We start from the raw sequence: 115,343 nt of genomic DNA on the forward strand, positions 1-115,343 counted from the left end.
GGACAATTCCCCTATTGTTAGGAATCCGCTTTTTTCTAACTAGAATACTCATCATTGAAAAATTTCCAAGTTATCATGCCATTTTTGCAGAGGAGATACACTATGGCAAAACGAAATATTGAGATTGATGAAGCTATTAAATTTATCCATCAAAACCTTCATGAACCAATTAATCTGAAGCAGCTAGCTCGTTATGTTTCCTATAGTCCCTATCATTTTTCACGGATGTTTAAAGAGGAAATAGGTTTACCTCCATTATATTATTTATCAGCACTTCGATTACAAAAAGCAAAAGAGCTATTATTAAAAACTAATTTTAGTATTCGAGATATAAGTTTAGAGGTTGGGCAACAGAGCTTAGGGACGTTTACTTCACGGTTTACTGAGAAGGTTGGGGTAACTCCGTCCGTCTTTCGACAATCAACTACTAAAACAGAACAACAATTTCAACAAATAACAAAAATGCCGGATTTCACCCAACAGACTAGAAAAGTATTACATAATACCATTTATGGGCATATTAATGCTACTCAACCCTTTCTTGGAATTGTATTAATTGGACTGTTTTCGAAGCCGATTCCAGAAGGATTTCCCTTATATGGTTTGATCCTTCCCTCGTTAGGAGAATTTTATTTCTCGAATGTGAAGCCGGGGAGGTATTATTTATTAGCTACATCGGTTTCGATGGAGATGAACTCAAAGGATATCCTTTTGACAAATACAAATTTACGGGCGAAGCGAAGCGAACCGATTTTTGTTAATCATAAAGATGAAGTGCCTGCTATAGAACTCACACTTCGCTCACCTAAAATGGATGATCCACCTATTCTCATCTCGATTTCTGCTTTAATGCAACAACATATTAATAAGATCAATCCACTTTATCGAGATTTAGCGAACAGTAATCGTTTAAATAGTTAAGATAAAAGTGGAGTTTTCCCTAATTCAGGGACAAATTTTTAAGAGGAGACCTAGTAAAATTAGAATTTTCAAAGAAAAGGAGCTTAAAAATGATTAAAAAGATGTATCCGTATTTAGTTATGAATGGAAATGGACAGGAGGCAATTCAATTTTACGAGAAGGCATTAAAAGCGAAAATAGTAAATGTCCAAACCTTTGGAGAAATGCCCCCAAATCCTGAAATGCCACTTCCAAAAGAAGCTGAAAGTAGGATTTTAAACGCACATCTCCAGATTGGAGATATAGATTGGATGTTATCTGATACTTTTCCAGGCCAAGAGCATCAATCTGGTAATCATGTTACCATTGCCTTAATTTTAGATAATGTGGAAGAAACAAGGGAGCTTTATGATGCTTTAAAAGAAAAAGGCAACATTGGAATGCCACTACAGGAAACATTTTGGAGTCATGCATATGGACAAGTAACCGATCAATTTGGAGTCATTTGGCAATTATCTGCAGATAAGTAAGAAGGTCGTGCCAGAAATTCAATAGCTAGATCACACTGTGGAGATCTAGCTATTTTTGACTTTTGTAACTTACTTATTATTAGGTAAAAACTGAGAAAATATCGTCCCACGTTGGTTTCCATATACGGTTCGGCCTGCAATATCGTTAATAATTTGAATATTACGATCAACAGCCAAGCCGAGGTTCGTTGCCCCTGTTCCATGAGAATGCTCCAAATTTGTTAATGTATAGAAATGATGGGAACGATTTTTGTCCTTAAATGCCAATTGGAAATTTTTGAGAACCTTAAATCTTTTTTCATCCTCCCATTCAATCTTATCTTGGAATCGATTGTAAAACCAATCTGGAATATTAGGTACATATCCAGTGGCTAGAATGAGAATATCCGTGTTGAATGTAATGCTTTCTTTTTTCTGCCATTGCTCCCCTTCAACCTTTAATTGATCACCAGTGTAACTTGCCTTATGGATTTCCGTTAATGGTTGAATGGTAATTGGTAATGGTTTATTCTCAACAGAATGATGATATAACCATTCATGAATATGGTGTAAGGTATCTCCATCAATTCCTTTACGCAGCTGTCCAAGATAATCTAATGATTCGATTCTTTCTTTAAATTCTAAATGATAGAAATAATCCACATAATCAGGTGTGAACACTTCTTGTCCTAATTTTGACTGGTCTAGCTGAAGAAATCCAGGTGAGCGTGTATACCATGATAATTGGTAAGAGAAGTGCTCCTGTAGTTTTAATAAATCATAAAAAATCTCCGAAGCACTTTGCCCAGATCCGACTACTGTAATGTTCTTCGCTTTTATAGTACGATCCTTATGATACAAATACTGGCTCGAATGATGGACATTTTCTATTTCTGCTCCCTCTAACTCGATAGGGATATTCGGTTCACTTCCCGTTCCCATTACAACGTGTTTTGTGAAATAAGACTCTGTAGTCTGTTTACCCCAATGGTTAACTACAACTTCATAGTGATCTTTCTGATCAATCACATCAACCACCTCTGATTGAAAGTTGCAGGTTGGTAATTGGTCTGCAACCCATTTTAAATAGGCTGCATATTCAGCACGAGGCATTTCGAGTTTTTGAAAAAAGAAGAACTTATATAGACGGTTTTTTTGATGTAAGTAGTTAGTGAATGTAAATTTACTTGTAGGATTTGCAAAAGTGACTAAGTCTGCTAGAAAAGGAACCTGAAGATCCGTCCCGGGGATTAGCATGCCAGGATGCCAGACGAATTGGCCATTCTGATCAAAGAAGATTGTTTTTAAATCGCTTCTTTCATAGCTTAAAGCTGCAAGTCCTAAATTATAAGGTCCTATTCCAATTCCAATAACATCGTACATTGTCGAGTTACCCATTATGTTCCCTCACTTATTATAAAAATCTTTCGAAAATGTCGTAATCTTCAGGCTAGCTGAAGATTTTGTTTTTTCCATATTCAGTTACCTTCCATTATACCCTAGAGTTTTATAAAATAAAAAAAGTGCGCTTAAGCTTGAGCGCACAATTATTTTGTAACTGTTATTTGGTGTTCCTCATGTTCATGTAATCCTTCATCATTTGAAATATGAATGATAACCTGATAGTTTCCATTACTCTGAAAAGTATGTTGAGTGGAATAGGTGCCTTCATGTACCTGATCTGTTTCTAATAGTTCATGGTTCTCGTCTGGATCAATCAGTTCAAAGAGCACGGTCGCATCAGTGAGGGGTTCATTTCCTAATTCAACATCTACTGTTAGGCTTGTTTCCTCTTTTAATTTGGCTTCGTTAATTTTATCAAATTGAATAGAAACATCCGCTGAATGGGTATGTCCATCTTCTGAATTTGTTGCCTCGTGTGAATGGTCGTGAGCCGCTTCATCCTCGGAATGAGCTGATTTCTCACCAGTAATAGTAATCGATTTCTTTGGCATTGTGTGAAGTCCACCTGCTGTTGTATGAGCATAAATCTCATAGGTCCCAGGTTCATTAAAGATTACTTCAGCAGTGTATGTTCCGTCCTCTTGATTGGTCGATTCTACATTTGTCGTATTTTCTTCATCGTTAACATTCCAATATTCGAAGGTCATTTCTTCTGCATCTGTTATGGGATCTCCGTTAGAAGTAACGTTAGCTTCTAATGGAACAGTTTGCCCTACCTCCGCTGTTTGAGGTAAATTAAATTCAACTTTTAGGTCTTCTAGTGTTTTTTCTTCTGTATCTTTTTTATTATCAGAGCCACACGCAGTTAAAGCCATTATTGCAATGATTACTACTAGGACAAATTTAAAACGCTTCATTGATTTTCCTCCATATTCTTCATTAGTCATTGTTAACTATACGCTGAAATATATTTGGAATCAATGGATAATATTTGAACATTTTTTAACATCGGATAATCAAATCGTAATAATTACTATTTACAAAAATGTATTCATCCTTTATAATAAAATCAAATCGTATTAATTACGTTTTAATAAGTTATTTCAAATTCTTATTACATATTATGGGGGAATTATTTTGAAAAGATTAAGTATTGGATTGTTTATCTTGATCGCTTTATTATTGACAGCTTGCGGAGAAGAAGGTTCAGAAGCAAATGGAGAAAGTGATGACAGTCTGTCGATCTATACAACACTTTATCCATTAGCATATTTTGCAGACGAAATTGGAGGAGATGACGTAGAGGTTTCCACTATATTACCTGCTGGTGCTGATCCGCATAATTTCGAACCAACCTCTAAAATGATGGTTGAGATTGCTACTGCGGACTTATTTGTTTTTAATGGTGCTAATTTAGAAGCGTACGCAGGTGAGATAGAAGAAGCCTTGCAAGGAGAAGATGTAAAAATGATAGAAGCAGCAGAGGGGATTGATTTAGAGGAACATGTTCATGAACATGAACATGATCATGGTGATGAAGAAGGACATGACCACGAACACTCCCACGAAACCGAAGAGGCGCATGATCATGCAGGCCATGATCATGGTGATGTGGATCCACACGTATGGTTAGATCCAATAAAAGCGGTACAGCTCGCAGAGAATATTAAGGATGCACTTGTGGAGATTAGACCTGAACAAAAGGAAAGCTATGAAGAAAACTTTCAAGATTTAGAAGAAAGGCTAACAGCACTTGATCAAAGCTTCCATGAGCAATTAGAACAATCTGACAACAAAGAAATCCTAGTAACACATGCTGCATACGGATATTGGGAACAAGGCTATGGAATAGAACAAATTGCGATTTCTGGATTATCACCAACCGATGAACCATCACAAAAGCAGCTGGAAGAAATTATTCATCAAATTGATGAGAAAGGAATTAAATATTTGTTGTTTGAGCAAAATGTAGAGCCTAAAGTTGCAAAGGTGATTCAAAATGAAGCTAATATTGAGTCACTCCAATTACACAATTTATCTGTATTAACGGAAGAAGATATAGAGAAGGAAGAGAATTATTTCACATTAATGGAACGAAATCTAGAGGTTTTGGAACAAGCGCTTCATTATTAATGAAAGTTAACCATTAGGAAATATTAAGATTATATGCTTAAATATTTCCTAATGGTTATTATTTCTTTACTTGTTGAAAGCCTGTTCGGATAGTTCCACTTAGTCATAAGCAATTGTCTTGAATTAGAGATAATTACTTGATATGCTATGTAGGCCTAGAAGTTTGAACTAGGCATGCAAAAAGGAAGGAAAGAAGGAGTTTTAGGATATGGTAAAAGTAGCAGTAATTTATTATAGTTCAACTGGAACCAATTATCAACTTGCTAATTGGGCAGCAGAAGCGGTGAAAGCAGCAGATGCTGAGGTAAGAGTGGTGCGTGCGCAAGAGACGGCGCCAGAGGCTGCAGTAGCTTCTAATCCAGCTTGGAAACAGCATTTAGAGGAAACTCAACATGTCCCTGTAGCAACCTCTGATGATATAGAATGGGCAGATGCGATTATTTTCAGTATTCCGACTAGATTTGGAAATGTTCCATCTCAAATGAAGCAATTTATTGATTCACAAGGCGGATTATGGGCTGCAGGAAAAACGATGAATAAAGTAGTAACAGCCATGTCTTCTGCTTCTAATGCGCATGGTGGTCATGAGGGAACCTTATTACATTTATATACCTCTATGATGCACTGGGGTGCGATCATCGTCCCTCCTGGATATACAAATGAATGTATCTATGGGGCAGGCGGAAACCCTTATGGAACTAGTGTCACACAAACTCCAGATGGTAAAATGCTGGAGGATGTAGAAGCAGCAGTGAAGCACCAAGCAACTCGTGTAGTGGAAGTAGCTTCAAAAATAGTTCAATCATAATTGTAGAAGGCAGATCTTCAGCAATGAAGGTCTGCTTTTTTTTGCACGTTAGGAAGATATAAAATTTCTACACAGCAGAAGCATCGACCAAGTTTTTTAAGGTAACAAGTAAAAAAAACTAGGTACTTGTTAAAGTAGAGAGAATGCCTCGTTTTTTTCATATCTCCAATGAAGTACACAAAACTTGAATAATTACGATAAATATGTCAAAGTATGAATGTGATAGCAATAAGATATGGACATGTAGGGGGACTGGTGTTGCCAGTTGAGATTGTATCCGGAAGATACTGACCCTTAGAACCTGATCTGGTTAGCACCAGCGTAGGGAACATATGGAATTATGAATCTATATGCGCTCTAGGCTTCTGTCTAGAGCGCTTTTTCTATATGTATCCCTTAAAAACGACATAAGGGGGAAATCAAATTGAACAAACTATTAGTTGTCTTAGCATGTATGTTTTTTATGTTAACAGGATGTGGCCAAGACTCTTCTCAAACAGACAAACAGAATTTAACAGAAGTCACGTTTGTTTTGGATTGGACACCGAATACAAATCATACCGGATTATATGTCGCCCAAGCAAAGGGTTATTTTGAGGAAGAGGGATTAAATGTCAATATTGTGCTTCCGGGTGAAGCAGGTGCTGATCAAACGGTAGCTGCAGGGAAGGCCGATTTTGGAATAAGTGCACAGGAGGCGGTTACTGAAGCAAGAGTACAGGATATTCCGATTGTATCGATAGCAGCTGTTATTCAACATAATACTTCTGGTTTTGCAGCCCCAGTAGAGAAAGGAATCCAATCCCCTGCCGATTTTGCCGAAAAGACATATGGAGGCTGGGGTGCACCAGTGGAATCAGCAGTAATCGATTCCTTGATGAAACAAGAGGGTGCATCCGTAGATGATGTTACCATTACGAATATTGGCAATACCGACTTTTTTACTGCAGTTGAGCGAGATGTAGATTTTGCATGGATTTACTATGGTTGGACTGGTGTTGAAGCAGAGCTTCGTGGTATCGACCTAGATATGCTCTACTTAACCGATTATTCAGAAAAACTAGATTACTATACTCCTGTTATCACAACAAATGAAACAATGCTAGAAGAGAATTCTGAAACGGTTCGTTCATTGTTAGCAGCAGTAACTAAGGGTTATCAATATGCTATCAGTCATCCAGCTGAAGCAGCAGATATATTAATAGATAAAGTACCCGATTTAGACCCAGAATTGGTAAAAGCAAGTCAAGAATGGCTCTCTCCAAAATATCAGGACGATGCTACAAGATGGGGAGAACAACGTCCAGAGGTTTGGAGAAATTATTCTGATTGGATGTTCGAAAATGGTCTATTAGAAAGGGAGCTAGACGTAGAATCAGCGTTTACAAATGAATTTTTACCTGAATAAAAAGGAGAGAGAAAAATGGCAAATGCATTAGTGAGTATTCAAATTATCCCGAAAACACCAAATGGGGAAGATGTGATTCCATTTGTAGATGCAGCAATTGAGGTAATCGAGGCTGCTGGAGTGAAGTACCAAGTGAATCCATTAGAAACAACAATGGAAGGGGAGCTATCTGCACTACTAGTGATTATTGAAAAAATGAATCAACGTATGCTAGATATGGGCTGTACGAGCAACATATCCCAAATTAAAATTTATACAAGGGCGGACAATCAGGCGTCTATGGAAAAATTAACAGAGAAATATCACTAAAGTAGTGGAAACAACATAACAGAGTAAGGACGGTGTTAAGCACATGATAAAAAAATCATGGCTTCCTATCTCAGTGATTGCGATAATGCTTTTTATCTGGGAGCTATCGACGAGAATCTTTCAAATACCAGATTGGATACTACCAGCACCCACTGTCATTATACAGGAGGCACTTAACAACTGGCCGAACTATAGTCATCATATCTTCTCAACAATTCAACTAACGATACTCGGTTTGGTTATGGGGATAGTGGTTGGACTAACGGTAGCGGTTATTCTACATTTGTTGCCAAAGGTGAGAGAAGCAGTATATCCAATTATGATCCTTTCACAAAATGTTCCAATTATAGTGTTGGCACCACTACTCGTGATTTGGTTTGGTTTTGGCATGACACCAAAGCTATTGATTATAATCCTTGTGTGTTTTTTTCCGATTGCAGTAGCTACGATTGATGGATTGAGACAAACTTCGCCAGAGCTTATTCATTATATGAAAATGGCAGGTGCGACCAAGCAACAGATTTTTAGAAAGTTAGAGCTACCACACGCTTTGCCTGCTATATTTTCAGGACTAAAGATTTCAGCAACCTATAGTGTGATGGGGGCCGTCATCTCAGAATGGTTAGGAGCCAATCAAGGTATTGGGGTTTATATGACATTAGCATCCTCCTCATTCCGAACAGATAGAGTATTTGTAGCGATATTATTTATCATGATATTATGCTTATTCTTTTTTGCGATCATTTTAATCTGTGAAAAAGCTTTGATCAAATGGAGAAAGGAGGGGTAGGCTTGAGCACATTACAAATTAATCACTTAACGAAAAGCTTTGAACCACATACCATTATTCAAGATTTGAATCTAGTGGTAAATGAAGGAGAATTTGTGTCATTACTAGGTCCATCTGGAAGTGGAAAGAGTACGATTTTTCATTTAATTGGAGGCTTGTATGAGCCAGATCAAGGAACCATTCTCTTAAACGGAGAAAATATTATCGGAAAGAAAGGTGCCATTAGCTATATGCCTCAAAGTCCTTCCCTTTTTCCGTGGCGTACGATTCTTGAAAATGTAGTATTGGCCGCAGAGCTTTTTGAAAGACCTGATAAACGAAAGGCAAAGAAAATGTTAAAACGTGCAGGACTTCATGATTATATTGATGCTTATCCTCATCAGCTTTCTGGCGGGATGCAGCAACGAGTAGCTTTTGTTAGAAGCTTATTAAGTCCACAATCCTTTATTTGTCTAGACGAACCTTTTTCTGCGCTAGATGAGTTTACTAGGGTAGATATGCAGAAATGGCTATTATCCATCTGGGAGGAAGAACGTCCTTCGGTTTTATTTGTTACACATAATATTGAAGAAGCAATCTTTTTATCCGATCGCATTCTAGTCTTAGGCGAACGCCCAGCAAAAGTAACCGAAGAGGTTCATATCCCTTTTGAACGACCTCGAACAGCTCGCTTACTTTTATCACCTGAATTATTAGAAATAAAGAAACGAATTTACAGAATATTAAGGGGCTCATAAACTGATGATTGATGCACATATTCACCTTGACTGGTATAGAAAGGAAGAACGGGAAACTATCCTAAAGGACTTAAAGGATAAAAGGATTGCAGGTCTTATCGCCATTTCAAGTGACTTAGCATCTTGCAAAAAAGTATTGTCATTATCTCAGAAAAACAAGCTAGTTTTTCCTGCTTTAGGATGGCACCCAGAGCAGTCATTGCCAGATGAGAAAGAACTAGCTGAATTGGAAGAGTTAATCAGAAAACACCATCATTCTATAGTCGCAATTGGAGAAGTGGGTTTACCTTATTATCTAAAAAAAGAACGTCCAACGTTAGATATAAATCCATATATTCATATTTTGGAGAGATTTATCAATTTGGCAAAAGAATATCATTTACCGATTGTGCTTCATGCTGTATATGAGGATGCTGACATTGTGTGCGACCTATTAGAAAAACATGGTCACAATAAAGCACATTTTCATTGGTTCAAAGGCTCTGGCGATACGATGAAGCGGATGATTAAGAACCAATATCGTATTTCTGTCACACCAGATTGTGTTTATGAAAAAGAAATTCAAAGGATAATAGATATCTATCCTTTAGAATTTATCATGGTAGAGACTGATGGACCATGGCAATTCCATGGCCCTTTTGAAAATAAAAGGACTCATCCAGTAATGATGGCCGAATCTATCAAGCAAATCGCAACAATAAAAAAGGTCTCTCTTCCTGAAGTAGAAAGGAAAATATTAGAGAACACAAAGGAATTCTATCAAATTTTGTTAAGGGGCTCATCTTTTTAAGATGAGTCCCTTATAGTATTCAAGCGAGACAATCTTAGTTTTATAGAAAGCGCAATCAAGAAAAATATGGTAATATTTTTCTGTTTTTGGCAGGAATTTATATAAGGGATATCGAATTAATTATTAATCTAAAAGAAGGGAGGGTAGTGATGTCATTAGGGAAAGTCAAATTTTATAAGGGAGTTGAACTAAATGAAAAAGGTTAAGATTATTGGTGCTTCCTTGATCATTCTTATGGGAATCTTGGTAACTAGTGGGATAACATTTGCTAGCCAATATCATACCTACTCAGGAAATGTACCCCGATTTGGCGGAAATTTATTCACTCCTATTCATCCTGCAATGGATCCAAAAGTACAACAGGTATACCTTCTTACTGTTGAAAATAATGCCGCACTATATGCAACAGTAGTGGACGATAATAAACGTATTCATCTTGGACAAGAAGAAGTGCCATTAGCGATAGCAACATGGCGACGTGTACGCAGCAACGCAACGAATTTAAGAGCAATCCGAGTAATGCTAGAAACAAGGCTTACTAATCCCTCTACTGTATATACAAAATATCGTGTGAGATGGTAACTTCCATTAGGGCAGTTCCATCAACTGCCCTTAGTTCTTAGGCTCCCCCATTTTTCAAATATTCTGATGGTGAATGGAGTGTAGTGATGATGGTCAAATTAATCCGTACGGAGATGAAGAGAAATCTGTTTACATGGAGTACGCTCATTGCCTTTCTATTATTTGTTGCGTTATTTGTTTTAGGTGCCGAAAAATTCCGCCCAAATACGGAATTAGGCTTAGAAAGGAATAGCTATAATTACTTCTCGGCATTCCTATATACACATGGCGTTGGCCCAAAAGCCATTTTGCCAATTGTTTTTCCCTTCATTATTGCCCTTTTATCTGGTTCATCTTTAGCATTGGATCGAAAAACAGGATATATAGAGTTTATCCTATTAAGAACGACATACAAAAAATATATTTTCTCCAAAATGATAGCTGCATCGATTAATAGTTTTCTATTCGTTTTCATTGTGGAGATACTTTGCTTTTTATATCTCCGGATATCTTTCCATCCACCCAATTCTATAACCGAAATGGAGGGCTATGTGCCAAGCTTCGGTCATGACTTATTTACTCAATCACCTTTTCTTTATATTTTCTTCATCGTGCTAAATACTGCCATATTGGCGGTGTTTATATCGCTCCTCTCTATATTATTGGCAACATGGTCAAAAAATGTCTATATCGTAATGTTTGCTCCTTTTTTCATCTTTATCATTGGTCAGCTTTTGTTCTTTGCTCTTCATATTAATAAATTCGCTCCATTTGAATTAGTGGGAGGATATATGCTGAATAGTTTCGAATATTCTTTATTAGAACTGCCGATTATACTACTCTTTTCCTTACTCATTACTTCTTTTTTAGTGTATTTTCGTTTCTCATTAAAATTTAAGAAAGGACTGCAATTATATGGAAAAACAAAGATTAATTCAATTTAAAGGTGTAAAGAAGAAACTAGGGAAAACGATGATTTTGGATGGAATCAATTTTTCTGTATCGGCAGGTGAAGTAGTTGGTATAACAGGTGCGAATGGATCTGGCAAAACAACGATACTACGACAAATATGTGGTTTTTTATACCCTGATCAAGGAGAAGTGATCGTTTCCAATGAAATAGTAGAGCCAGGACTTGTTGGGAAAATCCCAGCAGGAATAGGTGCTCTGATTGAAACACCAACATTTTTACCACAATTTACTGGCTTTCAAAATCTAGCATTACTAGCAGGAATCCAAGAAAAAATCGGTAAAGAAACGATTAAAAAAAGTTTAAAAATGGTTGGTTTAGAACCTATGGATAAGAAAAAGGTAAGGAAATATTCTCAAGGTATGCTACAACGTTTAGGTATTGCACAAGCAATTATGGAAGAACCGAAAATTTTACTATTGGACGAGCCAACAAATGGATTGGATAAGGATGGGGTTGATTTATTTCGCCAGATCTTAGAAAAACAAATTAATGATCATGTTGCGATCATTCTCGTCTCTCACATTGAAGAAGAAATAAGCAGGTTTTGCGACAAAGTTTATTTGTTAAAGGACGGAAAATTAGAACTGATCCAGAAACAAAAACAACGTGAATGGATTATTCTTGTTCGTACAGTTGAGGAATTAGAACAGTTAAGTTATGTCTTAACAGATTTCCGTATCATCAAACGGGTTGGCGGCTTTGCAACTGGCCAGTGTAAAGGGGAGTGGGAAAGTAAGGAAGAATTATTAGCTTTTTTAATGAGTTACCATATAATACCAGAAAAGATTATGATGGAGGAAGAGGTTGTGTTATGCTAACTGTCGGATTGATTCAGCTGTTTATTCATAATGGATGGCGTTGGCTTGTTGTAACAGGTACACTATTTGGTCTCACCTTTTTTATTGATCGTACAGGAGTGCAGAAGTCTGAAAATATATTTGAATTTATCGTCACGGGGCTAACCCAACATTATCTAACGTTAATTGTTATTCCATTACTCTACTTCCTTCTAATAGTGGATTTTATTCCTAAAATAATGGCTTCAAATATTATTTATATAAGGGCTAGATCAAAGGTCAGACTTCTTTTTTATTTTATTGTAGTTCATTTTGCTGCAGCATTCACTTTTTCCGTTCTTTGTTTTATTCTGTTTTTTATTTCTGGATGGGTTCAAGGGATGCATGTGGAATTGAGCTGGGATAGTGCACAATTTTTTTATGAGGAGCAAAACCCACTGACAATCCTTACTTCGTTAATTACCTTATATATCGTGACATTAACTTCAATTGGCACATTTACGATGTTTATTTCTTTAAGATATTTTAATTCAGTGATAGCACTAGGATTCGGTGTATTCATTTGTTTATTGAGTTACATAGTTTGGATGATTTATCCGATACGAACAATGTTTAAATTTACGCCCATTGCACAAATGATGTTTTTCTCCCTATATCCAAATAAAATCAGTGAGCAAGTAGAGAACTTTACGATCGATTGGTCGATTCGTTATAACCTTATTGTGTTATTTATTTCTATTATTTTAATGTTTATACACATTAGAAAAAAACAGTTTTGAAGAGGGTGACAATAGAATGAGAAGAATTTTTGTGGCAAATCTTGTTTATCTTCTAAACGGGAAGACTATTTTTTCTCTTCTGTTTCTTTTTTTGTGCTTAGCGATGACTCGTATCTTCCTTGTTTCTGATTTGTCGATCGAGAATAATGTCAACCTTATGGATTATCTAGTTTATTCTTTAGCTGGCATTAAATCTCCTGATCACCTTATTAGAATGGTTGGTTGGTTAGCGAATTTATTACCTATTTTAATTTGTATAAACTCTCTAATGAGTGTTTTCTCTAAATACGATCAACTGGTATTGTTAAGAATTCATCGGTGGTCACATATGCTCATTTGTAAAGCAAGTGCTATTACTTTCTTTATTCTTCTCTATACTTTTTCTCTGTTTATCTTACATATGTTGGTTGGTTCCCTATTTTTCGAGGTTCATCTTAATCGAGAATTCATTCTAAATATTACAGGTAGCTATCTTATTCTCGTTTCTGGCCTCATGACATTATGTGCAATCGCGATTTTGGGAACTTATCTATTTCAAAAAAATCAGATCTTTTATTTATTGTATACGGTTCTACTAGTTATTTTGTGTATATTTCGAACATATGAATGGATCCCACGTTGGTTGTCACCTATTCATTATTCCTCCTTCGCACAATTGAATACTAGTGAGCTAGTATTCTATCATTGTTTCAATCTGCTTATCATCTTGCTTTGTTCCATGGTGACCTTGCTCATAAGTTATAAGCAAGGATAGGAGAAACAGCCCAATATACTTCGTGGTTGTTTCTTATTCACATGCAATCCCATCTCGATCACCATCCAAATCTAAATGATATCCAAGGTCTTCTTTGTATAGAGGAGTGACCCCTGCTTCTTTAGCTTCCGCACAACTCCCATAAATAACATTGTCTTCTGAGTCCGCGTGAAATCCAACCTCTGAAACGTAATCATCTATACTCCAGATACCTATCCCTTCTTGCCTTGCTTGTTTTTCCGCCATCTTCATTTCTTCTTGATGTGTATAAGGAGGATCATATTCGTAGGCATATTTCGCTAAACCTTCTTTTAATAGCAATTTATTGAAGTTTTCTCCATCTATCCATACATAACCTAATAATCGATTATATTTATCGCGTTGTGGACCGTCAAATTCAATTTGGATTTGCTGATTTGATAACAAATTCTCCGTGAATCGTGATGCTTCTTCACCAAATGGCTGAACGGGAAGGTCGGGATGCTTCGTTTCTGGTGTATCCACAAGAAGAAGCCGAATCGTCTCTTCCTCTCCATTTATTTCTATTTTTAATGTATCCCCATCAACAACTCGTAAGACTGATGCGGTTACTAAGTTTTCTTCCTTATTTGTTACATGATTAGTTTGAACAGTTGATTGATCTACGGACATACCACATCCAGTAAGCAGGCATAAAAGTGTAATCAAACAAATGATTGTCTTTCGAAAGATCATGAGCTCCCTCCATGTTGTTTATATTCCTTAACAGTGTACTATAGAAAATAATTCCAGACAATGGCAAACCGAACAATTATACGTTTGTCATAATGTGAAGAATTTGTGAAGCTTGATATAAGTCACTATAAAAAATAGATTTTTGGTATATACTAGTAATAGAAACACATATGAAAGGGAGTAATAATTATGAAAAAGTGGACTTTATTACTAGTTTCAAGCCTATTTCTAGTATTACTACTTGCAGCTTGCGGTGGCGGTGAAGAAGATAATAAAGCTGACACAAATGAATCAGCTTCAAGTGAGAATGGTGAAGTAGTAGATATAAAAGCATCTAATTGGGAATTTGACAAAGAAGAATACACAGTTCCAGCAGGAGAAGTAACTGTCCAACTTACAAGTGAAGATGGGTACCATGGAATTTCGATCGATAATACAGATATCGCAATAGAAAATGAGGGCACAGCTACTGCAAACTTAGAAGCAGGTGAATATACTATTCGTTGTAGCATCCCTTGTGGAACAGGTCATGACGAAATGGTAGCAACATTAGTTGTCCAATAATTTTTTGAACCGGGCTATATGCTCGGTTATTTTTTTGGTAAATAGTAGAATAGAAAGGTCAGAGAATTATGGTAAAATAGATTAGTGGATATACACTGAAATAAAGGAAGAGTGAAATGAAAAAATTTGAAATTGGTATCTATTCATTAGCAGAAATATTAGAGGATCCATTCAGCCGTTATATTCCTAGCTTTAGTCAAAAAATAAACGAAATGATTCAGATGGCTGATTATGCAGATAAACTTGGCCTTGATTTGTTTGGAGTTGGTGAGCACCATCGTCTTGACTATGCGGTTTCCTCACCTCAAGTCGTCCTATCATCCATTGCGCAAAGAACAAAACAAATTAAACTCACTGCACTCACATCCTTACTAAATACAGCTGATCCAGTTCGACTTTTTGAGGATTTTGCAACACTCGATCTGTTGTCGGATGGTCGTGTGGAATTTACTGCAGGAAGAGGAGCGTTTGTCGAGGCATTCCCTTTGTTTGGATATGATGAAGCAAAATATGATGAACTGTTTGAGGAACATTTACAGCTATTTCTTACTTTAAATGAAGAAAAACGCGTGACATGGGAAGGTCAATTTCGACCAGCATTACATGATGCAGAGATCTCGCCTAGACCGAAGCAAGCGAAACTACCAATTTCAATTGGGGTTGGTGGAACGATAGAGAGTGCTCAACGAGCAGGGCAGAATGGCTGTGGTTTAACCGTTGTGATGATTGGTGGGATAGTTAAAAAATATCTACCATTAATCGAAACATATAAACAATCATTTCAAGGAAATTCACCATATATCTCGATTGCAGCTCATACTTTTATTAGAGAAACAGAGGCAGAAATTGAAAAGGAATTTTACCAATACTATGGGAAATATTGGAGTCATCTCACTAGTCACGGAATTGGAGGAGCGATGGGGGTTGCGAGAACAGATATGGCATACATAACAAGTGAACAATCTACACTTTTAGTTGGAACACCTGCACAAATTATTAGAAAGATCCATTATCAAAGAGAGCTGTTTGGTCATCATCGTTTTTTGGCTCAAGTCGATTTCGGTGGACTGCCTATTGAAAAAGTGAAAAAAACAATTCATTTACTTGCAACAGAAGTAGCACCTGCGATCAATAATTCCTTCTAGTATAAAAGAATTTGGTGTGATAAGATATAATGAATGAAAGCGTTTGAAAGAAGGGGGTCTTTGATGTATTATAATAAAATTCGTATACCACTTTTAACGATATTAGTTATTTTAATGATTCTTGATTTGACTGGGGTAATTTATATTCCTGGGATAGTTATTTTTATTATTGCATTTGCTTTAATTGCTTATAATATTTATATCAGAAGAAATATTTCGAGACAACATCAGAAAAAGAATTAATCTAGGTTAGAGTAAGATCCGATTTCATTAGTCGGATCTTTTTTTATTTGAAGCAGTAGAGCTATAAGAGGCGTTTGAACATGTGTCTTTACAGATGTAATATAATGTGTATAATGAAAATGATGTGAAGAAAAATGAGGGGGAGCTAAATGAATAAAAAAGAAAAAATGTGGGGACTTATCATTCTATTTATCGTATTTCTAGGATATTTTCTCCCATATACCTTATTTTCTAATATAGAAAAATGGTATGGTAGTTTTTTGTTATGGACTATTCTTGCAATAATAGTTATTATCATCAATTATATCTTGACAAAAGAGTGGGGTGATGAAGAGTGAGCACAACAATGGTTTGGATCACCATTACCCTCTACATTTTAATTGGAATATTTATTGCTTTCCTATCTAGAGTAGGAAAACAAAACAGTATGGCTGGCTATTTTCTCGGTGACCGGAAGCTAAATGGTTTTGTTTCTGCACTTAGTTATAGTGCAACAACCTATAGTGCTTTCATGCTAGTAGGTCTTGCAGGATTAACCTACAATGGTGGCGTTGGAGCATTTGGATTTGAGATTATTTATTTCATGGGTGTTTCTTTGGTGGCTATTTTTGGCCCACGCTTTTGGTTAGTTGGAAAAAAATATGGCTATGTGACACCATCAGAAATGCTAGGTGATCGCTACCAAAATAAATGGGTAGCAATTGTGACAGCTTTATCCAGCTGCTTATTCTTAATTCCATATAGTGCAGTACAACTTACAGGGATTGGCTATTTATTAGAAGGGGTAACAAGTGGTGCAATTTCCTATACAACAGGCGTTATTATCGCAACCATTTTAGCATTAGTTTTCACATATATTGCGGGAATTCGCTCAGTTGCTTGGACTGATTCATTACAATCGTTAATTATGATCATCGCGTCTACTATTGTGGTTTTATTGATTATAGATGGATTAGGGGGCTGGAATGGATTTTTTGACTCCATTGAAAAGACAAAACCAGAAGCCTTAGCGGTACCAGGAAATGGATTTTTTAACTTTTGGACATTTTTAGGTTTAACTATTCCTTGGTTTTTCTTTAGTATTTCTAATCCACAGGTAAGTCAGCGTTTATTTATGCCATCATCGATGAAAAGTATGCGACATATGCTACTAGGCTTTTTAATTTTTGGATTTATTTATACGATTGTATCAGTTGTATGGGGATTATCTGCGACAGTTCTTTTTCCAGAATTAGATAATGCCGATTTAGCAACACCAATGCTGTTATCATCCGAATTGGTTCCAGATCTCCTAGGCGTTATTGTCATGGTAGGAATATTAGCTGCGGCTATCTCGACCATTGATTCGATTTTATTGACACTCTCTTCCTTATTTTCTAGGGATGTATATCGTAATATTATGAAGCATAAACAAACAACAGACCAAAAACAATTGCAAATAGGAAAAATTGTAATACCTATAATTGCAATTCTGGCCTATTTATTTGCACAATTACAACTAGATTTAATTGCCGTATTATCAGTAGCATCTTCTGCTGGTTTAATTGTTGTAGTGCCAGGAATTATCGGCGCATTCTTTTGGAGAAAAGGAACAGCAAATGGTGTGATTATAAGTGTTATCATAGGAAGTATTTTTGTGATTATTCTTGAAGCCTTTCAACTTTTACCTTTAGGCTTGAAGTCAGGTATTTGGGGGATTATTATTTCTACTATTCTCTTTATTAGCACAAGTTTCATAACCAAAGCCCCTGAAGACAAAGCCAATGAATTTATCGATTATTTACAGGTTAAGTTGAAGAAAAACTCTAGATAAACCCAAAGAAGTGCTAATTTTTTCCTTTTAAATAGTTTTAAAACATGTATTGATAATACGCAATTAATGTCGATATAACTATTTAGAAGGGGAGGAAACAGCTTGAAAAAACTGAAGTGGAAATCTAGTGTATCAACTAAATTAATCTCATTAATTACCGTTATCGTTGCCTTAACAGGAATTGTCATTGGAATATTTAGTTATAATGTAGCAAAAGCTCAATTAGTAGAATCAGGAGAAAGTGAATTAAGGAAGATAACAGATGGGGCATATTCCATTCTAGAATTATTAAATCAAGAAGTGGAAGAGGGAAGATTAAGCTTAGAAGAAGCGAAGGATGAGGCTCGTCTCCTATTAAATGGACCAGAAAATAATAAGCAAGAATATGACTATTCTCAAACAAATTTTGTTTATAAAAACAATGGATATGTTCTAGCTTATGATGAAGAGCTTGTCTTGCAATTACATCCTACCGAAATAGGTAGCGAGCCTGCTGATGATTTAAATCGGAGTAATCGCGCATCACTTGTAAAAGCAGGTAAAGCATCAGAACCTGATGATAGAATTGCTGAATACAGTGATCTCCAAGAGGATGGAAGCTATAAAGACAAAACAGCTTATATGAGATATTTTGAGCCATGGGATTGGACTATAGGTGTTGCTGTGTATCAGGATGAGTTTTATGAAGGGTTACATCAATTATTCTTGGTTATTATTAGTAGTGTTGTCGTAATTATCGTTATTAGTGCTATTATTTTTTATTTGTTAACAAGAAAAAAATTAGTATCTCTTACAATGGTGGCAGATGTTGCCACATCCATTGCAGAAGGTAATATTAAAAAGACAAATTTAAAAGAGTCTCAGGACGAAATAGGCTTACTTGCTGCAGCATTTAATAAAATGTCTGATCAATTAACTACATTAGTAACAAATGTTCACCAATCAAGTGATCAATTACTTGATGCAGCAACAGATTTATCAGCAATCTCGGAACAAACCTCTGCAAGCAGTGAGGAAGTTGGAAATGCGATGGAGGAAATCTCTCGAGGCACTCAAGAACAAGCAAATGATTTAGAGGATATTAGTTATAGAGTAGATCTATTATCACAAGCCGTGCAAAAAATGCAAGGCGAAACCACTAAGGTGGATACGATCACTACAGAGACAGAAGAGCTATCAAGTAATGGCCAAGAAATCGTCTCAAAATTACAGAAATCAAATAGTGAAGCCGTTCATGCATCTAGGGCAATTGCAGAAGATATCCAACAATTGAATCAAAAAGTTACAAAGATTACATCTGTTATGGATACGATAGAGCATATTGCGGAAGAAACGAACTTACTGGCACTAAATGCAAGTATTGAAGCAGCAAGAGCGGGGGAACACGGTAAAGGATTCTCTGTAGTCGCTGATGAAATCAGAAAGCTTGCAGAACAGTCTAAGGATGCGACACACCAAGTACAACAGGTTGTTTCAACCATTGTTGCAGAAACTGATAAAACCGTTGAGGCTGTTCGGAGTAACGTCCAGAGTTCAGAAGGGTTAAACAACGATGTGGAGGAAACAGAGGGTATCTTTGTGGACTTACAGCAAGCTGTTAAGGAAATTGTGGCAGCAATCGGTTCTGTTAAGACAGAGATGGATCAGATTACGAACGAAGTAGAAAAAATGAATGAAAATATTGAAAGTGTATCCAGTGTATCTGAAGAAACAGCTGCGTCTGTGGAGGAGATCACTTCATCCGTTGACGAGCAGATAAACGCGATTGCCAATGTGGCAAAATCAGCAGAAAACTTAACAGGGTTAAACCAAGATCTTAGTAACATTATTAACCGTTATACCATTTCCAAATGATGAGTGCAGATTGAATCATCATCTATAATCACGTAAAATAGAATCATTATAGCATGTAATGAGGTGAGATGATGGCAGGGATTAAATTTGAAATCGTGGAGAACATTGCTGTATTAGCTGAATCACCTTCTGGTTGGACGAAGGAAGTGAATTTGATCAGCTGGAATGACCGCGAGCCTAAATATGACATAAGAGATTGGTCACCAGATCATGAAAAAATGGGTAAAGGTATTACGTTAACAATGGAAGAATGGAAAGCATTAAAAGACTTTATGGTCGAGTCAAATTAAAAAAGCTTGATATGAGGTGCTAGACACTCATATCAAGCTTTTTCACTATCATCAAATTTTCCAATTCGATATTCCCAAAACCTCTAAAAAAGTTTGTTAGATTTCCTTACAGAAAACATGACGTTAAATGTTCGTAAATAGTAGGATGGTAAATAACAAAAGATGTTAAATGATTTAACATAAAAAAGGGGATATGAAAAATGGCGACATTAGCACCAGATAGAACGAAGGTTCACAAGACCAACTTAGAGATGATCAAGGATCAAATCGAGAAAAGACATGTAGAACTATTACATCTACAATTTGTCGATATTGAAGGTTCCTTAAAACAAGTAACCGTCACTTCGGAGCAATTAGGTGACGTGGTTGAAGGAAAAACAATGTTTGACGGTTCCTCTATTAAAGGATTCACTCCAATTAACAAATCAGATCTGTATTTATTACCAGATTTAAATACATTTGCTGTATTACCATGGACAGAGGAAGACGGATATGCAGAGGCAAGATTTTTATGTAGTGTGACGAACCCAGATGGAACTCCCTTTGAAGGAGATCCCCGTACGATTCTAAAAAATACTGTAGATAAGGCGAATGAGAAGAATTTTTCTATTCAGGTAGGTCCTGAGCTTGAATTTTTCTTATTTGAAACAGATGCCAAAGGAGACCCTACCAACAGAGTGGCCGATCAAGGGGGTTATTTTGAACCGGCACCATATGATTTAGGAGAAAAAGTACGCTTGGAAATTTATCAAACATTGAAAAAAATGGGCTTTGTAATTGAAGCTTCCCATCACGAAGTAGCCATTGGTCAACATGAGATTAACTTTAAATATGCCGATGCACTGACCACTGCTGATAATGCAACGACATTTAAATGGGTAGTAAAAACAATTGCTCAGCAATTTGGTCTTAGAGCTACATTTATGCCAAAGCCTATCTTTGGTGAAAACGGAAATGGAATGCATGTAAATATCTCCTTATTTGATCAAAAAGCTGGGAAAAATGCTTTTTTCGATGAAAAGGACTCAAGACAATTGTCAGAAGAAGCTTATCAATTTATTGCAGGGCTTTTGACACATGTTTCTTCCTTTGCGGTATTTACTAATCCACTTGTAAATTCTTATAAAAGGCTTGTTCCGGGTTATGAGGCACCATGCTATATCGCATGGTCTGCTTCCAATCGTTCTGCATTAGTTCGTATCCCAGCAACCCGTGGTGCTGGAACACGTGTCGAAATTAGATGCCCAGATCCATCAGCAAATCCATACTATGCTTTCGCAGCTATTGCACAATCTGGTATTAACGGAATAGAGAAAGAAATGAACGCACCTGCAGAAATAGTCGACGATATTTTTAGTATGGACGACGATGAAAGAATCCTACGAGGCATTCAGAATCTACCAACAACCTTAGGTGAATCCATTCAAGCATTAGTTGATGGTGAAATAGGAAAACAAGTGCTTGGAGAATACGCATTAAAGGAATACCTTTCACTAAAACAAGAAGAATGGAACAGTTATCGTACCGCTGTGACCGATTGGGAGTTGGCAAGCTATCAAAGTAAATTCTAATTATTCGCTTAATTATATACTTTTAGTTGATATACAACCCGAACTTTAAAAAGGTCCGGGTTGTTTTTTTGATAAGCGTTCTACAACGGATTGAATTCCTATAAAACTCGTATTCTTTTCAATTAAGTTAGAAAATCGATATAATTCAATTATATAGTGAATGTATAGTGAGGTGTTTAAAATGGATCCTTTAGATATCATGCTTGATATGGAACGAGTTAAACCATATTATCAACCAGTGTTTAGTGCTGATAGTCATGAGGTCGTCGGCTACCAAGTACTTGGTTATTTAGAAACAGAGAGAAAAAGAGAAAGTATTCGTGCCTTCTTTCAGGACCAAAATGTCCCTGATGAATTCAAAGTAGATATGGATCGACATATTCATCGAAGAGCATTAGATATATATCTGAAGCATAATGTGGATGCAAGTATTTTCCTCATTGTCCATCAAAGCTATTTAACAAAAACAGAGGAAGAAAAGGACTTTGTTCAAGAGCTGATTTCTTATCAAGAAAAGGGATTGGATTTATCCAAGGTTATTTTAGAAATTGTTGAACAAGAATCAGTAGAGGAAATGGATAACCTATCAAACTCATTAAAATATTTAAAAACCTTTGGCGTCAAAATTGCGATTAATGATGCCGGAAGGGGTTCAAGCAATATGGATCGTATTAGCACACTTGAACCAGATATTATCAAAATAAACCTAGCTTCCTTACTAGACCAATCACTTTCTGTTAACTATCAGCATACCATTTACTCCTTATCTATCTTAGCAAGAAGAGTGGGAGCAGAACTGTTATTTGATGGAATAGAATCTAACTATCATTTTCATTATGCATGGCGAAATAATGGAAGATACTACCAGGGTCCATTTCTATCGACCCCGAGTGAAGCTTTTATAAGGAGAGACCTTTTAAAAACTAGGTTTAGAAAGGATATCCAACAATTTATCTATATTGAAAGATCAAAAATTAATGCAAAATATCAGTTAACCGAAACATTAAATGAAAAATTACAGCAAAATATTAAAATGTTAAGTTTAGAAAAGAACCTAGAGGAAGAGATTGATCGTTTTATTACCAATTGGGACGAGATGTTTTTCCGTATTTATGTGACAGATGCAGATGGCTTTCAAAAAACCGCTAACTATATTTATACCAAGGATGCTTGGAGACAGGATCTTACAGTGAAGGGAAAAAACTGGAGTTGGCGACCATACTTTATTGAAAATGTCATTCGAATGAATCATGATCAAACGGGGATACTTTCAGACATCTATAATGATATCGAAACAGGAGAAAGAATTCGTACATTTTCTTATCCTATCGACGAAAATTTATACGTATTTATGGATATTTCACCAATGTATTTAGACGAGCATGAGGATTTATTATGGTAATTATGAAAGGAGGTCTCTAATTGAAAACAGCTATGGTCATTGTAAACCCGAGTTCTGGTTCCGAAGAAAGTGAGAATTATCGTAATAAAGTGCTAGATAAATTACAGAATAAGGGGTATAGAGTGACTAGTAGAATCACACAAAAAGTAAGGGATGCGGTTCATTTTGCGCAGGAAGCTTGTGAGAGTAACTTGGATCTTATCGTAATCATGGGAGGAGATGGTACAATAAATGAAGTGATCAACGGAATTGCTCCAACTAATCATTATCCGACATTACTCATTATTCCATTTGGTACAGTGAATAATTTTGCAAAAGCATTAGAACTTCCTCTAAACCCAGATGAAGCTATTGAAATAATAGAAAAAGGTCAATTCCAAAATGTCGATATTGGCAAAGTTAATGATCAGTATTTTATGAACTTAATCAACTTAGGTGTGATAGCAGAAGCAACCTATTCTGTAACTGCTGAGCAAAAATCGAAATATGGATCTTTTGCCTATTTTATCGAAGGTGTAAAGAAGTTTTCCGAAAAAGACGTATTTCGAGTACAAATAGAAACAGATATAGACACCTTGGACACTGATGCGATGTTTGTATTAGTGGCGGTGACAGACACCTTCGCTGGCTGGAAAAATATGATCAAGGAAGCGGAAATAAACGATGGATATTTGCATCTATTCATTTTTAAAGAATTAACAAGTATAAAAAGCATAGCAATGATTGCAAAATTAATGAGTGGTTCGTTAAAGGAACAAAAAAATGTCATTTATAGGAAAGCTAAGGAAGCAATCATCCAGACTAATACAACGAAAGTGATAAATGTTGATGGCGATGAAGGGGAAGAAACTCCATTAAAAATAAGAATTCTTCCAAGCCGTTTACGGGTAATGGTATAACCATTACCCCTTTTTATACGTTAGGAAAATATAAAATTTTTGTAGGAAAGAATGCGATGAAGCAAAAATTTTGAAGTCCAAAGTATAAGAAAAGCTAACGCATCCGCTAAAGGACGAGCGAATGCGAGTTTTTCTTATGTAGTAGTGCAAAAAAGTGATAATTTTACTCAAAAGTGCTAATTTATTAGATCCTTATATAATAACTAGTTGTGATTGTATACAAAAATTTATTATTGCAGGAAAAATTCCAACATAATATATTATCCATATAGTTTGGAGGTGAAAGCAAGTCTTCATTCCACCCTTTTCCTCACACTATTTGTAAGTGCTTACATTTGTGATAGAATTATTCAAGTGAGGTGAAGAATATGAGAGATAAAAAAATTTTCTCCAATATGAAAAAATGGTTTTCCTATCGTTGGCAGAGCAATTATTTTCGGAAAAGCTTTCTATTAATTTTATTTATTACTTCTATTCCAGGAATTATTTCAGGTATTGCTATTTATACATTCGGATTAAGCTCTACCGAAAAAGAGTTGCGTAAAGTACATGTAGAGGAGATTGATGATCGTGCTCAAAATATTGATACACAATTTAGTTACTTGGAAGAGTCCTTAACCTATTGGGCATTTGATCCAAGTTTTAATTATCAACTAATTACCACTGATTTTGTTTATGAGTTCCAAAAAACAAGAGAAATTATGCAGAAGTTAATGATCCTTGAAGGAAGCCAGCCACTTATTGGTGAGGTGGAATTATTTGTGGAAACAAAGGAAGGCCCTGTTTTATTCACACCTTACATAGAATACATAAAGGATGAAAAGGAACAAGAGGGCTATCATTCCTTATTAAAAACATCAAAAAATATAACTTGGGATCATACGGAAGACTTTTTTCAACATACAGGATATCGAAATAACTTAATATTAACCCACCAAATACCAGGGGTGATTAATAATCCTTTTGGTGCCATCGTTGTTACAATAGATGATAAAAGTCTTGTTCGTACACTAGAGACACTAACCCCATACAGCAACGGAGTAACAATGTTAATCAATGAAGAGAATGAATTACTTCTATCGACAGAAGGATCCTCAGATAAGGAATTCACAAAAGAATTAATTAATGTATTTACGAATAATAATAAGATGGATCGATCATTTCAAATGGATTGGAAGGATAAAACCTATTCTGTTTCGTATGGCACCTTTGATCGAATTGGATCGAAATGGACTTACATATCAGCTGCACCTATTTCAGCAATTACAACACCTATTATCACGATTTCAAAGGTCATACTTGTCGCAAGTTTAATTGTGCTCGGATTAGCCTTTTTCTTAACCTGGTTTGCCTCAAACCGTTTGTATCAGCCTGTGAAGAATTTAGCCAGTAGTTTTACAGCAACAAGTAACTTAACCTCTAATGGAAGGAAGGATGAATTTAAGCAGATTCGAGACAGATTAGATTCTTTAACATTTGAAAGTGAACAATTGGAAAAGCGTATAAATCACCAAATACCGCAGTTAAGGCAAAATTTTCTTATTCAGCTTACTAAAGGGTATTTATATGATTTTGATGAGGATGCCTTAAGAAGAAGAATGGAAAATTATCGCTGGAAGGTCCATCATCATTCCTTTGTTTTATTAGATATCCAGCTAACAAGAGGAAATGAACATCTCCAACGAACATATGAGGATGATAGCTTGATTGCTTTTGCGATGGCAAATATTGCGGATGATATGACAGCAAAATATCTCGATCAGTACACGGTTTTAAATCAATATGATTTGACGGCAAGCCTTTTTTTGATCATTCCAGATGACATGTCGAATTGGTCAGATCAATTGAATCAATTAGCAGAGGATATTATGACAGCAATTAATCGTATTCTATCAAGCTATGTGACAATAACGATCAGTTCTGAAACAACAAGAATCAAAGATATTCCTTTTCTTTTCGAGGAAATAGGGAGGGCGAGGAGGTTTAGAGACTTCAATAACCAGAATCAGATTCTTATGTTAAATGAAGTGGAGAAAGAAGTGAAGGGACAAAAATTATTTTATCCATTTGAAACAGAAAAAGAGATCATTCAAAGCATTAGAAGAGGTAAAATTAATGAATCAGAAGAGTTGATTCGTCAATTTTTTGATGAACTTTTACACAATAGTACAAAAGAGGTAAGTGTTCATGCAGGTATTATGCAGCTTTATAGTACGATTCAACACGAAATTTTACTATCAGGGGTAGATCCTGTCGTTTTATATAAAGGACGAAATATGTATGAGGAGCTATCACAGCTTCGGGAAATGGAATGGGTAGTGAAATGGTTAATTGTACAAGTTATTGAACCATATATAACCTTTTTAGAGAATAACATGAATATGGAAATGAAAGTGATAGTAGAAAAAGTAGTTTCTTACCTTGAGGAACATTATATGGAGGATATCTCACTGGAGAGTTGTGCTGAATATGTTGATATCACGCCTTATGCCTTAAGTAAAGCATTTAAAAAGATTTATGGCGTCAATTTTATAGATTATCTTACTACGATCAGAATGGATAAAGCAAAAGAGTTATTATTGTACACGAACATGAAAATTAATGAAATATCAGAAAGTGTAGGGTATAGACATAGTTACTTTAATCGAATATTTAAAAAACATGTAGGCTTGCCACCTAGTCAATACCGAAAAACAAGAGCAAGTAGTTCTTAGGAGGAAATTAAATATGGGTTTTTCTTATCAACAATTTTTGAAGCCTGATACAGAATTTTCAGCCATGCCGTTTTGGTTTTGGAATGACCAGCTTGATAAAAGTAAATTGCGGTCACAATTAATCGATTTCCAGTCTAAAGGTGTAGAAGGTTTTGTGCTACACCCCCGTAAAGGAATTCCTAATAATACCCCCTATTTATCCGATGAATTTATGGATTATGTAAAATTTGCTGTAGAGGAAGCAGACAAACGAGGCATGCATGTTATCTTATATGATGAAGCCATGTATCCTTCAGGAGCAGCCAATGGAAAAGTAGTCGAGAAGAATCCTCAATATGGAAGTAGAGGATTATATGCGTTGGAGACAGACATATTTGATAGCACAGTGGAAATACCATTAAAACCGGAGGATCGAATTGTAGCAGTGTACCTGGCGTGTAAAGATTCTGATCAAGACTATAATCCAGAGAAAATTAGCTGTATTTTTCCACTTAATGCTCAGATCATTCAATTACGAGAGAATATTGCTACTATTCCAAATGAAGTGATGGATCAATTCTTTCAAACTAACCAACGCAATAAGGAAGATTACCGCTGCATAGCCTTAATAGAAAGCTATACATTCGGAACGATTCGAGGAATACATGCCAATCAAGATGATGGGGAAGTTAATGCGCCTCGATCTGCTGACCTATTAAACCCCGAAGCTGTAGAGAGTTTTATGGAGATTACTCATGAGCGATATCGGCAAGTGGTAGGAGAATATTTCGGAGGGACAATTTTTGCTATGTTTACTGACGAACCCGACATAACTGGAAGAAACGCTCAGTCAGGAGGTATTGCTTGGACGAACAATTTTGAAAGGTATGTTTATCAAGAGGGAGTACATGTGGAGGATCTTCTTGGATTATTTTTTTCTGTCGGTGAAAAAACAGATGATGTTCGTCAAAAATATGAAAAAGCCGTAAATAAACGATTAATGGAGACGTATTACATACCTATTGCCAATTGGTGTCAACAAAATAACCTTCATCTTACTGGTCATCCTGCCAAAAGCGATGATATAGAGCTTCTTGAGCCTTTTACTATTCCAGGCCAGGATGTTGTGTGGAGATGGGTAGCACCTGAAGACGAAAAAGGATTGATAGGAGAACATTCTACTGCCGGAAAATGTGGGGCAGATCTTGCTAGACATTTTGATCGTCGTCGAAATTTAAATGAGTATCTAGGAGTATGTGGTGTTGATAATTCCTGGAATTTATCTGCGGCTGATATGAAATGGTATACAGATTGGCTTGCGGTTAGAGGTGTTAACTTATTTTGTCCACATGCCTTCTATTACTCTATAAAGGGTAGAGAAAGAAGTCATGAGCGTCCACCAGATGTAGGACCAAATAATGCATGGTGGCCATATTACCATTTTTTTAGTACTTATATCAAACGTGTAAGCTGGTTAATGACAGATAGTGTCAATCAAGCGGAAATTGCGATATTAGCATCGAATAACCATTTACCATGGAAAATGGCTAAATATTTTTTTCAACACCAAATAGAGTTTAATTATTTGCATGAATCTTTATTTACTAAAGAAAAGATCATGATTTCGGGTGATCGTTTGAACATTGGTAATTATTCTTATCAAGCTGTCGTTATAGATGAACAAAAATGGCTAGAAGTGGATCAGGCAGTGAAGCAAACCTTAACCAAATTCACCCAAAATGGTGGAAAGGTATATTGGGTGACTACTAAAAGTAAAGCAGAGAGCATGCCTGATATTATCACTGTTTCACCTGATGATCTAGCATCAATCCATCATTATTTCTCCCATTATCGATATGCAAAGCTTTCTAATGAATGTCCGAATATTCGGATAACGAAAGGGAATAAATCAGGCCAATTATTTTACTTTATGACAAACGAAGGCGAGGAGCTTTATAAAGGAACGATTAAATTTTCGAATGATTTCCCAGTTGAAGAGTGGAATCCGTGGACTGGTTCACGACAGAAATTGGCAACAACTAATGGAGAATATCAGCTAGAGCTTCCGTATCGAGAGTCAGTGATATGGATAGTAGATTCTAGTCAAGGAGAGAGAGAAAGGAAGAAGGAAGCACGACCAGCAAAATGGATCGAGATAAATCCAAGATTACAACCAGAATCCAATAAATTAGAATACTGGGATAAGCAAACACTTTCTGACTGGAGTAAAACGGATGGTTTACAATACTTTTCAGGAACGATGACATATCCGTTTGTTTTCGACTATCAGGGAGATAAGGTAGATGAAGTGACTATTGATTTGGGGGAAGTTTATGAAATAGCAGAGATTTCCCTTAATCATAGTGAACCTGTAGTGAAAATGTGGCCTCCTTATAAGGTTAATGTTCCCGGGGAAAGTCTAGTAAACGGGGAAAATTCACTTAACATACGAATTACCAATAATAGTGCAGTGAAAATGGATAAACAGCACTTGCCATCAGGCTTAATCGGGCCAGTTAAAGTGCTTGGGAAAATATATGACGAGTAAAGGGTGTAAAAGATGAACAGGGTATTTTTGGCGAGTGATTCAACCTGTCAGAGTTATGACAGAAAAGAGGCCCCACAGGCTGGATGGGGGCAGTTTTTACAACAATTTTTGAAAGATTGTACCGTTATCAATCACGCAATCGGAGGTAGGAGCTCTAAAACCTTCATTCAGGAAGGTAGATTAGAAGTTATTGCAAATGAATTGAAAGAAGGTGACTATCTACTAATACAAATGGGCCATAATGATTCGACAAAGGAAAAGCCAGAGCGTTATACAGAAGCGTATAAGGATTATAAGAAATTTTTACAGCAATATATTCATACAGCAAGAAAACATCACGCAATACCAATATTGTTGACACCAGTTTCTCGCCTACACTACGTAAACGGAGAGTTTTTAGTAGATTTTGGGGATTATTGTAATGCGATGAAGGAAGTAGGTGAAGAGGAAAAATGTCATGTGATCGATTTAATGAAGCTTTCCGTTCAACATCTGACTAAAGTGGGGATACAAGAAGCAACTACGTATTATATGGTGGACATAAATGGAACCGATCACACGCATTTTACTGAAAAAGGTGCAAAACAAATGGCAAAGATCCTCTCAAGCTCCTTACAATTAATCATAGAAGCATAACCATATCAACTGATGAAGCCTCTCCCCGTACTTATTCAGTATGGGGAGTTTCTTATCAAATGAAACGTCTAAGAAAATAGTTTATAACTGAATGGGAAGGATGAATAAAAAATGAAACTGGACCTTAAATGGTTAACAAAAAAACCGAATATACCAACAAATATTACATGGGGGGTCCCGTGGCCAAAAGGTAAAATAAATAGAGATCAAGCTATAACCTTGCTCAATGAGCATGAAGAAATGCTACTACACCAAACCTGGCCTCTCGCCTACTGGCCTGATGGAAGTGTGAAATGGACGGCACACTCCGCGAACTTAAGTCAGGAACAAAGCCTGTCCCTTTCTACGGATAAGGTACCTTTTGAAAGCAAAGGTCTTGTAGTGGAGGAAAAAAAGGATAAAATGATTATCCGTAATGGAACCATGGTATGTACCGTTTATGCAAAAGGTGCTAAGATGCTTGAGTTAGAAAAGGATAGTCAATCATATCAAGGTTTTTTAGAAACATTGGTAGAAGAGCGAGAGGAACAAGGAGATCATTTAGTTATCTCACACACGATGGCTATCGGACATATTGAGCAAATCGAGCTAGAAAATAAAGGAGAGATTCGCACTGTTATAAAGGTGAAAGGAGCTCATAACACAAAAGCTGGCGAGCGTTTTCTACCTTTTATTGTCAGACTATCTATCTATCGTGATTTATCTGATCTCAAAATAGTGCATACGATCATTCATGATAGTGATCCAGATCGTTATTATATAAAAGGAATTGGATTAAAGATAACAACTAGTTTCACAGGGGAAGCATGGAACAGGCATGTGCAAATGGCGGGGGATGAAGGAGTATATAGCGAACCAGGACAATTATTATTAACTAGAAAATACCGTAATGCAGATGGATTATTTAAAAAACAGATTGAGAATGAACAAGTGAATTTAGACGATACACCTGACTTAAAAAAATTGGTGAAAAAAAATGCTACATGGAATGATTTCAAGCTAATACAAGATAGTGCTGTTCACTATAAAGTTATGAAACGTAGAGAAAAAGAAAATGCATGGATTGATGTGTTACATGGTGGTCGTTCGCAAGGCCTGTTATATGCAGGTGGCGATAGTGGGGGTATTGCGATCGGTCAGAAAAAATTTTGGCAAAAGTTCCCGAGTTCCCTTGAAGTAAAAGGTCTAACGAAGGACACAACATCCATTATCTGTTGGTTATGGTCGCCAGATAGTGAGGCAATGGATCTTCGTCATTATAGTAACGAAACCCATGTGGAGAGTGCCTATGAAGGCTTTGAAGAAATGAGAGCATCGCCTATTGGAATTGCGAATACGAATGAGCTGTTTTTGTCACTTTACTCATCTACCCCATCTACTCATCAATTATTTGAAAAAGCCTTGGCTTGGCAGAATACAAATTTATTAGTATGTGATCCAGCCTATTATTATCAAACGAAGGCGACTGGAGTTTGGAGCTTGCCAGATAAGTCAAATGAATTCTCAAGTTTTCTGGAGATGGAGCTTGAAAAAGCATTGCGTTTTTATCGAAAGGAAATCGATCAACGAAGCTGGTATGGCTTTTGGAATTATGGCGATGTGATGCATACATATGATCCAGTGCGTCATCAATGGCGCTATGATTTAGGTGGCTTTGCATGGCAAAACACGGAACTAGCCCCTAACATTTGGTTATGGTATGCCTTTCTCCGCTCAGGTGATCCAGCTGTTTTTGAAATGGCAGAGGCAATGACTAGACATACAAGTGAGGTGGATTGTTATCATTTAGGGGAATACAAAGGATTAGGCTCTCGACATAATGTTGTTCATTGGGGATGTGGTTGTAAGGAAGCCCGGATTAGTATGGCAAATTTATATAAAACTTATTATTACTTAACAGCTGATGAACGGACAGGTGAAATTTTAAAAGATTTCAAGGATGCCGATGAAGCTACCGTAAGGCTGGATCCGATGCGTGAATTCTATCCGAAGGATGAACATCCAACACATACTCGGGTAGGTCCTGACTGGGCAGCATTTTGTTCTAACTGGTTATGTGAATGGGAACGCAGCGAGGATAAGAGCTACTTCCAAAAAATCATTACAGGCATAGAGGATATAAAGAGTACACCATTTCGATTGTTGTCTGGCCCAACATACGGTTATAACCCAGAAACATCCCATCTTTTTCATATAGGTGATGGCAACAAAGGTGGTTTCCATATGATCATTGCCTTTGGTGCCCCCCAAGTGTGGATGGAGCTTGCAGAATTGTTAGATGATGAAGTATGGAAAGAGATGCTCGCAGAGTTTGGGGAATTTTATGCACTCTCTGACCAAGAAAAACAAGACAGAACTAGTGGCATTCTTCATAATAAGATGTTTAATTGGCCAATGTTTTCCGCAGCAATGGTCGCATATGCAGCGAGAAGAAAAAAGGATCATGAATTAGCACAAACAGCATGGAGATTATTGTTAGATCCTAAACAAAATCACACGCCATTACCAATAGTAGAGCATAAAGTAACGAGCTGGAAAACCTTAAATGAAATTCCTTGGGTGACAACGAATACTATTTCGCAATGGTCGATAAATGTGATAGTATGCCTTGAATTATTGAAGGATTATCCACCAAAAAGTTCCTTGCAAAAAAGTATTAAATCAGAAATAAAATGATAATTTTCTGGTGAAAAGTATTGATAGCCATGAGATGAAAGCAATTAGATTAAAATGGACAAAAATTGAATATTGTAGGAAAAATGTAAGCGTTTTATATTTGGTTTAACGACAAGGAAGTTTGCACCTGGACAACTAAATAAAAGGAGGGGTACCTATTTTAAGTGGAGTGAAAAAGGTGCATATCCATGTCAGTTATGTGAGTAAATTGAAGGAGGGTCAAGATGAAAACAAAAAATTACCGTTATTTATGCATGGCTTTATTTGTATTTATGATGATAATCATTACTGGATGTAGTAATAGTGAATCATCTGGTCAAAAGAAGGAAGGCGAATCAGGTGGGGATGATGCAGGGGATAGAATGCATTTGCGAGTGTTTGTTCCAACCTTCTCTACCGAACCCCCAACAGATGATAGTCCGGTGTTAAAAGAGATTGAAGACTATACAAATAAGGAAATTACGATGGAATGGGTACCGAATAGTAATTTAGAAGATAAGTTTAACATTACTTTATCATCTGGTGACCTGCCGCATGTCATGTATGTTCCGAATAAATCTCCGAGCTTTATTAGTGCAGTAGAGGATGGGGCGTTTTGGGAGTTAGGTCCATATTTAAAGGATTATCCTAATCTAAGTCAAACTAATGAAATTGTCTTAAATAATAGTTCGATTAATGGAAAAATCTATGGGATTTACCGTTCACGTGATTTAGGTCGAAATGGAGTTATTATCCGAAAAGACTGGTTACAAAACCTAGGGTTAGAAGAACCTAAAACGATTGACGAATTTTATAACATGTTAAAAGCCTTCTCTGAAGAGGATCCTGATGGAAATGGAGAAGATGATACTTATGGTATGGTCGTCTCTAAATATGAAGGTCCTTGGGATGTGATGCAAACATGGTTCGGTGTACCGAACAAATGGGGCGAGGATGAGAATGGTGAGCTATATCCATTCTTTATGGATGACAATTATATAGAAGCATTAAACTTCTTTAAGAAGCTTTACGATGAAGGTCTCGTAAATGAAGACTTTGCTGTAATGGACCCTGCTCAATGGTCAGAGCCAGTTATTGGAGGAGAAGCTGGTGTGCAAGTAAATGTATTGGATGAAGGCCACCGTATTCAAGAAAAAATTATTGAAGCAGAGCCTAACAATACAGATCCAATTACAGTCATTAAAGCGGTAGAAGGTCCAACTGGACTGCATAATTTACCAACTTCTGGTTACTCAGGCATGCTCTCAGTTTCCAAAACATCGGTTAAATCAGAAGAAGAATTAAAGCAGGTTCTCGACTTTCTTGACAAAATGAATGATGAAGAAGCACAAATTCTTGCTGAAAATGGTATTGAGGGTCGCCATTATGAAATAGTAGATGGAGTATACCAATCAAACATCAACGAGGATGCTGCACTTAAAGCAGAAGTTGATGGGTTTAATCAAATGTTGATGTACCTCCCAGAGCCTAAATCATTAACAGCTGAGTCCACACCATTACGTGAATTAGAAACGCAATTGAAGCTAGAAAATGAAGATATTGTGGTCGGTAACCCTGCAGAGGCGTATATTTCCGAAGTATATTCTAAAAAAGGACAACAGCTTGACAATATTATTTTAGATGCACGTATTAAATATATTGTTGGCCAAATTGATGAATCTGGTTTGGAGGAAGCTGTTGAGCTTTGGAAACAATCTGGTGGTACCGATTATATTGACGAAATCAATCAATTACATCAAGAAGCTCAAAAGTGATCGATAAATTGCGCAGGATCTCTTAAGGCAAAAGAGTGAGTGTAATGACTTTGAATTACTGACAATGTCTAGAATTCCTACACATGACAAAGTGACTAGGGCATAACTAAATAGGGAATCCGAATAATTTCCTGATTGAGAACTGTTCGGATTTCCCTTATTTAGTCCCTTCAACTAGAGATTAATTTTAGTTGCATTGAAGCAGGTGGATCGAATTTGTCTACAACAATAATGTTAAGAGGGGGATTAGATGGAAAATGTCCAACAAAGTAAGTTAAATACTTTAGATACTAAAAAGAAAAAAAGTAAATGGAATCAAATATTAAAAGAGAAATGGCTTTATTTTATGATTTTGCCTGGATTAGCTTATTTTATCATTTTTAAATATATACCGATGTGGGGAATTGTGATTGCATTCCAGGACTACTCTCCATTTTTGGGTGTGCTTGGCAGTGAGTGGGTAGGACTAGAGCATTTTAAGTATTTTTTTACCAATCCTGATTTTTTACGTCTATTAAGAAATACATTTATTTTGGCGTTGTATGATTTAATATTCTTCTTTCCAGCACCAATTATTTTAGCATTGATGTTGAATGAAATACGTCTAAGTTTTTATAAACGAACGCTTCAAACATTAGTTTATGTACCTCACTTTATGTCATGGGTAATTATTGCAAGTATCAGTTATGTATTTTTAACAACAAGTGGTGGGGTAGTGAATGAGTTATTAGCCAAATTCGTCGGTGAAGAAGTCAATTTCTTATCAAGTCCTGATTGGTTTAGACCAATGATTATTGGACAAATTATATGGAAGGAAACTGGTTGGGGAACTGTCATTTTTCTTGCGGCATTAGCAAGTGTAGATCAGGAGCAATATGAGGCTGCAATTGTGGATGGTGCAGGTCGTTTTAGAAGACTTTGGCATGTTACGTTACCAGCATTGCGGAGTACCATCGTAATTCTATTAATCCTAAGATTAGGAAACTTTTTAGATACAGGTTTCCAACAAATCTACTTAATGTCGAATTCGCTAAATCGAAGTGTAGCGGATGTGTTTGACACATATGTTTACTTTGTCGGTATTACCGAAGGTGCATTTAGTTATAGTACCGCAGTTGGGCTGTTTAAATCAGTAGTTGGTATTGTACTAATTGTTGGGGCTGATCGATTAGCGAAAAAACTTGGACAGAATGGTTTATTTTAACGAGAACCAGGAGAGGAGTATTAAAAATGCACCGCATGCATAATACAGGCCCAGGTAGGGTGTTTGATATTTTTAACCATATTTTTTTAGCACTTGTTGCGATCATCACAGTGATCCCATTTCTATATGTCGTAGCTGGCTCCTTTGCCTCAGAGACGGAATTGGCAACAAGATCTTTTTTTCTGATACCAAATGATTTTACCACAAATGCCTATAATTATATTTTCTCGACTAATGCTGTTATTAGAAGTTTAGGAGTTTCTATCCTTGTGACAGTAGTGGGGACTGCTGTGAGTATGGTGTTAACATTAACGATGGCATATCCACTTTCTAGATCAACAATGGTTGGCAGAAATCTAATCTTAAATCTTATTCTCTTCTCCATGTTATTTGGTGGAGGAATGATTCCTACTTATTTACTTGTGAAAGGCTTAGGATTATTAGATTCTTATTGGGCGTTGATATTACCATTAGCGATTAATCCATTTAATTTAATTATTGTAAAAACCTTTTTTCAACAATTACCAAAGGAACTAGAGGATGCATCCAAGATCGATGGTTGTACAGAATTTCAAACATTTTGGCGAGTGATGCTACCTTTATCGAAGCCGGTTATTGCTACTTTTACATTGTTTTATGCTGTATTTTATTGGAATGATTTTTTTCAAGCCCTTCTTTATATTACGGATACAACAAAATGGCCAATTCAATTGTTACTGCAACAATTAGTTATGGTAGCCAATTTAGGAGTAGGTGATCTACAAGAGGCACAATTATACGAACCACCAGAAGAATCGGTTAAATTAGCAGTCATTGTTATTGCCACCGTTCCTATTCTATTATTCTATCCATTTTTGCAAAAACACTTTGCAAAAGGAGTCATGTTAGGATCTGTTAAAGGATAAAATTTGCTCATGCATAAGTGTAAATATCCCACCCTTTTTTACAAAAGATAGTTGGCAAGGAGGCGGACCATATGCAAAATATTTCTTTTAAAGCTGGTGAAACCATATACACTAACACATTAGCTGGAGAAAAATCTGTTGAGGATTGGGTAAGAGAAGGTGAGGTATTAACGAAAACCTGGCAAAATAAATTATTGTTAGAAAACAAATTAGATCCAGAGGAATATGGTGATCATGCTCATTGGGTATTATGGTGTCCAGTAGAAATCCCTGATAAAGTAGTCATAAAATGGGAGTTCTATCCAATCAAAGAACCAGGACTATGTATGCTGTTTTTTGCTGCGAGAGGACGAAATGGAGAGGATTTGTTCGACAAGTCATTACCAGAACGTACAGGGTACTATCCTCAATATCATTCAGGAGCTATTAATGCATTGCATCTGTCCTATTTCCGTCATAAGCATCCAGATGAACGAGCTTTTAGAACGTGTAATTTGCGTAAAAGTAATGGATTTCATTTAGTTACCCAAGCAGCAGATCCATTGCCACCGGTCGATGATGCCGTTTCACCATATCTCATGCAATTAGTCAAATATGAGCAATATGTTCAATTTTCTATTAATAACATGGTTATTTTGGAATGGAAAGATGATGGGAGGAGCTTTGGGCCGATTTTACATGGTGGAAGAATCGGCTTTAGACAAATGGCACCAATGGTTGCAGCTTATGCGAATTTGTCAGTTAGTCATGCGATGATAAACTAGTGAATAAAGTGTGGTGAAATAGGATGCAGAATGAAGGTTTAATTGGTAAATTTTATATGTTCGGAGAAACTGTTTTTCTGTTACTCTATGTCAATTTTCTTTGGATTTGTTTTACACTTGTGGGTTTCATCGTGTTCGGTATTGGACCAAGTACTGTTGCCATGTTTACGGTATTCAGGAAATGGTCGATGGGTGAGGATGGAATTCGGGTATTTAAGCTCTTTTATAAAACATACAAAAAAGAGTTTCTTCGAGCTAATGCAATTGGCATTCTTTTACTTGTATTCGGCTATATGCTTTATGTTAACTTGAATTTCTTACAGCTTGATCGAGAATGGTTACAACAGTTGATGAAAACATTATTTATTGTTGTGACAATTGTTTATGGGATAATGCTGCTTTATATTTTTCCGTTGTATGTTCATTATGAGAATAAGTTATATTTATATTTCAAAAACGCTATTCTGATTGCGCTCTATTCACCAGTTAGAACAATCTATTTAATTGCTGCTTGTTTAACATTATATTATCTATATTTTGTACTTCCTGTATTTATTTTTTTCTTCGGAGCTAGCTTATCTAGCTTGGTCATTATGTGGATCGCTTATCGAACTTTTATTCGCTTAGAATTAAGACAAGAGCAAATGCAGGAAAGTAATGCATAATAATAGGGATAGGGAGGGGAATGCCATATGACGGTTGATAAAAAATTGTCTATGCCTTATTTACTTGGAAGAGTGGATATTTCTTCAGCAGGGAAAAATTGCAAAATGTTTCTAGGTGATTTAACAGGTGACGGTAGATTAGACATTTTGATGGTACAGCCAAATGGTGGTATTGACGATAGATATGAACCGCATCAAGTAGAATCAATGACGGCCTTTGATTTGGAAGGTAATGAATTATGGCAGGTTGGAGCACCAACAGACCAACCTGGAGGCCCTGGTAGTGACTATCCGATTCAAATTTATGATATAGATGGTGATGGAAATAACGAGGTTCTTTTTATAATGAAAAAGAGCTTTTTCATTATCGATGGCAAAACAGGTGAGGTAAAGAAGAAGCTTCCTTTACCAAGTGAGGATGCGCATGATTGCATCATTATTGCCAATATTTCAGGAAATGCCTTTCCTAATGATATTATTCTAAAGAACAGGTATGAGCAGATGTGGGCGTTAAGTAGTAATTGGGAGCTTCTCTGGACACACGAAGGGAATATCGGGCACTTTCCATGGGCATTTGATTTTAATAGAGATGGAAAAGATGAAATAATGGCAGGCTATGATTTTTTGAATGCAGCTGGTAAGATAGTCTGGTCCTGTCAGGAGCTTGAGGATCACGCCGACTGTATATGGGTAGGCAAGGTGCAACCAGACGCTGATCATTATCAGTTAGTGATTGGAGGTAGTGTAACCGTTTTATATGATTGCTTAGGAAATGAATTATGGAGATATAATGGATCAATAGAATCACAGCATGTATGTTTAGGTAAGTTTCGTCACGATTATCCTGGCTTACAGGTTGCTGGACTGGATCGAATCGTTCGAGGTTCCAATTATTCAGATGGGAAGGATGGTATTTTTTTATTAGATGCTAATGGGAAAGAGATTTGGAAGGAAAATAGAGATACTGGAGGCTGGTTAACGATTATAGAAACAATCGAAAATTGGGATGACGTTGGTCTCGATTATATTCTAGCTTATCGACGTGGTGGCAATGTTCTTCCAACCATATATGATGGTTACCAAAATGTAATTACTACCTTTCCAATCGATGGTTATCTCGTATATGGTGATTTAATTGGTAGTAATCGCAGCCAGGTTATTGTTTATGATCAGCAGGCTGCCTATATATATGGTAGTAGTAAACTAGACCTAAGAAAGAAAAATGGAAAAACACAAACACAGAGTAAAAGATTATATTCCCAAACATTATATCCTGGTGGGGAGTATATATGAGAAAATTAGTTAGTGAATTAAAAAATAAGAACACATTTACTTTTGGAAAAGTAATATGTGTTCTTTGTATATTTCTCGTTAATAGGATTAGAGCCTTCCCTTGATCCCCGTCAAGTTATATTTGAAATTTTTTCATCATCTCTTGTAATTCTTCTGATAATATTTTTAACTCATCTGATGTTGTTACTAATGATTCGCTTACTTTTAATTGTTCCTCAGTAGTTGCGGACACTTCCTCACTTATTGCAGAGGATTGTTCTGCTGTTGCACTTACTTGATGAATCGTAGAAGTTAGCACCTCTTGAGAATCACGTAATTGCTGAATAGATTCGGTAATTTGTTGGATCTTACCTGTAAAGGCAGCCATATTACTACCAACACCATTTAAGATGGTTTGCGTCTCTTCTGCTTGGGAAACCTGTTCCTTGAATCTAGGGTTTGCTTCCTGTAAAACACCTAAAGTATCATTTACTTCATGGACAATACTAGAAGTAATTTCATCTACCTTGTCAATGGATTGCTTAGATTGTTCAGATAGCTTTCGAATTTCGTCTGCGACTACAGCAAATCCTTTACCAGCTTCACCAGCTCTTGCTGCTTCAATCGCAGCGTTTAATGAGAGTAGATTCGTCTGAGAGACAATATTCGTTAACATAAGCATGACATCATTAATTTGCTCTGTGCTTGCCTTTAAAGCGTCAACTTTTTCCACAAGTGCTGTGGTCATTTCCTCGCTGTCTCTTGTTTTTTGAACTAACTCATTCATTTTTTCTAACCCTTCATGGCTTCTTTCTAATACATCAATCGCGTAATTCTCCATTTCTACATTATTTCCATATACATTTTCTACTTCATCATGGATTGTTGCAGCAAGTGTGTTTCCCTTTTCCGCTTCATCCGTTAATCCTGTTGCACCACTAGCGATTTCCTCAGAAGCAGCAGCTACTTCCTTAGCTGATTGTGACTGTGTTTGAGAAATATCGTGAAGGCTGATAGCAGCTGCTAAAACCTTACTTGTTGATAGCTTTGTCTGGTCCATCATTTCAGCAATATTTTGAAGCATATCATTAAAGCTCCTTGATAAAACGCCGATCTCATCATTTCGTTCTGTATCTATAGACTTAACACGTAGATCACCATTTTGTGCTTCGGCCATTAGATTGGATATGCTAGCTAGCGGTGTAGCAACCTTTTTCACCATTCGTGAAGCAATAAATATAGACATGAGTAAGGAAAGAACAATGATGGCAAGGGTTACATAAAAGATAACTCTTGTATCTTTCGTCAAATCAGCTTCCGAAACAGAACCAACTAGATGCCAATCGGTGATCCCAGAAGAATCTTGAAAAATTAATTCGCCATCCTTTTCACTCACATGCTTATCAGAGTCCAACTGAATCGGATAAGGGTATTCTTTTGTAATTTCATCCCCATCATAAGAGAAAACGATCTCATTGTTTTGATCAACGAGATAAACTAATCCATCTTCCCCGACGGTTACATCCTGAAGTGCTTCCTCAAAGACGACTGTGTCTAATTCGACAAAAAGTATGTAATTTTGGCCACCAATCTGTAAACTTTGTCCGAATGTTACCGTCGGTTTATCATTAGTTCCCGTAATTCCATTTTCAGTACCACCAATCCATGCTACTGCCTCATCTGCTTCCAATGCTTTTTGATACCAGCTACTATCTTTTAAGGTTTCTTCATCCAATGTCTGTGTAGAAGAAATGACTCGTTCCTTCTCGGTATGCACAAGGTACAAGCTAACATTTCCATCCACCATTGTAACTTGTGTTAATGCATCATCAATCGTACTTCTTAATGAAAAATAATCAAAGCTGTTTGGATCTTCAAATTTATCTAATTGGGAAAGTGTATTGCTAAAATTAGGTGCCATTAAGATTTCTGTCACTCGATCCCGATAACTTTCCATCATAAAATCTATTTTATCTCCTGCTTGTACCATTGTTTGCTCTGTGGCATCGGTTACTTTTTCCTTAATGATATTGTTTGATATGATGTAAGAAGAAATTCCAACGATTAGGACACTTATTAAAACGGTTGCTAAAATTCTATACAAGATGACCGAACCGATTGAATTCTTTTTGGGAACACTCGAATGGCTAACTTCCTTAATTCCATTTCGGTCTTTTTTTATTTTCAGTTTTAGATTATTCCATTGATCTTTCACCTTAACTTTCTTAAATTTAGACATGATTCTATCATAATTTTTCCGCAGTTTCTTTCTCAATTATAGAACCCCCATTTTATATTTATTTTTGAAAAGGCTTACGATATTAATGATACAATAGTAGGATGGAAATGGATAAAATAATAGGAAAATAAAATTACCTAATAGTACAAAATGATTATAACACAAGTAGGAGAAAATGACGATAAAAAATAATAAAATTTGACAGGAATGATTGGATTGATTGATTTTATATAATAAAAAATAGTGCCTATATAACTATAGACACTATCATTAAATCATCAGGATGATTTTCTTACTCTTCTACTAAAATTTACATTGGTCGCCTTCACAAAAGCTTCTTTTTTTATTAGGGGTTAAATCTTTCTGGTTAGAGTTTTCTTCTTCTGTGATCCGCTCTAATGCTTGCATAAATGTTTCGACTGGCTGTGCACCTGATATAGCATATTTTTGATTAAAGACAAAAAACGGAACTCCGGTAATACCTAAATTCTTTGCCTCTTCAATATCTTCTAAAACGTCCTGCTCAAACTGAGAAGACTCGATAATTTGCTTCACCTTTTCAAGATCTAGAGAAAGTTCCTTGCAAACCTGAAGAAGTATTTCCGGATCACTTAAATTAGAAGAATGTGTAAAATAGTGTTGAAACATATTGTTTACAAATTGCTCCTCTTTCCCTTCTGCGTGGGCAAATTTAGTAACACGGTGTGCAGTAAAAGTATTTGTAGCCTGTAATGTATCCATATGAAAGTGTAATCCTACACCTTTTGCTTGATCAACAAGTTGTTGATTCATTTGTTTTGCTCTTTCCACTGTCATGTTATATTTTTTTGCTAATATTTCGTGAATCGATTTATCCGTTGTTTTGGGAGCTTCAGGATCTAATTGAAAACTTTTATATTTGATCAAAATATCTAATTTTTTTGGATATCTTTCCACCGCTTTTTCTAATCTCATTTTCCCAATATAACAAAATGGGCAACTAAAATCAGACCAAATCTCAATTTCCATGGTTACACCTCGCTTTACAATCCTCTATATTTTCACATAAAAAAAAGCTACCTTAAAGTAATTTGCTTAAACAACGATACCTTTATTCTATAAATTTGGATTATATAGATGAGGAAGAAACAGGATGAATGCCATTTCACTTAAATGGTATTCATCATAAGATACTATATGCTCCTACAATCTTCTGTTATTCGTTTACTAGCTGCCGTTACAGCGGTAACCCCTTATTAGAGGAGGTGTTCCTATGTTAACAGATTTTAGGGCATTGTTACGGGATGATTTTTATTTTATTGTACCAGCTCTTTGGTTCATCGGCTATGCATGTAAACGAACACCACTAATACCTGATTGGTTGATTATTTGGATTTTATTAGCCTGTGGAATATTTGCAGCATGTCATTTGTTTGGTTGGAATATTCGCTCAATGGTTGATGGCATTATCGCAACAGGTGTTGCCGTATTTAGTCATCAGCTTGTTAAGCAAACAATGTGTCAAGATAAATAATGATAAAGGAGTGATTAGATGGCGGAATTTAAAGGCTTTAGAATTTCAAGTCCATATGGGTCTAGGATTCACCCTATTAGAGGATCAAAGGATTTTCATGGAGGGATCGACTTAGTAAAACAGCATAATGCCCCTATTAAGGCATTTACAGCTGGTACTGTTCTATATGCAGGCATGGGTCAAAGTGGTACAGGCTTAGGTGGCTATGGAAATGTTGTCTTATTGAAGGACACTAACAACCGTGGGCAGTTATATGCACATCTAGATCGTGTAACGGTAAGTAAAGGACAGAAAGTTCGTGCGAATCAAATTATTGGATACCAAGGGCAAACTGGTGAAGTGACAGGTTCCCACCTACATTATGAAGTTAGAAAACATGCGGAGGCAGCACCCCCATATGGCTATCGCTCTAATAAACAAACCTCTACCTTGAATCCGGTAGAATATTTGAACCAATTCACTGAAAAGTCAGATTTAATAAAAGAAGGAATGCGTGGTAGTGAGGTAAAGACATTACAATTAAATTTAATAAAGCTTGGCTACTCGCTTTCTAAATATGGAGCAGATGGGGTGTTTGGTGCGGAAACAGAAAGGGCTGTTAGAAATTTTCAAAGTGATCAAAAGATTACAGTAGATGGGATTGTTGGACCTGTTACGAAAAACAGAATAAATCAGGCATTGAAAGCATGGAGTAAATATCCTGGTACCCTAATAAGACTTGGTAGTAAGGGAGATAATGTAAAGAAAATCCAACAAAAAGTTGGAACAAAAGTCGATGGTATTTTCGGGAAGAAGACAGAGCAGGCAGTGAAAAATTTCCAGAAGAAGAATGGGTTGGCGGTTGATGGTATTGTTGGACCAAAAACATGGAATAAATTATTCTAGCAGGTTTAGAACATTTAAGATCCGAACCTTCGTTCATTTGATATGTTAGGTTCGGATTTTACATATTGTTTAGTTGGTATAGCTAATTATAGTTATAACCTTATTATCTGACTTAACTCTAAAAGTGTATTTTAGGTTGTAAAATTTATGAAAAAGCACTTGATCAACCTTCATTCTATGATATGCTAATTGAGAGAATAGGACTATATAATACTAGACTTAGTCATTAAATAAACTAAAAATAGAGGATCAAGGATCGGTACGAAAATAAGACAAAACATTTTGATTCTTTATAAAATAGTATATAATAATTTATAGTTCTTTTTTACTATATTTATTCAGTTATATTCTACTATATTGGAAGATTGCAATATTGTAATAATAAATGAGATATGGGTGAAGAAAAATGATGCTCCAAAAATGGATGAATAAGCGGTTTTTATTATATCTAATCTTCTTAACAATAGCGATCATCTTCCATGTATTTACTATTCCTCTTATATTTGGTGTCAGTATAAGTTTTGCACCTATTTTCTATTTAGCGATAATTCGTTTATTTGGTTTACGCTATGCCTTAGTTGCCACTCTAATCATTAATGGGATTTCATATACCTTCCAATTCAATGAAGCTTTTTACTTTTTAAATGTCATTGAAGTATTAGTTATTGGTAGTTTGTATAAAAAGAAAGGTAAAGACTTGTTTACATGGAGCTTTGTCTACTGTTTTTTATTGATTTTATATTTCATGATCTACCAGTTTTTTATTCCAGTGGACATATCTAGTGAATTTATTAATTTTACTATTTTTCAATTAGTGTTGTCGACACTATTCTCAGCACTAATAGCGGATATTCTATGTGACTACTTACCATATATTCCGAAAATTGGGTCTGTTTTTATGGATCGTAATCGTCTTTATTTTGGTCAAATCATCTCACATATTTTAATCTTTTTCGCTGTTTGTCCTATTTTAATTTTCATCTTGTTATATTCTAGATCGCTAGAAGCCGATATGTATGAACAGTGGAAGCAAAGTTTAACCCAGTTAAATTATACACTTAGGCAAGAGGTCGTTGAAATGGATTCAGAGGAAATCCAAAATTTTTCCCTTGATTCGGATTTAGAAAAGGCAAGATTAAAATCATTGTTAGAGCATGAGGTTGGAGACAGTAATGCGAGAATATACCTCATAAATAGTAATACTGAGGTTTGGTTATCGACAGCAGATCAGTTAGATTCTAATGAAGATGGTCAGGTATTTCAAACGGGATTTGTAAAGGAGATACACGAGAATGGGTTTATTTGGTTTTCCGAGAACAACCCGAATTTCTTAGCGTGGTATGAAGGAAAATATATAGGACATACTACGTTTCTTAATAAGGATGTGTATCTTTTAATTCCAGTAGATAAAGCTATCTATAAAGCAGCAAATAAATTGGAAAGATATTTATTAATCGCTATGCTTATCTTATTTTTTGCTTTGGTTTGTGGGATCGTATCTAATCATATTCTATCTCAATCATTAGGATTTATTACGAAGATTACAAGTGATCTTCCAAGGAAGGTTCAGACGAAGCAAGCATTTAATTGGTCAGATACGAATATTTATGAATTTGCTCAATTACGTGAAAATATCGAAAAAGTAGCATTAGAGCTCCAAAAGATGTTTCGAGAAACAAAATTGAAAAATAAATTGTTAATGGAGAAAACGAACCAGTTAACCGAATCAGAAACAAAACTATCCTATTTGGCCCATTATGACTCTTTAACCAATTTGCCAAATCGATATTCTTTTTATAAAGATATGGATGCCTTACTAAAGAATTCAGTAGATCATATTTTCGCTGTCGTTTTTCTTGATTTAGACAAATTTAAACAGGTTAATGATACATTAGGCCATAGTGGTGGGGACGAACTATTAAAACTATTCGCTAAAAGACTATTATTATTTGAAGAAGAACATCGATCGTTTCACGTATATCGTTTAGCAGGCGACGAATTTGTATCGACAATCAAAAAGAGCTTAAAGGAAGAGGTATATGCAGTTTGTGATGAACTAGAAAAAGTAATTCTTCAACCAATAAATATTAAAGGAACGTCTATTACATTATCTGCAAGTGTTGGTGTAAGTTTTTATCCGGTTGATGGTAGAACAATTGATGAATTACTACATAATGCTGACACTTTAATGTACAAAGAAAAAGAGAGAAATCATCAAAGAGAATTATCTATTATCAAGGAGAATCATAATGCAAACATCTAAGAGTTTCGTCTTGTTCTTAATGTTCTTTATACTAGCAGGATGTACGTCTCCTCCAGTACAATCGGTCCACGATTCGACCCTTATTAGGGAGACAGATTCGGAAGAGGAGACTCAAAATGCTAAAACAAATGAACTACTCATTTGGACACCAGATAATATTTTTTCAAATAGCTTAGAAGGATTCCAAGAGAAGTTTCCGGATGCTTTAATCAACATTAAAGAAATAGATCCAAATATCATAGCAGAAAAGTACCGAGATAGCTTGATCAAAGGAAAAACACCAGATATCTATGTTTTTCCAATCGATAAAATAGGAGGCTTTTCTGGGGTTCATGGATTAGAGGATTTAAGTAAACCAATGTATGATGATAGTCTTTTTATGCAAGCCTTACCCAAGGGATTGGTAGAAGAGTTTAGAACGAGTGATTCAAATAAACTGTTTGCTTTACCGCTATTATATTTTCCTTATGTAACCTATTATCGGGCAGATATCCTAAAGAAATATGGTTTTCCAAGTGAACCAGATCGACTGAGTGAATGGATTTCAGATAAGGAGAAATGGATCGAGATGGCGGAAGTCTTAAAGCAGAAGGGACATTATATTACGGAAACAGACCATCAGATCATTGAAACAGCTTTACGAACCTCTAATCTATTTAATGGCACCTATGATTATATTGCAAAGAAAAATGCTTTTGGAAAAGCATTAGAAGGTGCTATTGAGGTCGAGGAAAATGATTTAGATCCTTCCTTGAATATATGGGAAGAAAGTGGCAAGGCAGCGCTTAAGAACGACGAGCTTGTTATGTTTTATATGGCAAATTATGTCCAAGATCAGTTAAAGGAATGGGTGCCAGACCAAAAAGAAAAATGGGGTATAACGACTCTTCCTTTTGGACTAAATGGGGTAGATAGAAAGGCGAGCACTGCGATTGCTATTTCTTCTCAAAGTCAAAATAAAATGATAGCATGGGAATTTATCAAACATATGTGCAAAGATATGATGAATATATATAAAGGTTTTAATAAAGATCCCTTTTTTATAAATAAAGATATTAACAGGATTTATTGGAATTCAGTTACTAACAGCATCGCAGGACAGCCAACCATACTTGACAAAGGAAGTGAAAATATTTGGAAAGTAGCTCTTGCAGAGTTCAGAAATGGAGAAGAGATTACGGAACACGCTATTGAGCAAGTGCATCAGGATATAGAGGATTTAATTAGACAAGATCAGAAAGCATTACAAAATTTAATAAATAAAAATTAATTTTGGAAGGATACTTCTAGTTTGGAAAGAAGTCTATCGAGGAATAATACTTATCCTATCGAATAGTAATATGAGAATCATGCTGAATAGATATAGTTCATTCTTCAATCATTGCTATAATGAGAATATAAAAGGATTGGATGGATGTGATGATATGAAGTTTGAACTGAAGGTTTCTACAGGTATAAAAGATTTCGATCATGTAATCGATTATTTACATCTAGGAGACAATGTCGTTTGGCAGGTCGATACTTTAGAAGGATATAAAGATATGGTAATACCCTTTGTTTTGCAGGCAATGAAGGATCAACGGAAAATAGTCTACGTTCGGTTTGGTCAGCACATACCGATAGTAAAAGATGACCCTTTAATCAAAAAATATGAAGTCGATGCAAGTAAAGGATTCGAAAGCTTTGCAACAGAAATCCACCGTCTAATTGAAAAGGAAGGTCCAAGGACTTTTTATATTTTCGATTGTTTAACAGATTTATTATCGAATTGGTCCTCTGATTTAATGATTGGAAACTTTTTCAAGGTATGTTGTCCATATTTATACGAATTAGATACCGTTGCCTATTTTGCTATTATACGGAATATTCACACATTTAGTACAATCGCGGGAATTAGAGAAACCACTCAAGTACTGTTAGATCTGTATCAGTTGAAGGAAAAGTATTATATTCATCCATTAAAAGTATGGCAGCGTTATTCACCAACGATGTTTTTTCCTCATTTGATTGAAGGAGATCGGTTAAAAAGTATTACTGCTAGCGCAGAAGCGTCTACTCTTTTTGCTAATATAAATCGAATTGAAGAAAGGATGGATTATTGGGATGTTATCTTCTCAAAAGCTAAGGAAAAGCTGGAAGAAGACATTGTGGAGCAGGAAAAGACAAAGCAGATGCTAATGCCACTATTGATCGGTGAAAAGTCAAGAATGTATCATCTATGTGACCAATATTTTACTTTACAGGATCTATTGCAAATCGTATCAAGAGAAGTAGGGACAGGATTTATCGGAGGTAAAAGTGTTGGTATGCTTTTAGCTAGGAAGATTTTAGCGGATGATAAAAAAGGTCGCTTCTCAAGATACATCGAGCCACATGACTCTTTTTATATTGGATCTGATATTTTTTATACTTATATTGTTCAAAATGGATGGTGGAAACTTCGATTAAAGCAAAAAACGAAAAAAGGCTATTACCAGTATGCGAAGGAATTACAAGACAAACTAATGAAAGGGAAGTTTCCTGCTACTATTAAAGAACAGTTTATTCAGGTTCTTGAATACTTTGGACAGTCACCTATCATTGTGCGATCTAGTTCTTTATTAGAGGATAATTTCGGTAATGCATTTGCTGGAAAATATGATAGTGTTTTTTGTGTAAATCAAGGCACGCCAGAACAAAGATATCAGGCCTTTGAAAATGCTATACGAACTGTTTATGCGAGTACAATGAATGTTGATGCTCTCGAATATCGGATGAATCGTGGATTGTTTGAAAAGGATGAACAAATGGCCATTCTCGTCCAGCGAGTTTCTGGTGACCATCATGGAGAGCACTTCTTTCCACATATTGCTGGAGTTGGTAATTCTTCTAACTTATATGTATGGGATAAAAGCGTTGAGATGGAAGCTGGGATGATTCGTCTAGTATTTGGATTAGGAACAAGAGCAGTTGATCGAACCGTTGATGATTATGCAAGAATTGTTACATTAGACCAACCAACAAGAAAACCGTTAATGCATATGGATGACCAACAGAAATTCTCTCAACATGAAGCAGATGTTCTTTCCATTAAGGATAATAAATGGACGAGCATCCCACTAAATAAGGCTATTTCTGATGTGTGGGATGTTGATCAAGGTTTATTTGCTTCTATTGATACAGGAACAGTTTTAAGATTAAAGGATTTAGGCTATCAACATATGCCTACACCGTATATTCTTGATTACAAACAGCTTTTAGGTAATACTACTTTTCCTAAAGTAATGAAACAATTACTGGCAGAATTAGCAAGAGTGTATGATTACCCTGTAGATATTGAATTTACCGTTAATTTTCAACATCAGGATGACTATAAGATTAATCTCGTTCAATGTCGCCCATTACAAACAAAAGGATTGGGAAAGTCTGTTGACATCCCGGAATTACTAGAAAATGAGCGATGTTTAATAAGTACAAATGGTAATTTTATGGGGGGGAATATACGTTTACCGCTCGATTATGTAGTTCATGTAGTGACAGATGAATATATTAAATTAAGTGAACAAGATAAGTATAATGTTGCAAGATTAATTGGGAGAATTACAAATGATCTAAGAAATGATAGAATACTATTAATCGGACCTGGAAGATGGGGCACATCCACACCCTCACTTGGTATTCCTGTTCATTTCTCAGAAATTCAGCATGTTGATGTAATTTGTGAGGTTGCTTCAGAGGAAAAAGGTTTTATACCAGAATTATCCTATGGCAGTCACTTTTTTCAGGATATGGTAGAAGCAGACATCTTTTATGTCGCGCTTTTTGAAGGGAATAACGGAGTACATTTTAACCCTTCTTATCTTTCTAGTTCATTCAATCTAATAGAACAATGGACCTCTCCTGCTTGGAAAGACATCCTTCACGTTTATAAGGTGGAAGGGATGGAGTTAACTGCAGATATAATTCAACAAAAACTTATCTGTAAATGATTCCTCCAATAGATTGATTTCCTCCATAGAATATGTTAACTTATATTCATTATAGGTTTACATATCATGGAGGAAGAAAAAATGGCATCGACTAAATTAACAGCACTTATTCTAGCTAGTATTTTCTCAGCTATAACGGCCATTTTAGCACAGATACAATTTCAAGCTTTTATCGTTCCATTTAGTGGTCAAACATTAGCAGTGGGATTAACAGCCACGATTTTAGGTAGTAAAATTGGTGCACTTGCCATGTTCTGTTACATGCTACTTGGACTGATAGGTATTCCTGTTTTTGCAGGCTTTGAAAGTGGTCCACATGTCCTTATTGGCCCGACAGGAGGGTATATTATTGGATTTATTGCTACTGCCTACATTACAGGCAAAATTCTAGAAAAAACATCCTTTAATATGTGGATGGCAATCATCGCAAATATTGTGGGGATGTGTGTCACCTTAACGTTTGGTGCCATTCAATTAAAGTTCATTGCTGATTTATCCTGGCATGCCGCTATCGTATCAGGAGCTCTCCCATTTTTAATTGTCGGTATCATAAAAGCGATTCTTGCTAGCTGGATTGGTATTGTTGTCAGACGAAGTTTAGAAAATGCCAAACTTCTACCAGTAAATCATTCCATTAAAAAAGCTGTCTAACTATTAGAAAATCGCTCTGTTTGAGCGATTTTTTTGTTCTACAAGCGATTTGTAATCGCGTATTCTTTAGTCAATACCAAGCTCAAAGACTAAGAAACTAACTTGTGTAAACCCCCAAAAAAGAGGTATACTTATAGGTATGTATGTAGTATATTACCAATATAATAGTAGATATGTGACTGATTATACATCATAAATATAATGTTGGTTTTAAATAAAGTGCGAAATCATTGGAGGTATTTGTTTTATGAAAACTAAATTACACTTATTGTTCGGGGGAAAGTCAGCTGAGCATAAGGTTTCCATGCAAACAGCGAAAGCAGTTATGAATGCAGTTGATCAATCAATATATGAGGTGCATCCTATTTATATCGATCAAGAAGGTAGCTGGAATAAGGGCCCAGTGTTAGAAGGTAAAGTAGACGATGTTCATGCCTTAGCATTTCAAGGGGAAAAAAATACTGTATCTCCTCTCGCGATCAGTGAACGAGCAGTAAAGGGAAAAGAATTAGATTCAGCACAAGTCAATGAAGTTGTTTTCCCTTTATTACACGGTCCAAACGGGGAAGATGGAACGGTTCAAGGACTGCTAGAAATCTTAGGCTTACCATACGTTGGTAACGGAGTGTTAGCCTCATCAGCTGGAATGGATAAGATTGCCATGAAGGCTATTTTTGAGCAAGCTGGTTTAACACAAGTAAAATACGTTGGATTTATTCGTAAAGACTGGGAAGAACAAGCAGAAAGGGTAATGAGTAAGATTGAGACTGATATCGGTTATCCGTGCTTTGTCAAACCAGCTAATCTTGGATCAAGTGTAGGAATCAGTAAGTGTAAAAATCAGGAACAGCTAAAAGAAGCAGTCAAAGAAGCACTTCGATATGATCGGAAAATTATTGTAGAAGAAGGGGTAAATGCGCGAGAAATAGAGATCGGCGTTATTGGAAATGACGAGCTTGAATGCTCTGTAGTAGGAGAAATTGTTCCTAAGACAGAATTCTATGATTATCAATCGAAATACGAGGATGAAGATACAGGGTTAATCATACCTTGTGAGTTACCTAACGAAATTTATGAGCAAATAAAGGATATTGCAAAAAGGGCATACAAATCGTTAGATTGCTCAGGTTTAGCAAGAATGGATTTCTTTTTAACTAAGGATAATGAAATATTAATCAATGAAGTGAACACAATGCCAGGCTTTACGCCATACAGTATGTTCCCACTATTATGGAAGCATAGTGGTCTAGAATATCCGGCTCTTATTAACAAATTAGTAGAGCTAGCAATCGAAAAACATCAAGAAAAACTGAAAATCTCTTATACGATGGATTGAGCGGAGGATTTATATAATGATAACAAGGACGTTAGAACAAGTTGCGAGGATGGCAGAGGCTGAATTATCTCATGATAAATGGAAGGATGTTCAGATAGAAGGGGTTTCTATTGACACTCGGTCGATTCAGCAAGGTCAATTGTTTATTCCATTACCTGGTTCCAATGTTGATGGTCATAAGTTCGTGCGACAAGCATTTGAAAAAGGTGCTAGAGCTACTTTTTGGAAAAAGGGTGTAGATGGTGCACCTGAAGACATTCCATTAATTTTTGTGGATGATCCCCTTATAGCCATGCAGCAATTAGCGAGAAGCTATCGGGATCAAACTGGTGTAAGGATAGTAGGGGTAACCGGTAGTAATGGAAAAACTTCGACAAAGGACATGATAGCGGAAGTTCTTTCGAGTACATTCTCTGTTCAAAAAACGAAAGGCAATTTTAACAGCCAATTAGGTCTACCTTTATCCATTTTTGAACTGGAAAAAGACACAGAGGTGATGGTGCTTGAAATGGGTATGAGTGATGTCGGGCAGATTGAAATCCTTTCGAAGATAGCTAAACCCGATATTGCGGTTATCACGAATATTGGTGAATCCCATTTAGAGTATTTGGGGTCAAGAGAAAAAATTGCGGATGCAAAATTTGAAATCACGACAGGTCTGAGGAATGATGGAGCTTTTATTTATGATGGAGATGAGCCACTACTGCAACAAAAAATTTCTAGTAGCACATTTTCGTTTCAAACCATCTCTTTTGGTGAAACAGATACTTCCGATTTATTTCCTCTGTCCATCGAATTGAAAGATAACGGGACAGAATTTACGGTAAATACCATTCCGCAGACACCGTTGTTTTTACCTGTACTTGGTATGCATAACGTGAAAAATGCGCTTGCCTCTATCGCAGTTGGACAATTTATGGGGATTAATGAAGAGAAAATGAAGCGTGCATTAGCTAAAGTGACTTTAACTTCTATGCGAATGGAAGCACATCAAGGTAAAAATGATTGCTTGATTATCAATGATGCATACAATGCTAGCCCAACCTCTATGAAAGCTGCTGTATCATTAGTAGATTCACTAGAGAAGTACCATAAAAAGGTTTTAGTACTTGGAGATATGCTAGAGCTGGGGAAAGCAGAAAAAGAATTTCATCAAGAGGTGGGTTCCTTTATTTCAAATCTAACTATCGATTATGTGTTCACATATGGAAGATTAGGTCAATTTATTGCTAGTGCTGTTAAGGAGAAGAGCGAGGAAATAAAGACTAGAGCATTTGATGATAAACAAGATTTAAAGGAGAGCTTATTACCTTTATTAGATAGGGATACCGTTGTTTTATTCAAGGCATCAAGAGGAATGAAATTAGAAGAGATCGTAGAAGATATCATTGGATAACATGACTAGGAGAGTTTTTAATCTGATGCCAACTATTAATTACCTAAACATCAACCAAGCGCATGGACGACTTTTATTCTCGTCCATGCGCTTGGTTTTGATTCCTTTAATTACGGTAAATTTGTTGTAAGTAAGTAGATGGGGAAACCCCTGTAACCTTTTTGAATACACGACTAAAATAGAATGGATTAGAAAATCCTAGGTAATCACTTACTTCTGATACATTTTGATTGTCTTTTTTAAATAATTGGATCGCTTTTTCGATAAGAATCTCATTTTGGTACTGGGTAACACTTTTACCTGTATGGTTCTTAAAAAGGGAAGAAAGATAGGAATAATTCATCCCCATCGCATTTGCGATCTGATCTCCTGTTAGCTTTTGGTCTTCATTTTCGTGTAAAAGCTTCACCATTCGTGCAATTATCCGGTGGGATTTTTTGTTTGCATTTTCTTGCATTTTATCCATGTATAGTTCTAGAAATATTTGATGTGCTTCCATGCTGGAAAGAATCGGCCGTATTGGATTGGTCGATTCATACAATTCTAATAATTTAACTAGCTTCGTTTCCATCCATGGAGCATTCGTGACCTTTCCATACTTCGGAAGTGTGAAAATGGCTTGATAGGCCTCTTCGCCGATCAATGAAGTTTGGCGAAAGGGAGTGAATTCGACATTGGGAGCTCCGGTATTTTTATCAGAGAAATGAATATAGTACCATTCAGATCCAGGTAAATATAATTCACGTCCAAAATGATAGATATCTTTTCTAAGAAAAAGATAGGAACCTTTATCCACATAATACTCAATGTCATCCTCTATTACGTGTATTCTTCCTTTTTTAACGTAAATAAAGACATGTAAGTATTCCATAACCCGATCTGGATGCTTAAACACCCCATCAATATCATACATAAAGCCGACCTCGCGAATTAATGGAAGTGTATGTGCTTCAATCTTTACAGGATTTTTCATGCTTTGAATCACCTCTTGAATGGTGGTAAACTTAGTGAATTACACCTACACATCTTAATTATACCGCTAACAATTAAAGTGTTTTATATAGGTAATCTTTTCTACTTAAGATCATAACAAAAAATACAAAAAAAAGATATGTTTTCTTATTTTATGGAATGTACATTTGTAGTAATCGCCTTCATACTAGATAGTGTAAAAGTTTTTTGGAGGTGCGATGGTTGTGGAAAAAGTATACTTACTTGAAGGTATGTTTAATGAATCACAATTAAAAGGAAAGGAATATTTATTATATCTAGATGTGGATCGTCTCATTGCTCCTTGTTATGAAGCAGCTGGACAAAAGGCGAAGAAGGAGCGCTACGGAGGCTGGGAGAAAACGCCTATCGCTGGTCATTCCATTGGTCATTGGCTTTCAGCAGCAGCCAATATGTACCATGTAACAGGAGATAGACGATTAAAAGAAAAACTAAACTATGCTCTAGCAGAACTAGCTCATGTTCAATCCTATGATACGGATGGGTATGTGAGTGGGTTTCCTAGAGATTGCTTTGATAAGGTGTTTACTGGTGAATTCGAGGTGGATAATTTTAGTCTTGCTGGCTCGTGGGTACCTTGGTACTCCATACACAAAATCTATGCTGGTTTAATAGATGCTTATCAGCTTTTAAACATGGAAAAAGCATTACAAATTGTTACGAGATTAGCTGATTGGGCTTATAATGGATTAATTAATTTGTCAGAGGATCAATTCCAAAAAATGCTAGTTTGTGAACATGGCGGAATGAATGAAGCCTTTGCGGATTTATATGATATGACAAAAAACCCCAATTATCTAGAATTAGCAGAAAGATTTTATCATCAAGCAGTATTGGATCCTCTGGACAATCAACTGGATGAGTTGGAGGGTAAGCATGCCAATACCCAAATTCCAAAGGTAATTGGAGTAGCCAAGCTCTTTAATATAACAGGTAAAGAAAAATATAAAAGGATTGCCACCTTTTTCTGGGAGCAAGTGACCAATTATCGCACTTATGCAATTGGTGGTAACAGTATTCGTGAACATTTTGGTCCAGAGAATGCAGAGGAACTAGGTATTTTAACAACGGAAACTTGTAACACCTATAATATGCTGAAGCTAACAGAGCTCCTATTTGAATGGGAGCATCACTCCAAATACTATGATTTCTTTGAGAAAGCATTATATAATCATATTTTAGCATCGCAAGATCCAGAGTCTGGAATGAAGACCTATTTTGTTTCCTCCGAGCCTGGCCATTTTAAAGTATATAATTCAAGGGATGATTCCTTTTGGTGTTGTACAGGTACTGGGATGGAAAATCCAGCAAGGTATAACCGAGGTATCTTCTCTCACCATGATGATCGCCAATTTTTTATTAATTTATTTATCTCTGCTAGGGCTATATACCAAGATAGAGGCTTGATAGTAAGGCAGGAAACAGGATTTCCATACAAAGAGGAGAGTAGTATTTTTTTCGAACAAACACCAGAGGAAGAGTTTGACTTACTAATTCGGATACCATATTGGGTGAAAGACGAAATGACATTTATGGTGAATGGGGAACAGGTAGAAGTAGTGAAGGTAAATGGGTATGCCAAAATAACGCGAATTTGGCAACAGAAGGATTGTCTAACAGTAGTAACACCGCTTTGTTTACATCGATATGTGGCAAAAGATGATGAACAGAAACAAGTTATCATGTATGGTCCTATTGTTTTGGCAGGTGCACTCGGTCGAGAGAATTTCCCTGAGACTGATATTTTAAGTGATCATTTATCATTGAATAATCATCCACTCATAGAAGTACCTGCACTTGTAACAGATCAACAGGACTTAGAAAAATGGATTCAACTGGTTGATCCTGATAAATTAATTTTTACTACAACAGAGGTTGGGCAACCAGGGAATCAGAGTCTAACACTAAAGCCGTTTTATGACATTCATCATGAAAGATATACGATTTATTGGAATATTTTATCAAAAGGAGCCTATGAGCATTTTGTAGACAACGAAAAAGATAGAAGACTAAGGGAACAAAGGATTACGATTGATGTTGTTACACCACATGAACAACAACCAGAGGTGGATCATAACATGGAGGCAAGCTTGTCTACCTCTGCTTATAAAAACGTCGTTCATAGCGGTTACCGCGAAGCAAAAGATGGGGGATACTTTAGCTACGAAATGAAGATTGATGCGTCAAAGTCAATGTATCTTGCTGTCACTTATTTCGGAGGTGATGGTAGAGAGCATATGGATGGACGTGTAGTGGAACGTGACTTTACTATTTGGATCGATGAAAACGAATTAACGCGTCAGAAATTAACCAACCAACATCCAGGAGAGTTGTTTACAGAGGTTTACCCAATACCGTTTGCTTGGATGAAAGAAAAAGAAACGATAAGGGTAAAATTTCAATCCTCTAATGGAAAAATAGCTGGCGGGATCTATCGTGTGCGTATTATAAATGAACCAGAAATATAAAAAAATCGGGCATATGCCCGATTTTTTATGTCGAATTAGCTATAGAAAGAAGCACCAACGATAATTAACAAAATGAAAAGTACAACGATCAAAGCAAATCCGCCGCCATAGCCACCGCCGTATCCGCCGCCATAGCCACTTCCGTATCCGCCACAAGGATATCCACCATAGTAACTCACTTATATCAACCTCCTTCAATATTTTCACTATATAATGTATGTCATTTTCATTAATCGGTTAGGGTAAATGACCATGTTCACGAAAAATGGGCGGATGATTGTATAAGAAATCTTGCATTTTAAAAGGTGATATAATAAAATTACAGATATTCGACAAATTAGTGGAGGTATTCTAATCATGATGATGGCAGTGTTCTTGACAGTTATTCGATAATTACTAATCGAATAGAAGTGATACTAAAAAAGCTCCTAGAAAGGGGTTTAGTTTGTCTTATTCTTTTTTAAGTATCCATTGTCCATGAACTTTATCATCAAATACCGTTCAAGCTTACTAAAGACACAGGGTAAGAACAGCTTATTCCTAGTTTACAAAAAGGTTGTGATGAATCTCAATGATGGTTCATTCACGGCCTTTTTTGTATATCGGACAGAATACCCCTGTAGTTAGCATGGATGTCTTAACGGTATTCATAAATGGGAGGCGTTAGAATGACTCTATATTTTGCGAGCATTTTACCCGGATTAGAATATGTTTTATTAGATGAAATGAATCAAAAGGTGAGTGAAGTGGAAATCATTCAAATAAAAAGAGGCAAGGTATTCTTTACTACAAGTAGTATAGATACATGCCTGCATGCTTTAAGATCTGCAGATAATTTGTTTCAAGTATTGGATCAATTTCAACTAGGACCACATAAGAAACATTTATCTCAGCTAAGTGGACGTATTGCAAGTTTGGATTTGAAAGATATGGACCACAACTCTCTATTTTGGATAAATGCCAGTCGTAAAGGAAAACAAACTTATAGTCGCTATGAGTTAGCGTGGGCCGCTGCAGAAGGTATTCAGAGACATTACCCTAATTGGTCCCTCGGAACGTATCGGGATAATCAGGTAGAATTCAGGGTTGATTTGGAGCATCAGAATCTTATTTTTTCTCTTCGACTTACCGATCCTACATTTCGCTATCGTAACCAGGTGCGTCAGTTCTCTCGTGCCGCACTTCGCCCTACAGTTGCTCATTCAATGGTTTGGTTATCCGATCCAAAATCAACGGATATTTTTGTGGACCCGTGTTGTGGTTCTGGTACTATTTTGTCAGAGCGGACTGCTTACCCTGTCAATCAAATCCATGGTGGGGATATATCTGAGTCAGTGACAAGGATAGCTAAACATAATCTTGAGCACACTAAGGTAAAAATAAATGTTTGGGATGCTAGAGAATTGCCCCTATCAACCAATTTTGTTGATAAAGTCGTCACAAATCTACCATTTGGGAAGCAAATTTCAATCGACGAGGATTTAGGATTGTTCTATAGGTATGTAATGAATGAAATAGCGAGAGTGCTAAAACCAAGGGGCAGGGCAGTTATTTTGTTGGGAAATTTCCAGCAATTACATGTTGAAGTAAATCGTTTAGGAATGGTTTGCTTGGAAGCCTATCCACTTAGCTTGAAGGGTTTGCATCCCACATTGATGGTTTTAGAGAAGCAATAAAAAAAGCAAGGCGAAAAACCGGATTCACATCGAATCCGGTTTAACTAATTCAACAAATGATGCATTGAAAATAAGCTACTGAAGGTATTTTTGAACCAACTTGCAAATACTCTTTATGTAATGATTCCAAGCTTTCTTAATCCATTGAAGATACCTGAATTCTCCACTGTAGTGGTTCGGTATTTAGCGTATTGGAATAATTCCGGGTTTGCATTCCCCATAGCAAAGCTATTTCCGACAAATTGAAGCATTTGTTTATCATTCATCCCATCACCAAAGGCAATGGCTTGATCAGGACTAAGATGAAGCTCCTCTAAAATGCTTTTAATGGCCATGCCTTTATTGACATTTTCTCGAATCACATCATAGCTATGTTCTAAACCTTTAACATTTACTTGGGAGAAGTAAATATTTTCATGATCAAGGTTATAGAGAGCAATCTCATCTGGAGATACGTTCATTATCGTAATCCCTAGAATTTGATTTCGATATTTATCTTGATAAAGTGCCGTATCGCTTAAAGCAAAATAGTCAATAAACTGCCTAACAGCTTTAGTCTCTAGCGATGTTAATAAATTGTGGCTATTAGTATAGAGAATCATCTCATGGTGGTTTTGTTTCGCAATTTTTAAATAATGTTCGATAATAGTCGCAGAAATCGGTTCATCCACTAGTATCTTCTCTTGATATAAGGCATAAGCTCCATTATAGCCTATGAAGGAATGAATACCTAATTCTTCTGCAATTGTATAAATTTCATGTAAAGGTCTACCAGTAGCCAGAAAAACTTCGATTCCTTTTTGCCTTGCGATACTGATGGCTTCCTTTGTAGATGGTTCGATCGTGTGATCTTGTCTTAATATTGTCCCATCAATGTCTAAAAACAATGCTTTATATTGCTTCATTTGATGTCTCCTTTATGATTAAAACGGAAGCTTTGAAAGCTTTTCTCCTGTATTTTCTTCATAACCCTTCATATATTTAATTCTACGTTGTGCAGCAGATTGACTTACTTGTTCATCTGCATGATAGGAGGAGCGAACTAAAGGACCAGCTTCACAATGCTTAAATCCTTTGGAAAGAGCAATTTCTCTAAGTTCTGTAAATTCATCAGGATGATAGTAGCGCTCAACCTTTAAGTGTTTTTTGGTTGGTTGTAGATATTGACCAATGGTCAAAATATCAACATTATTAGCACGTAAATCGTCCATTGCTTCCACTATTTCTTCCTTGGTTTCGCCAAGACCTACCATAATACTGGACTTAGTCGGGGTATTTGGTGCGATTTCTTTCACTCGTCTTAATAATTCTAACGAACGGTCATACATCGCAATCGCACGAACACGTTTCGTTAATCTGCGTACTGTTTCAATATTATGATTAAAAATATCGGGAGCACTATCCATTAGTGTATGTAAGCTTTCATAATCACCTTTCATATCAGAAGGTAATATCTCAATTGTGCATCCTGGTACTTTCTCACGAATTTGACGAACTGTTTCGGCAAATACTGCTGCACCACCATCCTTTAAATCATCACGTGCAACTGCAGTAACAACCACGTGCTTTAGTCCCATAATTTCTACTGATTCAGCAACACGTTTCGGTTCGCCCCAATCTAATTCATTGGGAAGACCTGTCTTTACTGCACAAAAACGGCATCCACGTGTACAAGTATCCCCAAGTATCATGAAGGTCGCTGTTTGTCTTTCGCTCCAGCATTCGTGGATATTTGGACATTTAGCTTCCTCACAAACAGTGTTGAGACGTTTATCACGCATTAGATGTTTTAAACGATTATAGGATTTATTCGTATTGATTTTTATCTTTAGCCATTCCGGTTTTCTTAAGTATTCTTCGTTTTTTGCCATTCTACCCATCTCCTATCTAGATAAATTCCATGCGTCGTCTTTATATTTTTGATTCATTACACTATGTATTTCTTCTTCTTGTTCCATTGATAAAGTGAAATTTTCGAAGACTATGTCCAAGCCTTTTTCAAATCCTTGCTTAAATGCTTGTTTTGCTAAATCTATTTTGATCTCCCCAGGTGAAGCTTCTTCTAATGAAACTACTTTGTCTTTAAATGCATGCATTGCCCTTGCTTTTACCTTTTCACTTGGATATTCAAATAGATCATAGAGCTTGGTGTTATCGACATGGATGGGGATGGAGCCATGCTGTAAAATAACACCCTTTTGTCGAGTTTGAGCACTGCCTGCTGCTTTTTTACCATCGACAATTAATTCATACCACGAAGGTTCCTCAAAGCAAACCGCTGATTGAGTTGTCTGTAGTTTACCTTCTGGAATTGCAAAAGATGCTTCGATATCAAGGTTTCGGAATCCTTCTAATAATCCTTTAGAAATTACTTTATATGCCTCTTTAACGGAAGCAGGCATTTTCGGGTGGCTTTCTGCAACGATCACGCTATAGGTCAGTTCTTGATCATGAAGAACAGCCCTACCACCTGTTAATCGCCGTACTAATTCAATATGATGTTCTGTTAATGCTTTGAAATTAATTTTACCCTTTGTTTTTTGAAAATACCCGACAGATAACCCAGCAGGCTCCCATTCATAGAAACGTAAAACTGGAGGGATTTCTTTATTCCTATGCCACTTTAATAGACATTCGTCTACTGCCATGTTATAGGCGGGGGTATTTTTTTCCGTATCTAGATAATACCATGTTTCTCCCATACGTAATTGGCGAAAACTACTTCTTATCGCCACTAACCTCCCATACTGTATCCATTGTTGAAACTGTTAAAAATATACTAATTTGCAATCATTATCATGGTACTCCTTCTCATGCTCTCTGTCAAAAATATTATTTTTAGTTTATCCCCATTTGTATTTCATCTATGCTATAGTGAAAAAAGTATTCATTATTACAGCATAGAACGAAGGAGTATTTACATGGATGGTTTCAATGAACAATTTTTAATTTCTGTTTTTATCATTGCGATTGGGTATCTATTAAAGAAGGGGAATATTGTTAAGGAAGAGGATGGGGAAGCGATTGCAAGAGTGGTGTTTAATCTAACCCTTCCATGTCTCATTATTGTTACATTTAGTGATGTAGAATTTTCCAACTCCTTACTTTATTTAATTGTGATTGCTTTTGTTTATGGTCTTGGAATTGGTTTACTTGGACTTATTCTCTTAAAGAAGGATTCTAGATATGATCGTGGTATGTTTGGCATGATGATTCCTGGCTTGAATATTGGGTTATTTGCTTATCCATTAGTCGAGGGCTTGTGGGGCTTCGAGGGATTAAAGTATTTTGGTATGTTTGATGTTGGAAATGCTTTTATAGTATTTGGTATGAGCTATATTATCGCAGGCATGTATGCAGAGAGAGCGAATATGCTTGAAACAAGAACGATTATCTATAAGCTGTTTCAATCCATTCCATTAATGACCTATCTTATCATGTGCTTACTAAGTATCATGAAGATTCAACTGCCAAGCTTTGTCGTGGATGTATCGAGTATTATTTCGATGGCGAACATGCCATTGTCCTTACTATTATTAGGATTGTATTTGAATTTTACGTTTGCGAAAGGATATGGAAAACTAATATTGAAGTTTTTAGCTGTAAGATATGGAATTGGGATTATTACAGGGTTATTATGTTATTACCTTCTTCCCGTTGATGAAATGTTTCGTTTTACATTGCTTATAGGCTTTATTTTACCAACAGCTGTATCTGTCGTCCCATATTCCATTATATTTGGCTATAACCAACGGCTTGTAGGTACAGCCTCTAATCTGACCATGATCATTAGCTTTGTATTAATTTGGGGAATGGTTAATCTAATTATGTAAGGTTTTAAGTATATTCTTATACTAATACAGTTGAAATTCAAAATCTATGGAAAAAGATCGTTTCATTATGATAAAATGGATAACGTTTACAACCTGGATAATAGCGTCTAAGTAGAAGTGGGGGGATGAATATGTTTGACTTATCGGTTTTTGAATGGATTGTTCTAGTTATAGCTGCAATGCTAATTGGTTTTTCCAAAGCAGGAGTATCGAGTATGGGGATCCTTGTAGTCACGCTCTTTATGATACTATTCCCTGCAAAAGAATCTGTTGGAATACTACTACCATTATTAATTGTTGGCGATCTATTTGCCGTTACATATTATCGAAAAAATGTGGTCTGGAAGTATTTGTTCTCTCTAGTTCCATCCGTTCTTGTAGGGGTTTTAATAGGGTATTATGTATTGAGCTATGTAACAAGTGATCAATTAAAGCCAATGATTGGCATTCTAGTTTTAGCATTAATCATACTCCATATAAGTAGAGAGCGATTAGGAGAGAAATTTAATCAGATGCTTCCAGAAGCAAAAATTTTCACCATGATGATGGGAGCATTAGCTGGATTTGCGACCATGATTGGAAATGCAGCTGGTGGTGTGATGGCGATTTACTTCTTAGTAAAAGGACTGCCAAAAAAGGAATTTGTCGGAACAGGTGCATGGTTCTTTTTATTTGTTAATGTGATAAAGGTTCCTTTTTATATCACCCTTGGTATGATTAATATGGAATCTATCATGTTTAACCTATGGTTAATTCCAATGATTTTAATAGGAGCAGTTATTGGAGTAAAGGTTTTACAACTAATGCCTCAGCGTTTATTTCAGATCCTCGTACTAGTCTTTGCGGGTATTGGTGCCATTCGTTTATTAATAGGCTAATAGATATAGAAAGGACGCTTTATAAACTGTATTTCAACTTAAACACCAGACCAAGTTGCGGTTTATTCACTTTATAAACGGCATTTCAAGCGAAGCAACAGCCAAATTTGCGGTTGATCCGATCTATAAACGGCATTTCAACGGAAGCACTGGGCCAAGTTGCCGTTTATAGTCTTTTTAACCGCACTTCAATTGAGGCAAGAAGCCAAATTACAGTTTATCGAAGCGATGCATTTAGGAAATCAAGCCCCCAGTCCTTTTCTCTTCTCCTCTATAATGGAAGGCTTAATTTGCTTTGTTGGAAAGATTGATTAAGATCCTTGATCAAATCATCGACATTCTCTATACCTACAGATAAACGGAACAAGCGATCCTCGATCCCTCTTTCTTTTCGTTCATGTGGAGGCATTGCTGCATGAGACATGGTAGCAGGATGAGAAAGAATAGATTCCACAGCCCCTAAGCTTACGGCAAAGACTGGTATTTCTAGCTTTCTAACGAATCCCTCTATGTCAACATTTTCTGATAATAAAAAGGATAGGACTGCTCCACCACTTTTGGCTTGAGAATGATGAACGTTAAAACCAGGATGATCCGTAAGACCTGGATAATACACTTTTTCAATCGCATGATGTTCATCCAAAAATTTAGCAATTTCAAGTGCAGATTGGCTTGATTTGGTTAGTCGAGTCTCCAAAGTTTTCATTCCTTGAATTAAGGTATAGGAATCCTGTGCACTTAGAATGGATCCAATTGTATTCTGAATAAATTTTAGTTTTGCAGCTAACTCTTCTGTTTTTGCCACAGCTAATCCAGCTACTACGTCACTATGACCAGATAAGAATTTAGTCGCACTATGGAGCACAATGTCTACACCAAGATCTAGTGGATTTTGATACAATGGTGTCATAAATGTATTGTCTAAATAAGTATAGCAATCATTGGCTTTAGCTAACTCCACCACTTTCTTAATGTCAGTGATTTGCAATAAGGGATTTGCTGGTGTTTCCATATAAATAACCTTTGTATTACTTTGAATAGCTTTTTCAATTTCTGCGATGTTTGTCATGTCAACAAAAGTATGGCTAATCGAGAAGCTGGTCAATAGCTGACTGATAAATCGATAGGTACCTCCATAAACGTCTTTTGTCACAACGACATGATCTCCCGCTTCCAATAATAAAAAAGCGGAGGAGATAGCTGCCATGCCTGAAGAAAAGGCATAGCCTGCGTATCCATTCTCTAACTGCGCAATCGTCTTTTCTAAAATTTCTCTGGTTGGGTTACCTGAGCGGCTATAATCGAATGGTCCGAATTCATTTATTTCTTTCTGATGATAAGTAGATGATAAATAAATCGGAGGATTTACGGCACCTGTCACCTTTTCGTTAAATCCTTGTTGTAGCCCTGCATGAATAAGCTTTGTATCAAATTGGTTAGACATGAAGTAATTCCTCCTTGCTCTTTAGTAGTGCTTGATCTAGATCTTCTTTTAAATCTTCTATATGCTCAATACCGACAGAGAAACGTAACAGCCTTTCACAAATACCACGTTTTTCACGTTCTTCTAAAGGGATATCTGCATGCGTTTGTGTTGTTGGATAAGTGATAAAGCTCTCCACCCCACCTAAGCTTTCCGCAAAAGAAATGACTTTTAAATGGGATAAGAAGGGGACAACCATTTGTTTCTCCTTAATCCGGAAACTAACCATTGCACCTTTACCGGGATACAGAATGTCTGTTACTAAAGGGTGCTCCTTGAAAAACTGTTCAAGTGCTCTAGCATTTTCCTGTTGCTTCTCAAGGCGAAGACTTAACGTTTTCATGCCTCGAATAAGTAACATACAATCAAATGGTGACAATACAGCTCCTATGGCATTGTGTAGATGGGTTAGTTTTTCTGCTAACGGTTGATCCTTCACAGCAACTAGTCCAGCAAGAACATCATTATGTCCACCTAAATATTTCGTTGCAGAATGGACGACAATATCTGCTCCTAGTGTAAGTGGCTTTTGGAGATATGGTGTGAAAAAGGTATTATCTACGATTAAAAGCAGCTGGTGTTCTTTAGCGATCTGGGCAACTTTATGAATATCTAACTCGATTAACAGTGGATTTGTTGGCGTCTCAATAAATATTGCCTTTGTTTTCGATGTGATTTGTTCTGCAATTTCTTCTGGTTTCACATAGAGAAAATCGACCGCATATGCTTCACTATAGTGACTAAATAATCGGTATGTTCCACCATAAACATCCTCTGTCACGATGATTTGATCCCCTTTTTCAAATATGGCAAGCACTAATTGAATCGCAGCCATACCGGATGAACAAGCAAATCCCTTAGTGCCTTTTTCAAGGTCGCTTATGGCCTTTTCTACAATATCTCTGGTTGGATTACGCGTTCGCGTATAATCAAAACCGGTAGAATTGCCAATTGTTTCATGCTGGTAGGCTGTCGATAAATAAATAGGTGGCTCGACGGCACCTGTCTTTGGATCAGATTTATTCCCAATTTGAGCTAATGATGTTTCGATATGCTTCATTTCGATCATTCCTCCTACGATATGCTATAAAACGAAAAGGGACTTTCTCCCGATAAGAAGAAAGTCCCCACATTTATACATACTTCTTATCTTCGGTAATTACCTTCTGGATTTAGCACCATGCATAAAATGCTGGTTGCTGAGGCATCATCGGGCCAGTCCCTAAACCTCTCTTGATAAGCTTAAAATATTTAGTTGTTAAAACGTTTTGGAAATACTATACAATATATCATACAATCACCAGTAAAAAAATACAAGAAAAAATTTAAAAAAATTAAACCTAGTAAAACCATTGGTTATAAAGGATTTTTAGTGGATTGCAGTAGCAATCCAAGGAATTGACCTATTGACATTAATTGTATTTACCATTATATTCAATACAAATCATTTAATAACTTAAAACATTATATGCTTTCTTATCCAGAGAGATGGAGGGACTGGCCCGATGAAATCTCAGCAACAGGCATTTGAGGCACTGTGCTAATTCCAGCAAGACAACCTTGGCAGATAAGAAGAAGTATTTAACTTCTACTTTTAGACCAAGTAGAAGTTTTTTGTTTTTTTGAAAGAAAGTAGGATCTCGCTAATAAATCTGGACGCGAGGGTAAGAAAATTAGCGGCAACCCTATACGACATTTTGATGAAGCATTATGTTGATATGGAGAGAAAAGCATTCACGCCCGGAGATTCACTTGAAATAAAAATGCAGGTTTCATTTCTAAGAAGATAAAAATAGAGGAAGTAGGATGAAAAATGTTAGTCATTTTAGCTTTTTTTGCCGCATGTTTATTTGCTTTTAATATCGGCGCGAGTGGCTCTGCCGCTAGTATGGGAGTCGTATATGGAAGTAAGGTAATAAAACATAAAAAAGTGGCATTATTTCTAGCTGGTTCAGGAGCCATAGTTGGTGCTCTTTGGGGAGGAAAGCATGTTACTCATACACTAGGAAAGGGAATTATTCCAGAGGAAATCATGGATGTTCGCATCGCTACAATTATACTGGCCGTTTCTGCGTGTACTTTATTTGTTACGAATTATATTGGTATTCCACTTTCTACTAGTGAGGTAACCGTTGGTGCTATTGTCGGAATTGGTTTGTCTTTTCAGCAAATATATGCCGTTTCTATATTAGAAATCGTCGGTTTATGGCTTCTTATCCCAATTTTAGCTTTTTTTGTGACATATACGCTTGAAAAAGTAAGAATGAAATACCGAGACAAGATAAAGGTCTCATTTTCTAGTAAAATATTAGCAGGACTGTTAATTATAACAGGTATTTTTGAGGCAATAGCCGCTGGTATGAATAATGTGGCGAATGCGTTAGGACCATTGGTGGGAGCAAATTTAGTAACAATGGAGATTGGTTTACCTGTCTTAGCGTTAGTGGTAGCGCATGGTAGCATCTTATTTGGGGGAAAAGTGTTAGATACCAATGCCAAAAAGATCACAAATCTATCACTGGCAAACGGAATTGTTGTTTCAAGCACAACAGGGATATTAGTTATTGCTGCCTCCTTTTTAGGAGTTCCTATCCCAATGACCCAGGTAACGACGACGGCAATTGTTGGAATCAGTGCTACGAAAAGCTGGCAAAATGTTTGGAAGGAAAAAATCATCCATCGTATTGCAAAGGTTTGGATTTCTTCACCAATCATTTCACTAGTGATTTCCTATAGTTTAACCGAAATCCTTATTCGTCATTCTTACTATACTGTAATCTTATTATTCTTAACGATACTTATTACAATCGTGTTAATGAAATATCAAGTAAAGTCAGAAACAAAGCAACAAGAACATCAATTAAGAAGGGAATGGGAAGAGATTGGGTAAAGTATATTTAGTAGGGGCAGGACCGGGCGACAAGGAACTAATTACGTTAAAAGGAATTAGAGCGATTGAAGAAGCAGACGTTATTTTATATGATCGTTTAATTAATCAAGAATTATTAAGCTATGCAAGAAGTGAGGCAGAATTAATTTTTTGTGGGAAAGAACCGAAATTGCATGGTGTTATTCAGGACGAGATAAATCGTTTACTCGTTCAATATGGAACAGAGGGAAAAATCATCACGAGATTAAAAGGTGGCGATCCGTTTATTTTTGGTAGAGGCGGGGAAGAAGCACTTGTTTTAGAAAAAGCTAATATTCCTTTTGAAGTAGTACCTGGTATCACATCAGGTATAAGTGCACCTGCATATGCTGGAATTCCATTAACCCATCGTGGGCTCAGTGGTTCCGTAAGCTTTATTAATGGGTCCAATCCTGAATCAAGATCATTAAAGGAATGGCAGCATATAGCTAATGGAACAGAAACTCTTTGCTTTTACATGGGTGTGAGGAATTTTCCTAAAACTGCTGAATACCTTATCCAAGCAGGTTTAGAAAAGACAACACCTGTAGCAATCATTCACTGGGGAACGACTAATAAACAAAAAACGATTGTAGGTACACTCGAAACAATCACGGATCGATTAGATGAGATCACGAATCCGTCAATGATTGTTATAGGTCAAGTTGTCTTATTGCATGATCAACTACAATGGTTTAATAAGCAAGCATTAGAAAATGCTGGAGCTTCATCATTATAAGTAATAAAACCTTGATTCATTACGATGAATCAAGGTTTAGTATATTTAATCGACATCTTTCTCTCGTGCTTTTTGCATTTGTTCTTGTTCTTGCTCCCAACCCCATTCAGGATTAATTTGATTAATTAATTGATCTATCTCTTCTTGTGACAAGTCTTTCTTTCCATTGGAGTTGTTAATATAGGATTTTAGCTCCCATTCACCACCTTTTTTATTATCTAATTCCTTCCATTTTACCGTAAATATATAATCATTGCTATGAATATCGGCATGTATAAGTAGTATATCTTTATGAAGTATTAGCTTCGACAATCTCATGTTATACCTCCTTTTCTTAAGGAAAATTCACAACATTGCTAGTATTCGAAGGAGACGAAGAAAATAAGCTTCCAATTATAAGGACTAAAAATAAACGATATTTTAGTCTTTGAATATTTCATATTCATTATACCATAAATGTAAGGGTTTTCTTTAAGTGTTACCTAAATCCTTTCGTTCAAACCTGGTACATTTTGAAAGCTTTTTGAATATAAAGAAAGTAGGTAAGGGGTGAAAGAATTGGCGGTAGTGAAAGCAACGGAAGAAGATGTGAGATTACTAGCTAGACTCATGCGAGCTGAAGCAGAAGGTGATGGCAAATTAGGTATGCTTATGGTAGGTAATACGGGAGTAAATCGGGTAAGAGCAAGATGTCTTGATTTTACGGATATTAATACCATTAGAAGGATGGTATTTCAAAGTCCAGGAGGCTTTGAGGCCACACAAAAAGGCTACTTTTATCAACGAGCTAGAGAGCAAGATATAGAGCTTGCAAGAAGGGTTATTAATGGGAAAAGATATCATCCTGCAAGCTATGCATTATGGTTCTTCATGCCAGGAGGTAGCTGTCCTGCACAGTGGTTTGGACAATGGAATTCAGGTAGGTTTAAAAGTCATTGTTTTTATACACCACTTAGTTCTGAGTGTCCGGAAGTTTATGGCACATTTTAAAAGCAGAAGAATTAAGATTCCTCTGCTTTTTCTAATTGGACATTTGGGAAGAAGAGAATAATTAGGAAGGCTAAGATTCCTATGATAAAAAGACCGTTAAACACATGATCTAACCCGAAGCTAAGCCCATTTTGAATCTTCTCTAACATCTCTGTATCCATTGATTCTCTTCTATTTTCATCAAGTAAAAGGTCTATATTACTAACATCTAAGGACTTGCTTTCTGTTCCTATAAATGCTCGCATTTGTAGATTTAAAATCCCTCCTAATAATGCAGCTCCAACCGCACTTCCTACAATTCGCATAAACATGTTAAGAGAAGTGGCAACTCCACGTACATTCCAATTTACATGATTTTGGATGGATACAATAAAGGTTGTACTTGAAAGGCCCATTCCTACTCCTACGATAAATGAACTGATCCCAGCATAAATGGGGCCTTTTTCAGCAGTTAAGCAGAAAAACATAAATGTTCCAATTAAAAGTGCGCAACCACCAAGTAAAGCTGTTTTACGAAAACCAATTTTTAAAACTAAGTGACCTGCGATGGTCGAAGATATCGGCCACCCAATGGATAGAGTACTTAATGTAAAGCCAGCGATAATGGCGGATTCCCCCATAACACCCTGTACATAGGTGGGTAAGAAGCTAGATAATCCGAGAATTATCATACCTGAAAAAAATGTAGCCAGATTAGCGATGAGAATAAGCTTATTTCTCCATAGAAATAATGGCATGATAGGAGACGGTGCTTTCCCCTCTTGAAAAATAAAAACAATCATACAAATAATAAATAAGGAAAATAAAGAAATGGTTTCCCAATCAAGCCAAGCCCATACCGTTCCTGCTTGAACGAAAACGATAATTAAAGAAGAGATGCCAATCAGGAATAATCCTGCTCCATTGTAATCAATTGCCTTCTTCTCTTTATTCACTTGTTCATGGAAATATCGAATGACACCTAGAAGGCCAATAATACCAAGTGGAATATTCATCCAGAAAATCCAAGACCATTCTACGAATTGGACAATAATCCCACCTAATAATGGACCAATAACAGAAGAGATCCCCCAAACACTTGCAAGGTACCCTTGAACCTTTGCTCTTTCTTTAACAGTATACATATCTCCAACAATTGTTGTTACAATTGGCTGAATAGCCCCTGCTCCAACACCTTGGAGTAAACGAAATATGACAAGCATTGTCATCGTTGTTGCAAATCCACATAACAATGATCCGATTAAGAAAATACTTACACCGATGATAAAAATCGGTTTTCTTCCAAATAAATCAGCTAATTTTCCGAAGATCATCGTCGTAATAGCTTGCATCAACAAAAATCCAGAGAAAACCCAGCTATATAATCGAAAGCCACCCAAATCAGCGACTATATTAGGCATTGCAGTTGCTACTATGGTCCCTTCAATGGCTGCCATGAACATCGAGAGGACTAGTGCTATCAGAACTAATGTCCGATTGGTTTTTTTCTGCATCGATTCTTCCATCCCTTCTTGTCTAAATGCTATTGTAGCAAATAAATCAAGACTTGAGCAGTAGAAAGATGATATCTTTTTTAAAGATATGGTAAAATAAAGTAAACGATTGCAAAAAGGAGGAAGGTCGAATTGAAACAACATGTGGATAGATTATTAAAGCATTTTATAGAAAATGGACCAAGTGGTGTCGCACTTTCGGTTAGACGAAATCAACACACCCTATATGAGAATTATTTAGGTTATTCGGACATTGAGAAAAAAGTTCAAATCTCTGCGGATACGATTTATCGCATTTATTCTATGTCAAAGCTAGTTACATGTGTTGCCGCATTACAGTTATATGAACAAGGAAGGTATCTATTAAATGATCCCGTTTCAAATTATCTACCAGAATTTGCGGAGATGAAGGTCTATAAATCTGGACAAGAAGAGAATATCCAGGTGGAAGCCGCGCAAAATCCAATTCTTGTTAAGGATTTATTTAAGATGACTTCAGGCATTTGCTACGGGGGCAGTGGTTCCGAAGTAGAAAAACTAACAAGCAAAGTAATGGCTACTGCTCACAAGCTAGAGAAAAAAGGAGGTTCTTCCAACTTACGAGAATTTGTGAAGCAATTGGCAAAACTTCCTCTAGAATTTGAACCAGGCTCACACTGGAAATATGGTTTAAGCCATGATGTATTAGGCGCATTAATAGAAGTGATATCTGGTAAATCTTTCGGAGAATATCTTTACACAAACATCTTCGAACCATTAGGAATGAAAGATACCTTTTTTCAAATTCCAAAGGAAAAAAAGCATCGCTTAGCTACTTTATATGATAGATTAGAAGATGGGACGCTTGTGCCGAATAACGCATTAGACCGTGACTCAGAACCAATTGCAGTCTTTGAAAGTGGTGGTGCTGGATTACATTCCACCTTAAATGATTACCAACGGTTTGCCCATTGTTTAGCAACTGGTGGTACAGCGAATGGAATACATATACTCAGTCAAAATACAATTCAGTTACTTGCGCAAAATCATTTGCTCGATTCACAGCTACCGGACCTTGGTTGGAATTATGAAAATGGCTATGGATATGGTTTAGGAGTTCGGGTGATGATGGATCAAGTTATTGGTGGAAGTAATAGTAGTTTAGGAGAGTTTGGCTGGTCCGGTTTAGCAGGGACCTATGTCTTTATCGATCCGAAGAAAAAATTATCCGCTGTTTACATGCAACAAATGCTTCCTAACCTTGAGTTTTATCATCAACCTAGAATTCGAAATGTGATCTATGGAGCTATTCATTAGGAGGGATAGAAATGGCACTAATCCAATGTAATTTTTTCTCAGAGGTTTTATCTGTAAGTACCTCCATCACCGTTATATTGCCACAGGAAACATCTAATCAGATTGGAATGAACAATAAACGAAACCATGAAAAAATCCCAACACTTTATTTGCTTCATGGCTTTAGTGATGATCATACAATTTGGACAAGACGTACTTCCATTGAGCGATATGCTGCCGAATATGGATTGGCAGTTGTAATGCCACAAGTGGACCATAGTTTTTATGCCGATATGGTTTATGGTAAAAAATATTGGACATTTATTTCGGAAGAGCTTCCGAGAGTGGTGCGTTCCTTTTTTCCTCTATCGGATAGAAGAGAAGATAACTTTGTAGCCGGATTATCAATGGGAGGCTATGGTGCCTTTAAATGGGCCTTGAGAAAGCCAGGAATGTTCTCAGCTGCTGCAAGTCTCTCTGGTGTCCTTGATATTGTTGAACATACAAATCGTGTACAGGGTGAGAATAATCCTATACGTCATGCATTAGATTGTGTATTCGGAGAAAAGGACATCAAAAATACGGAAGAGGATTTATTTTATCTGCTGGAAAAAAGGCTTAAGAAAGATCAAGCATTACCAGCTTTGTTTCAAGCCTGCGGAACAGAAGATTTCCTGTTTGATGAAAATAAACGATTTTTCGATTTCACCAATGCTAAAGGGGTAGGAATTACGCACACTTTTACAACAGGCAATCACGAATGGGACTATTGGGATAGTAAAATACAAGAAGTTCTAGCATGGCTTCCAATTCAAAAATAGAGAGGGGAACCCCCTCTCTTTCTACATTTGATTGACAATATCTGCTACTAGTTCATAAGAATATAGGCGTTCATTATGATCATAAATTTGACTATTAATAATTACTTCATCTGCATTTGTTTCATCGACGAATGCTTGTAATTTATTTTTAACTGTTTGTTTATCTCCAACGATGGTTGTTTTACTATTCACTGATTTCTCCACAGAAGCCTTTTCATAAACATTCCATGCTTGATCAATATCATCAATAGGTGGCATCAATTCAGAAGGTGCGCCACGAACTAGACTTAAGAATTGCTGTTGCTGAGAGGTAGCTAACCATTTAGCTTTCTCAACAGTATCTGCTGCAATAATATTGACTCCAACCATCGCACGTGGCTTTTCAAGCTGCTCTGAAGGCTTAAATCGATCACGATAAATCTTTAAAGCAGGAATAGTGTAGTCTGGTGAGAAATGACTCGCAAATGCAAAAGGAAGTCCTTTCTCTGCTGCAAGTCGAGCACTGAAATCGCTCGATCCAAGTAGCCATAGTGGAATATTTGCGCCTTTGCCTGGAACTGCTGTTACATTTGCAGTGCCTTTAAAATAAGCTTCTAGCTCTTCTACTTGTTGAGGGAAATCCTCTGCACTACTATTCAATGTTCTTCTAAGAGCGTAGGCAGTTGCTTGATCACTACCAGGTGCTCTTCCAAGACCTAGATCAATTCGATTAGGATAGAGAGCATCGAGTGTTCCGAACTGTTCTGCGATGACTAAAGGGGCATGGTTTGGTAGCATAATTCCACCTGCACCGACTTTGATTTTCTTCGTATGACTTGCTACATGGCTAATAACTAGTGATGTAGCAGAGCTTGCGATTCCTGGCATATTATGGTGCTCTGCAAGCCAATAGCGGTGATATCCCCATTTTTCCGCATGCTGAGCTAAATCAGCACTATTTTGAAAGGACAAGCTTGGGGTATGACCATAAAGCACTGGTGCCAAATCTAATACAGAAAATTGAACATTGGTAAAGGATTGAGACATAAGATCACTCCTATTTATCATATTGGACTACCTTTTCCTAGGGAAGGTCTCTACTTTTGTTACTCAATGTAAAAAATGATACGCTTATCTTCAAGGTTCGTCTAATATTATGCTTAACGGGAGATGAAATCATGCAATTAAAGAGAGTATATGAAGAGGCAGAGAAAAAAGATAATTTTCGTGTATTAGTCGATCGAATCTGGCCAAGAGGGGTTTCTAAGCAAGAAGCGAAACTAGATTTATGGTTGAAGGAAATCGGGCCATCGAAAGAACTACGCAAATGGTTTGGGCATGATCCAGACAAGTTTGATGAATTTCGCCAAAAATACTTAAAAGAATTAGAGGAAGATACAGAAAAAAAAGAGGCTTTTGATCACTTAATACAATGCTATGAAGAACAGAACGGAGAAATCACACTCGTTTTTGCTACAAAAGAATTAAAATATAATCATGTTGTTATTATCAAGGAAAAGCTTATAAATGAACGGAAATAGTTAAAACGAAGGGGGAACTTTAACCCTTCGTTTTTTTTAATACCACAGAAGGGGTGTAAGTGAAATGTTTTAATCCATAGTTAACGGGTAGATTTGTTATAAGGTTAATTTGACTAAGGAGTGGATCGAATGAAAGCCGGAGATGCTGTAGTTGATATATTAAAAGATTGGAATATTGATCATGTTTATGGTTATCCAGGGGACTCTGTTAATAACCTAGTAGAGGCATTAAGAAAAGCAAAGGATCAAATAAAATTTATTCAAGTTCGTCATGAAGAAACTGCTTCTTTAGCAGCAGCTGCAGAAGCAAAAATAACGGGTAGAGTGGGGGTCTGTTTATCTATTGGAGGGCCTGGTGCTATTCATCTATTAAATGGCATGTATGACGCAAAAGAAGACGCAGCCCCGTTGGTTGTGATTACTGGACAGGTCTCACACCAGCTTTTAGGAACAAATAACTTTCAAGAAGTAAACTTGGAAAGAATGTTTGACGATGTAGCTATATTTAACCGACGAGTTACATCTGGTGAACAAATACAACCATTATTAAAACAAGCTTTTAAAGAAGCATATGAACAAAAGGGTGTAGCCGTATTAAATGTCCCAGATAATATCTTTAAAGAGACGGTGAATAAAGTGGAGCTTCGCTCATCAAAAGTAGCCGAATATCATCTTTTTCCTAATAAAGAAAGTGTGAAACAAGCTGTTTCATTAATACAGCGTTCAAAAAAGCCTGTAATTTTAGCTGGAAAAGGAGCGATGGATGCACGAGAGGAATTAATAGAGTTCGCAAAGAAAATTGCAGCCCCGGTTGTTGTTTCACTAAGAGGAAAAGGAGTGATACCAGATCAACATCCATTGAATCTAGGAAATTTGGGACAGATAGGGACAAAACCTGCATATGAAGCAATGGAAGAGACTGACTTACTGCTACTTATAGGGACTTCCTTTCCATACCGAGAATTTCTACCGAAAAAGGTACCTGCTATTCAGTTAGATATTAACCCTGAAAAAATAGGAAAATGGTATCCTGCAGAAATAGGTTTAATAGGTTCAGCAAAAGAGATACTAAGTAGATTTAATCAACAGCTGTTTCATCGTAAAGATCGAAAATTCTTAGAAGCATGTCAGGAGAATATGGTCAATTGGTGGAAGCACATGGATCATCTTGTCGAGGTGGAGGAAGGTAAAAAACTAGAGGGACCACAGGTTATTCACAAGCTCCAAGAATATACAGAAAATGATGCGATACTATCTGTCGATGTTGGAAATGTCACCACATGGATGGCGAGATTTTTTCGAATGCAGAATCAACAATTTGTCATTTCGAGTTGGTTAGCAACAATGGGCTGTGGCTTACCTGGAGCGATCGCAGCAAAATTAACCCACCCAGATAAACAGGTTATTGCAATTTGTGGTGATGGTGGTTTTTCTATGGGTATGCAGGATTTTCTGACATCGGTAAAATACAACCTACCTATTACTGTTATTGTCTTGAATAATGAAAAAATTGCGATGATTGAGTATGAACAAGAGGAAATCGGCAATATCCCATATCAAACTGATTTACAAAATTTCCAATACGCTAAATTTGCAGATATATGTGGCGGGAAAGGTTTCATGGCTCAAACAATAGAAGAACTATCAGATGCTTTACATGCCTCTAAAAATAGTGAACGTCCTACATTGATTGAGGTAATGATTGAAGATCGTGCACCATTACCAGGGAAAATTGAATGGAATCAAGCCATTCAATATTCTAAACATTTATGGAAAAGGTTGATAGAGCGTGAAGGGGATTTTGAGATGCCATCCTTAAAAACAGTGCTAAAACGGCTATTGTAAGGAGCAAAAAAGATGAAACAAATTATCTATCTATTTAGCTTGATGGGTGTTTTCTTGAGTGGATGTCACATTCGCGTACTAAATCCGAAGAGTGATACTGCGGAAGCACAAAGCTTTTTAATTTATTTTAGTTTTGGAATCATGATCCTTGTGCTTCTTACCGTATTTTTCCTTTTGTTCCGATTTGTGCGTAAATATCGTAACAGGACAGGAAATCATCAGGCTTTAAAACATGAGGAAGGCAATAAGAAACTTGAAATCGTATGGACAATCATTCCTGTTTTGTTACTGGCAATATTGGCCATTCCAACCGTTATCGTAACCTATAATCAATCACCTAATCAAGCGGATCAGTCAGGTGATAGAAGGGAAGAGGTTCATATTAATGTAACAGCAGAGCAATATCAATGGACCTTCATCTATGAAAATGGAAAAACGACATCTGGTGAATTATATCTCCCAAGTGATAAAACGATTGTTTTACATTTGCGATCAAAGGATGTCATTCATTCCTTTTGGGTCCCGTCTATCGGGGGAAAGGTGGATGTTTTACCACATAAAGAGAACACCATGAAATTAGAAAATATAGAATCCGGAGTATATCAAGGGAAATGTGCTGAATTTTGTGGCACTAATCATACAGATATGAGATTTACGACAAGAGTTATTTCTTCTAAGCAATTTTTAGATTGGCTAGATGAATAAGGATAGCATTGGCGAGATGTAGAGTCTTGTCAAAATAGCAAATATCATTTAGCAGGAAAGAAGGGTAAGAATGGATATGGATCTTACATCACAAGCCTTATATCAAGCATCTGATATTATTGTTGCATGGATTTTTTCAATCGTGTTGGCTCTTTTTATTGGCTATTATATATGGAAAAAAAGAAAATGGGGAATTTTATGGGATTATGTAACGACCACTAATCATAGAAAAATTGGAACAATGTATATTTTAAGTGGCTTGCTTTTCTTTTTTCGTGGTGGAGTAGACGCCCTTTTGATTCGGACACAATTAATAGCACCAAATACTGAATTTTGGGTATTTCAAGGAGATAAATACAATGGTTTGTTCACAACGCACGGAACGATCATGATTTTTTTTGTTGCTATGCCAATATTAATAGGATTGATGAATGTTGTTGTTCCGCTTCAGATCGGTGCAAAGGATCTAGCCTTCCCCATTCTTAATTCATTAAGCTTTTGGCTGTTCTTTAGTGGTGCAATTTTATTCAATCTTTCCTTTTTCTTTGGTACACCACCGAATGCTGGTTGGACTGCCTATGCGCCGTTAAGTATATCCCAATTCACTCCAGATGTTGGTAACAGCTTTTACATATTTAGTATCCAGCTATCTGGCATAGGGACATTGCTAACAGCCATTAATATGATTGTCACCATCCTTCGCTTACGAGCGCCAGGTATGAAAATGTTTCGCATGCCATTATTTACATGGAGTACCTTCGTGACATCTGTGTTAATATTGATTGCTTTTAGCACTTTATCGGTTGCTCTTTATTTGTTGATGTTTGATCGAATGTTTGGAACGAGCTTTTTTACTGGTTCAGAAGGTGATCCTGTTTATTGGCAGCATCTATTCTGGATATTTGGGCATCCAGAAGTATACATTTTGGCATTACCTGCATTTGGTATCTTCTCGGATGTTATCTCAACTTTTTCGAAAAAGATTATTTTTGGATATTCATCCATGGTGTTATCCATTATTTTAATAGGCTTTTTAGGTTTTATGGTATGGGTGCATCACATGTTCACAGTTGGTTTAGGACCAATGGTGAATACATTTTTCGCGATTACGACCATGCTAATTGCTGTCCCCACAGGAATTAAAGTATTTAATTGGCTATTTACTATGAGGGGTGGCCAGATTCAGTTAACAGTACCCATGTTGTTTGCCATCGGATTTATCCCCTCTTTTACAATGGGAGGGGTAACAGGTGTTATGCTAGCAATACCTTCAGCTGATTTTCAATTTCATGACAGCTATTTTGTTGTGGGACATTTTCACTATACGATTCTTGGTGCTACCGTATTAGGTATATTCGCTGGAATCTATTATTGGTATCCTAAAATTACTGGGAAAATGCTAGATGAACGATTAGGTAAATGGCATTTTTGGCTTTTTATCATTGGATTTCACTTAACCTTTTTACCAATGCATTTCGCTGGACTAAATGGTATGCCCCGCCGTGTTTTTACTTATACAAAGGAAGATGGTGTGTTTTTCTTTAATAGTTTAAGCACAATAGGTGCTTTTGTGATGGGAATTGGAATGCTATTCTTTGCATGGAATGTGTATAAAACCTATCGATCAAAACAACAGGTGGAAAATGATTGCTGGGATGGACGGACATTAGAATGGGCAGTCTCTTCTCCCCCTAAAGAGGATGATTTTAACACTGCACCAATTGTGGATAGCTTAGAGCCCCTATGGCAACTAAAGAAGAATCAACAAAAATGGACAAATAAACTACCACAACGGCCTAATACTATTTCCACCAAAAGTGTCATTCCTGCTGTTATTGCAGCAACTTTGTTTCTTTTTTCTCTTGCAATGATCTATCAGTGGCATACACTTGCCAGCTTAACAGCTGTAGTGACAATAATCATCATTATTTTTTTATCATGGTGTGACAAAAGAGTAGAGAATGTACAAAAGGGAAATCTATTAAAAAAAGATTTAAATATTCTATTTGATGACAAGAAAATGGGTTTCTTCCTATATCTAGCAATAGATGGTATTATGTTCGCTGTCTTGTTTGCGACTTATTTCCTTTATACACCAGCATCTATTGGACCGAGGCCAGAGCAGGTATTCGAATCGAAAACCGTTATTCTATCATCTATTTTCCTATTAACATCGAGTGGAACCATCGCTTTGTCAGAGAGAGGTCTTAAAAAACAAAATAATAAGATCTTTCATACAGGATTTATTATGACGACTATTTTAGCGCTAGCTTTTTTAATTTCTACTTTTCATGAGTTTTACAACTATTGGATGAAAGGATTTGTGATAGACCTTAATGTCTTTCTTTCTTCCTTTTTCGTGCTTGTCGGTTTACATGCAGCACATGTTCTTTTTGGATTAGGTTGGCTACTTCAGCTTTATATACAACTGAAGATGCATAAAATTCCTTTAGTCTTGTATCAGGAAAAACAAACAATTTTCAGTTATTATTGGCATTTTGTTGACATTGTGTGGGTGTTCATCGTGCTAATCGTATATTTGCCATATTTAGGTTGATAGGAGTGAGAGTAAAATGAATACTTGGTTTATGATTTTTTTCATTACGATCATTGTGATTTTAATGATTCCAGCTTTCTTTTTATTATGGCTTTATCTTCACGATATTAAACAATCAGAGCATTCGGTTCTACAAAATTATCCGCTCCTTGGAAAAATACGCTATATTTTAGAGAAGGTTGGACCAGAATTAAGACAATATTTATTTCACCATGATTTAGAAGGAAAACCATTTAATCGCAAGCAATTTGAATATGTTAATAAGGCAGGAAAATATCAAACAAGCTTAATGGGCTATGGAGCGGAAAGAGATTTTGATAAGGATGGATTATATCTTGTTAATGACATGTTTCCAGCTAAAACAGAGGAATTGAAAATAAATCAAAAACCTAAAATAGAGACATTTATTTATGAAATAGAGGATGAAAGCTTATTCAATCGTAAGGAGCACCACAAGAAAGTAAAAATTAATCCAGCATATCTCCAAGAGGAAGATTATGTCATATTAGGCGAAAATACCGTTAAAAAGCCATTTCGATTGAAGGGGTTGATTGGCCAATCTGCTATGAGCTATGGTTCACTTGGCGAAAATGCCATTACCTCTTTATCATTAGGCCTTGGAATGGCAGGTGGAACATGGATGAATACAGGAGAAGGAAGTATATCACCATACCATTTAAAAGGGAATGTCGATATTATAATGCAAATTAGTCCTGGATTATTTGGAGTCAGAGATAAGGATGGTCACTTTTCATGGGAAGAATTTAAAAAACATGCCGATACCGACCAGATTAAGGCATTTGAATTAAAGCTCGGTCAAGGGGCAAAAACTCGCGGTGGACATGTGGATGGGGCTAAAATCACCGAAGAAATTGCACAAATTCGAAAGGTAAAGGTTGGAGAAGATATTAATAGTCCTAATAGATTCCCTGGCATCTCAAATGCGGAGGAATTGTTATCCTTTTTACAGCAATTACGTGAATTTGGTGGTAAGCCGGTTGGGATAAAAATTGTGGTTGGTAGCGAAGAACAAGTAAACAATTTAGTAGGTGCTATGAAACGAACTGAAATCATTCCTGATTTTATAACAGTGGATGGTGGAGAGGGTGGCACAGGTGCTTCCTACTATGCCTTAGCGTATTCCGTTGGATTACCGTCTTTTTCGGCGGTGCCCTTAGTAGATGATTGTCTACGAAAGTACGATTTAAGAGATAGGACAAAGATTATTGCTTCTGGAAAGCTTTTGACCCCTGATAAGATTGCGATGGCCCTATGTATTGGTGCAGATCTTGTTAATATTGCACGTGGGTTTATGATGAGTGTTGGGTGTATCATGGCACAAGTTTGTCATAAGAATACTTGTCCCGTTGGGGTTGCAACTACTGATAAAAAATTACAAAAAGCATTAGTGATTGAGGAAAAGAAATTTCGTGTATGTAATTATCTTGTCACTTTAAGACAAGGATTGTTTGACTTAGCAGCTGTTTCTGGATTGGATAGTCCAACGAAATTCAAGCGGGACCATATTAAATTTCATTCTGAATTTAAAAACTTTAGCAATTGGAGTGAAGTGCAAAGCCGAAGATAAGTGAAAGAATTTTTTTATTAATCAAAAAAAACACTAGTTAGAATAACTAGTGTTTTTTTGATTGCAAGCTATATTAGTTTTTTTCAACGTTAGCTGCTTGTGGTCCACGGTTACCTTCTTCGATATCGAAAGTTACGCTTTGACCTTCTTCAAGTGTTTTAAAGCCTTCGCCTTGGATAGCAGAGAAGTGTACGAATACATCGTCTTGTCCTTCTACTTCGATAAATCCAAAACCTTTGTCTGCGTTAAACCATTTAACTGTACCTTGTACCATAATTCTTTTCCTCCTAGTGTGAACCGTTCACACAAATGTATTACTATTCTTGCTCTTGCCTCAAAACGAAAACTTTACGTTACGATACTTGAAGGTGTCATCGAACAAAATAGCTAAAATCATTATAGCAAGTGAAACAATAAATTGCAAGCGTATCCCAAAAATAATTGATTTTTGTTTGAGTCAGTAAGGAGTCTTATATGTCGAAAATTAGAATTTTGAATGGGATTAGGTAGATTTTCCATATTAATAGTACTATACTTTGTTAATGTAAAAAGCTTGTTAGGAATGGAAGTGTATGTTCAATTGTCTGTTATTTTTGATAAAATCAAGCATTTATTTCCTGGATACTTTGCATTGGTAATGGCCACTGGGGCTTTATCCATTGCTACATATTTACTCGATTATGATAAATGGAGTAACTATTTGTTTTACCTCAATACTCTTTTTATTATTACTCTAGCGATTGTTGTTACGATTCGGTTTTTATTTTTCTTTTCATATGTGAAGGAAGATTTAACAAGTCACTTAAGAGGGCCTGGTTTTTTTACGATTGTTGCAGGTATTAATGTTTATGCAACAGAGCTTCTTTTTTTCGTAAACAAAACTAACCTGGCATTAATCTTATGGTTGATCTCCATTATTTTATGGACTGCCATTATGTATACATTTTTTACAGCCATTACGATTCAAGAGGATAAGCCGAGCTTAGCGGAGGGGATTAACGGAGCATGGTTAATTGCAGCTGTGGCAACACAGTCGATCTCTGTTGTCGGGACACTACTTGTGTCCTCGATTCGGGATGAGCAGTGGGCAGAGTTTATATTCTTTGTTTCATTATCTATGTATTTGTTAGGTTGTATGTTGTATTTAAGTATTATAACCTTAATCTTTTATCGATTTACTTTTCTGCATCTTAAATATTCTTCCTATACTCCACCTTATTGGATTAATATGGGTGCGGTCGCGATAACTACTTTAGCTGGTTCCCTAATTATTCTGAATTCACAGCAATCACTTTTGATCCAACAATTCATTCCATTTGTGAAAGGATTCACTCTTTTTTTCTGGGTAACAGGAACATGGTGGATTCCGTTATTAGTCATTCTAATGTATTGGCGCTATATCATACATAAATTTCCGCTTAACTATGACCAGCAAATGTGGGGGATGGTTTTCCCTGTTGCAATGTATACAATAGCCACCTTTAAATTATCAAAGGCGCTAGAAATTCCTTTTTTAGCTAACATCTCTACATTTTTTATTTATCCAGCCTTCTTAATTTGGCTATTAGGTATTATTTTAATGGTTATCCATTTAGTTCGTGACATCCTTCTGAAGGATAAATGAAAACTTGATTTATTGCCTTATACCAATTATGATAAAGGGATGTAATGAATCGGAAAATTGAAATGAGGTATTTATAATGAACAAAGTTTCCATCTATTCATTAACCTTTGATGAATTGACTAGTTGGTTACTCGAACATGGACAAAAGAAATTTAGAGCGAAGCAAGTTTGGGATTGGTTATACAAAAAAAGAGTGGATACTTTTTCAGCCATGTACAATTTAAATAAAGATTGTCTTTCACTATTAGAGGAACACTTTATCCTTGGAACATTGACGGAAGAAATTAAACAGGAATCAAAGGATGGTACGATCAAATTTTTGTTTAAAATGCAGGATGGGAATCTTATAGAAACAGTTCTGATGAAGTTTAATTATGGTTATTCCGTTTGTGTTACCACACAAGTAGGTTGTAATATTGGTTGCTCCTTTTGTGCGAGCGGTTTGCTGACGAAGGATCGCGATTTAAATGCAGGTGAAATAGTTGAACAAATTATGAAGGTTCAGAAACATTTAGATCAGCGTGGGAAAGACGAGAGAGTGAGTCATATTGTTGTGATGGGAATAGGGGAACCTTTTGATAATTATGATAATACAATGAGCTTTTTAAGGATCGTAAATGACAAAAGTGGCCTCTCAATAGGTGCAAGACACATAACCGTGTCTACAAGTGGTTTAGCAAAAAGGATATATGATTTTGCTGATGAGAATATTCAAGTCAACTTGGCATTATCTCTACATGCGCCAAACAATGAGCTAAGAACTAAAATAATGAAAATAAATAAAGCATTTCCTTTAGAAAAATTGATGCCTGCAATTGATTATTATCTAGAAAAGACCAATCGAAGAATTACATTTGAATATATCTTGCTAAGGGATGTAAATGATCATGTAGGAGAGGCGAAGCAATTAGTCCAGCTATTAAAGGATAAAAGACATTTATCTTACGTCAATCTTATTCCTTATAATCCAGTAGACGAGCATAATCAATATAATAGAAGTGAGAAAAAGGCAATTCTTGATTTTTATCAAGTATTACTTGAAAATGGGATAAATTGTGGTGTGCGTGTCGAGCATGGTACAGATATTGATGCTGCTTGTGGACAATTAAGAAGTAAACAGATTAAAAAAGATAAGCAAAAGGTATCCCAATGAAAGCCCAAAGGCACGGGACTTCTTGACAAAAGAAAGACATTTCATTAAACTATCAGAAAGTAATCAACAATTAAAGTAAAAAAACGATGAAGAGGAATAGTAATAAAGCAATTAGTTCAAGAGAGATGGCGTTTGGTGAAAGTCATTACTAATCTTTACGAACTCACCTCAAATGTTACAAAAGTGAAGCAGTAGCTTTTGTCGTAATCCGCGTTAAGGAAATAAAGTGAGTGTAAAATACTAACACTAATGTTGGGTGGTACCGCGGGAATCTCTCTCGTCCCATAGCTGGGATAGGAGAGTTTTTTTGTGTTTAAGAACAAATGTTCGTTTGTTGTTAATAAGGAGGGAATAAAATGTCATTTGAGCATTTAAAAATAGAAAAAAAATGGCGTGATTATTGGATTAATAATAAGACTTTTGCGACTGATACCCATTCCGATAAAGAAAAGTTCTATGCATTAGACATGTTTCCATACCCATCTGGAGCGGGACTTCACGTGGGGCATCCAGAAGGGTATACCGCAACAGATATTTTGTCAAGAATGAAAAGAATGCAAGGCTACGAGGTGTTACATCCAATTGGTTGGGATGCTTTCGGTCTTCCTGCAGAACAATATGCATTGGATACAGGTAACGACCCTGCAGTTTTTACAGAGCAAAACATCAATAATTTCCGTCGTCAAATTCAAGAACTAGGCTTTTCCTATGATTGGGACCGAGAGGTAAAGACAACCGATCCAAATTACTATAAATGGACCCAATGGATTTTTCTAAAGCTTTATGAGAAAGGGTTAGCCTATATTGATGAAGTACCTGTCAATTGGTGTCCAGCTCTAGGTACTGTGTTAGCTAATGAAGAGGTTATTGATGGGAAAAGTGAACGCGGTGGACATCCAGTGGAACGGAAGCCAATGAAACAATGGATGTTAAAAATTACTGCATATGCCGACAGACTTATAGAAGATTTAGAAGAGTTAGATTGGCCTGAGAGTATTAAAGATATGCAAAGAAACTGGATCGGACGTTCTGAGGGGGCTGAAGTAATCTTTGAGGTGGAAGGCTTTGAAGAGACCTTCACTGTTTTTACAACACGGCCTGATACTTTATTTGGTGCGACCTATGCCGTGCTATCTCCAGAACATCCACTTGTAAGTAAGATCGTTTCACAAACAGAAAAAGAAGCAGTTGCACAATATATTAATCAAGTGAAAGCTAAAAGTGACTTAGAACGAACAGATCTTGCTAAAGATAAAACAGGTGTATTTACGGGAGCATATGCCGTTAACCCTATTAATGGGGAAAAGCTTCCAATTTGGATTGCAGATTATGTATTAATGTCATATGGTACAGGAGCTATTATGGCTGTGCCTGCACATGATGAAAGAGACTATGAATTTGCGAAAAAGTTTGGCTTGAAGATTGTACCTGTATTAGAAGGTGGGGATATTGAAAAAGAAGCCTTTACAGGAGATGGCCCTCATATTAATTCAGATTTCTTAAATGGCTTAAACAAGCAAGATGGAATAGAACAAGCGATTAAATGGTTGGTAGATCATAATAAAGGGGAAAGAAAGGTAACCTACCGATTACGCGACTGGTTATTTAGTCGTCAACGGTACTGGGGTGAACCTATTCCGATTATACATTGGGAAGATGGCACGATGTCGGCAGTCCCTGAAGAAGAATTACCATTGGTTTTACCAAAAACAGAGGAAATAAAACCGTCGGGAACGGGAGAATCACCATTGGCTAATATGGATGACTGGGTAAATGTCGTGGACGAAAAGACTTGCAAAAAGGGTCGTCGTGAAACAAATACTATGCCTCAATGGGCTGGAAGCTGTTGGTACTTCTTAAGATATATTGATCCACAGAATTCTAAACAATTAGCGGATCGACGATTGCTAAATGAATGGCTGCCAGTAGATGTTTATATTGGCGGTGCAGAACACGCGGTACTTCACTTATTATATGCACGCTTTTGGCATAAATTTTTGTATGATATAGGTGTAGTCCCAACAAAAGAACCATTCCAAAAATTATATAATCAAGGAATGATCCTAGGCGAGAATAATGAAAAAATGAGTAAGTCAAAAGGGAATGTAGTGAATCCTGATGAAATCGTTAAAAGCCATGGAGCAGACACACTTCGGTTATATGAAATGTTTATGGGTCCTTTAGATGCTTCCGTAGCATGGTCAACTAACGGGCTGGATGGAGCAAGAAGATTTTTAGATAGAGTGTGGCGTCTTTTTGTAACAGATGATGAAAAGCTTTCGGGTAAAATCTCTGATGATAAAGAATCTCAAGAATTGGAAAAAGTTTATCATGAAACAGTAAAAGTAGTGACACAAAATTTTGAGGACTTACGTTTTAATACAGGCATTTCACAAATGATGGTATTTGTTAATGAAGCATATAAGACAACTAGTATTCCTCTAGCTTATGCTGAAGGATTTGTAAAACTTTTATCTCCTGTTGCCCCACATCTGGCCGAAGAATTGTGGCAATTTCTAGGGCATGATGGAACTATAACGTACGAAGAGTGGCCGACCTATGATGAATCTAAGCTTGTGCAAAATGAAGTCGAGATGGTCATTCAAATTATGGGGAAAGTAAGAGCGAAAATGATGGTGAAAAAAGATGCACAAAAAGAGGAAATGGAAGAAAAGGCATTGTCTCAAGAGGCAATAAAGGAAAAATTAGAAGGGTTAACCGTTCGAAAAGTAATCGTGGTACCTGGGAAATTAGTTAATATTGTAGCAAACTAGTATAGATAAAAAAGCCACAATGACATCTCTAATGATGTTTGTTGTGGCTTTTTTCGTTTTTGAATGCAAAGAGATTCTTTTGTTATGACTACAAGGAAAGTGACACATTTTAACTACTAAAGAACATGAATGTTTAGATCACTGAATTACCATTATTTTCTCGCGGAATTTTGTTGACTTTTTTTATCAAAGTATGTATTATAGAAAAAGTCGACATTACAGATAAACTTTTTATCGGGTGGTTGACAATTTTCTAGTGTATTTGTTATAATTTATATGTCGCTTTAGACATTGATCATTGAAAACTGAACAAAACAACCAGTACAAAAAAGTAAGAACATGCTAGCTTTAAGCGAGCTTGATCAACACAAGCACTTCGGTGCATCTATTTTATGGAGAGTTTGATCTTGGCTCAGGACGAACGCTGGCGGCGTGCCTAATACATGCAAGTCGAGCGCGGGAAGCTGACTGAATCCTTCGGGAGGACGTGAGTGGAACGAGCGGCGGACGGGTGAGTAACACGTGGGCAACCTGCCTGTAAGACTGGGATAACTCCGGGAAACCGGAGCTAATACCGGATAGTACTTTGGTTCATAGGAACCGAAGTGGAAAGGTGGCGCAAGCTACCACTTACAGATGGGCCCGCGGTGCATTAGCTAGTTGGTGAGGTAACGGCTCACCAAGGCAACGATGCATAGCCGACCTGAGAGGGTGATCGGCCACACTGGGACTGAGACACGGCCCAGACTCCTACGGGAGGCAGCAGTAGGGAATCTTCCGCAATGGACGAAAGTCTGACGGAGCAACGCCGCGTGAACGAAGAAGGTTTTCGGATCGTAAAGTTCTGTTGTTAGGGAAGAACAAGTACCGTTCGAATAGGGCGGTACCTTGACGGTACCTATCGAGGAAGCCCCGGCTAACTACGTGCCAGCAGCCGCGGTAATACGTAGGGGGCAAGCGTTGTCCGGAATTATTGGGCGTAAAGCGCGCGTAGGCGGTTTCTTAAGTCTGATGTGAAATCTTGCGGCTCAACCGCAAGCGGTCATTGGAAACTGGGGAACTTGAGTACAGAAGAGGAGAGCGGAATTCCACGTGTAGCGGTGAAATGCGTAGAGATGTGGAGGAACACCAGTGGCGAAGGCGGCTCTCTGGTCTGTAACTGACGCTGAGGTGCGAAAGCGTGGGGAGCGAACAGGATTAGATACCCTGGTAGTCCACGCCGTAAACGATGAGTGCTAGGTGTTAGGGGGTTTCCGCCCCTTAGTGCTGCAGTTAACGCATTAAGCACTCCGCCTGGGGAGTACGGCCGCAAGGCTGAAACTCAAAAGAATTGACGGGGGCCCGCACAAGCGGTGGAGCATGTGGTTTAATTCGAAGCAACGCGAAGAACCTTACCAGGTCTTGACATCTTCGGATGTCCCTAGAGATAGGGAGTTCCCTTCGGGGACCGAATGACAGGTGGTGCATGGTTGTCGTCAGCTCGTGTCGTGAGATGTTGGGTTAAGTCCCGCAACGAGCGCAACCCTTGATCTTAGTTGCCAGCATTGAGTTGGGCACTCTAAGGTGACTGCCGGTGACAAACCGGAGGAAGGTGGGGATGACGTCAAATCATCATGCCCCTTATGACCTGGGCTACACACGTGCTACAATGGATGGTACAAAGGGCAGCGAAGCCGTGAGGTGAAGCCAATCCCATAAAACCATTCTCAGTTCGGATTGTAGGCTGCAACTCGCCTACATGAAGCCGGAATCGCTAGTAATCGCGGATCAGCATGCCGCGGTGAATACGTTCCCGGGCCTTGTACACACCGCCCGTCACACCACGAGAGTTGGCAACACCCGAAGTCGGTGGGGTAACCTTTGGAGCCAGCCGCCGAAGGTGGGGGCAATGATTGGGGTGAAGTCGTAACAAGGTAGCCGTATCGGAAGGTGCGGCTGGATCACCTCCTTTCTAAGGATAAAGTGAAAGGCGGAAGCACCCGGTTAGCGACGTACAAACTGGACTGAACCGAAGGAGATAAAGGAAACACAAGGAGCTTAGCGACTTGATGTTGACTTATCGTACGGAGGTGAGGGAAGTTGTGCTAGTCGCTGGGTGCTGGAGCTAGACACAATAGGAAATGATCTATTAGCGTAGATCATCATAGATTGTACTTGGTTGTTTGGTTCAGTTTTGAGCGATTGATGCTCAGAGGATCTTCTGTTAAAACCCGTCATGTTTTGTGACGAATACAGAAGTCACCACCTCGTGTGGAAGCTGTACCTTGAAAACTAGATAAGAAGAAATCAGGACGTGAAGGCACCAAAAGAAGCCAACACGAAACTGATGACAAGACATCAAATAAAACCAACGACTTTTTCATCTGAAGCATGAGTATAGTTAAGTGAAAAAGGGCGCACGGTGGATGCCTTGGCACTAGGAGCCGAAGAAGGACGGGACAAACACCGATATGTCTCGGGGAGCTGTACGTAAGCATTGATCCGAGAATTTCCGAATGGGGAAACCCTCTACTCGTCATGGAGTAGAACCTCTATCTGAATCCATAGGATAGAGGAGGCAGACCCGGGGAACTGAAACATCTCATTACCCGGAGGAAGAGAAAGCAAACGCGATTTCCCGAGTAGCGGCGAGCGAAACGGAATTAGCCCAAACCAAAAAGCTTGCTTTTTGGGGTTGTAGGACACTCTATACGGAGTTACCAAGAAATACGTTAGACGAATCGATCTGGAAAGGTCAGCCACAGCGGGTAACAGCCCTGTAGTCGAAAGCGTGTTTCCTCCAGAGTGGATCCTGAGTACGGCGGAACACGTGAAATTCCGTCGGAATCCGGGAGGACCATCTCCCAAGGCTAAATACTCCCTAGTGACCGATAGTGAACCAGTACCGTGAGGGAAAGGTGAAAAGCACCCCGGGAGGGGAGTGAAAGAGAACCTGAAACCGTGTGCCTACAAGTAGTCGAAGCCCTTTTATGGGTGACGGCGTACCTTTTGTAGAATGGACCGGCGAGTTACGATCTCCTGCAAGGTTAAGTGGAAGACACGGAGCCGCAGCGAAAGCGAGTCTGAATAGGGCGAGATAGTAGGGGGTCGTAGACCCGAAACCGTGTGATCTACCCATGTCCAGGGTGAAGGTCAGGTAACACTGACTGGAGGCCCGAACCCACGTACGTTGAAAAGTGCGGGGATGAGGTGTGGGTAGGGGTGAAATGCCAATCGAACACGGAGATAGCTGGTTCTCTCCGAAATAGCTTTAGGGCTAGCCTCAAGGGATGTATGTTGGAGGTAGAGCACTGATTGGACTAGGGGCCCTCACCGGGTTACCGAATTCAGTCAAACTCCGAATGCCAATCATATTACCTTGGGAGTCAGACTATGGGTGATAAGGTTCATAGTCGAAAGGGAAACAGCCCAGACCGTCAGCTAAGGTCCCCAAGTATACGTTAAGTGGAAAAGGATGTGGCGTTGCTTAGACAACCAGGATGTTGGCTTAGAAGCAGCCATCATTTAAAGAGTGCGTAATAGCTCACTGGTCGAGTGACGCTGCGCCGAAAATGTACCGGGGCTAAACGTATCACCGAAGCTACGGATTGTTCTACGAACAATGGTAGGAGAGCGTTCTAAGTGCAGTGAAGTCAGACCGTGAGGACTGGTGGAGCGCTTAGAAGTGAGAATGCCGGTATGAGTAGCGAAATAGAAGTGAGAATCTTCTACACCGAATGCCTAAGGTTTCCTGAGGAAGGCTCGTCCGCTCAGGGTTAGTCGGGGCCTAAGCCGAGGCCGAAAGGCGTAGGCGATGGACAACAGGTGGATATTCCTGTACCACCCAATTCCGTTTGAGTGATGGGGGGACGCAGTAGGATAAGGAAAGCGCACGACTGGACGTGTGCGTCGAAGCAGTGAGTGAGTCAGATAGGCAAATCCGTCTGGCAATCACAAGCTGTGATCGGGAGGGAAAATGAGTACCGAAGTTCCGGATTTCACACTGCCAAGAAAAGCCTCTAGCAAGGAAAAGGGTGCCCGTACCGCAAACCGACACAGGTAGGCGAGGAGAGAATCCTAAGGTGATCGGGAGAACTCTCGTTAAGGAACTCGGCAAAATGACCCCGTAACTTCGGGAGAAGGGGTGCTTACTTACGAGTAAGCCGCAGTGAAAAGGCCCAAGCGACTGTTTAGCAAAAACACAGGTCTCTGCGAAGCCGAAAGGCGAAGTATAGGGGCTGACACCTGCCCGGTGCTGGAAGGTTAAGGGGATGCGTTAGCGTAAGCGAAGCGTTGAACTGAAGCCCCAGTAAACGGCGGCCGTAACTATAACGGTCCTAAGGTAGCGAAATTCCTTGTCGGGTAAGTTCCGACCCGCACGAAAGGTGCAACGACTTGGGCACTGTCTCAACGAGAGACCCGGTGAAATTATACTATGCGTGAAGATGCGCATTACCCGCGACAGGACGGAAAGACCCCGTGGAGCTTTACTGTAGCCTGATATGGAATGTTTGTACAGCTTGTACAGGATAGGTGGGAGCCTGAGAAGCGTGAGCGCTAGCTTACGTGGAGGCGCCGGTGGGATACCACCCTGGCTGTATGAACCTTCTAACCCAGAACCGTGATCCGGTTCGGAGACAGTGTCAGGTGGGCAGTTTGACTGGGGCGGTCGCCTCCTAAAGAGTAACGGAGGCGCCCAAAGGTTCCCTCAGAATGGTTGGAAATCATTCGAAGAGTGTAAAGGCAGAAGGGAGCTTGACTGCGAGACCTACAAGTCGAGCAGGGACGAAAGTCGGGCTTAGTGATCCGGCGGTACCGAATGGAAGGGCCGTCGCTCAACGGATAAAAGCTACCCCGGGGATAACAGGCTTATCTCCCCCAAGAGTCCACATCGACGGGGAGGTTTGGCACCTCGATGTCGGCTCATCGCATCCTGGGGCTGTAGTCGGTCCCAAGGGTTGGGCTGTTCGCCCATTAAAGCGGTACGCGAGCTGGGTTCAGAACGTCGTGAGACAGTTCGGTCCCTATCCGTCGTGGGCGTTGGAAGTTTGAGAGGAGCTGTCCTTAGTACGAGAGGACCGGGATGGACACACCGCTGGTGCACCAGTTGTTCCGCCAGGAGCATCGCTGGGTAGCTACGTGTGGAAGGGATAAGTGCTGAAAGCATCTAAGCATGAAGCCCCCCTCAAGATGAGACTTCCCCACACTTTAAGTGAGTAAGATCCCTCAGAGACGATGAGGTAGATAGGTTCGAGGTGGAAGCATGGTGACATGTGGAGCTGACGAATACTAATCGATCGAGGACTTATCTATACGTTCTTTGGATGAAAAACCGATGGTTTGTCTACTTCTTATCTAGTTTTGATGGTATAGTTTCTCCCATCTTAATAAGGATTAGCTTATATCCACCAAGTCTGGTGGCGATAGCGGAGAGGTCACACCTGTTCCCATACCGAACACAGTAGTTAAGCTCTCCAGCGCCCATGGTAGTTGGGGCTCACGCCCCTGCAAGAGTAGGACGTTGCCAGGCAAAACGAAAAAAGGTTTCTTAGTGTAAAGCTTGAACTGCCCCCTGTCAAGTAGACAGGTAAATAAACAAAATATTTTGTGCCATGTATGGTTTCCATGCATGGCTTTTTTATGCTGGAATTCTTAACCCCATCTTCAACGTCACGCGCTTTGTATTATAAAATTCAATATAAGCCTCAATATCTTTTTCTAATTCCTCAAATGTGTTATGAGTGGTTAGTCGATACATCTCTTCCTTGATGATCCCCCAAAAGTTTTCCATCGGACCGTTATCAATGCATTTACCAACACGCGACATGCTTTGGGTAATCTGGTGTTCTTCCACAAAACGTTTAAATCCATGGGACGTATATTGAAAGCCGCGATCACTATGAAATAATGTTTTCGCTGGTATAATGGTATCTTTAATCTGAGTAATCGTATCTCGTACTAAGGCATTGTTATTATGTCGGGATAATTTATAGGCTACAATTTTATTTTCACCATAATCTAAGACGGCACTTAAATAAGCTTTCGAATGAACTCCGTACTTAAATTCAGTGACATCTGTTAATAAGATCTCCATCGCGTTATACTCTGCTTGAAATTCTCTATTTAGGACATTTTCAGCCACGTGTTGCGGTTTATGTGGTCTATAGTTGTAACGTTTCCGACGGATAACGGCTTTTAAGCCTACTAAGCGCATCAAGCGGTACACACATTTATGATTCACTTGAGCGTTAAGGAAGTGGTTGAGATAGATCGTGATTCGACGATAACCATAAATCCCTTTATGTTCGTCATATATCTTTTGAATGCAAGCGCTCAAGTGTCTTAAGCGCTTCTCTGTTTTTGTTGGTTTCCGATGGAACCACTTATAATAACCCGAGCGACTCACACCTAATGCTTCACAAAGTATGGTTATTTTGAATCCCTTTTTTTCGAGTTTTTTAATGGTTTGGTATTTGGCCTCATGCCGCGTTTGCGTAACATCAACTCTCTTTCCTCTTCTTCTAACTTTTTTAACGCAGCATTCTCTGTTTCAAGGTACTCATTTCGTGCTTTTAATGCCTCAATTTCCGTTCGTAACTTTTCTTCATCTGTTTGGATCTTGTCTGGCTTTCCGCGACCTCGTCCATCTACCAGCCCGTCAGGGCCATGCTCTTTGTACTTTTGAACCCATGAATAAACATTATTATAAGAAACTTGATATTTTTTAGCTGTTTCCTTATACAATAAACCAGTATTTAAACAATCTTTGACGATTTCAATTCTCTCTTCTTGTGTCGTTTTTCGACTCTTCATCGTATACACCTCGGGTTTGGGAGAATAACTCCTATTCTTTTCCCCTCTAGTATACTTGATGATCCAACTTCTTACAGTATCAGGATTTGGAATATTATATTTCCGAGCTAATTGTTTAAAGGGTATACATTCTACGAGGTACTCGTTAATAACGGACTGTTTAAACTCTTCACTGTAATGATTATTTTTTGATGTCGTTTGAATTCCTTTTAGACCATGATTTTGGTATCTCAGCACCTTTTGACGAAAGGCCGATTCACTTAATAATAAACCAAATGTTTCACGTAATTCTTTAATACTTATTCCATCTTTCAGATACATTTGAATATACCATTCCAACTCTTCAGCTGTATGCTTACTATTTAAACGCATAAAAATCCCCCTAAAGTAGTTTTACTTTTTTAAGTGTCTACTTTAGGGGGAGCATATCAGCTACATTAAGAAACCTTTTTTTATAAAAAAATATGTGGTGGGCTTGCAACTAATTTTTCTCCATTATTTTGGAATGAATTCACAATATTAAATGTCCATAGAACCCCATTTCAATTTTTGGGATTGAGTTTCAGGGTAATGGACACTAAACATTGTAATAGTTGCTAAACAGCTGATTTTTTTCCGCAATGTACATAAACGAATATAAAGATCTCCATTAGTTTTTTGTTTTCAAAAGAATTACCCCAAGCTTTCCCATGCTGCGTGCATTCCAGCTACTCTTCCAGTGACAAGGGCTGCCGTAATGTTATATCCACCTGTATAACCGTGGATATCTAAAACCTCTCCACAAAAATAAAGTCCATTCATTAGCTTTGATTGCATGGTACTAGGGACAATTTCTTTAATGGAGACACCTCCACCTGTAACGAATGCTTTTTCAAGAGGTAGACTCCCATGTACATCAAACCGAAAATCTTTCAGATCATTTACTATGGAAATTACCATTTCCCGGGAAATGTTACCAGTATTCAACTGTGGTTCAAGGTTATTTTTGATTAAGATAAAATCTAAATATCTTTCTGGCACAATACCTTTTAACAAATTTTTAACACTTCTTTTAGGGTTTTCTTGAATTTTTAAGAGAATTTCATTAAGTAATTTTTCTTTGGCTTCTTCAGGAATAGCATCAATCGATACTTGAACTTTTTCTAAGCCAGATCGGAGTAGTTTTACAATAAATTGTGAACATCTTAAAGTAGCCGGACCTGAAATTCCAAAATGGGTAAACAGCATATCCATTTGGTGTGAGATCACCTTCTTTCTATTAGCATCATATACAGATAACTCTACATTTCTCAAGGAGAGTCCTTGTAGAGTTTTGGATCGTATAAATGACTCATTAGAAAGAATAGGGACTTCAGTCGGATACAAATCTGTTACCGTATGTCCAGCTTTTTTAGCCCAAGGAAATGCATCTCCTGTCGAACCGGTATGTGGAACTGCCTTTCCACCTGCAGCAATGACTATAGACTTTGTTTCGATTTTCTCCCCATTTTCTAAAATAACTCGATGGTTGGAATCTCCATAATCTATCGCTTGAACAGCCGTTTTCTTGCGTATAGTCACTTCGTATTTTCGTAATTCGTTTAGTAGCGCATTGACGACGTCCATTGCTTTATTACTGACAGGAAACATCCTTCCATGGTCTTCCTCTTTTAATGCAACACCTAAGCCTTCAAAATATTCAATAATGTCATAATTATCGAAAATAGAGAAAGGACTATATAAGAATTTTCCGTTACCTGGAATATGTTTAATCACTTCTTCTTTTGGTAGCCGGTTTGTAACATTGCACCTGCCCCCACCAGAGATAGCCAGTTTTTTCCCTAACTTATTTCCTTTTTCAATTAATAAGGTGCTTGCTCCCTGTTCAGCTGCAGCAATTGCTGCCATTAAGCCGGAAGGACCTCCACCAATAACGATAACCTGATATGTCATACAAGATAACCTACTTTCTAATGTGAATCTCATTACCTAATCATAAACTAATTTACTTCAGTAGTAAATGTCAACTTCTTATAGAGCTAAACCATTACTAATGCCTTATTTCGTCATGAATCGATACCATTCACTAAGTAGTTTATGATAGAATAAAAATGTTAGACGAATTTGTAGAATTTAGGTGAAAAAATGTCAAGCTCGAATTTTATACGAGGAACGATGTTGTTAACTGCAGCAAGTTTTCTCTCTAAATTTTTAGGGATGATTTATGTTATACCCTTCACTAACATTGTTGGAGAAACGGGAATGACTTTATATGGATTTGCGTATACACCATATAGCATATTAATTAGTGTATCGACAGTTGGGGTACCTTTAGCTGTTTCTAAGTTTGTATCGAAATATAATTCATTAGATGATTATTATACAAGTATGCGAATATTTAAACTTGGTACGGTATTAATGTTCATAACAGGTATAGTAGCCTTCTTCATTATGTACTTTGGTGCGGATGTCATTGCTAAATTATTTTTAGCTGAAGAAAAAAAGGAAATTTCTTTAGAAGATGCAGCCCATGTTATACAAATGGTAAGCTTTGCTTTAATTATAATCCCGAGCATGTCGATCATGCGGGGCTTTTTTCAAGGGAATCAGTCCATGGGACCGACTGCTGTATCACAAGTAATTGAACAGATTGCAAGAATTACCTTTTTACTAATTGGTGTATTTTTAATTAAGGTGGTATGGGATGGTTCTAATTCTACCGCTGTCGGGTTGGCGACATTTTCCGCCTTTGTAGGTGCCATTGCTTCATGGGTCGTATTATTAATGTACTGGAAAAATAGAAAAAGATTTCTATCTGAAAAACTAGATCAACAAAAGAAAAAAGTAAGGATACCTAGATCAAAGCTATTAAAGGAATTATTCCAGTATGCTGGACCATTTGTTTTAGTCGGAATTGCAACCTCACTGTATCAATTGGTCGATTTAATTACTTTCGATAAGGCAATGGTTGCTATTGGAAAAGGGGATATTTCCACAATCGCTTATTCTGTTTTCAATGTGCAAGGTCATAAAGTAATTTTAATTCCTGTAACCATTGCTACAGGACTTTCATTGGCATTGATTCCTGAAATAACTAAATCCTTTAATCTAAACCAGGTCGATCGGTTAAATAAACAGATTAATCAATCATTGCAAATAATTATGTTCTTTGTCTTACCAGCGGTTGCAGGGTTAGTCATTTTATCACATGAAATCTATGGGGGATTGTTTGGCATTGATAATATTTCGATTGCTGGACCTTTATTTGCTTGGTATGCCCCGACTGCATTAACCTTTGCCTTCTTCACCGTAACCTGTTCTATTTTACAAGGAATTGAACAACAAAAATTCACATTGATTAGTCTATCAGCAGGTATATTAATAAAAATCCTTTTAAACTCTTTAATGATTCAATTACTTGCTGAAAAAGGAGCAGTTATTACGACATTACTGGCAACAAGTGTTGCTGTTTTCTTAAACTTGTGGAGAATCAAAACTTCACTCAAATTCAGCTATCGAAGATTTCGAAAATTATCGCTATTAATGCTAATCTTTACCATTGTTATGGCGATATTGTTATTGCTTGTAAAATGGTTGTTTGGATTCTTTATTTCCTACAATGATGGGCAATTGATTGCTTTTGTCATTACAATAATTGCCGTATTTATAGGTGGAACATTCTATATGTACTTCGGTTATATGTCTACGCTTTTTGAACGAATAGTCGGTAAACGAATACCGATCTTAGATCGAATCTTCAGACGATGATTATATTGGGGGACAATTAAAATGCGTCTTGATAAGCTATTGGCTAATATGGGGATTGGAAGTAGAAAAGAAGTGAAAGAGCTGATCAAGAAGAAATCAGTCTCTGTTAATGGGAAAATAATAAAATCAAATCTTTCGATTGACCCAGAATTTGATAGAATTGAATGTAATGGTCAGGTAGTGGAGTACCAAAAATATGTTTATTTTATGCTCCATAAGCCTTCAGGTTACCTCTCAGCTACAAGAGATCAAGAACAAAAGACAGTGTTAGACCTTTTGAAGACAGAGGACCAGGCCCGTTCACCATTTCCAGTTGGTAGGTTGGACAAGAATACGGAAGGATTATTATTATTAACAAATGATGGGCAATTGGCTCATGAGCTCTTATCACCAAAAAAACATGTAGACAAAACCTATTTTGCGAAAATCTCTGGATTTGTCACAGAAAATGATGTAGCAGAATTTTTACAAGGAGTGGATATTGGTGATTATATTACAAAGCCAGCCAAACTGAAGATTCTTAAGGCAAAAGAAGTTTCGGAAATAGAAGTTACGATAACAGAAGGAAAGTTTCACCAAGTAAAACGAATGTTTGAAGCTGTTGGTAAAGAAGTGTTGTATTTAAAAAGGTTAACGATGGGATCACTGGAACTTGACTCAACCTTAAAATTGGGGCAGTATCGTGCTCTCACTGATCAAGAGATACAAAATATTTTAGAGGAAACGAAGGGATAGGTTAGTAGTATTCAATTAATGTAGATCGGTCATCCCTGATTGAATGCTGCTTACGACCATTGATTTAGCATGATGATAAAAAAACCAGCATTCTTTATATGCTGGTTTAAAATTGAATTGTATTATATATATATTTAAAATTTTACGATATCTTTACTTTTTTCTTTGTGATTTCCCAACGTCCCCGATTTGGGCTATTGACAAGCCCGTTATAAGCTAATAAGTGTAAATCTCGCTGTACAGTACGGTCTGTAATACCAAACTCTTCTGCTATTTCGTTTGTGGTTACACATCCATTCTCTTTAATAAAAAGATAGACTGATTTAACACGAGATAGCATACGGGTGGTTGATTGACTCAAAGAATCACTCCTTAAAAGTTATCGAATCCAATTACTATCATTCTATTCATGTTGCCTAACCTTATTTTACACTTATCGAAGAAATATTTCTAGCGTAATTGTGAATATTTACAGATAATTAAAAGATGAAAGGTGGTTGCACGATGTATTTAATAAGAAAATTTTTAACGAAGGTTGTTCATATCTCAAATTTAGCCATTTTCATCGTTAGCTTGCTACTTATTGTTTCGACAGCTTGGTTAATTATGCTAGTCGAGCGTGAAACCTTTCCGACCTTTTTCGACGGGCTATGGTGGGTGATGACGACTGTTACAACAGTTGGCTATGGAGATTTTTATCCAGTGTCGATTGGAGGTCGACTTATTGGGGTATTTTTGTACCTTTTTGGTATCGCACTTATAGGATTGGTATTAGGGAAGATTATCGAAGCATTTGCAATCTACCGTAAAAGAAGAGAAGAAGGTGAAATAATGTATAAAGGAAAGAATCATTATATTATTATCGGATGGTCTCAAAAAGCAAAATATGCGATAAGAGAAATGATTAATACAGACAAAAATATTGAAATTATTATCATTGATGAACTGGAAAAAGCACCGATATTAGATCACAATATTCATTATATTCAGGGGAATGCTTCTGAAAGAAACGTCTTAGAAAAAGCCAATATAAAAGAAGCGAATACAGTCTTAGTTTTTGCAGATGATAAAATCGAAAACGGCCAATTAACAGATGGAAAAACACTCTTGATTGCTTCTACCATTGAGTCGATAGCGCCAGAGGTATATACGATAGTGGAAATTATGGAAGAAATTCATATGAAAAATTTTAAATATATGAATGTGGATGAATTTATCCTTTCACATGAAACGATTTCTTCTTTATTTGTTAGGTCCGCCTTTAGAAAAGGAATATCTAATATTTTTTCTCAACTATTAAAACACGCTGAAGGTGACGACTTATACTATATTCCCACTCATTCTAAATGGAAAACCTATCGAGATGCGTTTGATGCATTACTTGAAAAAGGTGCGACTTTAGTAGCAGATCGTGACCAGTTAAACATAAATCGAATGCTCGATCATACTATTCCTAAAGATGCAGAGCTATATGTAATTTGTGATTCAGAATCACATCAACGGATTCTGGAGGAGGTGTAATATGTCTTTCCATTATTTTATTGCAATGAAGCTGGATCATTCCACTAAAGAATGGCTCGATTCATGGAAACCCGATATCAATAAATATCATCTGCCTTATAAAACATGGGTACATAAGCAAGATTATCATATTACACTTCAATTTTTGGGGGGAATCAAGGAAGAAAAGCGGAACCAATTGATGGACCTTCTAAATCGCGTTGAAAAGCTACCAGCATTCGCTACGCAAATTACAGGTTTGGACTATTTTGGACGTGAGGATAGACCGAAAGTTTTATACGCAAGTGTTGATAAAGCACAAGAATTAGAAAAACTATATTTAGCCATAAAGGCGATTTGTAAAGAGATCGAAATCCCAGTAGATAGTAGAGAGTATCATCCACATATCACTATAGCGAAAAAGTGGACAGGAAAGACCGAAAAGATAGATAAGAATATATTTAATCTTAAACTGAACAAATTAATTTATCTTTCTGAAGTCGCCTTATATCAGATAAATCCACGAAAAGAGATAAAATATCAACCTATAAAGGTCATCCCATTACAGAGAGGGTGTTGAACTTGGCGCAATTAATTAAATTAAAAAACTATATTTCTCGATACGAAAAAGATATGTACCATTATCCTAGTCAATACAGTCGTCTAAAAATGGAAAATTGGAATCGACTAAGGGAGCTTTGGCAGGAACAAAAGAATGATCAACCAGTGGAGATTTTAGAGGAGAAAGAGAAACACAATACCAAATGGCCTACTCTTTTTAAAGGGAAGGAAGAGGAAATGGTTAAGGAGGAACAAGCTCGGAAATTGGACCTACCAGAGGGTGAAAAGGAATTGAAGCAATATTTCCTTGATAAGTTATTGCCATTTCAACTAAAATGGGCATCTTCTACTACACATGAAATGTCATTCTTGGAGAAGGATTTTTACCATGATGAACGATTGAAATACTTTCTACAACGGATACCTGATACCTTTTTAATCCTTTATTCCCCCATTTTTAAATTGAAAAATCATTTATTGGATGGGGAAATTATCTTGATTAGTCCTGTTGGAATTGAGGTGATCACACTTTTAGAAAAATCCTACGATAGAAGAATTACAGCAAAGGATAATCGTTTTTGGTACATAGAGGAGAATAATGTTCAGGCAAAGATGCTAAGTCCACTCATTTCCTTGCAAAGAATGGAAAGAATTATTCGAGCAATTTTAGCAAAGCATGACGTTGAATTTCCGATAAAAAAAGTCGTCCTCTCTAGAACGAATGTATTCGAATACCTCACAGAGCCTTATCAAACAGAATATGTAGGTAAAGAGGAACATGAGGATTGGTTAATAGCAAAACAGAAGTTCATTTCACCCTTTAAGCATAATCAATTGAAAGCTGCTGATTTAATTGTAAAATATTGCGAAACAAAATCGTTTAAAAGACCGGAGTGGCAACAGGAAGAAGAAAAAAATAATGACATGAACAGACATAATTTCTTATAAATTTAGAAAAAATCTCATTTTTTACTTGAAAAGTTGTCTACTTTTGCGGTAATCTATTATTACTATTCCCTATTTTTCGGAATAATAAATAGACAGATTTTTGTGAGAGGAATTGAGGGTGACTGCTGTGGAACATATATTGGGAGAAAACTGGAAAATCGTATCTGCAGGTGGTTCTACTGGTGCAGCATACTACGCTCATTCGGAACAAAAGCAATTGTTTCTTAAACGCAACTCATCCCCATTTTTAGCAGTATTGTCAGCACAAGGCATTGTCCCGAAGCTTGTCTGGACAAAGCGGTTAGAAAATGGAGATGTTGTTACGGCACAGCAATGGTTAGACGGTAAAGCATTAAATAATGAAGAAATGCAACACCCTAAAGTAGCCAAATTGCTTAGTAAAATACATCATTCCTCTGAATTATTGGATATGCTTTTAAGGATTGAAAAAACAGAAGTAACCCCTGAAAATAGTCTGAAAACAGTGAAAGAACTTATTCAAAATAATTCAATTCAAACATTAGTCCTTTATAAGGCATATAAATACTTAGAAAGCCGCCTACCTTATATTCATATCGATCATCAAGTTGTTTGTCACTGCGATTTAGATCATCACAATTGGATGCTTTCTGAGAACGGAGAGCTCTATTTAATTGATTGGGACAATGCGCGTGTTGGTGATCCAGCAATGGACATTGGTCGAATTCTCCAGTCCTATATTCCGATGGAGGATTGGAACCAATGGTTAGCTTATTATGGTGTAGAAAATAGTACACATTTGATGCAGCGGATGCATTGGTACCTTATAATTGATGCTATTATCGGTTACGTTTGGAATTATCAGCATCGAAAAGAAAAAGAAGCCCATCAACATTTAATGGAACTAAATCAGCTTCTTTATCAAGTTAATAATTGGAATCTTTAATCGTTTCTAACCATCCCTGAATAGATGTTTGATTGTTTATGATGTGCTGATCTAAATCTTCTGAATTGGCACCATCAGTACCGTATTGATAAATACCGGTGAAGTGTTCCATTAGTTTAGTATGTGGTAGATCTGTTTTTTGCTGGAGTGATTCCACTAATCGAGCGATTTGCTCACATTCGGAAGAACTACCACAGCCTTCTTCGGCATGTAGGCTTAATAAATCATGCAATAAATCCAATTGATGTTGTGTATTTAACGTCATAAATATCCCACCTTTATCCTTAGCTTATACAAAAGTTATGGATTTATTCTATCGATAGAATAGCTTTTTTTTAAAGGAGAACACTTAAATGAGAGCAAGACATAAGCCTTGGGCGGATGAATATTTGAACAAGAATAAAGATATCATCGAGCCTGAACCAAAACAATTCAAAGGAAACTGGAAAAGTTTATTTGAAAGTGAGAAGCCTATTCATTTAGAAATAGGTACAGGAAAAGGTCAATTTATTGTAGGAATGGCAAAACAATATCCGGAAATTAATTTTATCGGATTAGAAGTAGTCAAAAGTATTATTGTGTCTGCTGTTGAAAAGGTAAAAGAAACTGATATTCATAATGTTCGTTTATTGAATGAAAATGCTGAAAACTTATCCGAGTTGTTTGCAGAAGGCGAGATTGACACACTATATTTGAATTTCTCTGATCCTTGGCCGAAAAATCGTCATGAAAAACGTCGATTAACGTTTCCAGCTTTTTTAGAACAATATAAAGCTATTATGAAAAAAAGTGGCCAGATTATATTAAAAACAGACAACAGAGGGTTGTTTGAATATTCACTAACTAGCTTTTCAAAATTCGACTTTGTGTTAGAGGATGTTACGTTAGATCTTCATGCAGAAGATGATCCAAATAATATAAAAACAGAGTATGAAGAGAAATTTTCAGCAAAAGGACTACCGATTTATCGTTGTGTCGCTAGAATTAAGAGCTAGATGTCTGTACATTACTTTAAATAAAAAAAGAGCTAAGCTTAGACTTAGCTCTTTTTTTTGATCTAACTGCGCTCTTCGCACCTAGGAGATGTCCGTGTGGTCGAATATACTCACTCTGTTTTTGTTTGAATAACTGATCCTGTTCTAGCATCGACAAAAAACTCTAAAGAAATATGTTGCCCGTCTACATGCTTGGTAATTCCACCATGGTATACATCATAGGTTAGCCCATGGATTTGATATTGCTCAGGTTTCATATAAATCCACGAACCACTTACATCATATTGTTGCTGAAATTTTTGTTTGGCCATTTTAAGAGCATTTTCTGGCTTAATCCACTGATTAGTTTTCTTCTGAATGGTATAACCTAGTATAAACCCAACTCCAACTGCCAGTATCCATTTATTTGTTTTCACAGTATCCTCCTACATTATGACAATGATAGATGTTTGCACTTTCCTTTAGTGTAAATAGAAATATTAAAAAAATGCAAGTATTTTAATGAAAATAAAAAAAGTGTTATAGTTAAGAAAATGATAAAAGAGGGTGCTTGTTTGTGAATCAAGAAACAATACAATTATTTCGTGAATTAACAGAGTTACCTGGAGCGTCGGGTAATGAACACCAAGTGCGTGATTTTATGCGCAAAGAGCTTGAAAAATATGCGGATGAAATTATCCAAGATAAATTGGGCGGTATATTTGGTCTGAAGCATGGTGAGGGACCTAAGGTTATGGTTGCAGGTCATATGGATGAAGTAGCCTTTATGGTGACACAAATAACCGAAAATGGGATGATTAGATTTCAACCACTTGGTGGGTGGTGGTCCCAGGTTTTATTATCTCAAAGAGTAGAAATTATGACAGAGCATGATAAAGTAGTTGGGGTAGTTGGATCGATTCCACCACATCTCCTCACAGCAGAAGAAAGAAAAAAACCGATGGAACAGAAAAACATGTTAATTGATGTCGGAGCAGATGACAAAGAAGATGCTAAAAAAATGGGAATTAAACCAGGACAATCGATCATACCTGTATCTTCTTTTACCCCAATGGCTAATCGTAAAAAAATATTAGCCAAGGCTTGGGATAATCGCTATGGCTGTGGTTTAGCGATTGAGCTATTAAAGGAATTAAAGGGAGAAAGTTTACCAAATCAGCTTTATTCGGGAGCAACTGTCCAGGAAGAGGTAGGACTAAGAGGTGCAAAAGTAGCAGCGAATATGATCGAACCAGATATTTTTTATGCACTAGATGCATCGCCTGCAAATGATATGTCAGGTGATAAAAAAGAATTTGGGCAGCTAGGAAAGGGTGCTTTACTTAGAATCTTCGATCGTTCCATGATTACACATAAAGGAATTCGTGAGTTTGTTTTAGATACTGCAGAATCACATAACATTCCATATCAGTATTTTGTATCACAAGGTGGGACAGATGCTGGTGCGGTACATTTGTCTAATCAAGGTGTACCATCCGCTGTTATTGGCATTTGTTCACGCTATATTCATACACATGCTTCCATCATTCACGTAGATGATTATCAAGCAGCGAAAGAATTACTCGTTCATCTCGTTAAAACAACAAACCAAAATACAGTAGACCAAATAAGGAAGTATTAAAAAAAATGAACATGATTGTTGGTTCTTTTAATAAAGCAAAAGTAAATGCAGTAAAACGAGTTTTTACAGAAGCTAGCGTGGAAAGTAAAGAGGTTTCCTCACAGGTTAGTGGACAGCCTAGGAGCGAGGAAGAAACATTAGAAGGGGCGATTAATCGAGCAAGAGCGTGTCGGAATGATACATCATTTGGGATCGGATTAGAAGGTGGCGTTACTTATCTTAACAACCAGCTTTTTCTTTGCAATTGGGGTGCATTAGTAACACCATCAGATGAATTATTTATAGCCAGTGGGGCTAAAATACCCTTACCGGAAATAATAGAACAAAAATTAGTAAAGGGTTTGGAGTTAAGTGAAATAATGGCTAATCTAACACACGAAGAAGATATTCGTCATCATTTAGGTGCAATCGGTGTGTTTACAAATGGAGAGGTATCAAGAGAAGAGATGTTTGTACATGTATCCTTACTTTTGAAAGGACAGTATCAATCATCGCATATAGGAAAAAAGAATTAAAAAATTCCTCTTGTTTAGATAAAGAAAAAAAAGTATGATTATAATGGGGAATATAGGACTATATGATCAGGAGGATCTCTATGAAGGTAAATGCGCCAGGATTGGCAGTAATTTGTGTATTACTAGTTTGTGTCGTAGCAATTAGTATCTTGAGCATAGAGCCAACAGAGGAAGTCTTATCAGAGGCAATTAAGGTAGCGGAAGAGAATTTTGATAATACAACTGTTGAGCCCAATGAGGAAACAGATCGTTTTTCCTTTTATTTACCGGAAGAATATGACATTGAAAAACAAACGAAAAATAACCTTATTTTAATTAGGGATGATCAAACGTACATTTTGTTTTACAATGCCTTAGAGGATAGAATGAGCCGTTTAAATTATGAGGCTGCGAAGGAAAGCGATTATACAGTGCTCGAATCGTTTGAAAAAAAGGATCGTTTCGGTTATATTCATATTTTAGAGGATGAAGAAGAGATGCTACAGCTCCAGATTGGAGTAGGTGGTGTCAAAATTACTACAATTAGTGAGAAGGGTCGGTTAGCGGAGGATGCTAAACAAATGATGCTTATCGCTAATTCCATTGCCTATGAAAATCATCAATAATTGGAGGTTTATACATTGCAGCCATTACAATCAGAACAACAATTTAACGAATTGATCCAAGGGGAAAGAGTCATCTTTCTATTTACAGCTGGTTGGTGCCCAGATTGTCGTATCATCGAACCAGTCTTACCGGAAATAGAAGAAAAATTTAATACGTATCAATTTGTTTCCGTTGATCGAGATCAATTTATCGATATTTGTGCAGAATATGATATATTCGGCATTCCAAGCTTTTTAGCATTCGACAAAGGTCAAGAAGTTGATCGGTTCGTAAGTAAAGATCGCAAAACACAGGAAGAAATTGAAACTTTTTTAACAGATTTATTTTAATTAATCGATGAAAAGGGCTTATCATAAAGATAGGCTCTTTTTATGTCTAATGAAATCTTAACGGAAATTAGCAGTGGTGTACTTGCTAGAAGCTTAAGCAGATCAATCATTCGCTCATTTTCTTGATTCCATGAAGTTCTACATGCTAAAATGAAGATTGGTTGTTTTCTTCCTAGAAGGAGGATGCTAAAAATGAAGATGACTACATTAAAAATGAAAAAAAAATTAGACGAGCTTTTTATAAATGAAGCATGGCGTGTATCCTTTTTACGAGATAAAGATATTTATCGAGTAGAGTGGAAGGACACGAAGCAAGGTGTTTCGATCAAAATTCCCAATGTGATTACAAAATATGAACAAAGAGGAAACAAAGCATTAGACGAACTTCAGTTTCATGTATCGGAATCTTTAAAAATGATGCATGAAGAGCATGAGTTAGATGGAAAGGAAAAGAATATCTTTCCAGTAATTCGTGCAACTTCCTTTCCAAAGAAGACAAAGGCGGGTATCAAGTTAGTTTATTCCGAACATACTGCGGAAACGAATATTTATTATGCCCTTGATCTTGGAACAACCTACCAACTAATTGATGAAAAAATGTTAGAGGAACAAGGCTGGACGAAGGAACGGTTAAGAGAGATATCGATATTTAATCTACGATCTTTAGACATAGATAGTAAAAAAGACACAGTTGCTGGAAATGATTATTACTTTATTGCAACTCAGGATGGCTATGATGCCAGCCGTATATTAAATGAATCCTACTTGGAGGAAATGAAAGCTAACGCACTCGGGGAATTAGTTGTCGCCGTTCCTCATCAGGATGTACTGATTGTTGCAGATATCCAAAACGAAACCGGTTATGATATTATCGCACAGATGAATATGAAATTCTTTGCTGAAGGACGAGTTCCTATTACTTCATTGCCATTCGTTTATGACAACAAGCATTTAGAACCTATATTTATTCTGGCAAAAAACAAACCAAAAAAATAAACCGAAGGGAAGAACGAAGAAATGTATGCTTTTTATAATAAACAAGGTATTGGAGATGTGTTACTTTTTCCGATTAAATCAACCAATGACAAAATTGATTTTGAAAGAAAACAAGACATTGTGAAAATAATGGATAGAGAAACTAATCAAATTATTGGATATAATATTTTCCAAGCATCCACTTATTTTGCTTCTTTGGAACAAGGAAAATTAAAAGTAACTGAATCTCTTTTAAGTGAAATTAAACATGCATTTCAACAAAATGGAGTGGAGGAGGATTTAGAGCTTGATCTTTCCCCTAAATTTGTGGTGGGGCATGTTCAATCGACTGCACTACATGAAAATGCCGATAAACTAAAGGTATGTAAAGTAGATGTTGGTACGGAAACACTACAAATCGTATGTGGTGCCCCCAACGTGCAGGAAGGACAAAAAGTAGTCGTAGCAAAGGTTGGGGCGATTATGCCTAGCGGTATGGAAATTAAGGAGTCAAATCTTAGAGGAATAGATTCATTTGGTATGATCTGTTCTCAGAAAGAATTAGGCATTCCTAACGCTCCAAAAGAAAAAGGAATCTACGTATTAAATGAAAACATGAAAATAGGAGAAGAATTTCAGTTATAAGCCTTTGTCCATGAACAAAGGTTTTCTTTTTCCTTGGAATTTGATAAAAAGTGATGGTTGTTTTTTCTTAACTGGGCCTAGTTCTATCGTTAGAAATGCAGGAGCTTATAAACTGCAAGTGGAGCTAATACACCGTTAGAAATGCATTTTATAAAGCCAATAAACTGCAAGTGGAGCTGATACTTCGTTAGAAATGCATTTTATAAAGCCAATAAACTGCAAATGGAGCTAATACTTCGTTAGAAATGCATTTTATAAAGCCAATAAACTGCAAGTGGAGCTAATACTTCGTTAGAAATGCAGTTTATAAAGCCAATAAACTGCAAATGGAGCTAATACTTCGTTAGAAATGCATTTTATAAAGCCAATAAACTGCAAATGGAGCTAATACTTCGTTAGAAATGCAGTTTATAAAGCCATTAAACTACAACTTGATCTAGTGCTTGCATTGAGATGCGGTTTATATCGTTTGAGAAGTTAAGTTTCCTCACCTGCTATTCATTAACCATGTTTCATGCTAAAATAGTTAGGATGGATACTTATCGTACCAATTTGAGGAAGTGAGTGAACGTACGATGTGGAAGGAATTTAAAAATAAGTGGAACAATTTATTCGATGAGGAAGTAGAGCAAACCGAAAGAAATACTGATCATCGACAGGTAAGAAGCTTTGGACATAAATCAATAGAATCAAAAGTATCTTACCAATACCCTAAAAATAATCATACTCAGCCGAAAGCTATAGCTGCAAATAAAAAAGAGGGACAAAAACCAAAAGAGCGTGCCAAGGAAGCAGAATCATTTCCAGAAAGAACACAACCATTTAAGGCAAGTGATGTTCCTTCACCAGTTCATGGCTTTCGTGGTTATAAAAAAAAGGAGCCAGACACGATCGATAATAGAACTGTGCGTGTGGAAACGAGGGAAGAGGAGCCAGAATCCCAGGAAGTACATAACCATATGCAAGAACATCATACAAAGAAGATTGTAGAAGCTTCTACTCTAAACCTTATAACAGATGATGATATGCCGAATCACAACAATCGAAAGGAATCTGTTCGTAAGCCATTCAGTGAAGGTGAAGCAGATTCGCCTAATCATCAGCCTCAAAAGACGAGAAGCGCACAACCTTTATTACAACAGAAATCAAACAAGGAAGGATCATTTTCGAAAAAGCCAATCAATGTCATGATGACACCGAGAGATAAAAAGGTGTTAGCCGATAGACAGAGGAATATGCCGGATAGACCAAATCAGATGTCAAATAATATCGTGAAAAAGGTACCATTACATTTACTGAATGATGCTTCTGATCATGAAGAGGTGAATCATGAGGAATGGGTGAGGAAGCAGGCGGAAAATTTACAAACAACATTACGGTATTTTCATATCAAGGCGAAGGTAGTAGGTGCTACACAAGGACCTTCTGTTACGAGATTTGAAATTCAACCAGAGCCTGGCGTGAAGGTAAGTAAAATAAAGAATTTATCGGATGACATCAAATTAAATCTTGCAGCAAAGGATATTCGAATGGAAGCTCCCATTCCAGGTAAAAATACCATCGGAATTGAGGTGCCTAATGCAAAGTCTGAACCAGTATTCCTACAACGCATGCTAGAATCGAAAGAATTTCAGGATCAACCCTCTCCACTTACGGTTGCACTAGGGGCTGATATCGAGGGGAATGCGGTAGTAACAGATTTGCAGAAAATGCCACACGGCCTGATTGCAGGGGCTACGGGTTCAGGAAAAAGTGTTTGTATTAACACGATATTAATTAGTATGCTTTACAAGGCGAATCATGAAGAAGTGAAATTTTTATTAATAGATCCGAAAATGGTAGAGCTGACACCATATAATGAGATTCCCCATTTAGTAGCACCAGTAATTACTGATGTAAAAGCGGCAACTTCCTCGCTTAAATGGGCTGTTAGTGAGATGGAGAACCGGTATCAATTGTTTGTCGAAGAACGGGTACGGGATTTAACACGATATAATGATAAAATGGTCCAGCAAAATCGCACCACTGAAAAATTACCTTATATTGTCATTGTAATAGATGAGCTTGCTGATCTAATGATGACATCACCTCAGGATGTAGAAGATGCTATTTGTCGAATTGCGCAAAAAGCTAGAGCGTGTGGAATACATTTATTAATCGCTACTCAAAGACCTTCGGTGGATGTCATCACTGGTTTGATTAAAGCCAATATACCGACGAGAATAGCTTTTAGTGTTTCATCACAAGTTGATTCGAGAACGATTCTAGATGTAGCTGGAGCCGAGAAACTACTTGGAAAAGGGGACATGTTATTTATTGAAAATGGCTCTGGTGAAACAAGGAGAATACAAGGCGCTTTCGTATCTGACGAGGAAATTGAAAGAATTACTCACTATGTTAAACAAATGGCATCACCTAATTATCTATTCGAACAGGAGCAATTGATTCAACAAATTGATTCATCTGAGGAGCGTGATGAATTGTATTCGGAAGCGATAGAATTTGTTTTGGATCATAATGGCGCTAGTGCTTCATTACTTCAACGACGTTTTAAAATTGGTTACAACAGAGCGGCACGTTTGATTGACTCACTAGAACAGGACGGCATAATTTCTGGACAAAATGGTAGTAAGCCCCGAGAAGTGTTAGTGAGTAAAAGTGAAATCTTTGAGCAATAGATGCATTGAATAAGGAAAGACTTGTCGAATAGATGGGATTGTTTTATGATAGATCTATTGGATTTTTAGTCTAGATGAACGTCAGCTAGGCAAATTGTATATAATATGACAACAGACAAATGAAACATAACGATGCCCTTACTATTTAATGAATTTATACGTAAGGATTTCATAAATAATAAGATAACAAAAAATTAATCCATTTATTCGACTGGGCGTTTTCGAAAAGCCATTCTAGGTTTCGCAGTCAAATAACAAGAAGAGAATTCTCTTCGCCATTGAAGGAAGAAGGGAAAAATTAAGAAGGTCAGTTTGTCTGAATGATCAGCCGAACTTACGAGAGATTACAGATGTTGGAGGTTCATTTTATGGGAATTTACCATTTTGTTGGTATAAAAGGAACTGGTATGAGTTCACTTGCGCAAATTTTATCTGATACAGGGATGCAAGTACAAGGTTCTGATATTGATCAATATATTTTTACACAAGACCAATTAGAAAAAAGAGATATACCAATCCTGTCTTTTTCAAAAGAAAATATTAAAGAAGGACTTATTATTATTGCAGGTAATGCATTTAAAGAGGATCATGAGGAAATCAAAGAGGCAAAACGGCTAGGTTTACCCTTTTATCGTTATCATGAATTTTTGGGAGAATGGCTCGGGAAATATACGAGTATTGCAGTTACTGGAGCTCACGGCAAAACCTCTACCACAGGTTTATTAGCACACGTATTGGAAGCATCCTTCCCTATCTCTTATTTAATTGGTGATGGTACAGGTAAGGGAGCACCTGAAAGTAAGTATTTTGTTTTTGAAGCTTGTGAGTATAGACGCCATTTCTTGGCGTATCAGCCAGATTACGCAATTATGACAAATATTGATTTTGACCATCCGGACTATTTTAAGGATATTGAGGATGTCTATTCTGCTTTTCAAGAGATGGCAGAAAACGTCAAAAAAGGAATTATCGCTTGTGGTGATGATGAATATCTTCAATCTATTCAAGCAAAAGTTCCCGTATTATATTATGGTTTAAACGATAACAATGATTTTCAAGCAAAAAGTATTCGAATAGAGAATCAAAGAACAGTTTTTGATGTCTATGTTCGAAATACTTTTTATGATACCTTTGAAATTAATACATTCGGTACACATAATATTTTAAATGCATTAGCTGTGATTGCAATTTGTCATTATGAAGAGATGAATCCTGCACAAATTAAAGAGATAGTGTCTTTCACTGGTGTTAAAAGGCGCTTTTCAGAAAAAAAATGGAACAAACAAGTATTGGTGGATGATTATGCCCATCATCCGAAAGAAATTGAAGCAACAATCGAAGCAGCAAGAAAAAAATATCCAGACAAAGAAATTGTCGCTATTTTTCAACCACATACGTTCTCAAGAACAAAGACATTCTTAAAAGAATTTGGAGATTCTTTATCTGCGGCAGACGCTATTTATCTTTGCGATATTTTTGGCTCAGCAAGAGAAACAAAGGCTGATTTAAGTATTGAAGATTTAAAGGAGCTTATCCCGAATAGTAAAGTATTGGAATTAGATGAAGTAGAAAAACTCAAAAATCATGCTAGTGGAGTATTAGTATTTATGGGGGCAGGAGATATTCAAAAATATCAAGATGCTTATGAAAGAATTTTCATTTAAAAAAAAGCAGGAAAATGAATAATTCTTGTAGAATAAAGTAAGGAAAGAAGATTTTTTTCGCTTCTTTCTTTCTTTTTTGTTTAGAAATCTTGTCTTCGGGTATACCATAATTATAATAAACTTTCTAACTAATCGATAATTACATAAAGAGGAGTGAGCTTATGGAAATACTAGGATACCTTGCTGCGATTATAGCTGCAATTGCCTTTGCTGTTCTTGTTGTTTACCTTGTAAAAGTTTTAAAAGAAACACAAAGGACGATGGCAAATGTTGCAGATACTTTAGAAGGCCTAGAGAAACAGATGGAAGGTATTACACTCGAAACAACTGCTTTATTAAACAAAACCAATAAATTGGCAGAGGATATTAATGACAAGGCAACTAGACTAAATACCCTTGTCGATGGAGTAAAGAACATTGGTGACAGTGTAAAAGAATTTACACAGTCGATTAAAAATGTTTCCAAATCAGTGAACCGAGTAGCTGAGGAGAATAAAGAAACGACTGCACAAGCTATTAAGTGGAGTACTGTAGTATTAGAGATGTTTAAAAAAAATAAAACTAGATAATATAGGAGGAATTGGAAATGACAAATCAATCAAACAATTATGAAGACAACAAAAACATTAATAGTAAGGATTTTTTAATTGGCTCTCTGATTGGGGGAATTGTCGGAGCATCATTAGCACTAATTTTTGCACCGAAATCAGGTAAAGAGCTACGTGGGGATTTAAATCAAGGTGCGCATTATGTAAAAGAACGTGCAAACGAATTAAAAGGTGTAGCCTATGAAAAAGGAAATGAATGGAAGAGTTATGCAAAAGATCAATCAGAGAATATAGGAAGAGTAGTATCTGAGAAGTCACAAGACATTACGAAAAAATTAAAAGAAACAAAAGCTACGATCCAAGATAAAATGAAAAATGAAGATGATCCAGAAAAAGCTGCTGAAGAGGTAGCTCAAGCTATTGATGAAGCAGCACGAGAAATAGAATCAGAAGAGAATGCAACAAACATTTAAGAAATAGACTTTTATAAATAGTTACCCGGACTTTATCTAAGTCCGGGATATTTTTTGGTTTATACGTTAGTGCAGTAAGTAATGTGATGATGTGAAAATTTTGAGTCTAAAGTATAAGAAAAGCTAACGCATCCGCTAAAGGAGGAGCGAATGGAAGAAGTTCTATCCTGATTAGTCCAATATTATTTCTATTTCATCATTGGCTTTTAATTCATCTAAAAAGGAAACTTTTTCTCCATTTTTTCTCAATATGACTTTGCCTTTTACATTGGCTAAGTCAAGGGATATGTGGCGGAAAATATCTTGAAATAGAAAGGACTCTTCCTTTAATTCTGTAACTTCTAACTTGTCTTGATCATTTATCCTAGCATTTTTTTCAATTGCCTTTCCATTTCGACTCACTTTAATGAACGATTTCGTTAGAACCAGAGGCTCATGATTATAAGTAACAGTAATCGTTTTCTCTGTTGGAATATTTAATTTCAAGAGAATATCCTCTAACAGTGGATGATCGTTAGAGATCAAATCGATTCGATCACCATTTTTAATCGATTGCTCTTTACTAGCAGGCTTTCCATTAATAACTAGCTTCTTACTATAATCTTTTAAGAGCATTTGTTCATTATTCACCCAAATAATGAAGGAATTATTAATGTCTTTGTCTATCCTATTATCCTTTAGGACATCTTGTACCTTAAACTGTTGTTTGAAACTCACTTGATCCCCATCCTGGAGCAGATAATCCGCACCAACTTTTTTCTGATTTACAAAGATTCGCGGGGATAGGTGTTGTTCTTTCTGATTGAAATAAATAGTGATAGGAGTTGGTTGGCCAATAAACTCGCCTATTGTCATTTCAGGGCTTGTCCCGTCCACTCCCTTTGTTATCGTAATATTGTCACCATCATGGATGATCGTATCAATGGTTGCTTTCTGTTGATTAACATAAATAGTTGGGCCTTGTCCAAAGCTTCCCGGTAGCGTCATCTGTTTGCCGTTAAAATCAATCATATATGCCATTCCTGGTCGACCGTAAAGTTTTTGAACCTGAATGCCTGCAGCAAGTAAGGAATCTGCGACAGTTAATTGCTTCATCTCAAAAAGCCGTATGGTACGATCATTTACTGTAAGAGTAACATAATGAACTGGGTTCTGTTTAGCTGCGATCGCTATGCCGATTGGCGTAATAAATTCAGGGCCAATCGGCATATCATCATTTTGTTTTAGTAGAGTAATCGCATCTACTCCTCTAATTGCTACTCGATTCGAAGGGAGCTTCAATTTATTGGCTAGTCGAATAGCAAGCTCCGGCGTCTGACTTCCACCACCGACAAGCATAACAGCCTTAGGTGGCGTTCCGTTTAATGTGAGCATTTCTTCCGCTAGTGCATTTGTCAGATTGTCTACAGCAGGACTTATAACCTCTGCTAAATCTTTGTAGCTTACCTCTTGTTCAAAGCCTAGAATATCTTGTACCTTTGCCGTTTTATGCTTCGTTATTTCCTTTTTGAAAACTTCTGCCTGGTTGAAATCGAGCAAATAATGATCACTAATCGCTTCCGTGATTTCATCACCAGCCTTTGGAACCATGCCATAAGCGGTAACTGCACCTTCAGACGTAAGAGCAATATCACTTGTCCCTGCGCCAATATCCACCAATGCTACATTTAATCGACGCATTGACGGAGGGATTAACACATGTATGGCAGCGATTGGCTCTAGAGTTAAAGCCTCTAATTGAAGATTAGCGCGATGCAATGCAGAAAGCAATGATTCCACCACAATTTTCGGTAAAAATGTAGCAATAATTTCTACCATTGCCTCATCGCCTTGTTGATCAATTAAGGAGCCAATCTCTTCTTGATCAATGTAATATTTCAAAACAGAATAACCGACACAATAGTAATCATTTTCTTTATCCGTAGACTTTTCCTCTGCTAATTGATATTGAGTCTTTTGAACCGCATCGAGTTCTAAAAATAATACATCCTCTTCATTTAATAAAGGCTGTTTCACAATATTTTTTGTGGTATGTGTTCTTTTTGTTTTTAAGGCTCTTCCGGCTGCGGCAACACAAGCCTTGTTTAGTGTTATACCATGCTTTTGTTCCAGGTGTGATTTTACTCGTTGTATGACATTAGATACAGATACGATATCATGGATTTGGCCATCTAGCATGGACCGTTCTTCATGTTCAATGACATAATAATCTAGTAATTGGTATTGATTA

At 36.9% G+C, this 115,343-nt stretch carries 97 protein-coding genes, 3 rRNA genes, 1 pseudogene, 3 riboswitches and 1 other annotated feature (1 of these 105 cut by a window edge); of the genes and pseudogenes, 78 read left to right on the forward strand and 23 right to left on the reverse strand.

The window, feature by feature from the left end:
* Positions 1–102 precede the first annotated feature (102 nt).
* Together ACZ5N5_RS12445 and ACZ5N5_RS12450 are read left to right on the forward strand one after the other, a co-directional pair.
* On the forward strand, positions 103–921 hold the full coding sequence (locus ACZ5N5_RS12445; RefSeq protein WP_054787420.1) for a helix-turn-helix transcriptional regulator: 819 nt from the start codon (positions 103–105) through the stop codon (positions 919–921).
* Positions 922–1,010: 89 nt separating this feature from the next.
* The gene (locus tag ACZ5N5_RS12450) at positions 1,011–1,430 is read left to right on the forward strand and encodes a VOC family protein (RefSeq protein ID WP_054787421.1); all 420 of its coding nucleotides are present in this window, start codon (positions 1,011–1,013) and stop codon (positions 1,428–1,430) included.
* Between the two features lie 69 nt (positions 1,431–1,499).
* Here the strand turns inward: ACZ5N5_RS12450 and ACZ5N5_RS12455 are convergent, their stop codons facing one another.
* Both ACZ5N5_RS12455 and ACZ5N5_RS12460 read right to left on the reverse strand, forming a co-directional pair.
* Positions 1,500–2,807, reverse strand: coding sequence for a lysine N(6)-hydroxylase/L-ornithine N(5)-oxygenase family protein (locus tag ACZ5N5_RS12455; RefSeq protein ID WP_464372574.1), 1,308 nt, complete (start codon positions 2,805–2,807; stop codon positions 1,500–1,502).
* Positions 2,808–2,956: 149 nt separating this feature from the next.
* The gene (locus ACZ5N5_RS12460) at positions 2,957–3,730 is read right to left on the reverse strand and encodes a FixH family protein (RefSeq protein ID WP_464372575.1); all 774 of its coding nucleotides are present in this window, start codon (positions 3,728–3,730) and stop codon (positions 2,957–2,959) included.
* Positions 3,731–3,950: 220 nt separating this feature from the next.
* Between ACZ5N5_RS12460 and ACZ5N5_RS12465 the strand changes: the two genes are divergently transcribed.
* The 12 genes from ACZ5N5_RS12465 (at position 3,951) to ACZ5N5_RS12520 (ending at position 13,652) form a co-directional block, all read left to right on the forward strand.
* Positions 3,951–4,946 carry a metal ABC transporter solute-binding protein, Zn/Mn family gene (locus ACZ5N5_RS12465; protein WP_464372576.1) on the forward strand — a complete coding sequence of 332 codons (996 nt, stop codon included), beginning with the start codon at positions 3,951–3,953 and terminating at the stop codon, positions 4,944–4,946.
* A gap of 208 nt (positions 4,947–5,154) precedes the next feature.
* Positions 5,155–5,754, forward strand: a complete 600-nt coding sequence (wrbA, locus tag ACZ5N5_RS12470; RefSeq protein WP_109984941.1) for an NAD(P)H:quinone oxidoreductase — start codon at positions 5,155–5,157, stop codon at positions 5,752–5,754.
* A 235-nt stretch (positions 5,755–5,989) separates the two neighbouring features.
* Positions 5,990–6,099, forward strand: a riboswitch (TPP riboswitch).
* A 118-nt stretch (positions 6,100–6,217) separates the two neighbouring features.
* On the forward strand, positions 6,218–7,162 hold the full coding sequence (locus ACZ5N5_RS12475) for an ABC transporter substrate-binding protein (protein WP_464373782.1): 945 nt from the start codon (positions 6,218–6,220) through the stop codon (positions 7,160–7,162).
* 15 nt (positions 7,163–7,177) lie between these two features.
* Positions 7,178–7,471 carry an MTH1187 family thiamine-binding protein gene (locus tag ACZ5N5_RS12480; RefSeq protein WP_109984940.1) on the forward strand — a complete coding sequence of 98 codons (294 nt, stop codon included), beginning with the start codon at positions 7,178–7,180 and terminating at the stop codon, positions 7,469–7,471.
* 43 nt (positions 7,472–7,514) lie between these two features.
* Positions 7,515–8,261: an ABC transporter permease gene (locus tag ACZ5N5_RS12485; RefSeq protein ID WP_464372577.1), complete on the forward strand. Its 747-nt coding sequence runs from the start codon at positions 7,515–7,517 to the stop codon at positions 8,259–8,261.
* Between the two features lie 2 nt (positions 8,262–8,263).
* Complete coding sequence (locus tag ACZ5N5_RS12490; protein WP_054787424.1) at positions 8,264–8,998, forward strand: ABC transporter ATP-binding protein; 735 nt, start codon at positions 8,264–8,266, stop codon at positions 8,996–8,998.
* A 4-nt stretch (positions 8,999–9,002) separates the two neighbouring features.
* Positions 9,003–9,788, forward strand: coding sequence for a TatD family hydrolase (locus tag ACZ5N5_RS12495; RefSeq protein WP_464372578.1), 786 nt, complete (start codon positions 9,003–9,005; stop codon positions 9,786–9,788).
* A gap of 192 nt (positions 9,789–9,980) precedes the next feature.
* On the forward strand, positions 9,981–10,370 hold the full coding sequence (locus ACZ5N5_RS12500) for a hypothetical protein (RefSeq protein ID WP_054787425.1): 390 nt from the start codon (positions 9,981–9,983) through the stop codon (positions 10,368–10,370).
* An 86-nt stretch (positions 10,371–10,456) separates the two neighbouring features.
* Positions 10,457–11,293, forward strand: a complete 837-nt coding sequence (locus ACZ5N5_RS12505) for a hypothetical protein (RefSeq protein ID WP_464372579.1) — start codon at positions 10,457–10,459, stop codon at positions 11,291–11,293.
* The gene (locus tag ACZ5N5_RS12510) at positions 11,265–12,140 is read left to right on the forward strand and encodes an ABC transporter ATP-binding protein (RefSeq protein ID WP_464372580.1); all 876 of its coding nucleotides are present in this window, start codon (positions 11,265–11,267) and stop codon (positions 12,138–12,140) included. Before ACZ5N5_RS12505 ends, ACZ5N5_RS12510 begins: the two co-directional genes overlap by 29 nt.
* A complete protein-coding gene (locus tag ACZ5N5_RS12515; protein WP_464372581.1) occupies positions 12,134–12,898 on the forward strand; it encodes a hypothetical protein in 765 nt (254 codons plus the stop codon). The genes ACZ5N5_RS12510 and ACZ5N5_RS12515 overlap by 7 nt, the downstream gene beginning before the upstream one ends.
* 16 nt (positions 12,899–12,914) lie before the next feature.
* Positions 12,915–13,652, forward strand: coding sequence for a hypothetical protein (locus ACZ5N5_RS12520; RefSeq protein ID WP_277680117.1), 738 nt, complete (start codon positions 12,915–12,917; stop codon positions 13,650–13,652).
* Positions 13,653–13,685: 33 nt separating this feature from the next.
* On the opposite strand, the gene ACZ5N5_RS12525 is transcribed toward ACZ5N5_RS12520, so the two are convergent.
* Positions 13,686–14,366: a thermonuclease family protein gene (locus ACZ5N5_RS12525; RefSeq protein ID WP_464372582.1), complete on the reverse strand. Its 681-nt coding sequence runs from the start codon at positions 14,364–14,366 to the stop codon at positions 13,686–13,688.
* Between the two features lie 189 nt (positions 14,367–14,555).
* On the opposite strand from ACZ5N5_RS12525, the gene ACZ5N5_RS12530 reads away from it, so the two are divergent.
* From ACZ5N5_RS12530 to ACZ5N5_RS12620, 19 genes are all read left to right on the forward strand, one after another.
* Positions 14,556–14,930, forward strand: coding sequence for a cupredoxin domain-containing protein (locus ACZ5N5_RS12530; protein WP_054787433.1), 375 nt, complete (start codon positions 14,556–14,558; stop codon positions 14,928–14,930).
* A gap of 116 nt (positions 14,931–15,046) precedes the next feature.
* Positions 15,047–16,075, forward strand: coding sequence for an LLM class flavin-dependent oxidoreductase (locus tag ACZ5N5_RS12535; protein WP_464372583.1), 1,029 nt, complete (start codon positions 15,047–15,049; stop codon positions 16,073–16,075).
* A gap of 392 nt (positions 16,076–16,467) precedes the next feature.
* Positions 16,468–16,656 (forward strand): hypothetical protein, encoded by a 189-nt coding sequence (locus tag ACZ5N5_RS12540; RefSeq protein ID WP_054860656.1) that lies wholly within the window; start codon positions 16,468–16,470, stop codon positions 16,654–16,656.
* Positions 16,653–18,131, forward strand: a complete 1,479-nt coding sequence (locus ACZ5N5_RS12545) for a sodium:solute symporter family protein (protein WP_464372584.1) — start codon at positions 16,653–16,655, stop codon at positions 18,129–18,131. Before ACZ5N5_RS12540 ends, ACZ5N5_RS12545 begins: the two co-directional genes overlap by 4 nt.
* Positions 18,132–18,233: 102 nt before the next feature.
* Entirely contained in the window at positions 18,234–19,985 is a 1,752-nt protein-coding gene (locus ACZ5N5_RS12550) for a methyl-accepting chemotaxis protein (RefSeq protein ID WP_464372585.1), read from the forward strand.
* Positions 19,986–20,056: 71 nt separating this feature from the next.
* A complete protein-coding gene (locus tag ACZ5N5_RS12555) occupies positions 20,057–20,275 on the forward strand; it encodes a YdbC family protein (protein ID WP_054787435.1) in 219 nt (72 codons plus the stop codon).
* 200 nt (positions 20,276–20,475) lie between these two features.
* Positions 20,476–21,846 carry a type I glutamate--ammonia ligase gene (glnA, locus tag ACZ5N5_RS12560; protein WP_464372586.1) on the forward strand — a complete coding sequence of 457 codons (1,371 nt, stop codon included), beginning with the start codon at positions 20,476–20,478 and terminating at the stop codon, positions 21,844–21,846.
* A gap of 181 nt (positions 21,847–22,027) precedes the next feature.
* The gene (locus ACZ5N5_RS12565; protein ID WP_181397578.1) at positions 22,028–23,248 is read left to right on the forward strand and encodes an EAL domain-containing protein; all 1,221 of its coding nucleotides are present in this window, start codon (positions 22,028–22,030) and stop codon (positions 23,246–23,248) included.
* Positions 23,249–23,268: 20 nt separating this feature from the next.
* Positions 23,269–24,147, forward strand: a complete 879-nt coding sequence (locus tag ACZ5N5_RS12570) for a diacylglycerol/lipid kinase family protein (protein ID WP_464372587.1) — start codon at positions 23,269–23,271, stop codon at positions 24,145–24,147.
* A gap of 395 nt (positions 24,148–24,542) precedes the next feature.
* Entirely contained in the window at positions 24,543–26,861 is a 2,319-nt protein-coding gene (locus ACZ5N5_RS12575) for a helix-turn-helix domain-containing protein (RefSeq protein WP_464372588.1), read from the forward strand.
* 13 nt (positions 26,862–26,874) lie between these two features.
* Entirely contained in the window at positions 26,875–29,388 is a 2,514-nt protein-coding gene (locus ACZ5N5_RS12580; protein WP_464372589.1) for a glycosylhydrolase-like jelly roll fold domain-containing protein, read from the forward strand.
* 12 nt (positions 29,389–29,400) lie between these two features.
* Positions 29,401–30,024, forward strand: a complete 624-nt coding sequence (locus ACZ5N5_RS12585) for a rhamnogalacturonan acetylesterase (protein ID WP_054787445.1) — start codon at positions 29,401–29,403, stop codon at positions 30,022–30,024.
* 111 nt (positions 30,025–30,135) lie between these two features.
* On the forward strand, positions 30,136–32,700 hold the full coding sequence (locus ACZ5N5_RS12590; protein WP_464372590.1) for an exo-rhamnogalacturonan lyase family protein: 2,565 nt from the start codon (positions 30,136–30,138) through the stop codon (positions 32,698–32,700).
* 224 nt (positions 32,701–32,924) lie between these two features.
* Positions 32,925–34,454, forward strand: coding sequence for an extracellular solute-binding protein (locus ACZ5N5_RS12595; protein ID WP_109984923.1), 1,530 nt, complete (start codon positions 32,925–32,927; stop codon positions 34,452–34,454).
* Positions 34,455–34,704: 250 nt separating this feature from the next.
* Entirely contained in the window at positions 34,705–35,658 is a 954-nt protein-coding gene (locus ACZ5N5_RS12600) for an ABC transporter permease (RefSeq protein ID WP_109984922.1), read from the forward strand.
* A gap of 26 nt (positions 35,659–35,684) precedes the next feature.
* Positions 35,685–36,563 (forward strand): carbohydrate ABC transporter permease, encoded by an 879-nt coding sequence (locus ACZ5N5_RS12605; RefSeq protein ID WP_109984921.1) that lies wholly within the window; start codon positions 35,685–35,687, stop codon positions 36,561–36,563.
* Between the two features lie 71 nt (positions 36,564–36,634).
* Complete coding sequence (locus ACZ5N5_RS12610; protein WP_054787446.1) at positions 36,635–37,327, forward strand: DUF1961 family protein; 693 nt, start codon at positions 36,635–36,637, stop codon at positions 37,325–37,327.
* 23 nt (positions 37,328–37,350) lie between these two features.
* Positions 37,351–37,992 carry a YesL family protein gene (locus ACZ5N5_RS12615; RefSeq protein ID WP_109984919.1) on the forward strand — a complete coding sequence of 214 codons (642 nt, stop codon included), beginning with the start codon at positions 37,351–37,353 and terminating at the stop codon, positions 37,990–37,992.
* 27 nt (positions 37,993–38,019) lie between these two features.
* Positions 38,020–39,285: a hypothetical protein gene (locus ACZ5N5_RS12620; RefSeq protein ID WP_109984918.1), complete on the forward strand. Its 1,266-nt coding sequence runs from the start codon at positions 38,020–38,022 to the stop codon at positions 39,283–39,285.
* Between the two features lie 115 nt (positions 39,286–39,400).
* On the opposite strand, the gene ACZ5N5_RS12625 is transcribed toward ACZ5N5_RS12620, so the two are convergent.
* Complete coding sequence (locus ACZ5N5_RS12625; protein WP_109985100.1) at positions 39,401–41,503, reverse strand: methyl-accepting chemotaxis protein; 2,103 nt, start codon at positions 41,501–41,503, stop codon at positions 39,401–39,403.
* 303 nt (positions 41,504–41,806) lie between these two features.
* Positions 41,807–42,511, reverse strand: a complete 705-nt coding sequence (locus tag ACZ5N5_RS12630; RefSeq protein WP_054861273.1) for a DsbA family oxidoreductase — start codon at positions 42,509–42,511, stop codon at positions 41,807–41,809.
* A 244-nt stretch (positions 42,512–42,755) separates the two neighbouring features.
* Here ACZ5N5_RS12630 and ACZ5N5_RS12635 point away from each other — a divergent pair, with 244 nt between their 5' ends.
* The 8 genes from ACZ5N5_RS12635 to ACZ5N5_RS12670 all read left to right on the forward strand — a co-directional run bounded on the left by ACZ5N5_RS12635 (position 42,756) and on the right by ACZ5N5_RS12670 (position 53,515).
* Positions 42,756–43,016 carry a phage holin family protein gene (locus tag ACZ5N5_RS12635; RefSeq protein WP_054861274.1) on the forward strand — a complete coding sequence of 87 codons (261 nt, stop codon included), beginning with the start codon at positions 42,756–42,758 and terminating at the stop codon, positions 43,014–43,016.
* Positions 43,017–43,034: 18 nt separating this feature from the next.
* Positions 43,035–43,901, forward strand: a complete 867-nt coding sequence (locus tag ACZ5N5_RS12640) for a peptidoglycan-binding protein (protein WP_109984917.1) — start codon at positions 43,035–43,037, stop codon at positions 43,899–43,901.
* Positions 43,902–44,307: 406 nt separating this feature from the next.
* On the forward strand, positions 44,308–46,164 hold the full coding sequence (locus ACZ5N5_RS12645; RefSeq protein WP_464372591.1) for a diguanylate cyclase domain-containing protein: 1,857 nt from the start codon (positions 44,308–44,310) through the stop codon (positions 46,162–46,164).
* Positions 46,151–47,434, forward strand: a complete 1,284-nt coding sequence (locus ACZ5N5_RS12650; RefSeq protein WP_464372592.1) for an ABC transporter substrate-binding protein — start codon at positions 46,151–46,153, stop codon at positions 47,432–47,434. Before ACZ5N5_RS12645 ends, ACZ5N5_RS12650 begins: the two co-directional genes overlap by 14 nt.
* Before the next feature lie 70 nt (positions 47,435–47,504).
* Positions 47,505–50,132 (forward strand): PEP/pyruvate-binding domain-containing protein, encoded by a 2,628-nt coding sequence (locus ACZ5N5_RS12655; RefSeq protein ID WP_464372593.1) that lies wholly within the window; start codon positions 47,505–47,507, stop codon positions 50,130–50,132.
* Positions 50,133–50,213: 81 nt separating this feature from the next.
* Positions 50,214–50,783 (forward strand): biotin transporter BioY, encoded by a 570-nt coding sequence (locus ACZ5N5_RS12660; RefSeq protein WP_464372594.1) that lies wholly within the window; start codon positions 50,214–50,216, stop codon positions 50,781–50,783.
* A 247-nt stretch (positions 50,784–51,030) separates the two neighbouring features.
* On the forward strand, positions 51,031–52,119 hold the full coding sequence (locus tag ACZ5N5_RS12665) for a D-alanine--D-alanine ligase (protein WP_109984912.1): 1,089 nt from the start codon (positions 51,031–51,033) through the stop codon (positions 52,117–52,119).
* Between the two features lie 16 nt (positions 52,120–52,135).
* A complete protein-coding gene (locus tag ACZ5N5_RS12670) occupies positions 52,136–53,515 on the forward strand; it encodes a UDP-N-acetylmuramoyl-tripeptide--D-alanyl-D-alanine ligase (protein WP_054787453.1) in 1,380 nt (459 codons plus the stop codon).
* 106 nt (positions 53,516–53,621) lie between these two features.
* Here ACZ5N5_RS12670 and ACZ5N5_RS12675 read toward each other — a convergent pair whose 3' ends face one another.
* Positions 53,622–54,488 carry a helix-turn-helix domain-containing protein gene (locus tag ACZ5N5_RS12675; protein ID WP_277678376.1) on the reverse strand — a complete coding sequence of 289 codons (867 nt, stop codon included), beginning with the start codon at positions 54,486–54,488 and terminating at the stop codon, positions 53,622–53,624.
* A 217-nt stretch (positions 54,489–54,705) separates the two neighbouring features.
* Here ACZ5N5_RS12675 and ACZ5N5_RS12680 point away from each other — a divergent pair, with 217 nt between their 5' ends.
* A complete protein-coding gene (locus tag ACZ5N5_RS12680) occupies positions 54,706–56,994 on the forward strand; it encodes a beta-L-arabinofuranosidase domain-containing protein (RefSeq protein WP_464372595.1) in 2,289 nt (762 codons plus the stop codon).
* Between the two features lie 35 nt (positions 56,995–57,029).
* Here the strand turns inward: ACZ5N5_RS12680 and ACZ5N5_RS12685 are convergent, their stop codons facing one another.
* Positions 57,030–57,173 (reverse strand): YjcZ family sporulation protein, encoded by a 144-nt coding sequence (locus ACZ5N5_RS12685; protein ID WP_109984909.1) that lies wholly within the window; start codon positions 57,171–57,173, stop codon positions 57,030–57,032.
* A gap of 489 nt (positions 57,174–57,662) precedes the next feature.
* On the opposite strand from ACZ5N5_RS12685, the gene ACZ5N5_RS12690 reads away from it, so the two are divergent.
* Entirely contained in the window at positions 57,663–58,670 is a 1,008-nt protein-coding gene (locus ACZ5N5_RS12690) for a methyltransferase domain-containing protein (protein ID WP_464372596.1), read from the forward strand.
* A gap of 113 nt (positions 58,671–58,783) precedes the next feature.
* Here the strand turns inward: ACZ5N5_RS12690 and ACZ5N5_RS12695 are convergent, their stop codons facing one another.
* Genes ACZ5N5_RS12695 through ACZ5N5_RS12705 form a run of 3 tightly spaced genes read right to left on the reverse strand, consistent with a single transcriptional unit; the run spans position 58,784 to position 61,372 of the window.
* Complete coding sequence (locus ACZ5N5_RS12695; RefSeq protein WP_054787458.1) at positions 58,784–59,575, reverse strand: Cof-type HAD-IIB family hydrolase; 792 nt, start codon at positions 59,573–59,575, stop codon at positions 58,784–58,786.
* An 18-nt stretch (positions 59,576–59,593) separates the two neighbouring features.
* Positions 59,594–60,541 carry a lipoyl synthase gene (gene lipA, locus ACZ5N5_RS12700; protein WP_109984907.1) on the reverse strand — a complete coding sequence of 316 codons (948 nt, stop codon included), beginning with the start codon at positions 60,539–60,541 and terminating at the stop codon, positions 59,594–59,596.
* Positions 60,542–60,553: 12 nt separating this feature from the next.
* The gene (locus ACZ5N5_RS12705; protein ID WP_464373783.1) at positions 60,554–61,372 is read right to left on the reverse strand and encodes a lipoate--protein ligase family protein; all 819 of its coding nucleotides are present in this window, start codon (positions 61,370–61,372) and stop codon (positions 60,554–60,556) included.
* Positions 61,373–61,591: 219 nt separating this feature from the next.
* Here ACZ5N5_RS12705 and ACZ5N5_RS12710 point away from each other — a divergent pair, with 219 nt between their 5' ends.
* Positions 61,592–62,503 (forward strand): AEC family transporter, encoded by a 912-nt coding sequence (locus ACZ5N5_RS12710; RefSeq protein ID WP_054787459.1) that lies wholly within the window; start codon positions 61,592–61,594, stop codon positions 62,501–62,503.
* A gap of 131 nt (positions 62,504–62,634) precedes the next feature.
* Positions 62,635–63,381 (forward strand): sulfite exporter TauE/SafE family protein, encoded by a 747-nt coding sequence (locus tag ACZ5N5_RS12715; protein ID WP_464372597.1) that lies wholly within the window; start codon positions 62,635–62,637, stop codon positions 63,379–63,381.
* A 271-nt stretch (positions 63,382–63,652) separates the two neighbouring features.
* Here ACZ5N5_RS12715 and ACZ5N5_RS12720 read toward each other — a convergent pair whose 3' ends face one another.
* On the reverse strand, positions 63,653–64,825 hold the full coding sequence (locus tag ACZ5N5_RS12720) for an aminotransferase class I/II-fold pyridoxal phosphate-dependent enzyme (protein ID WP_277678381.1): 1,173 nt from the start codon (positions 64,823–64,825) through the stop codon (positions 63,653–63,655).
* The gene (locus tag ACZ5N5_RS12725; protein ID WP_464372598.1) at positions 64,818–65,924 is read right to left on the reverse strand and encodes a methionine biosynthesis PLP-dependent protein; all 1,107 of its coding nucleotides are present in this window, start codon (positions 65,922–65,924) and stop codon (positions 64,818–64,820) included. Before ACZ5N5_RS12725 ends, ACZ5N5_RS12720 begins: the two co-directional genes overlap by 8 nt.
* Before the next feature lie 83 nt (positions 65,925–66,007).
* Positions 66,008–66,107: riboswitch (SAM riboswitch) on the reverse strand.
* A gap of 230 nt (positions 66,108–66,337) precedes the next feature.
* Positions 66,338–66,438: riboswitch (SAM riboswitch) on the forward strand.
* A gap of 239 nt (positions 66,439–66,677) precedes the next feature.
* Between ACZ5N5_RS12725 and ACZ5N5_RS12730 the strand changes: the two genes are divergently transcribed.
* On the forward strand, positions 66,678–67,754 hold the full coding sequence (locus ACZ5N5_RS12730; protein ID WP_464372599.1) for an anion permease: 1,077 nt from the start codon (positions 66,678–66,680) through the stop codon (positions 67,752–67,754).
* Positions 67,747–68,511: a uroporphyrinogen-III C-methyltransferase gene (gene cobA, locus ACZ5N5_RS12735; protein ID WP_464372600.1), complete on the forward strand. Its 765-nt coding sequence runs from the start codon at positions 67,747–67,749 to the stop codon at positions 68,509–68,511. Before ACZ5N5_RS12730 ends, cobA begins: the two co-directional genes overlap by 8 nt.
* A gap of 45 nt (positions 68,512–68,556) precedes the next feature.
* Here the strand turns inward: cobA and ACZ5N5_RS12740 are convergent, their stop codons facing one another.
* On the reverse strand, positions 68,557–68,829 hold the full coding sequence (locus ACZ5N5_RS12740; protein WP_054787460.1) for a hypothetical protein: 273 nt from the start codon (positions 68,827–68,829) through the stop codon (positions 68,557–68,559).
* A 240-nt stretch (positions 68,830–69,069) separates the two neighbouring features.
* On the opposite strand from ACZ5N5_RS12740, the gene ACZ5N5_RS12745 reads away from it, so the two are divergent.
* Positions 69,070–69,501 carry a cell wall hydrolase gene (locus tag ACZ5N5_RS12745; protein WP_054787461.1) on the forward strand — a complete coding sequence of 144 codons (432 nt, stop codon included), beginning with the start codon at positions 69,070–69,072 and terminating at the stop codon, positions 69,499–69,501.
* Positions 69,502–69,512: 11 nt separating this feature from the next.
* Here ACZ5N5_RS12745 and ACZ5N5_RS12750 read toward each other — a convergent pair whose 3' ends face one another.
* Complete coding sequence (locus ACZ5N5_RS12750) at positions 69,513–70,994, reverse strand: MDR family MFS transporter (protein WP_277678384.1); 1,482 nt, start codon at positions 70,992–70,994, stop codon at positions 69,513–69,515.
* A gap of 132 nt (positions 70,995–71,126) precedes the next feature.
* Here ACZ5N5_RS12750 and ACZ5N5_RS12755 point away from each other — a divergent pair, with 132 nt between their 5' ends.
* Both ACZ5N5_RS12755 and ACZ5N5_RS12760 read left to right on the forward strand, forming a co-directional pair.
* Positions 71,127–72,290: a serine hydrolase domain-containing protein gene (locus ACZ5N5_RS12755; protein ID WP_464372601.1), complete on the forward strand. Its 1,164-nt coding sequence runs from the start codon at positions 71,127–71,129 to the stop codon at positions 72,288–72,290.
* Positions 72,291–72,301: 11 nt separating this feature from the next.
* Positions 72,302–73,090: an alpha/beta hydrolase gene (locus ACZ5N5_RS12760; RefSeq protein WP_464372602.1), complete on the forward strand. Its 789-nt coding sequence runs from the start codon at positions 72,302–72,304 to the stop codon at positions 73,088–73,090.
* A gap of 21 nt (positions 73,091–73,111) precedes the next feature.
* Here ACZ5N5_RS12760 and ACZ5N5_RS12765 read toward each other — a convergent pair whose 3' ends face one another.
* Positions 73,112–74,116: an MsnO8 family LLM class oxidoreductase gene (locus tag ACZ5N5_RS12765; RefSeq protein WP_054787462.1), complete on the reverse strand. Its 1,005-nt coding sequence runs from the start codon at positions 74,114–74,116 to the stop codon at positions 73,112–73,114.
* 131 nt (positions 74,117–74,247) lie between these two features.
* On the opposite strand from ACZ5N5_RS12765, the gene ACZ5N5_RS12770 reads away from it, so the two are divergent.
* From ACZ5N5_RS12770 to ACZ5N5_RS12790, 5 genes are all read left to right on the forward strand, one after another.
* The gene (locus tag ACZ5N5_RS12770) at positions 74,248–74,610 is read left to right on the forward strand and encodes a DUF488 domain-containing protein (protein ID WP_109984896.1); all 363 of its coding nucleotides are present in this window, start codon (positions 74,248–74,250) and stop codon (positions 74,608–74,610) included.
* Between the two features lie 120 nt (positions 74,611–74,730).
* On the forward strand, positions 74,731–76,455 hold the full coding sequence (locus tag ACZ5N5_RS12775) for a pyruvate oxidase (protein WP_464372603.1): 1,725 nt from the start codon (positions 74,731–74,733) through the stop codon (positions 76,453–76,455).
* Between the two features lie 12 nt (positions 76,456–76,467).
* Positions 76,468–77,160 carry a cytochrome c oxidase subunit II gene (gene coxB, locus ACZ5N5_RS12780; protein ID WP_054787463.1) on the forward strand — a complete coding sequence of 231 codons (693 nt, stop codon included), beginning with the start codon at positions 76,468–76,470 and terminating at the stop codon, positions 77,158–77,160.
* A gap of 70 nt (positions 77,161–77,230) precedes the next feature.
* Positions 77,231–79,717, forward strand: a complete 2,487-nt coding sequence (gene ctaD / locus ACZ5N5_RS12785) for a cytochrome c oxidase subunit I (protein ID WP_464372604.1) — start codon at positions 77,231–77,233, stop codon at positions 79,715–79,717.
* A 16-nt stretch (positions 79,718–79,733) separates the two neighbouring features.
* Entirely contained in the window at positions 79,734–81,305 is a 1,572-nt protein-coding gene (locus ACZ5N5_RS12790; protein WP_464372605.1) for an FMN-binding glutamate synthase family protein, read from the forward strand.
* Between the two features lie 73 nt (positions 81,306–81,378).
* On the opposite strand, the gene ACZ5N5_RS12795 is transcribed toward ACZ5N5_RS12790, so the two are convergent.
* On the reverse strand, positions 81,379–81,579 hold the full coding sequence (locus ACZ5N5_RS12795; protein WP_035726336.1) for a cold-shock protein: 201 nt from the start codon (positions 81,577–81,579) through the stop codon (positions 81,379–81,381).
* Between the two features lie 222 nt (positions 81,580–81,801).
* Between ACZ5N5_RS12795 and ACZ5N5_RS12800 the strand changes: the two genes are divergently transcribed.
* The 6 genes from ACZ5N5_RS12800 to rrf all read left to right on the forward strand — a co-directional run bounded on the left by ACZ5N5_RS12800 (position 81,802) and on the right by rrf (position 92,365).
* Complete coding sequence (locus ACZ5N5_RS12800; protein ID WP_245902343.1) at positions 81,802–82,929, forward strand: tellurite resistance/C4-dicarboxylate transporter family protein; 1,128 nt, start codon at positions 81,802–81,804, stop codon at positions 82,927–82,929.
* Positions 82,930–83,005: 76 nt separating this feature from the next.
* Positions 83,006–84,082 carry a dual-specificity RNA methyltransferase RlmN gene (gene rlmN / locus ACZ5N5_RS12805; protein ID WP_054861293.1) on the forward strand — a complete coding sequence of 359 codons (1,077 nt, stop codon included), beginning with the start codon at positions 83,006–83,008 and terminating at the stop codon, positions 84,080–84,082.
* 77 nt (positions 84,083–84,159) lie between these two features.
* Positions 84,160–84,370: a binding site (T-box leader), on the forward strand.
* A gap of 68 nt (positions 84,371–84,438) precedes the next feature.
* A complete protein-coding gene (leuS, locus tag ACZ5N5_RS12810; protein ID WP_464372606.1) occupies positions 84,439–86,856 on the forward strand; it encodes a leucine--tRNA ligase in 2,418 nt (805 codons plus the stop codon).
* 389 nt (positions 86,857–87,245) lie between these two features.
* A 16S ribosomal RNA gene (locus ACZ5N5_RS12815) occupies positions 87,246–88,807 on the forward strand.
* Positions 88,808–89,234: 427 nt separating this feature from the next.
* Positions 89,235–92,148: ribosomal RNA gene (locus ACZ5N5_RS12820) — 23S ribosomal RNA — on the forward strand.
* A gap of 100 nt (positions 92,149–92,248) precedes the next feature.
* Positions 92,249–92,365: ribosomal RNA gene (gene rrf / locus ACZ5N5_RS12825) — 5S ribosomal RNA — on the forward strand.
* Together the 16S, 23S and 5S rRNA genes form the textbook arrangement of a ribosomal RNA operon.
* A gap of 108 nt (positions 92,366–92,473) precedes the next feature.
* On the opposite strand, the pseudogene ACZ5N5_RS12830 reads toward rrf, so the two are convergent.
* The 3 genes and pseudogenes from ACZ5N5_RS12830 to ACZ5N5_RS12840 form a co-directional block, all read right to left on the reverse strand.
* Positions 92,474–93,304 (reverse strand): annotated as a pseudogene (locus ACZ5N5_RS12830) (IS3 family transposase); the annotation flags it as partial.
* Positions 93,265–94,020 carry a transposase gene (locus ACZ5N5_RS12835; protein ID WP_464372607.1) on the reverse strand — a complete coding sequence of 252 codons (756 nt, stop codon included), beginning with the start codon at positions 94,018–94,020 and terminating at the stop codon, positions 93,265–93,267. The gene ACZ5N5_RS12835 and the pseudogene ACZ5N5_RS12830, both read right to left, overlap by 40 nt.
* Before the next feature lie 300 nt (positions 94,021–94,320).
* On the reverse strand, positions 94,321–95,580 hold the full coding sequence (locus tag ACZ5N5_RS12840; protein ID WP_464372608.1) for a BaiN/RdsA family NAD(P)/FAD-dependent oxidoreductase: 1,260 nt from the start codon (positions 95,578–95,580) through the stop codon (positions 94,321–94,323).
* A gap of 192 nt (positions 95,581–95,772) precedes the next feature.
* Between ACZ5N5_RS12840 and ACZ5N5_RS12845 the strand changes: the two genes are divergently transcribed.
* Together ACZ5N5_RS12845 and ACZ5N5_RS12850 are read left to right on the forward strand one after the other, a co-directional pair.
* A complete protein-coding gene (locus ACZ5N5_RS12845; protein WP_109983028.1) occupies positions 95,773–97,395 on the forward strand; it encodes a putative polysaccharide biosynthesis protein in 1,623 nt (540 codons plus the stop codon).
* Between the two features lie 21 nt (positions 97,396–97,416).
* Positions 97,417–98,130 (forward strand): pseudouridine synthase, encoded by a 714-nt coding sequence (locus ACZ5N5_RS12850; RefSeq protein ID WP_109983027.1) that lies wholly within the window; start codon positions 97,417–97,419, stop codon positions 98,128–98,130.
* 142 nt (positions 98,131–98,272) lie between these two features.
* Here the strand turns inward: ACZ5N5_RS12850 and ACZ5N5_RS12855 are convergent, their stop codons facing one another.
* Complete coding sequence (locus ACZ5N5_RS12855; protein ID WP_109983026.1) at positions 98,273–98,491, reverse strand: HTH domain-containing protein; 219 nt, start codon at positions 98,489–98,491, stop codon at positions 98,273–98,275.
* Positions 98,492–98,634: 143 nt separating this feature from the next.
* Between ACZ5N5_RS12855 and ACZ5N5_RS12860 the strand changes: the two genes are divergently transcribed.
* The 4 genes from ACZ5N5_RS12860 (at position 98,635) to ACZ5N5_RS12875 (ending at position 102,064) form a co-directional block, all read left to right on the forward strand.
* Positions 98,635–99,651 carry a potassium channel family protein gene (locus tag ACZ5N5_RS12860; RefSeq protein ID WP_054789106.1) on the forward strand — a complete coding sequence of 339 codons (1,017 nt, stop codon included), beginning with the start codon at positions 98,635–98,637 and terminating at the stop codon, positions 99,649–99,651.
* Between the two features lies 1 nt (position 99,652).
* The gene (thpR, locus tag ACZ5N5_RS12865; protein WP_464368181.1) at positions 99,653–100,210 is read left to right on the forward strand and encodes an RNA 2',3'-cyclic phosphodiesterase; all 558 of its coding nucleotides are present in this window, start codon (positions 99,653–99,655) and stop codon (positions 100,208–100,210) included.
* A 2-nt stretch (positions 100,211–100,212) separates the two neighbouring features.
* The gene (locus tag ACZ5N5_RS12870) at positions 100,213–101,139 is read left to right on the forward strand and encodes an NERD domain-containing protein (protein WP_109983024.1); all 927 of its coding nucleotides are present in this window, start codon (positions 100,213–100,215) and stop codon (positions 101,137–101,139) included.
* A gap of 127 nt (positions 101,140–101,266) precedes the next feature.
* The gene (locus tag ACZ5N5_RS12875) at positions 101,267–102,064 is read left to right on the forward strand and encodes a phosphotransferase family protein (protein ID WP_054789108.1); all 798 of its coding nucleotides are present in this window, start codon (positions 101,267–101,269) and stop codon (positions 102,062–102,064) included.
* Here the strand turns inward: ACZ5N5_RS12875 and ACZ5N5_RS12880 are convergent.
* Entirely contained in the window at positions 102,045–102,329 is a 285-nt protein-coding gene (locus ACZ5N5_RS12880) for a YtzH-like family protein (RefSeq protein ID WP_054789103.1), read from the reverse strand. The genes ACZ5N5_RS12875 and ACZ5N5_RS12880 overlap by 20 nt on opposite strands.
* An 88-nt stretch (positions 102,330–102,417) precedes the next feature.
* On the opposite strand from ACZ5N5_RS12880, the gene trmB reads away from it, so the two are divergent.
* Complete coding sequence (gene trmB, locus ACZ5N5_RS12885; RefSeq protein WP_464372609.1) at positions 102,418–103,059, forward strand: tRNA (guanosine(46)-N7)-methyltransferase TrmB; 642 nt, start codon at positions 102,418–102,420, stop codon at positions 103,057–103,059.
* Positions 103,060–103,169: 110 nt separating this feature from the next.
* Here the strand turns inward: trmB and ACZ5N5_RS12890 are convergent, their stop codons facing one another.
* Complete coding sequence (locus ACZ5N5_RS12890) at positions 103,170–103,475, reverse strand: PepSY domain-containing protein (protein ID WP_054861383.1); 306 nt, start codon at positions 103,473–103,475, stop codon at positions 103,170–103,172.
* A 140-nt stretch (positions 103,476–103,615) separates the two neighbouring features.
* Between ACZ5N5_RS12890 and ACZ5N5_RS12895 the strand changes: the two genes are divergently transcribed.
* The 10 genes from ACZ5N5_RS12895 to ACZ5N5_RS12940 all read left to right on the forward strand — a co-directional run bounded on the left by ACZ5N5_RS12895 (position 103,616) and on the right by ACZ5N5_RS12940 (position 113,113).
* A complete protein-coding gene (locus tag ACZ5N5_RS12895; protein WP_464372610.1) occupies positions 103,616–104,680 on the forward strand; it encodes a M42 family metallopeptidase in 1,065 nt (354 codons plus the stop codon).
* A 5-nt stretch (positions 104,681–104,685) separates the two neighbouring features.
* Positions 104,686–105,195 carry a DUF84 family protein gene (locus ACZ5N5_RS12900; RefSeq protein ID WP_109983020.1) on the forward strand — a complete coding sequence of 170 codons (510 nt, stop codon included), beginning with the start codon at positions 104,686–104,688 and terminating at the stop codon, positions 105,193–105,195.
* 80 nt (positions 105,196–105,275) lie between these two features.
* Positions 105,276–105,800 (forward strand): hypothetical protein, encoded by a 525-nt coding sequence (locus ACZ5N5_RS12905; protein WP_054861386.1) that lies wholly within the window; start codon positions 105,276–105,278, stop codon positions 105,798–105,800.
* Between the two features lie 15 nt (positions 105,801–105,815).
* On the forward strand, positions 105,816–106,130 hold the full coding sequence (locus tag ACZ5N5_RS12910) for a thioredoxin family protein (RefSeq protein ID WP_109983019.1): 315 nt from the start codon (positions 105,816–105,818) through the stop codon (positions 106,128–106,130).
* Positions 106,131–106,322: 192 nt separating this feature from the next.
* Positions 106,323–107,126 carry a DUF1444 domain-containing protein gene (locus tag ACZ5N5_RS12915; protein ID WP_277678821.1) on the forward strand — a complete coding sequence of 268 codons (804 nt, stop codon included), beginning with the start codon at positions 106,323–106,325 and terminating at the stop codon, positions 107,124–107,126.
* Between the two features lie 21 nt (positions 107,127–107,147).
* Entirely contained in the window at positions 107,148–107,750 is a 603-nt protein-coding gene (gene ytpR, locus ACZ5N5_RS12920; protein ID WP_054789098.1) for a YtpR family tRNA-binding protein, read from the forward strand.
* A 560-nt stretch (positions 107,751–108,310) separates the two neighbouring features.
* On the forward strand, positions 108,311–110,428 hold the full coding sequence (locus ACZ5N5_RS12925) for a DNA translocase FtsK (protein WP_464372611.1): 2,118 nt from the start codon (positions 108,311–108,313) through the stop codon (positions 110,426–110,428).
* A gap of 368 nt (positions 110,429–110,796) precedes the next feature.
* On the forward strand, positions 110,797–112,092 hold the full coding sequence (gene murC / locus ACZ5N5_RS12930; protein ID WP_277678820.1) for a UDP-N-acetylmuramate--L-alanine ligase: 1,296 nt from the start codon (positions 110,797–110,799) through the stop codon (positions 112,090–112,092).
* A 161-nt stretch (positions 112,093–112,253) separates the two neighbouring features.
* The gene (locus ACZ5N5_RS12935) at positions 112,254–112,661 is read left to right on the forward strand and encodes a DUF948 domain-containing protein (protein ID WP_054789097.1); all 408 of its coding nucleotides are present in this window, start codon (positions 112,254–112,256) and stop codon (positions 112,659–112,661) included.
* A gap of 17 nt (positions 112,662–112,678) precedes the next feature.
* Positions 112,679–113,113, forward strand: a complete 435-nt coding sequence (locus tag ACZ5N5_RS12940) for a YtxH domain-containing protein (RefSeq protein ID WP_277678819.1) — start codon at positions 112,679–112,681, stop codon at positions 113,111–113,113.
* A gap of 171 nt (positions 113,114–113,284) precedes the next feature.
* Here the strand turns inward: ACZ5N5_RS12940 and ACZ5N5_RS12945 are convergent, their stop codons facing one another.
* Positions 113,285–115,343 carry the 3' portion of a cell division protein FtsA gene (locus ACZ5N5_RS12945; protein ID WP_464372612.1) on the reverse strand. The gene runs 71 nt beyond the window's last position, so the window shows 2,059 of its 2,130 coding nt (coding positions 72–2,130); the start codon falls outside the window, past its right edge; it ends in the stop codon at positions 113,285–113,287.

It is taken from the genome of Gracilibacillus sp. JCM 18966 (genome assembly GCF_055392695.1).

What these genes read in the sequence shown, in the direction of transcription:
- ACZ5N5_RS12790 (WP_464372605.1), top strand. Translation starts at nt 79,734, where the DNA reads ATGAATACTTGGTTTATGATTTTTTTCATTACGATCATTGTGATTTTA.
- ACZ5N5_RS12450 (WP_054787421.1), top strand. Translation starts at nt 1,011, where the DNA reads ATGATTAAAAAGATGTATCCGTATTTAGTTATGAATGGAAATGGACAG.
- murC (WP_277678820.1), top strand. Translation starts at nt 110,797, where the DNA reads ATGGGAATTTACCATTTTGTTGGTATAAAAGGAACTGGTATGAGTTCA.
- ACZ5N5_RS12530 (WP_054787433.1), top strand. Translation starts at nt 14,556, where the DNA reads ATGAAAAAGTGGACTTTATTACTAGTTTCAAGCCTATTTCTAGTATTA.
- wrbA (WP_109984941.1), top strand. Translation starts at nt 5,155, where the DNA reads ATGGTAAAAGTAGCAGTAATTTATTATAGTTCAACTGGAACCAATTAT.
- ACZ5N5_RS12645 (WP_464372591.1), top strand. Translation starts at nt 44,308, where the DNA reads ATGATGCTCCAAAAATGGATGAATAAGCGGTTTTTATTATATCTAATC.
- ACZ5N5_RS12670 (WP_054787453.1), top strand. Translation starts at nt 52,136, where the DNA reads ATGATAACAAGGACGTTAGAACAAGTTGCGAGGATGGCAGAGGCTGAA.
- ACZ5N5_RS12880 (WP_054789103.1), bottom strand. Translation starts at nt 102,329, where the DNA reads ATGACGTTAAATACACAACATCAATTGGATTTATTGCATGATTTATTA.
- rlmN (WP_054861293.1), top strand. Translation starts at nt 83,006, where the DNA reads ATGAACAAAGTTTCCATCTATTCATTAACCTTTGATGAATTGACTAGT.
- lipA (WP_109984907.1), bottom strand. Translation starts at nt 60,541, where the DNA reads ATGGCAAAAAACGAAGAATACTTAAGAAAACCGGAATGGCTAAAGATA.
- ACZ5N5_RS12525 (WP_464372582.1), bottom strand. Translation starts at nt 14,366, where the DNA reads ATGATCTTTCGAAAGACAATCATTTGTTTGATTACACTTTTATGCCTG.
- ACZ5N5_RS12600 (WP_109984922.1), top strand. Translation starts at nt 34,705, where the DNA reads ATGGAAAATGTCCAACAAAGTAAGTTAAATACTTTAGATACTAAAAAG.
- ACZ5N5_RS12905 (WP_054861386.1), top strand. Translation starts at nt 105,276, where the DNA reads ATGAAGGTAAATGCGCCAGGATTGGCAGTAATTTGTGTATTACTAGTT.
- ACZ5N5_RS12835 (WP_464372607.1), bottom strand. Translation starts at nt 94,020, where the DNA reads ATGCGTTTAAATAGTAAGCATACAGCTGAAGAGTTGGAATGGTATATT.
- ACZ5N5_RS12515 (WP_464372581.1), top strand. Translation starts at nt 12,134, where the DNA reads ATGCTAACTGTCGGATTGATTCAGCTGTTTATTCATAATGGATGGCGT.
- ACZ5N5_RS12730 (WP_464372599.1), top strand. Translation starts at nt 66,678, where the DNA reads ATGTTAGTCATTTTAGCTTTTTTTGCCGCATGTTTATTTGCTTTTAAT.
- ACZ5N5_RS12460 (WP_464372575.1), bottom strand. Translation starts at nt 3,730, where the DNA reads ATGAAGCGTTTTAAATTTGTCCTAGTAGTAATCATTGCAATAATGGCT.
- ACZ5N5_RS12840 (WP_464372608.1), bottom strand. Translation starts at nt 95,580, where the DNA reads ATGACATATCAGGTTATCGTTATTGGTGGAGGTCCTTCCGGCTTAATG.
- ACZ5N5_RS12625 (WP_109985100.1), bottom strand. Translation starts at nt 41,503, where the DNA reads ATGTCTAAATTTAAGAAAGTTAAGGTGAAAGATCAATGGAATAATCTA.
- ACZ5N5_RS12445 (WP_054787420.1), top strand. Translation starts at nt 103, where the DNA reads ATGGCAAAACGAAATATTGAGATTGATGAAGCTATTAAATTTATCCAT.
- ACZ5N5_RS12520 (WP_277680117.1), top strand. Translation starts at nt 12,915, where the DNA reads ATGAGAAGAATTTTTGTGGCAAATCTTGTTTATCTTCTAAACGGGAAG.
- ACZ5N5_RS12590 (WP_464372590.1), top strand. Translation starts at nt 30,136, where the DNA reads ATGAAACTGGACCTTAAATGGTTAACAAAAAAACCGAATATACCAACA.
- ACZ5N5_RS12900 (WP_109983020.1), top strand. Translation starts at nt 104,686, where the DNA reads ATGAACATGATTGTTGGTTCTTTTAATAAAGCAAAAGTAAATGCAGTA.
- ACZ5N5_RS12480 (WP_109984940.1), top strand. Translation starts at nt 7,178, where the DNA reads ATGGCAAATGCATTAGTGAGTATTCAAATTATCCCGAAAACACCAAAT.
- ACZ5N5_RS12505 (WP_464372579.1), top strand. Translation starts at nt 10,457, where the DNA reads ATGATGGTCAAATTAATCCGTACGGAGATGAAGAGAAATCTGTTTACA.
- ACZ5N5_RS12690 (WP_464372596.1), top strand. Translation starts at nt 57,663, where the DNA reads ATGACTCTATATTTTGCGAGCATTTTACCCGGATTAGAATATGTTTTA.
- ACZ5N5_RS12845 (WP_109983028.1), top strand. Translation starts at nt 95,773, where the DNA reads ATGTCAAGCTCGAATTTTATACGAGGAACGATGTTGTTAACTGCAGCA.
- ACZ5N5_RS12585 (WP_054787445.1), top strand. Translation starts at nt 29,401, where the DNA reads ATGAACAGGGTATTTTTGGCGAGTGATTCAACCTGTCAGAGTTATGAC.
- ACZ5N5_RS12940 (WP_277678819.1), top strand. Translation starts at nt 112,679, where the DNA reads ATGACAAATCAATCAAACAATTATGAAGACAACAAAAACATTAATAGT.
- ACZ5N5_RS12615 (WP_109984919.1), top strand. Translation starts at nt 37,351, where the DNA reads ATGCAGAATGAAGGTTTAATTGGTAAATTTTATATGTTCGGAGAAACT.
- ACZ5N5_RS12705 (WP_464373783.1), bottom strand. Translation starts at nt 61,372, where the DNA reads ATGGGAGAAACATGGTATTATCTAGATACGGAAAAAAATACCCCCGCC.
- ACZ5N5_RS12535 (WP_464372583.1), top strand. Translation starts at nt 15,047, where the DNA reads ATGAAAAAATTTGAAATTGGTATCTATTCATTAGCAGAAATATTAGAG.
- ACZ5N5_RS12710 (WP_054787459.1), top strand. Translation starts at nt 61,592, where the DNA reads ATGGATGGTTTCAATGAACAATTTTTAATTTCTGTTTTTATCATTGCG.
- ACZ5N5_RS12640 (WP_109984917.1), top strand. Translation starts at nt 43,035, where the DNA reads ATGGCGGAATTTAAAGGCTTTAGAATTTCAAGTCCATATGGGTCTAGG.
- ACZ5N5_RS12715 (WP_464372597.1), top strand. Translation starts at nt 62,635, where the DNA reads ATGTTTGACTTATCGGTTTTTGAATGGATTGTTCTAGTTATAGCTGCA.
- ACZ5N5_RS12635 (WP_054861274.1), top strand. Translation starts at nt 42,756, where the DNA reads ATGTTAACAGATTTTAGGGCATTGTTACGGGATGATTTTTATTTTATT.
- ACZ5N5_RS12580 (WP_464372589.1), top strand. Translation starts at nt 26,875, where the DNA reads ATGGGTTTTTCTTATCAACAATTTTTGAAGCCTGATACAGAATTTTCA.
- ACZ5N5_RS12760 (WP_464372602.1), top strand. Translation starts at nt 72,302, where the DNA reads ATGGCACTAATCCAATGTAATTTTTTCTCAGAGGTTTTATCTGTAAGT.
- glnA (WP_464372586.1), top strand. Translation starts at nt 20,476, where the DNA reads ATGGCGACATTAGCACCAGATAGAACGAAGGTTCACAAGACCAACTTA.
- ACZ5N5_RS12455 (WP_464372574.1), bottom strand. Translation starts at nt 2,807, where the DNA reads ATGGGTAACTCGACAATGTACGATGTTATTGGAATTGGAATAGGACCT.
- ACZ5N5_RS12575 (WP_464372588.1), top strand. Translation starts at nt 24,543, where the DNA reads ATGAAAAAATGGTTTTCCTATCGTTGGCAGAGCAATTATTTTCGGAAA.
- ACZ5N5_RS12555 (WP_054787435.1), top strand. Translation starts at nt 20,057, where the DNA reads ATGGCAGGGATTAAATTTGAAATCGTGGAGAACATTGCTGTATTAGCT.
- ACZ5N5_RS12860 (WP_054789106.1), top strand. Translation starts at nt 98,635, where the DNA reads ATGTATTTAATAAGAAAATTTTTAACGAAGGTTGTTCATATCTCAAAT.
- ACZ5N5_RS12630 (WP_054861273.1), bottom strand. Translation starts at nt 42,511, where the DNA reads ATGGAAATTGAGATTTGGTCTGATTTTAGTTGCCCATTTTGTTATATT.
- ACZ5N5_RS12665 (WP_109984912.1), top strand. Translation starts at nt 51,031, where the DNA reads ATGAAAACTAAATTACACTTATTGTTCGGGGGAAAGTCAGCTGAGCAT.
- ACZ5N5_RS12500 (WP_054787425.1), top strand. Translation starts at nt 9,981, where the DNA reads ATGAAAAAGGTTAAGATTATTGGTGCTTCCTTGATCATTCTTATGGGA.
- ACZ5N5_RS12595 (WP_109984923.1), top strand. Translation starts at nt 32,925, where the DNA reads ATGAAAACAAAAAATTACCGTTATTTATGCATGGCTTTATTTGTATTT.
- ACZ5N5_RS12540 (WP_054860656.1), top strand. Translation starts at nt 16,468, where the DNA reads ATGAATAAAAAAGAAAAAATGTGGGGACTTATCATTCTATTTATCGTA.
- ACZ5N5_RS12850 (WP_109983027.1), top strand. Translation starts at nt 97,417, where the DNA reads ATGCGTCTTGATAAGCTATTGGCTAATATGGGGATTGGAAGTAGAAAA.
- ACZ5N5_RS12510 (WP_464372580.1), top strand. Translation starts at nt 11,265, where the DNA reads ATGGAAAAACAAAGATTAATTCAATTTAAAGGTGTAAAGAAGAAACTA.
- ACZ5N5_RS12750 (WP_277678384.1), bottom strand. Translation starts at nt 70,994, where the DNA reads ATGCAGAAAAAAACCAATCGGACATTAGTTCTGATAGCACTAGTCCTC.
- ACZ5N5_RS12485 (WP_464372577.1), top strand. Translation starts at nt 7,515, where the DNA reads ATGATAAAAAAATCATGGCTTCCTATCTCAGTGATTGCGATAATGCTT.
- ACZ5N5_RS12795 (WP_035726336.1), bottom strand. Translation starts at nt 81,579, where the DNA reads ATGGTACAAGGTACAGTTAAATGGTTTAACGCAGACAAAGGTTTTGGA.
- ACZ5N5_RS12695 (WP_054787458.1), bottom strand. Translation starts at nt 59,575, where the DNA reads ATGAAGCAATATAAAGCATTGTTTTTAGACATTGATGGGACAATATTA.
- ACZ5N5_RS12680 (WP_464372595.1), top strand. Translation starts at nt 54,706, where the DNA reads ATGGTTGTGGAAAAAGTATACTTACTTGAAGGTATGTTTAATGAATCA.
- ACZ5N5_RS12720 (WP_277678381.1), bottom strand. Translation starts at nt 64,825, where the DNA reads ATGTCTAACCAATTTGATACAAAGCTTATTCATGCAGGGCTACAACAA.
- leuS (WP_464372606.1), top strand. Translation starts at nt 84,439, where the DNA reads ATGTCATTTGAGCATTTAAAAATAGAAAAAAAATGGCGTGATTATTGG.
- ACZ5N5_RS12610 (WP_054787446.1), top strand. Translation starts at nt 36,635, where the DNA reads ATGCAAAATATTTCTTTTAAAGCTGGTGAAACCATATACACTAACACA.
- coxB (WP_054787463.1), top strand. Translation starts at nt 76,468, where the DNA reads ATGAAACAAATTATCTATCTATTTAGCTTGATGGGTGTTTTCTTGAGT.
- ACZ5N5_RS12565 (WP_181397578.1), top strand. Translation starts at nt 22,028, where the DNA reads ATGGATCCTTTAGATATCATGCTTGATATGGAACGAGTTAAACCATAT.
- ctaD (WP_464372604.1), top strand. Translation starts at nt 77,231, where the DNA reads ATGGATATGGATCTTACATCACAAGCCTTATATCAAGCATCTGATATT.
- ACZ5N5_RS12620 (WP_109984918.1), top strand. Translation starts at nt 38,020, where the DNA reads ATGACGGTTGATAAAAAATTGTCTATGCCTTATTTACTTGGAAGAGTG.
- ACZ5N5_RS12495 (WP_464372578.1), top strand. Translation starts at nt 9,003, where the DNA reads ATGATTGATGCACATATTCACCTTGACTGGTATAGAAAGGAAGAACGG.
- ACZ5N5_RS12935 (WP_054789097.1), top strand. Translation starts at nt 112,254, where the DNA reads ATGGAAATACTAGGATACCTTGCTGCGATTATAGCTGCAATTGCCTTT.
- ACZ5N5_RS12725 (WP_464372598.1), bottom strand. Translation starts at nt 65,924, where the DNA reads ATGAAGCATATCGAAACATCATTAGCTCAAATTGGGAATAAATCTGAT.
- ACZ5N5_RS12660 (WP_464372594.1), top strand. Translation starts at nt 50,214, where the DNA reads ATGGCATCGACTAAATTAACAGCACTTATTCTAGCTAGTATTTTCTCA.
- ACZ5N5_RS12800 (WP_245902343.1), top strand. Translation starts at nt 81,802, where the DNA reads ATGGGATTAGGTAGATTTTCCATATTAATAGTACTATACTTTGTTAAT.
- ACZ5N5_RS12765 (WP_054787462.1), bottom strand. Translation starts at nt 74,116, where the DNA reads ATGTCTCAATCCTTTACCAATGTTCAATTTTCTGTATTAGATTTGGCA.
- ACZ5N5_RS12650 (WP_464372592.1), top strand. Translation starts at nt 46,151, where the DNA reads ATGCAAACATCTAAGAGTTTCGTCTTGTTCTTAATGTTCTTTATACTA.
- ACZ5N5_RS12915 (WP_277678821.1), top strand. Translation starts at nt 106,323, where the DNA reads ATGAAGATGACTACATTAAAAATGAAAAAAAAATTAGACGAGCTTTTT.
- ACZ5N5_RS12740 (WP_054787460.1), bottom strand. Translation starts at nt 68,829, where the DNA reads ATGAGATTGTCGAAGCTAATACTTCATAAAGATATACTACTTATACAT.
- ACZ5N5_RS12655 (WP_464372593.1), top strand. Translation starts at nt 47,505, where the DNA reads ATGAGAATCATGCTGAATAGATATAGTTCATTCTTCAATCATTGCTAT.
- ACZ5N5_RS12475 (WP_464373782.1), top strand. Translation starts at nt 6,218, where the DNA reads ATGTTAACAGGATGTGGCCAAGACTCTTCTCAAACAGACAAACAGAAT.
- ytpR (WP_054789098.1), top strand. Translation starts at nt 107,148, where the DNA reads ATGTATGCTTTTTATAATAAACAAGGTATTGGAGATGTGTTACTTTTT.
- thpR (WP_464368181.1), top strand. Translation starts at nt 99,653, where the DNA reads ATGTCTTTCCATTATTTTATTGCAATGAAGCTGGATCATTCCACTAAA.
- ACZ5N5_RS12770 (WP_109984896.1), top strand. Translation starts at nt 74,248, where the DNA reads ATGCAATTAAAGAGAGTATATGAAGAGGCAGAGAAAAAAGATAATTTT.
- trmB (WP_464372609.1), top strand. Translation starts at nt 102,418, where the DNA reads ATGAGAGCAAGACATAAGCCTTGGGCGGATGAATATTTGAACAAGAAT.
- ACZ5N5_RS12605 (WP_109984921.1), top strand. Translation starts at nt 35,685, where the DNA reads ATGCACCGCATGCATAATACAGGCCCAGGTAGGGTGTTTGATATTTTT.
- ACZ5N5_RS12675 (WP_277678376.1), bottom strand. Translation starts at nt 54,488, where the DNA reads ATGAAAAATCCTGTAAAGATTGAAGCACATACACTTCCATTAATTCGC.